Below are 112,520 nucleotides of genomic sequence, written 5' to 3'. Positions count from 1 at the left end.
AGGCGATATCGGGCGGGATTTCCTTTTCGAGTTGCTTCAGCGCATCGGCGAGCTTCAGCATCTCCGCCTGGCCTTCGGGGTTGAGCGCCGCCTGGCCCTTGGGGAACAGCACCTCGGCCTGGAACACGAAGCGGTCGCCCACCACAAGGATGTCGGAGCGCTGGGAGAGAATCTGCCGCAAGCGCCCGAAGAATTCCGAGCGGTAGCGCGTTAGCTCCTGCACGCGCTGGGCCAGCGCGGAATTGAGCCTCTTTCCGAGGTCCGCAATCTGCGCTTCCGAGGCCTTGTTCTTGCTTTCGGCATCCGAGAGGAGCGCATTCAGCGACTGCAATTGCCGGCGCATGGCGGCGATCTGCTGGTTCAGCAGCTCCACCTGGGCCAGCGCCTGCGAGGAAATGGTCTTCTCCTTGTCGAGCGAGGTCTGGAGGCCGGTGATCGTCTGGCTCGCGGCATCGCCCTTCGCGCCCTCGCCTTCAAGCATGGCGGAGAGCGAGGCAGTCTTGCTCTTCTCGGCCGCGAAATCGTCCTGCAGCGCGGCGAGCGCTGCATTGGCGTCGGCCTTAGCGGCCTTTTCGAGGGCCAGCAATTGCGTCAGCTCCGCGATCTGCGCGCGGAGTTGCCCGAGGGCCGAGTCCTGACCGGTGATCTGCCGGGCCAGCAGGAACTGCGACACGATGAAGACCGAGAGCAGAAAGATGATGACCAGCAAGAGCTGCGCCATGGCGTCGACGAAGCCCGGCCAATAGGCCTCCTCCGTGCCGCGCCCGCGCCTGCGGTAGAGCCCGGCCATCTACGGACGCTCATCCTCGCGCGCCCGGCCGCTCATGCCGCGGGCGAGCGGGCCCGTGGCGCGGATCAGCAGGCGCTGGATTTCGTTCTGCTGGGTCTGCTGGCCTTGTGCCCATTGCCGCACGATCTTCTGCTCCTCGCGCATCTGGCTGACAAGGCCGGCGACCGCATCCGCGAGCTGCTCGATCGAGTCGCCGTCGGGCCGCGGAGCCGTGGGCGGCGGCGCAGCGGACGGCGCTGCGCGCTGCGCCTCGATCACATAGGTCAGTTTCTCGACGGCGCGCTGCAGGGCGGCGACTTCCGCGCGCAGAAGCTGCGGCGTGATGCCCGGCGCCGCGGCCTGCGCCGCCAGGTCGCCGCCCGAGCCTGCGGCCACGTCGGTGATGGAGGACAGCCAGTCCTCAAGGTCGATGTAGAAGCGGTTCTGCGCCTGCGCCGCCTTGAGGTCGAGGAAGCCAAGGATCAGCGAACCGGAAAGGCCCAGAAGCGAAGACGAGAAGGACAGGCCCATGCCCTGCAACGGCGCCTGCAGCCCGCGCTTCAGCTGGTCGAACAGTGTGGCCGATTGCGTGGACGAGACATCAAGTCCCTCGATCGCCCCGCCGATCGACTGCACGGTTTCAAGCAAGCCCCAAAAGGTGCCAAGCAGGCCGAGGAAGATCAGGAGACCGACCAGATAGCGCGACAGGTCACGCGATTCATCGAGCCGCGAGGCGAGCGAGTCGAGCACCGAGCGCATGGTGACGGGCGACAGCGTGGTGTGCTGCCGGTTCTTCAGCAGGATTGCCATGGGGGCGAGCAGACTGGGCGGGCGGCCGTTCTCGCCTCGGCCCTCACGGAAGCGGTTGACCCAGCTCACCTCGCGGAACAGCCGCACCACCATGCGGTAGGAATGGATGATGCCGAACAACAGCGTGGCCACGATCACCCCGTTGAGCATGGGGTTGGCCATGAAGGCGCTCATCAACGGCTGCCAGATAATGGCGACGAGGATCGCCACCAGCAGCACGAAGACGGTCATATGCACGAGATAAACCCGTGGCAGATCAAGAGGTTGCGTTGAAGCTGGCTCGGCCATTCCGGATCCCGTCGTTCTGGCGGTTGCGTGTGCCGGAGAATCTAGACCATTGCGGGGCGTTGCGGGAGAGATTTTCAGGCTTGGGGTGCGGGCCGCCGCGCCGCCGCCAGCGCCAGGATCGCCACCAGCGTGATCGCCGCCAGCATCAGCCAGGCCTCGTTCGCCGCCATGGCAAGCGCCGCCTTCTCCATCTTGTCCTGCAGGTCCCCCAGCGCGTCGATGTCCATGGACCCCTGCGAGAGCGCCGCGAAATCGTCGAGCGCTATACCCACGAAGCCCGCGGCATCGGCACTCCCTGCCTTCATCTGCTCCACCAGCCTGTCCCCCAGCACGGGCGCGCGGCCATAGAGCACCGTGTCGATCAGCGCGATGCCGATGGCGCCGCCGAGGTTCCGCATCAGGTTGAACAAGCCGCTGGCATCCGGCACGCGCGCGCCGTCCAGCAGGCCCAGCGCCAGCCGGGTGGGCGGCAGCAGGCAGAACATGATCGCAGCACCCCTCACCACCTGCGGCCAGAACATCTCATCGTAATCCGTCGCCGGCGTCTGGAAGGCGCTCATCCCCAGCCCGATGCCGAAGGTGAGAAAACCGAGCCCCGAGAGCAGCCGCGACTCCATCCGTTTGTCGAGCGCAACGGCGATGGGCGCCATGATGAGCTGTGCCGCCCCCGTCACCAGCATGATGCGCCCGATCTCGAGCGCCCCATGGCCGCGCACGAAAGCGAGGAACACCGGCATCAGATAAACCGAGCCGAACAGCCCCACGCCAAGCGCAAAGCTCATGATGCAGCCGACAAGGAAATTCCGTTCACGGAACAGCCGCAGATCGGCGATGGGATGCGCGCCCTTGAGCGAGCGCGCCAGAAAGCCCGCCGTCGAGGCCGCGCTCAAGGCCAGAAGCGCCACCACCACGCCCGACAGCCATCCCCGGTCCGGCGCCTCCTTCAGCCCGGTCTCCAGCGATGCCAGCGCCAGCGCCAGCATGAGGAGCCCCGCAAGATCGAGCTTGCGCAGCTCGCTCGCATCGATGTCGCGGCGCGGCAGGAACAGCGCCGCCACCGCGGCAGCCAGAATGCCGGGCGCGATGTTGATGAGGAACAGCATGTGCCATGACCAGGTCTCGGTCACCCAGCCGCCCACCACCGGGCCAATGGTGGGCGCCAGCACCGCCAGCACGCCGGCAATGGTGGTGGCGAGCCCCTGCTGCTTCAGCGGGAACAGCAGGAACACGGCGGAGAACACCGCGGGGATCAGCGAGCCGCCGGAGAAGCCCTGCACCACGCGCCAGAAAATCAGGCTCCCGAAACCGGTGCTCGCCGCGCAGCCGGCGGACGCGATGGTGAACACCGTGATCGACACGATGAACAGCCAGCGCATGCCGAACAGCCGGGTGAGGAAGCCGGTGAGCGGAATGGCGATGATTTCGGCGATGAGATAGGCCGTCTGGATCCAGCTCATCAGCTCCTTGTCGATGCCGAGCGCGGACTGGATCGCGGGCAGCGAAGTCGCCACCACCTGGATGTCGAGGATCGCCATGAACATGCCAAGCGCCATCATGGCGAAGCCCGCCCATGTCGCGAGCGAGGCGCGCTCGGCCGTCTGGCTCACGACGGCGCTTGCGAGAGCGCCGCGCTCTCGGCGCGGATGCGGATCGTCAGCACCGCCGCATTGGCGAGCGAAAAGAGGATGGCGAACCACCAGAGCCCGAGGCACAGCGGCAGCACCGCAATCTCGCCGATCACCACCAGATAGTTGGGATGCGACACGAAGCGGTAAGGGCCCTTCGCCACCAGGGGCGCTCCGGGCAGCACGATGATGCGCGTCGTCCAGCGCGGCCCCAGCGTCATCAGCACCCAGACGCGCGCTGCCTGCAGAATCATGAACAGCGCAAACCAGAAGGCCGAGACCGGCTGGTCCCAGCCGAAGACCCAGAGGCCCGCCAGCCACAGCGCATGCAGAGCGACGATCAGCGGATAATGCCCCGGCGCATGCTCAAAGGCCCCCTGCGCCAGCAGCGCGCGCGTGTTGCGCCGCGCCAGCACGAGTTCCGCCAGCCGTTCCAGCGTGACGAAGGCAAGCAGGATGGCGGCGGCGCTCATGCGGCACGCAGCGTGGCTACGGCCGCACTGAAGCCCGGCCCCATCGCCGTCATCAGCGTGCGCTTCGGCAGGCCGGTGGCGAGTGCCTTCTCCAGCACGAAGAACACGGTGGGGGCGGACATGTTGCCATATTCCTCCAGCACCGCGCGCTCATCCGCCAGCAGCCCTTGCGGCAATTGCAGCGCGCGCTCCAGCGCCGTCACCACCTTGGCGCCGCCGGGATGGCACACGAAGCGGTCGATGCCGGAAAGGTTCAAGCCCGCGCGCGCCAGCATCTCGCGCGCCGCCGGGCCGAAATGCTCCTCCGCGAAAATCGGAATGGAGCGGTCGAAGATCACGCCCAGGCCTTCGGCGTCGACCGACCAGCCCATGATGTCCAGCGTATCGGGCCAGGTGTATTGCCCGGTCGACTCGATTTCAGCGCCCGCGCCCTCCTCCGCCCGCAGCACGAGGGCTGCCGCGCCGTCGCCGAAAAGTGCTGTCGCCACCACATTGGCCTTGGTCAGCTGGTCGGCGCGGAATGACAGTGTGCAGGTCTCGACCGCCACCAGCAGCACGTTGGAGCCGGGCCGCGACTGCGCCAGGCGCGCCGCGATGGAAAGGCCGGAGACGCCCCCGGCACAGCCAAGCCCGAACACCGGCACGCGCTCCACCTGAGGCCGGAAGCCCATCTCGCCTGCCACCCGCGCCTCGAGGCTGGGCGTGGCGATGCCGGTCGACGACACGGTCACGATGGTGTCGATCTCGGAAGCCCGGAGCGCCGCCCGGTCAAGGGCCCGCCGCGCCGCGTCCACGAACAACCTGCAGGCGCCATCGACATAGGCCGCGCTGCGTTCCGGCCAGCCCAGCGGCTGCATGTACCATTCGATGGGCCGCACCGCGCGCCTCCGGCGGATGCCGGAGGTCATGAACACGCCCGCCACCTGCTCGAAACCCTCGAAACGCCCGCCGAAGGCCGAGGTGGCGAAGGATGCCGCGTCCGGCTGGCTGATCACATGCGGCGGCACGGCCGTCGCCAGCGAGACTATCCGGGCCTTCAGCATGGCGCACCTCATTCCACAAGCTGACAACGAAGTGCTACGCCCGACGGATCACAGCTATTCCCTCAGCGTCTTCTCCCGCTCCTTTTGCGGGAGAAGAAGGGGCCCGTTGCGCCAGCAACGGGGAGATGAGGGGAACCATGCTCCGCACTGTTCAGATGAGCAAGCGTCCCCTCACCTACCCCAGCTTTGCTGGGGTCCCCTCCTCTCCCGCCTTGGCGGGAGAGGACGCGAAGCGGACTCACCCCATCGACTTGTTGATCTCTTCCGTCATCTTCTTGGCGTCGCCGAACAGCATCATGGTGTTGTCGCGCCAGAACAGCGGGTTGTCGACGCCGGCATAGCCCGACGACATGCCGCGCTTGATGAACATCACGGTCTTCGCCTTCCACACTTCCAGCACCGGCATGCCGAAGATCGGCGACTGCGGGTCGTCCTTGGCGGACGGGTTGGTCACGTCATTGGCGCCGATGACGAAGGCCACATCCGCCTGGCCGAAGTCGGAGTTGATGTCCTCGAGTTCGAACACCTCGTCGTAAGGCACGTTGGCTTCCGCCAGCAGCACGTTCATGTGGCCGGGCATGCGGCCCGCCACCGGGTGGATGGCGTATTTCACCGTAACGCCCTGCTCCTTGAGGTGATCGCCCATCTCGCGCAGGGCGTGCTGGGCTTGGGCCACCGCCATGCCATAGCCCGGCACGATGATGACGGAGCCCGCGTTCTTCATGATGAAGGCCGCGTCCTCCGCCGAGCCCTGCTTTACCGGCTTGGCCTCGCCCTTGGCGGCGGGGCCGGCACTCTCGCCGCCGAAGCCGCCGAGGATGACCGAGATGAAGGAGCGGTTCATGCCCTTGCACATGATGTAGGACAGGATCGCGCCCGAGGAGCCGACCAGCGCGCCGGTGATGATGAGGGCCGTGTTGTGCAAAGTGAAGCCGATGCCCGCCGCCGCCCAGCCGGAGTAGGAGTTGAGCATGGAGACGACGACCGGCATGTCCGCGCCGCCGATCGGGATGATCAGCAGGAAGCCCAGCGCCAGCGAGATCGCGATGATTGCCCAGAACCACAACCACACCGGGTTCATGAAGAACAGCACGATGCAGGCCACGAGCGCCAATCCCAGCGCAATGTTGATGACGTGGCGCGCCGGCAGCATGATGGGGGCGCCCGACATGCGGCCATCGAGCTTCAGGAAAGCGATGATCGAGCCAGTGAAGGTGATGGCGCCGATGGCAGCACCCAAGGACATCTCGATGCGCGAGACTGGCTGGATCAGCCCGCCGGCCACGATGTGGAAGGCTTCCGGCGCATAGAAGGCCGCGAGCGCCACGAACACCGCGGCGAGGCCCACAAGCGAGTGGAAGGCCGCGACCAGCTGCGGCATGGCCGTCATGGCGATCTTCTTGGCCGCCGTGCCGCCGATGACGGCACCGATGCCGAGGCCCAGCACGACGAGGCCGATCACCAGCGGCGAAAGCTGCATGGTGGCAAGCGTGGTGGCAATCGCAATCGCCATGCCCACCATGCCGTACATGTTGCCCTGCCGCGACGTGGCAGGCGATGAGAGCCCGCGCAGCGCCATGATGAACAGCGCGCCGGAGACCAGATAGAGGATGGCTGCGAAATTGGCCGACATGCGCCTACTTGTCCTTCTTCTTGTACATGGCGAGCATGCGGCTGGTGACCATGAAGCCACCGAAGATGTTGATCGAGGCGAGGATCAGCGCCAGGAAGCCGAAGATCATGGCGACCACCGAGCCGGAGGTCAGCGCGCCCACGCCCACCGCCAGGATGGCGCCGACCACGATCACCGACGAGATGGCGTTGGTGACGCTCATCAGCGGCGTGTGCAGCGCGGGCGTCACGTTCCACACCACGTAATAGCCCACGAACACCGCCAGCACGAAGATGCCGAACAGCGAGACAAACGGATCGATCGCTTCCATCACTTGGCTCCGAACTTCACTTGGAAGTAAACATGGGGTGCACCAGCGCGCCGTCCCTGGCGATCATGGTTCCCTTGATGCATTCATCGGCTTCGTCGATCTTGAGAGTCCCATCCTTCTGGATCATCAGGTCGAGGAAGTTAGCGAGGTTCTTGGCGAAGAGCGGCGAGGCATTGCCCGCAAGCTTGCCCGCAAGGTTCACCGTGCCGACGATCTTCACACCCTTGTGCTCGACGATCTGGTCGGGCTTCGACAGCGGGCAGTTGCCGCCGCGCTCCACCGCCAGGTCGACGATGATCGAGCCCGGCTTCATGCTGTCGACCATCTCCTCGGTGATAAGCACGGGCGCGGGGCGGCCCGGAATCAGCGCGGTGGTGATGATCACGTCCTGCGTCTTCACGTGGTTGGCGACAAGCGCCGCCTGCCTGGCCTTGTCCTCCGCCGAGAGTTCCTTGGCATAACCGCCGCTCGTTGCCGCATCGGCGATGTCGGCATAAACGAACTTGGCGCCTAAGCTCTTCACCTGCTCTTCCGTCGCCTTGCGCACGTCGGTGGCGGAGACGATAGCGCCAAGGCGGCGGGCGGTTGCAATGGCCTGCAGGCCCGCGACGCCGACGCCCATGATAAACACTTTGGCGGCGGGCACGGTGCCGGCGGCTGTCATCATCATCGGGAAGGCGCGGGTGAAATGGAAGGCGGCGTCGATCACCGCCTTGTAGCCGGCGAGATTGGCCTGGGAAGACAGGATGTCCATCGACTGCGCGCGCGTGATGCGCGGCATCAGCTCCATGGCAAAGGCGGTGACGCCGGAGGCGGCGATGGAGTCGAGGCCCGCCTTGTCGCCATAAGGTTCGAGGCCCCCGATGAGGAGGGCCCCGCGCTTCAAGGAGGACAGGAGTTCGCCCGAGGGGCGGCGCACCGTCAGCACCACGTCTGCATCGCGCCCGACTGCCTGTTCGACCTTGGCGCCGGCAGCCGCGAAGGCGTCATCGGGGATCGACGCGCCCTTGCCGGCGCCGGCCTGAACGGCAACGTCCGCACCCTTCTTGATAAAGGCCTTCACCGTATCGGGGCTGGCCGCAACGCGGCTCTCCCCAGCTTGCGTTTCCGTGGGGATGGCGATTTTCATGAAACTGTCCTGCCGATCAGCCGATCATGACGGCTGTGATCAGCCCGAAGAGAACGAGCCAGCCCACCGCGAGATACCAGTTATTGCCAACGCGGAGGTCGACGATCAGCGCGATCGTGCCGATGATGAGACCCGCAAAGCCGGTCAGCACATTGCCCTTGTCGATGAAGGCGAAAGCGCAGAGCGCCACCAGCACGTAGCAGCTCATGATGGTCAGCACCACCGCGCCCTTCACGAAGCCGGCATAGGTGCGGTGCGCCTCGTCATAATCCATCGCGCTGGACGTCTGCGTGCCGTGTTCGGCCATTGATTCCCCCAAGAGCTTGAAATCCGTTCGCTGGCGTTTCTAGCCACTCCGGCCCGCACCTGCAAGCGGCGCGGGATTTGCCGTGGCGATCCGTCACGCAAACCGGGAAAGTTCTGCCAAGTCCTCGAAAACATAGATGGATTCGGGCAGGGAATGATCGTGCCAAAGATACGTGTCCGGCCGCAAGAAGCGCGCCCCCAGTGCCTCGTAAAAGGCAACGGCCGGCCGGTTGGCGGTGAGGACGCCCACCGACAGCGCCTTGCCACCCCTGGCTTGCCAGTCCGCCGCGGCAAGCCCCACGAGCCGCCGTCCGATGCCGCGCCGGTGAAACCGCTGCAGCAGATAGAGGGCGTTGAGGTGGCCATCGGCCCCCTCGGCGAGGGGCGGCTACAGCAAACCACGATGAATGAAACCCGCCGCCTCACCCGGAACCTCGGCCAGATAGGCTTGTGCCGTGGCGTCTTGCAGATGCGCCGCCCAGCGCGCGATCCGGCCAGCCATGTCCACCTGTTCGAGGATCGCGATGGGCACGATCCCGGCATAGGCCTCCCGCCAGCAGGCAACATGCAGCCGCGCGATGGACTCAGCGTCGGCCAGTGTGGGGATGCGGTACGTAACGCTCACATCTTCTCCAGCTCGTCGATCATGCCGGAGATCACCGAGAGGCCCTTGTCCCAGAACTTGGGGTCCGCCGCGTCGAGGCCGAAGGGGCGGAGCAGGTCGGAGTGGTGTTTGGTGCCGCCGGCTTTGAGCATCTCGAAATACTTGTCCTGGAAGCCCTGCTCGCTTTCGCGGTAGCGCGCATAGAGCGAATTCACCAGGCAATCGCCGAAGGCATAGGCATAGACATAGAAGGGCGAGTGGATGAAGTGCGGGATATAGGTCCAGAACGTCTCGTAGCCTGGCCCGAACGCGATGGCGTCACCCAGGCTCTCATGCTGCACCTCCATCCAGATGGCGTTGATCTGGCCGGGCGTCAGCTCGCCCTCCTTGCGCGCCTCGTGCACCTTGCGCTCGAAGGTGTAGAAGGCGATCTGGCGGACCACCGTGTTGATCATGTCCTCCACCTTGGAGGCCAGCAGCGCCTTGCGCTTCTTGGGGTCCGCAGTCCTGGCCAGCATGGCCTGGAAGGTCAGCATCTCGCCGAACACGCTCGCGGTCTCGGCGAGGGTGAGCGGTGTGGAGGCCATCAGCGCACCCTGTTGCGCCGCCAGCACCTGGTGCACGCCATGGCCCAGCTCATGCGCCAGCGTCATCACGTCCCGCGTCTTGCCGAGATAGTTCAAGAGCACGTAAGGATGCGCTGACGGAACCGTCGGGTGGGCGAAGGCGCCCGGCGCCTTGCCGGGGCGCGACGGCGCGTCGATCCAGCGCTTGTCGAAGAAGGATTTCGCGATTGCGGCCATCTCGGGCGCGAATTGTCCGTAGGCGGACAGAACCATCTCCTGCGCCTCGACCCAAAGCACCTCGCGGGTGTCCTCCGCCGGCAGAGGCGCGTTGCGGTCCCAGTGCATGAGCTTGTCCTTGCCCAGCCACTTCGCCTTCATGCGATAGTAGCGGTGCGAGATCTTCTCGTAATTGCGCCTGACGGATTCAACCAGCGCCGCCACGACTTCCGGCTCCACACGGTTCGAGAGATGCCGTGCGTCGGAAATATCCTTGAAGCCCCGCCAGCGGTCGGAGATGTCCTTGTCCTTGGCCAGCGTGTTGGTGATCAGCGTGAACAGCTTCACGTTTTCGCCGAAGGTCTTCGCCAGCGCCTCCGCACCTTTGCGTCGCACCGCCTCGTCCGGGCTCTGCATCATGTTGAGGGTGGGCTCGAGGGTCAGCTTTTCGCCATCGACCTCGAAGCGCAAGCCCGCCATGGTTTCGTCGAACAGCCTGTTGAATGCGGCGGACGAGGTCTGCGACTTCTCGAGGAACAGCTCCTCCAGCTTGTCGTCGAGCTGGTAGGGCTTCTCCATGCGCAGGTTCTCGATCCAGGGCTTGTAATGCGCCAGGGCCGGAACTTTCATCGCCTCGGCCAGCGCCTGATCGTCGATGCGGTTCAGCTCGAGCTCGAAGAACAGTAACAATGTCGAAATTTCGGTGAGCTTCGCCGAAACGTCGCCATAGAACTTGCCGCGTTGCGAGTCGGTGGTGTTGCCCACATAGTAAAGCTGCGCATAGGAACCGGTGCGGCCGAGAAGATCGGACAAAGCCTCATAATCCTTCAGCGCCGCCGCCAGGCCTTCACCTCCGAGCGAGGCCAGCCTGCCGCGATACGTCTCCGCGAAGGCCTTTGCCAGCTCCTCGCCTTTCTTCATGTCCGCCGCAAATTTCGGATCCTCCGGCGAGGCATAGAGATCGGCGAGGTTCCATTCGGGCAGCGGTCCAAGAGCGGCGGTGGCGGTCATGTCGGATCCTTCGCATAGCGTGAGCGGCTGATATGGCGCAGCCCGCGGGCTTCGGCAACCCGCAGAGGATGAAATTGACGTCATGTGCCTTGGTCCTCTCCCGCCGCGCGGGAGAGGAAGGGACCCCAACGCAGTTGGGGGAGGTGAGGGACAGCGGGCTCGGCACTGAGGCGCCCTGCACATGTCCCTCATCTCCCCGTTGCCTCGCAACGGGTCCCTTCTTCTCCCGCTGAAGGAGCGGGAGAAGACGATCAGGGCGAAATCTACCGCAGCGCCCTGAGCGCGTTGAGGATCACCGCCACGTCAATGGCCTCCTGCAGCAGCGCGCCCTCGACCACGGTGATGTAGCCGAAGGCCGCCGCCAGCATGGCCGCGAAGGACATGCCCAACCCCGCAAGCACGCTCTGCACCGCGATAGCGCGCGCCCGCCGCGCGGCGGACAGGCCCTCGGCGAGCCGCGTGAGGTCATCGACCAGCAGCACGACATCGGCGGATTCGGTTGCCGCCGCCGAGCCCGTGGCGCCCATCGAGATGCCGACATCGGCCACGGCAAGTGCCGGCGCATCGTTGACGCCGTCGCCCACCATCAGCGTGATGGCGGACTGATGCTCGGCCTTGACGATCGCAACCTTCTCCTCGGGCTTCAGCCCGCCGCGCAGCAGGTCGAGGCCCAGCCCATCACCCACCCGGTCGACCACGGCCTGTGAATCTCCGGAGGCGAGAACGATCCTGGTGATCCCCGCCTGCCGCAGCCGCTCCAGCGCAATCGGCGTTTCCGGGCGGATGCCGTCCGCCAGCAGGAAACAGCCGGCGAGCTGGCCATCGATGGCGAGCGCCGCCAGCGCGGTGCCGGGTTCATGTTCAGGACGCACGGCATCGAAGAGCTTCAGCTTGCCCGCCACGAAGTCATGCCCGCCGGCGATCACCCGGCGGCCGTCGACGATGCCTTCGAGCCCCTCGCCCGCCGTCTCGCGCACTTCGGTCGGATAGGAGAGCGTCATCCCGCGTCCCTGCGCGGCAGCGACGATCGAGGACGCCGTCACATGTGCCGAGGCCTGCTCCAGCGAAGCCGCGATGCGCAGCATCTCGTCGGGCTCCCACGGGCCTTCGGGAATGATCCCTGCAAGTTCAGCGCGGCCCTTGGTCAGCGTGCCGGTCTTGTCGATGACGAGGGTGGTGGCCCGCGCCATGGTCTCCAGCACCGGGCCGCCCTTCATCAGTACGCCGCGCCGCGCCGCCTTGCCCATGCCGGCGATGATGGCGACCGGCACCGCGAGAATGAGCGGACATGGCGTGGCCGACACCAGCACCGCCAGCATGCGGATGTGATCACCCGTCAAATACCAGGTGCCCCCCGCCAGCGCGACGGTAAAGAACAGGAACACCAGCGCATAGCGGTCGGCCAATCGAACCATTGGCGCTTTCGCCGCCTGTGCGGCCTGAACCAACCGCACGATGCCGGCATAGGTGCTCTCGGAGGCAGGCCTGGTGGCCACCATGTCGAAGGCTGTGTCGAGCGAGCGCGCGCCGGACTGCACGTCCTGTCCTTCAAGACACTTCACCGGAACCGACTCGCCCGTCAGCGCCGCCATGTCGAGCAGCGCGCGGCCATTGCTCACCCGCCCGTCCACCGGCACGATGTCGCCCTGCCGCAACAGCAGCCGGTCGCCCGGCCGGATGGCGTCGATGGCCACTTCCACGATGCGTCCGTCGCTGTAGCGCAGCGCGGTCTTTGGCGCCCGCGCCAGCAGCGCCTTCATGTCGGCGCGCGCCCGGTTGGCCGCATAATCCTCCAGCAGCTGGCCGCCAGCATACATCAGCGCCACGACGCCCGCCGCCAGCGTCTCGCCAAAGGCCAGCGCCGCCGAGATCGAAATGCCCGCCACGAGGTCGAGCCCCACCTCACCCTCGAGCAGCGAAGTGACGATCTCGTAGAGCAGCACCGCAAGCACAGCACCAGCGGGAACGCCCCAGATCCAGCTCTGGACAGCGCCAAGCCCCACCAAAGGCGCCAGCAGCCCGCCGGCGAGGCCGGCGGCCGCAACGACGAACAGGCCGACGCGGATCGGGTTCAAGATATCTCCTCCCGGTTGCGCATTCTGCTTATCCTATGCTGCCGCGCCATGACAGGACTCAAGAAAGGAACATTGTTTCAATCGATTGCACGTGTATCCAAATGCACCTCTCCATTAACGCCGCCTTTACCCTCGCCTGTCACCCTGGGGGCAAGGAAGAGGCGAGTCGCTCCCCCAGCCCGGACGCTGCATCCGGGCCGCCTGGTCCGCGGTAAGAAATATACAAAGAAGAAAACCACAGGCGCATGGCTGTCCGCGTTCTCATCGTCGAAGACGATCCGGCTCAACGCAGAATTCTTGAGGAAATGGTGCGCCGCTTCGGCTGCGACCCGATGCCGGTGGACGGAGGCCTGAAGGCGCTTGATGTGCTGAAGAGCCACTCCGGCGGAACGATCGAACTGATCATCCTCGATCTCAACATGCCGGAGATGACGGGGCTCGAATTCCTCGAGCGCCTGCAGGCGATCCGCGGCGACCTGCCCGTCATCGTGCAGACCGCGCAAGGCTCGATCGAAACCGTGATCAAGGCGATGCGCGCCGGTGCGGACGATTTCGTGGTGAAGCCGGTGAGCCCGGAGCGCCTCAGGGCATCGGTGCAGAATCTGCTCAAGGTCAACGCCCTCACCGAGGAAGTCAAGCGGCTGAACAAGAAGGTCGGCGGCGCGCTCAGCTTCTCGGACCTCATCGCCTCCGCTCCCGCCATGTCCAACGTACTGCGGCTGGGCCGCCGCGCCGCGCAATCCGCGATCCCTGTTCTTATTGAGGGAGAATCCGGTGTGGGCAAGGAGATGATCGCCCGCGCCATCCAGGGCGAGAGCGACCGGGCGGGCCGCCCCTTCGTCGCCGTCAATTGCGGCGCCATTCCTGAAAGCCTGGTGGAATCGATTCTCTTCGGTCACGAGAAGGGCGCCTTCAGCGGCGCCACGTCGAAGCACATGGGCAAGTTCCAGGAGGCCGACAGCGGCACGCTGTTCCTCGACGAGGTGGCGGAACTGCCGTTCGACATGCAGGTGAAGCTACTGCGCGCCATCCAGGAGGGCGAGGTCGACCCGGTCGGCGCGCGCCGCCCGGTGAAGGTCAACATCCGCCTCATCTCGGCCACCAACCGCAACATGATCGAGATGGTGAAGGCCGGGCAGTTCCGCGAGGATCTCTATTACCGGCTGAACGTTTTCCCCATCATGGTGCCGCCGCTGCGCGACCGTAAGGAAGACATTCCCGCCCTCGTCGACCATTTCGTGACGCGCTTCGCCGCCGAAGAGGGCCGCAAGGTGCGCGGCATCACGCCCGAGGCTCTCGGCCTGCTGCGCGCCTATAGCTGGCCCGGCAACGTCCGCCAACTCGAGAACACTGTGTTCCGCGCCATGGTGCTGTGCGAAGGCGGCCGCCTGGACGTCGAGGATTTCCCGCAGATCGCCTCCCTCGTCGAAGGCTATGAGATCAAGATCCCCCCTGCCCCGCAGCTGGCGCCGAAGCCGGAGCTGCCGCGGGGTGCGGCCGCCATCGCCGGCGGCTCCGGCCTGCCCAAGGGCTCCACCGCGGTGGCCGATGGCGTGGCCTTCGGCATTCCGGTGGTCACCGAGGGCGGTCACATCCGCAAGCTCGAGGAGGTTGAGGCCGACATGATCCGCCTGGCGCTCGCCCGCTACCAGGGCCAGATGTCGGAAGTGGCGCGCAAGCTGGGTATCGGCCGCTCCACCCTCTACAGGCGGATGAAGGACCTGGGGCTGGACGAGGCCTCCGGCGGTTAAAACCTATCCACAATTCCGGCAATTGGCTTGCAATTGAGTGTGATTTGACTTTCTGTCGCGCTGGCGCTGTGAACAGGGCCGGTGTGTGAGCCGTGCAGGTGAATTTCATGCAGATGTTTGTCAGGCCGGGTATCGTTGCCGCCGTGTCCGCGCTGTTGCTCGCCGCACCGGCCCAGGCCGACGCTGCAAACAGCGGCAGGAAGCCCAGGCCCGGCCTTATCGAGTCGCTGTTCGGCGGCTTCGGCAACCAGGATGCCGGCGGCCAGCCCGCGCGGCGGCGCAGTTCCGGGTTCGGCAGCTTCAAGGACGGCCTCTTCTCCGACGGGCGCAAGCCGCGGCAGGGCGCGCCCGGGCGGGCGGCGATCGCCGACACCGATCCGCAAGACGGCATCCCGGGCCTCGGCATGGGCAACCTCACCTATGTGCCGCCAAAGCTCGTTCCCCTCTCCGGCCTCGCCCCCGGCGGGGCGCGCCCCGCCGCGCCGGATGCCGCCGCGATCTATGACCAGCTCGTCTCCGGCAACCCGGCCGTCCGGGTTCTGCCGGCGGCGCGCGATGCGCTGGCCGCGCAATATGCCGCGCGTTCCTTTCGCCCCATCTGGCTCGAAGGCGGCAGGCTTTCGGAGCGCGGCAAGGACGTGCTGAAGCTTCTGGCGCGGGCCGGCGATGAGGGCCTCGAGCCGCAGAGCTACCTGCCCACCGGCCTTGCCGGCTTCGACGCGCCGCTCCCCGAGGCCGATCCCGCCGCCATGGCGCGGCTCGATATCGACTTGTCTGCGGCCGCACTGCGCTATGCGCATGATGCCTCGGGCGGCCAGTTCGATCCGGCCCGGCTGTCGCGCTACAACGATCTGCAGCCGCCATGGGTGGCGCCTGACAAGGCCATCAATGTCATCGCCAACACGCCCTTCCCCGTGCAGTATCTCCAGTCACTGCACCCCACCCATCCCGCCTATGCCGCGATGAAGAAGGCGCTGGCGGAATTTCGCGCCGGACAAGCGGCGCCGCCACAGGCCAAGATTGCGGATGGCGCCATCGTCAAGAAGGGCGAGGCTGACGAACGCATTCCCTCCGTCCGGGCGCGCTTGTCCGCGCTGGGCTTCACCGCCGAGGTTCCCGGGGGGGCGGACCCCGAGACGCTCGATGCCGGGACGTCGGCGCAGCTCCGCCTGTTCCAGCAGCAGGCCGGCATCAAGGTGACAGGCGCGCTTGGCCCGCAGACGGTCGCCGCCCTCAACGGGTCCGGCGGGGACGGCAGCATCGGCAAGCTGCTCGGCAACATGGAGCGCATCCGCTGGCTGCCGCGCGACCTTGGCCGCCGCTATGTTTTCGTCAACCAGGCGGCCTTTGAGGCAACCGTGATGAAGGATGGCCAGCCCGAGTGGCAGACCCGCGTCATCGTCGGCAAGCCCGACACCCAGACGGCGGTGTTCAACGACGAGATGGAGATGGTGGTGTTCAACCCCTCCTGGGGCGTTCCGCCGTCGATCATCGCGCATGAGTATCTGCCCAAGCTCCGGCGTGACCCGGCCTATCTCGACAAGCAGGGCTTCAAGGTGGTGAACCAGCAGGGCAAGGTGGTGCCCTCGCGCTCCGTGAGCTGGGGCAGTTACGGCTCCAAGGTGCCCTATGGCATCCAGCAGCCGCCGGGCGCCAAGAATGCTCTTGGCGAGATCAAGTTCCTGTTCCCCAATTCGCATGACATCTACATGCACGATACGCCCTCGCGCGATCTCTTCGAGAAGGACGTGCGCGCCTTCAGCCATGGTTGCGTGCGCGTCCAGAATCCGCGCGAGTTCGCAGCCGTGGTGCTCGGCTGGACGCCGGAGGAGGTCGCCGCCAAGGTCGAACGCAAGGCCAGCGAGACGGTGCGCCTGAAGCAGAAACTTCCCGTCCATATCGTCTATTTCACCGCCTGGCCGGACAAGCAGGGCAATATCGTCTACTTCAACGACATCTATGGCCGCGACAATCCGCTCGAAAACGCCCGCACGGCGAGGCTGCTGGCGCAGCGCTGAAAGCCGGCGGGGTCGCGCTACGGTAAAAAACGCTGGAAATTCTTCGGGCACCGCGAGCTTGATTTCAATCTCAAGTTGTAGGGACTGCACCTGTCCTTCGTTAAGTCCCTGTTAAACATACCCATTTACGATCGTCCGAATGCCGCCTCATGGTGGCCTCATTCTTGTTCGAAACGCGATTTCAGTGTAAGCCGACCCTTGCAGGGGATTGGCGGGCTGGACGAAGCACCAGAGGAACCGGAACACCGGTTGTAAGTGGGGTATGGGTTTGGATTGCAGGGAAGCCGGACTTCGCAATGCATTGAACCGCTGGAAGAAGCTCGCCGTCACCACCGCCGTTGCGATGGCGTTTGGCGCTGGCGTGTTCCTCAACATGAATGGCACGGCCCATTCCGGCGGCGAGACGCGCACCCTCTCGCTCTACCACGTCCACACCAAGGAAAGCCTCACCATCACCTATATGAAGGACGGCAGATACATCCCGTCCGCCATGAAGAAGATCAATTATTTGATGCGCGACTGGCGCCGTAACGAGGTGATCACCATCTCGCCGCGCACCATCGACCTGATGTGGGAACTCCACGCCGACTTGGGGAGCAAGGCGCCGATCCACATCGTCTGCGGCTACCGCAGCCCCAAGACCAACGCCTTCCTCAAGAAGGTCGGCCGCAACGTGGCGCGCAAGAGCCAGCATATGGTGGGCCAGGCCATCGACCTCTATTTCCCGGACGTTCCGACCGTCAAGATCCGCAATTCGGCGCTGGTGCGCCAGGTGGGCGGCGTCGGCTATTATTCTTCCGGCGCGGGCCCCACCGGCTTCCTCCACATCGACTCCGGCAATGTGCGGCACTGGGGTCCCGCCATCTCGAGCTACCAGATGGCCAAGATCATGCGCGACTACCGCAAGACGGTGGGCGCGCGTCTCAACAAGAACGGCACGAAGGCCGTGCCGGAGGTGATGGTCGCAGAGGCTGACCCGACCGCCGCCCGCCTCCCCTCCCAGATGGAGGGTGACGACGAGGGCGATGCCGAGAACGTGAAGCAGCTCTCCGCCAGGAAGAAGATCCCGCTCGAGACCGCCTATTCGAACGGCGACGACGAGGAACTGGCCGGCATGAGCGAGGACGCGGCGGCAGCCCCCGCCAAGCCCAAACTCAAGCCCGAGACCGCCGAGACCGCAGAGACGGCCGAGGACAACGGCGGCGCCTCCGAGGCCGTCATCGCCGATGCCGATGGCGTGAACCAAGGCTATCCCACGCCGAAGCCGCGCCCCAAGCCGATCGAGGTGCTGATGATGGCCGCGGTCAACATGAATATCGAGCCGGCCTCGGCGCCCCCTCCCGATCCCACCGAGCGCGCCTCGCCGGTGGCCGGCAACTCGCAGGGCGTGGTGATCGCACCCGAAAGCATGACGGACACCGCCTCGCTCGAAGCGAACGGCGCCGAAAAGACCAGCCTCACCGAGGACATCGAGAACGGCGACGCGCAGAACGTCCCCACCATCCGCACCATCACGGCCTCGGCTTCGGGCGACGACCTGTTCTGGTGGCCGGCACAGCTGGTGTTCGACACGAACAGGGCCGTGCGCCGTGACGGCGCGCCGCAGCAATTCTCCGCCGGTTCGGCCTCGGTTGCCGCCATTCTGCCCGGCGCCGCCGAGGCCGGGGCCCAGGAGCCGCAGCCCCAGCGCCTCGCCATCGCCCAGATGGCGCCCAGCCTTCAGGAATCAGCCCCCGGCAAGGGCGACATGCAGGTCGTCAACCGCGAAGGCAAGGGCAGCCTGCTCACCCCCTTGAAGCCTGCCGTCCAGCTCGGCCAGGCTGACCCTTCGCAATAAGCCGCATCCCATTCCATGCGAAAAGGGCCGCCCGCCGGGCGGCCCTTTTCGTGTTCGGGCGCACCCGATTTACGCCGCTTCCTCGCTTTCGCCGGGGATCATTCCCAGCGCGGCGAGATAGACGTCGAGCATCGACTCCTCCTCCTCGCGCTCGGCGGCGTCCTTCTTGCGCAGGCTGATGACCTTGCGCAGGATCTTGGTGTCGAAGCCATTGGCCTTGGCCTCGGCATAGACTTCCTTGATGTCGCCGGCGATGGTTTTCTTCTCCTCCTCCAGGCGCTCGATGCGCTCGACGATGGATTTGAGCTGGCCATGGGCGAATGTCGTTTTGTTCATGTCTGGTGCTCCCGGGTCAGTGCTTGTGGGGCTGGGCGAACGCCGCCTTTTGATCTTCGCTGGCGGCGGACTGGTGCTTCGCCTTCCACTCGTCATAGGGCATGCCATAGACCATGCTGCGCGCCTCCTCGCGCGTGACGGCAACGCCTTTTGCCTTCGCCGCGTCCTCGAACCAGTTGGACAGGCAGTTGCGGCAGAAGCCCGCCAGATTCATCAGGTCGATGTTCTGCACGTCGCTGCGGCTGCGCAGATGTTCGAGCAGCCGGCGGAAGGCGGCGGCCTCGAGTTCGGTCCTGGTCTTGTCGTCGATGGTCATGGTCTGAAAGCTTTCGTCAGTCCGGGTCTCGCCGGAGGTTATTCATAATCGGATCGATCACCCGGGCCAGCCGCTCCACCCACTCGTCCACACCTGTTTTGGCGGCGATCAGGTCCTGCCGGATCTCGATCAGGGCGTGCGGCAGGCCGGGAAGCGTGCCATGGGTGTTGAGCGTATCGCCTTCGAGCGCCCCGTGATAGGGCTCATTGTCGCCCACCACAAGATCGCGCTGGGCCGCAAAGCCAGCGATCATGGCGCGGGCGGTCGCCTCGTCCCGGTCCCACAATATGCTCACGTGCCAGGGCCTGGGCGAACCGCGCCACAGCGGCGTGAAGGAGTGGATCGACACGATCAGCGGCGTAAGCCCCCGAGCCTGCGCGGCCCGGATCGTCCCGGCAATGGCCCGGTGATAGGGAGTATGGAAACGCGCGATCCGTCTTTGCCGCTCGGCCTCGTCCACCTCGCGGTTCCCCGGCACCGCCGCCCCGTCGGAAATCCGCATGATCAGGGTGGGATCGTCCAATCCGCGGTTGGGGTCGATCAGCAGGCGCGAGAAGCGAGAGAGCACGGCCGGCGCCCCAAGCCTGGCGGCAAGCCCCAGCGTGACATCCCTGGCTCCGATGTCATAAGCGATGTGGCGCGCCAGCTGGGCGGCGGCCAGCCCCAAGCCGCAATACTCCGGCGGAACCGCACTCGAGGCGTGGTCGCACAGCAGAATCAGTCCCGTCCGGCCCTCGCCCGCCACAATTTCGTACGCTTCTCCGGGCGAAATCTTTGTCATGGACGGGGCATATAGTTGAGGTTAATCCCTCAGTCATCAGGTCGCGCCGCTGAAACCGGTGGGCATTTGCCTGCCCGGTTGACGCGGCCTAAGCGAGATTGGAAAGCTATGACAGATTCGCTGAACTTTTCCGGAGGCAGCAAGATGCTTCGCAACACGGCGCTGGCGGCAGGCGCATTTATGGTGGCAGGTTTGATGGCCGCCCCGGCGCGGGCCGATCTCAAGGTCTGCAACAACACCGAAAGCACCGTCAACGTCGCCATGGGCTACAAGGACAAGAATGGCTGGGCCACCGAGGGCTGGTGGACAATCGTGCCGAACAAATGCATGCCCCTGCTCAAGGGCGACCTCATCTCCCGCTATTACTATGTTTTCGCCATCGACCGTGACAAGGGCGGCTCGTGGGGCGGCAAGTCGGTGATGTGCACGAATACGAAGGTCTTCACCATCCGCGGCATCAAGGATTGCGAAAGCCAAGGTTACACCAAGACCGGCTTCTTCGAGGTCGACACGGGCGAGGAAAAGGACTGGACCGTCTCGCTCTCCGGCGAAAAGACCACGCAAGGGAAATAATGCGCCGCAACCGCAACGTGAAGATCGTGGCGACGCTGGGGCCCGCGTCGTCATCGCCCGAGATGCTGGAAAAGCTGTTCCGCGCCGGCGTGGACGTGTTCCGCATCAATATGAGCCACACCCAGCATGACCTGCTGCGCCAGCTCCACCGCGACATCCGCGCCGTCGAGGCGCGGCTGAAGCGGCCGATCGGCATCCTCGCCGACCTGCAGGGTCCCAAGATCCGCATTGGCGCCTTCGCCGCCAAGGAAGCCAGGATCAATCCGGACGACATCTTCGTCTTCGACACCGACAAGACGCCGGGCGACGCGACGCGCGTCCACCTGCCGCACCCGGAAATCTTCGCCTCCGCGCAGGTTGGCGACAATCTCCTCCTCAACGACGGCCGGCTCCGCGTCGAAATCGTCAAGGCGGAGTCCACAAAGCTGACGACGAAGGTGATTTTCGGCGGCGTCATCTCCGACCGCAAAGGCGTCAACCTGCCCGACACGGTGATCCCCATCCCTGCCTTGACCGAGAAGGACCGTGCCGACCTCGAAGCCGCGGCCAGCGCCGGCGTCGACTGGATCGCGCTGTCCTTCGTGCAGCGCGCCGATGACGTGGCCGAGGCGCGGAAGCTCATCGCCGGGCGCGCCGGCGTGATGGCCAAGATCGAGAAGCCCGCGGCCCTGACCGTGCTGGACGATATCCTCGAAATCGCCGACGGCCTGATGGTCGCCCGCGGCGACTTGGGCGTCGAACTGCCGCTCGAAACCGTGCCGGCCAAACAGAAGCAGATCACCCGTGCGGCGCGCCGCGTCGGCAAGCCCGTCATCGTCGCCACCCAGATGCTCGAATCGATGATCGTCGAACCGGTGCCGACCAGGGCCGAGGTCTCCGACGTCGCCACCGCCGTCTATGAAGGCGCTGACGCCATCATGCTGTCGGCCGAAAGCGCCACCGGCGCCTGGCCCGACAAAGCGGTCGCCACCATGGACCGCATCGCCCAATCCGTGGAGCGTGATTCGCTCTACCGCGGCATCATCACCGCCCAGCGCACCGATCCGCAGCCGACCAGCGCCGACGCCATTTCCAGCGCCGCGCGCTCGATCTCGGAAACGCTGAAGCTCTCCGCCATCGTCTGCTATACGGGCTCGGGCTCCACGGGTCTGCGCATGTCGCGCGAGCGGCCGGACACGCCGATCATCGCGCTCACCCCCATCGCCAGAACGGCGCGGCGCCTGGCGCTGGCCTGGGGCCTGCACTGCGTCTTGACCGAGGACGCGCATGACCTCGACGACATGGTGACAAGAGCCACCGGCATCGCGCAAGCCGAAGGCTTCGCCGACGCCGGCCAGCGCATCATCATCACCGCCGGCCTGCCGCTCGGCACCCCCGGCGCCACCAACATGCTGCGGATTGCGTACGTTTCGTAAAGGCGTCATCATTCCATTTGACGGCGTCACCCTAGCGAAAGCTGGCATGACGGAGTCTAGAAAAGGAGAAGCGGCCTAGATCCCCTGCTCCACCCGGTCCAGCTCTTTCAACGCGGCCTTCACGTTGTCCAGCGCCGGGTTCACCGCAAGCGCTTCCTCATAGGCCTCGCGGGCGGCGGCGTATTTCTTCTGGCGTTCGAGGATCATGCCCTTGCCCGCCAGCGCCCCGAAGTGGCGGGGTTCGAGGTCCAGCACGTGGGCGATGTCGGCCAGCGCCAGGTCGTCCTTCTTCATCATGAAATAGAGGGTGGCGCGCTTGTTCCAGGCCTCGGCGAAATCCGGGTTGGCGCCGATCAGCCGGTTGAGGATCGACAGGGCCTCGGCCGGTGCCCCATCGGCGATGGCGATCTTTGCCTGGTTCAGCAGCACCTCGGCGGTGGGCGAATCGGATGCGCCCCACAGGGCCCAGATTTTCTCCTCCACCGCATCGGTCTGGATGCCAGGCTTGCGCAGCTCCGCGAACAGCAGGTCGAGCTGGTCGGCCCGCTGCACGGCGGGCTTGAGCGTTTTGGCCGCAGCAGGCGGCAGGGCCTCCGCCGGGGCTGGGGCATCCTCCGCCAGAGCGCCGGAGGTCAGGGCAAAAAGAGCAAGGACGGCAAGTGAACCACGCATGAGCCCCACTCTACACCGCACTTCATGGCGACAAAAAGAGCGCCGTGGGCGGCATTCCGTCCACGGCGTTCACAAAACCGGCAACGAGGCTGCTTAGCCTTGGCGCGCCTTGAAGCGCGGGTTGGTCTTGTTGATGATATAGACGCGGCCCTTGCGGCGCACCATGCGGTTGTCGCGGTGGCGCTTCAGCAGGGACTTGAGGGAATTGCGGACTTTCATGGACTTCACCTGATAAATCAGGCAGAAGGAGCCCGGCTCCGGCCCGCCTGTTGAACACTGGCGGGGTCTTTAGCGGGGTCACCCAGACCTGTCAACCAATCCGCCCCTGCCTGCTCACCCTTCCATGATCGATCTCGCCGCCAATTCCGAATTCGCCATCACGCTTGCCATCTTCCTCGTCTGCGCCGCCATCGTCGGCGTCCTGGCCTGGCTGGAGCGGCGCCCGCGGAAAAGCCTCACCCCGCGCCTGATCCCCACCACCCCCGTCCTTCTTATTTTTGGATTCATTGGACTTTTGGCTCTGGTGCATTTGGCCAACCTGTATGGCATCCACACCGGACGCGCGCCCAGATACTGAGGCCCCGATGCTGCCCCCCAGCCAGACCCTTTATTTCGAAGACCTGGCCCTCGGCATGACCGAGACCTATGTCAAGGAGGTGAAATCCTCCGACGTCGTCGGCTTCGCCGAGATTTCGGGCGACCGCAACCCCATTCACCTGTCCGAGCATTTCGCTGCCCGCACCCCCTTTGGCGGCCGGATCGCGCATGGCCTTTATACGGCGAGCCTCATTTCGGCGGTGATCGGAACAAGGCTCCCGGGCCCCGGCGCGGTCTATCTGTCCCAGACGCTGAACTTCAAGGCGCCGGTGAGGATCGGCGACATGGTGGAGGCCTCGGTCGAGGTGGTCGAGCTCGTCGGGAAGGGCCGGCGCGTCAAGCTCGCCTGCCGCTGCAAGGTGGGCGGCACGCTGGTGCTCGAGGGCGAGGCCCTGGTCAAGGTGCCCGGCAAGCCCGCGGGCTACTGAGCCTGCTTGACTCCTAAGACGGCCCCTCTAGCCTCGCCGTAATAATCCGGGAGGACTCCAATGCTGCGCAACTTCGACAACCGCCTCAACGCGGATGTGATCCGCTGTCTCCGCGCCATGGGCCATGGCGACGACCTGATCGTGTCCGACACCAACTTCCCCGCCGACTCGGTGGCGCGCCACACGGTGACGGGCGAGCTCCTGCGCATGGACAATCTCACGGCAGCGGAAGCGATCGACGCCATCCTCTCGGTCATGCCGCTCGACAGCTTCGTCGACACCCCCGCCGAGCGCATGGAGATTGTGGGCAAACCCAACGAGATCCCGCCCGTCCAGCAGGAGGTGCAGAAGGTCATCGACAAATGGGAAGGCAAGTCCTGGCCCATGGGCTCGGTAGAGCGCTTCGCCTTCTACGAAAGGGCCCGCAACGCCTATGCCGTCATCGTCACCGGCGAAACGCGCTTCTACGGCTGTTTCATCCTCAAGAAGGGCGTGATCCCGCCGAAGGCCTGATCGGGATGAAGCAAGGGGTCGCCATCCTCGGCATCTTCGTCGCCGATCTCGCCTTCCGCGCCTCCCGTCAGCCTGTCATGGGAGAAACGCTCATGGGCTCCGGCTTCAAGATGGGCCCGGGCGGCAAGGGCTCGAACCAGGCCGTGGCCGCGGCACGGGCCGGTGGCAAGGTCAGTTTCATCTCGCGCTTGGGCAAGGACGCCTTCGGCGACATCGCCGTTGCCACCTGGAAGGCAGAAGGCATCGCACCGCATGTCGCCATCGCCCCCGATGAGCCGACGGGCGCCGCCTATATCTTCGTCAGCGACGAGACGGGCGAGAACGCCATCATCGTGGTGCCGGGTGCTGCAGGCGGGTTGTCGCCGAGGGACGTCGAGGCAGCGCGCGGTGCCATCGAAGGCGCACGAGTCTTCGTCACCCAGCTCGAACAGCCCATCGATGCCGCGCGAACGGGTCTTGAGATCGCGCGCGCCGCGGGCGTCATCACGGTTTTCAACCCCGCCCCCGCCGCACCGGTGCCCGCCGGCATCTATGCCCTCTGCGACTGGGTCATCCCCAACGAAACGGAGGCCGCGGCCTTGACGGGCATCCCCGTCGACACCGAGGAGCAGGCCCGCAAGGCGGGTGATGCATTGCTGGCCAAGGGTGCGCGGAACGCCCTGATTACCCTCGGCGCCCGCGGCGCGCTCCTCCACACCGCAACGCGTTCGATGCTCGTCCCGTCTTTCAATGCCGGCAAGGTGGTCGAAACGGCGGGGGCGGGCGATGCCTTCGTCGGCGCCTTTGCCACGGCACTGGCCGAAGGCATGGAGCCCGCGGCCGCCGCCCGCTTTGGCTGTGCCGCTGCGGGCATCTCCGTTACAAGGCCCGGCACCGCACCGGCAATGCCGGCGCGGCCTGAGATCGAGGCGCTGCTCAGAGCCTGACGAGCGCGGCGCGCACCACCGCGCGTTCCGCCGGGTCGAGGCGCAGAACGTGGGTTGGCTGGTGGGTCTGCAAGCGGTCTGCCGCATGGTCGCAGAGGGTGAGATAGGCCTCGGCGCCGCCGCCCGCCGCCAGCAGCCTCTTCGTGCCGCACAGCGACTCGAGGTGGCCCACCAGATAGCCCGCGTCGGCCAGCGCATCGGCAGCCGCCAGCGCCGCGCGCGATGACGGAACCGTGCGCGGCGCCAGTTGCAGCGCCTGCACAGCGTGTTTGAGACCGTCCGGCGCCTGCGCGCCAAGTTCGGCGAGAAGCGCCGCCCCACCGTCGGCTTCCGCATCGAGCCCGTGCTTCTGCGCCTCGCGCCGCGCAAAACCCGCAAGGTAGCCCGCAGCGAAGGCTGCATCGGCGGCGCCCTGCTCCGCCACCGCCGCCAGCGCCGCCGCCACGGCCTTGCGCAGCACCGCCGCTCCGCGGTCCTCGCCTGCCGCCATGGGCACCACCGCCACGTCGCGGCGCGGCTTGCTGCGGTTCATATTGATCTCTCTCCAGCCCATGCACCTCTTCTCGCAAATGAAAGGGGCCATGGCAATGCCTGGGACCCCGTCATGCTGCAGAAGCGGTCACTCGCCGGAGGGCAACGTTATCTTGCCCACGAGATGCGGATAGTTCTTGGTGATCTCCTCGAATTCGCCGGCCTTGGCCATGGCGGCGATGGCGGCGTTGAGCTTGTCCTTCAGCGCGGTGTCTTCCTTGCGCACGCCGGCGCCAACGCCCTCGCCATAGATTCCGGTATCGTCCGCCGGCTTCTCGACGATCGACTTCAGCTCGCAGCATTGCTTGCCCTGGTCGGTGCCGAGGAAGTCATAAAGCGCCGGGCTGCTGGCCAGCACATAGTCGAGGCGGGCGGCGGCAAGGTCGGTGTTGGCCTCGTCCAGGGTCAAATAGGTCTTGAGCCCGACACCCGGCGGCACGAGATACCTGGTGGCGTAGAGCTCATGCCCAGTCGCTGCCTGCACGCCCAGCATCTTGCCTTTCATGTGCGCGGGGCTGATGTCCTTGTCGCCATTCTTCGCCCCGATGATGGCTGGCGGCGTGTCATAATAGAACCGGGTGAAGTCGATCGCCTCCTTGCGCTCCTGGGTGATCAGCATGGAGGCGACGATGACGTCGATCTGCTTCGAGGTCAGCGCCGGGATGATGCTGTCCCACGCGGTGGCCACGATCTCGCACTTCTCCTTCACCTCGGCACAGAGCGCTTCGGCGAAGTCGATTTCCCAGCCCACCCACGTGCCGGCCGCATCCTGCGAGGCGAAGGGCGGATAGGGCTCGGCGGAGATGCCGATCTTAAGGTCGGCCATGGCCGGCAAGGCGCTGGCGAGAAGCGCCGCGAAGGCGGCTCCGAGGGCAATGCAGCTGGTCCACTTCATGGTCACTCTCCCGGTTCGCCGCGGTTAAGGTTTCGGTGCGTCAGAAAGGAGCCCCGGAGAACACTTCCTCTTTCATTCGCAAGCCTGCATGAAACAAAGCGTCACGGCAAGACGGTTGGTCCTCACGGCGGGCTTCTTTTCCTTTGGCCTCGATTTGCGCCAATCGGGGCGGGCATGCGCCAGATCGGAAGCTTGAGCATGATCTTATCCCAACAGCGGTTCCACTTTTGCGGATCATGCCCGACCCCGGCGGCCGGAATTTCTCCTCACCCGATGGTCATCAGGCTCGCATTGCCGCCCGCCGCGGCGGTGTTGATCGAGGTGCTCACCTCCTCGACGAGCCAGTTCAGGCAATAGGCTTGCGGGTCCGCCGCGAGCGCTTCGGCGCTCGCCGCCTGCACCAGCACAAGCGGCCCGGCAAGCGCCGCAACTTTCACGCTCACCGCGCGTATTTGCGCCGCGTCGCCCTCGGCTAGCGCGCCGGAAAACGGCCCGTCGAGGTCCCAGTCGAAAGTCTCGAAGACCCGGGACCTGACGCTGGGCGGCAGCAACTTCAGCGTTTCGGCAAGCCCGCTCGAATGGTCCACCACCGCCTCGTTTCCTGTCGCCAGTGCCGCCGCCAGCTGGCGGTGCAGCCCCTTCAGCGTCTGGGGCACGAGCAAGATCCGGCCGCGCGGGTGCAGCGAATAAACGTTGCGCTCGCCCACAGGGCCGGGCAGTTCCCTCACCAGCCCCAGCGCCGAGAGAGCGCCCATCTCGCGCGCCGCGTCCGCATCATCATTGTGTCCGCGCTGGCCCAGCCATGTCGCGAAGTCGCGCAGTGCCGCGTCGGTCGTCACGGAACTCACTTGCGGCGGCACCGGCGCCTTCTGCACCAGACGCCCGATGTAGAAGGGCCCGCCCGCCTTGGGGCCTGTGCCGGAAAGCCCGCGGCCGCCGAAGGGCTGCACGCCCACCACGGCGCCGATGATGTTGCGGTTCACATAAAGGTTCCCGGCTTTCACCCGCTCGGTGACGCTGAGGATTGTCTCATCGAGCCGCGTATGGAGCCCGAAGGTCAGGCCATAGCCCGTCGCATTGATCTGGTCGATCAGCACATCCATGTTCTCGCGCTTCCAGCGCAGCACATGCAGCACCGGCCCGAAGACCTCGTGCTGCAACTGCCCGATGTCGTCGATCTCGATGATGGTGGGCGGCACGAAAGTGCCCTGTTCCGCCTCCGCCGGGAGCGCGAGTTGCTCCACCCTGTGCCCGGCGCCGCGCATCTTCGCGATGTGGCGCTCGATGGCGGCCTTGGCCTCCGCCGTGATGACGGGGCCGATATCCACCGGCAGCCTGTCGGTGCGCCCGAGCGAGAGTTCGGCCAGCGCCCCCTTCAGCATGGCGAGCGTGCGCTCGGCGATATCTTCCTGCAGGCACAGCACCCGCAGCGCCGAGCAGCGCTGGCCCGCACTGTCGAAGGCAGACGCGATCACATCCGCCACCACCTGCTCGGCCAGCGCCGAGGAATCGACGATCATCGCATTCTGCCCGCCCGTCTCGGCGATCAGCGGAATGGGCCGTCCGTGTACGGAGAGACGTTCGGCCAGCTGCGCCTGGATGAGCCGCGCCACCTCGGTCGAGCCGGTGAACATCACGCCCGCCGTATGCGGCGCCGCAACGAGGGCAGCGCCGAGCTTCCCGCCGCCCGGCGTGAACTGCAGTGCGGCCCGCGGCACGCCCGCCTCGTGGAGAATGCGTACGCTCTCATGCGCAATCAGCGGCGTCTCTTCGGCGGGCTTCGCAATCACTGCATTGCCCGCGACCAGAGCCGCCGCCACCTGGCCCGTGAAGATTGCCAGCGGAAAATTCCACGGGCTGATGCACACGACCGCGCCGAGCGGCTTGTGCGGCGGCCCCAGCGACTTCTTCGCCTGCTCGGCATAGTAGCGCAGGAAGTCCACCGCCTCGCGCACCTCGCCCACCGCATTGGCCGCCGTCTTGCCCGCCTCGCGAATGGCAATGCCCATCAGCACCTCCATGCGGGCTTCCATCGCATCCGCCGCGCGTTCGAGGCAGGCCGCGCGCTCCACAGCGGGCGCCGCGGCCCACTGCATGCAAGCCTCATGCGCCACCTGCACCACGCGCGCCGCATCGCGCGCCGCGAGTTCCGTCACGCGGCCCACGCGGTCGGCATGGTCCGCCGGGTTTAGAACGTCGCGCGTTTCACCCTGTTCCACACCATCCGGCAGCAGCGGCTTGGCGTGCCACTGCGTTGCAGCCGTCTCCTTCAGCACCGCGCTCAAATTGGCCAGCACCGCCTCGCTCGCCAGGTCCAGCCCGCGCGAATTCACGCGGTCCCGCCCGAACAGGTCGCGCGGCAGATCGATCTGGTCATGCGGTGTTCCCACCACCGGCATGGCGCTCACCACGTCTATGGGATCGGCGATCAGGTCATCGACCGAAACGGCAGGATCCGAGATGCGGTTGACGAAGGACGAATTCGCGCCGTTCTCCAAGAGCCGCCGCACCAGATAGGCCAGCAGCGTCTCATGCGTACCCACCGGCGCATAGATGCGGCACGGGCGGTCCAGTTTTCCGGCCCCCACCACCTCGTCATAGAGCGGCTCGCCCATGCCGTGGAGGCACTGGAACTCATAATCGCCCACGCTGAATTGCGGCCCTGCGAGCGTGAAGATCGCAGCCAGCGTCTGCGCATTGTGCGTGGCGAATTGCGCGAACACGTGTTGGCGTGCGTCGAGCAGCTTGCGCGCGCAGGCGAGGTAGCTCACATCCGTGTGCACCTTGCGGGTGAACACCGGAAAGCCGTCGAGCCCGTCCACCTGCGCCCGCTTGATTTCGGCATCCCAATAGGCCCCCTTGACGAGCCGCGCCATGATGCGCCGCTGCGAGCGCCGGGCGAGGTCCACCACGAAGTCGATCACATAGGGGCAGCGCTTGCCATAGGCCTGGATCACGAAGCCGAGGCCATTCCATCCGGAAAGCTCCGGATCGAGGCTCAGCGACTCCAGCAGGTCGAGCGACAGTTCCAGCCGGTCCGCCTCCTCGGCATCGATATTGAGGCCGATGTCATAATGCTTGGCGAGCTCGGCCAGCGCCTTCACCTTCGGCAGCAGCTCCTGCATCACCCGTTCCGCCTTCTGCCGCGAATAGCGCGGATGAAGGGCCGAAAGCTTGATCGAGATGCCGGGCCCTTCATAAACGCCGCGCCCCGCCGCCGCCTCGCCGATCGCGTGGATCGCATTCTCGTAATCGCGATAGTAGCGCGCCGCATCGGCAGACGCCGCCGCCGCCTCGCCCAGCATGTCGTAGGAGTAGCGGAAGCCGCGCGCTTCCAGCGGCTTCGCGCGCTTCAGCGCCTCGGCGATGGTCTCGCCCGTCACGAACTGCTCGCCCATCATGCGCATCGCCATGTCGACGCCGCGACGGATCACCGGCTCGCCGGCGCGCGCGATGAGCCGCGAGAGGGCAGCGCCAAGGCTGCCGTCGCTCACCGTCGAGGTCAGTTTGCCGGTGACGGCGAGGCCCCAGGTCGCGGCATTGACGAACAGCGATTTCGTGCCGCCCAAATGGCTCTTCCAGTCGCCCTCCGCGATCTTGTCCCTGATCAGCGCATCGCGAGTCCCTGCGTCGGGAATGCGCAGCAGCGCCTCGGCCAGGCACATCAGCGCAATACCCTCCTGGCTCGACAGCGAATATTCATGCACCAGCCCCTGCACGCCCGTGCCCTTGTGCTTGGCCCGCAGCGCCTCGATCAGCTTGCGCGCGGTGGCCGCTGTCTCGCGCTTCTGCTCCGGCTCCATCCGCGCCATCGCCACCAGGGGCGGCAGGCACCGGGTCTCGGGCGTGCGGCAATGTTCTGTGATGGCTGTGCGGAGGGAGGTCTGCGGGCGGATCGGCGGGGCAAATTCTTCGAACAGCGGGTGCCGGTGGCTCATCGGTCAGTCTTTCAGTGAGGCGGCGCCGACCATAGCACCGGCTTGCAAACTGGACTCGCTCGTTTCAGAATTGCCGTAAGGGAAATTTTGAAGTGCTCCGCTGCTCGGGAGGCATGATTGTGCCCGTCAAGGACAACGGGAGAGCGTGGTCGCGCAACACGAGTCGGTAGCATCCCCTCATGCATCCGCTATGCAACGGCGGCAACGCAAGAAGCATCCGCATCAACGCCAAAAACAACAATTCAGGCGTGTTCGCTGCTTGGCGCCGCAACAGGTTCGATCACGTCCGCATCGTCACGCTTGTCGTCGAGACCCATGTTGCGGCGGTAGGCGGCATAGCGCTCCGCCAGCACCTTGCAATCGACTCCGCGGAAACTCGCCGGTTCGATCCTGGTCAATCCGGCGGGCCGCGCCGCCGCCCTGTCCAAAGCCTCGTCCAGACTCATGCGCATCACCTCCTGTCAGAGACTGGACGCTGCGCCACTGACGGTTAAGAAATTGTTGAAGCAGCTGATGCGAAAGGCTTTTCGGAAAGGCCAGGGGTCTTGGTTGAAGCCCCGGGGGCGATTGGCTAAGGTCCTGTCCGCAAAACAGGATCATCCGCCATGAACACCGCACAAGCGCAGAAAATTTCCACCGGCAAGGGCTTCATCGCCGCACTCGATCAGTCGGGCGGTTCCACCCCCAAGGCGCTCGAAGGCTATGGCATCGGCAAGGACGCCTGGAAGACCGACGAGGAAATGTTCGCGCTGATGCACGCCATGCGCGCCCGCATCATCAAGTCGCCCGCCTTCAACGGCGACCGCATCATCGGGGCCATCCTTTTCGAGCGCACCATGGACGGCGAAATCGACGGCCAGCCGGTGCCGGATTTCCTATGGCAAAACAAGGGGGTGGTGCCCTTCTTGAAGATCGACAACGGCCTTGCTGACAAGGCGGATGGCGTGCGCCTGATGAAGCCCATGCCCGACCTCGACAAGCTCCTGGACCGCGCCCTCGCCAAGGGCATCTTCGGCACCAAGATGCGCTCCGTCATCGACGCCGCCTCGCCCACCGGCATCGCCACCATCGTCGCCCAGCAGTTCGACTACGGCCGCCAGATCCTCGCCAGGGGCCTGATGCCCATCATCGAGCCGGAGGTGACCATCTCGATCCCCGGCAAGAAGGAAGCGGAAAACATTCTCCGTGACGAAATCCTCAAGCATCTTGAGGGGTTACCCGCCGGCCAGCAGATCATGCTCAAGCTTACGATCCCCAGCGAGGCCAACTTCTTCAAACCGCTGATCGGCCATCCGAAGGTGATGCGCGTGGTGGCCCTCTCCGGGGGCTACAGCCGCGATGAGGCCAATGCCATGCTGGCCCAGAACACCGGACTCATCGCCAGCTTCTCGCGCGCGCTCAGCGAGGGCCTGTCGGCGCAGCAGACCGACGCCCAGTTTAACGCCGAACTGGAGAAGACAGTGAAGTCCATCTACGACGCGTCCGTCGCGGGCTGAACCCGCCTGCACCCGATCAGAAGGTGACCAGGCACTCGTCCGGCGCCCTTTCGCCTCGGGCATTGGCCAGCAGCGCCGCCTTCAGCGCGGCGCGGTCGCGCGAATAGTCGCGGCTGATCGCGGCGCCGCGTTGCCGGGTGGCCCAGTGCGGGTCGGCGAGAAGCGCAGCCCCTTCCGCATCCGGCAAGTGCCGCCCGCGGATCAGATCCGCCATGCGCTCCGCCAGCACCAGTGTGGGCGCGTTGAGATCGCCCGCCGTGGCTTGCGGCATCAGCGAGGAGTCCACCACGCGCAAGCCCTCGACCCCGCGCACCCGGCCATCGGGCGCCGTGACGGCCTGGCCGTCCGTGCCCATCCGGCAGGTGCCGCAAGGATGGTAAGCACTCTCGACCTTGCGTTTCAGAAAGGCATCGAGCGCCGCATCGTCCTTTGCCTCAGCCCCCGGCGCCAGTTCCTTGCCGCGATAGGGCGCGAAGGCGGGCTGGGAAAAGATTTCGCGCGTCAGGCGCATGCAGGCGCGGAACTCGAGCCAGTCGTCCGGATGGCTCATGTAATTGAAGCGCACCCGCGGCAGGCTCTCGGGCCTCGCGTCCCGCAACCTCACAAACCCGCGGCTCTTCGAACGCTTGGTGCCCACATGCACCTGAAAGCCGTGACCCGGCGCAAGGCTCAGGCCATCGTAAGAAATGGCCAGCGGCAGAAAATGAAATTGGATATCGGGATAGACGATCCCCGCCCGGCTGCGGATGTGTCCGCCGCTCTCGAAATGGTTGGTGGCGCCCAGGCCATTGCGGGTGGCGAGCCATTCCATGCCGATCTTCGCCTTGCCCCACAGGCTCTGCGCAGGGAACAGTGTCACCGGCTTGGTGCATTCCATCTGGATATAGAGTTCCAGATGATCCATCAGGTTCTCGCCCACGCCGGCCAAGTCATGCACCACGTCGATGCCGAGCGCTTTCAGCTCCGCTGCCGGTCCGATGCCGGAGCGCTTGAGGATGGCGGGCGACATGATCGAGCCCGCCGAGACGATCACCTCGCGGGTTGCCGCCGCCTGCCGCATCTGGCCATTGTCGAGATAGGCGACGCCAGCCGCGCGCCTGACGTCGAACAGCACACGGTCGACCGTTGCGCCAGTCACCACATGCACATTGCCGCGCGCCATGGCGGGGCGCAGATAGGCGCGCGCAGCACTCATACGCAGGCCGCCGCCGATGTTCATTTCCATCGGGCCGAAACCTTCATGCTGGCGCTCATTCATGTTGGCGCTGCGGGCATAGCCCGCCTGCACTCCGGCCTCGACGAAGACCTGGTAGAGCGGGTTCTTCTGCAGGCCGCGATTGACATGCACGGGGCCGGAGGTGCCCCGCAGCGGGCCGCCGCCCTCCACATTCTCCAGCCGCTGGAAATAGGGCAGCACGTTGGACCAGCGCCAACCATCCGCTCCCAGCGCCTCCCACAGCTCATAATCCATCGGGTTGCCGCGCACCCAGCACATGCCATTGATGGAGGACGATCCGCCCAGCCCTTTGCCGCGAGGCAGGTTCACCTCGCGCCCGTCGAGCCCCGGCTCAGGCTCTGTTCGCATGCCCCAGTTGAAGCGCCTGGTGTTCATCGGGATCGACAGCGCCGCCGGCATGTCGACGATCACTGCCCGATCGGAACCGCCCGCCTCCAATACCAGGATACGCAGCGACGGGTCCTCGCCCAGCCGGTTCGCCAGCACGCAACCGGCCGAGCCCGCGCCGGCGATGATGTAATCGTAGCGCTCCGCCATCATCCAACGATCACGTAGTATTTCAGCATGGAACCAGGTTGATGCCAGGTTCCCTTGAACCCCTTGGGCAGCAGGAAGGCATCGCCCTTGCGAAAGGTGTGGCCCGCGCCATCATCGCTCGTCAATGTCACTTCGCCGTCGAGCACCACCATGAATTCATCGACGGGATAATCCTCGTAACGCTCGGTATAGGCGCCGCAGCGCCAGATGCCGGCGCGCAGGCCGGCCTTGCTGAAATAGGCATGGTCAAGGCCGACAGGCGCGCCCTTGAGAAGTTCGGCATGTTCGAGCGGCTGATCGGGCAAGCCGCTCCAGCCATCGGGGCCGGAGGGCGAAAATCGGATCGGGTCAGGCACGGGAAACTCCTTTGGGGGGATGGCCTGAATCTGCGCCAGCTGGCACGCCACGGCAACGTCCAAATCATCGGGCATGACATGGCCCCGTCTCGCCAGTGACAATTCTACTGAGGGCGCCTGGACTTGCTCTTGAACTTGGCTGTGCCCTTTGCAGAAAAAGATATTTTGCCCTTGAACCCAGGCTTCCCCGGCTTTGCGCCGAATGCCTTCTTCTTCGCGAGATCGCCCTTGGCCCATGCTTTCTTGCGTGGCTTCGGGGCCGTGGGCTCTGGCGCCGCTTCACCTGACGGTCCGACCTCCGGTGCGGGGCGCGGGGTCTGCCACGCCTTGCGCGGCGCCGGGTCATCGCGGTGCGCCGCGCGCGGCTTTCCTTCGGCAGGGGTGATGACGACGCCCTTCTCGCCGCTGCCGATGCGCGCCACGCGCTCGGCGAATTCCGCCGCCTTGCCGGCCACGATTTCGAAGCGCGTCTCCTCATCGAAAATCTTGATGGAGCCCACGTCATCGCGCGTGATGCCGCCGGCCTTGCAGATCAGCGGCAGGATCCAGCGCGGCTCGGCGCGCTTGTTGCGGCCCACCGAGGCGGAGAACCACTGGGCGCCGCTCATGTCGCGCCTCTCCGGCCGCGGGCGGAGGGAGCCCTCCTCGCCATTGTGCACGGCCTTCTCCCCTGGCAGCGGGGCGGGCGAAATGTCTTCCGGCGCTGGGCGCGTGGCAAGCTGCTGGCGGAGATAGGCGGCAGCCAGCTGCTCGGGCGTCAGCCGCTCAAGCAATTCGGCCACGAAGGCAGCCTCGCTCTCATCCGGTTGCGTGGCCGAAGCCGCGGCGGCGAGAATCTGCTCGCGGTAGCGCTGCTCGATCTCGCCGGCGGTTGGCGCGTTGCGCACCGTTCCCTGCGCATTGGCGAAGCCCAGCACGCGCTTGGCCGCAGGAAAGCGCCGCGTCGGAACGATCAGCACGCACACACCCTTGCGGCCGGCGCGGCCCGTCCGCCCGGAGCGATGCAGCAGCGTGTCAGGGTTCGACGGCAGATCGGCATGGATGACAAGGTCGAGATTCGGCAGGTCGATGCCACGCGCCGCCACGTCTGTCGCCACGCAGACGCGCGACCGCCCGTCGCGCATCGACTGCAGCGCATTGGTGCGCTCGGACTGCGACAGTTCGCCCGAGAGCGACACGACGTGGAAGCCGCGGTCGCCCAGCTGTGCCGCAAGGTGCTTCACCGCCTCGCGCGTGTGGCAGAACACGATGGCGCTGCCGCTGTCATAGAAGAGCAGCGTGTTGATGATGGCGTTCTCACGCTCATGCGGCCGCACCAGCACAAGCTGGTAGTCGATGTCGGCATGGCGCTCGCGCGCGCCCGTGGCCACAATGCGCAGCGCATCGCGCTGATAGGTCTGGGCGAGCTGTGCGATCTGCTTCGGCACGGTGGCGGAGAACATCAGCGTGCGGCGGCTCTCCGGCGCCGCGGCAAGGATGAACTCAAGGTCCTCGCGGAAGCCCATGTCGAGCATCTCGTCGGCCTCGTCCAGCACCACGGCGCGCAGCTGGGAGAGATCGAGCGCGCCCCGGGTGATGTGATCGCGCAGCCGCCCCGGCGTTCCCACCACGATGTGGGCGCCGCGGCCGAGCTGGCGCGCTTCCTTGCGCATGTCCATGCCGCCCACGCAACTCGCCGTCACCGCGCCGGCATCGGCATAGAGCCAGCGCAGCTCGCGCTCCACCTGCAGCGCCAATTCGCGCGTCGGCGCAATGACGAGGCCGAGCGGCTGCTCCGCCGGCCCGGCGATGCCGGTCTCGCCCAGCAGCGTGGGCGCAATCGCAAGGCCGAAGGCCACCGTCTTGCCGGACCCCGTCTGGGCTGAAACCAGCAGGTCATTGCCCCCGGCCTTTTCCTCCAGCACGGCCACTTGCACCGGCGTAAGCGTGGCATAGCCCTGCCGCGCCAGAGCCGGCATGAGCGCGGCGTGCACATTCGCCTGGAGGGGCGTGGCCAGCGGTTCTTCGGAGGACGTCATAGGGCTGGAACTTTCAGGGTCGCGGGATTGGCAGCGGTCTTTCCCACAAATGCCGGCGGCGGGATACCCTCAACTCTTGACGGTGCAGAACTCATGCGCGCTCTGGCGGTGTCTCCTTGAGCCTGTCAACGTCCCCACACTGCCGTGCTCACCCGGCGAACTTCAGCAACTTGTCCGAAAAATGGTGGGTGGTACAGGGATCGAACCTGTGACCCCTACCATGTCAAGGTAGTGCTCTACCGCTGAGCTAACCACCCACGTCTGACGCTGAACCGACCCTTTAGCCGGGGCCGCGGGGCCGCGCAACCCAAAAAACTCAGGCCGCCATCAGGCGCTCGACCTCGTTGACGAGGTCACGCAGGTGGAAGGGCTTGGACAGCACCTTGGCATCCTTGGGAGCCCTGGAATCCGGGTGCAACGCCACGGCGGCAAAGCCTGTGATAAACATGATCTTCATCGTCGGGTCGAGCTCGGATGCCCGGCGCGCCAGCTCGATTCCGTCCATTTCCGGCATCACGATATCGGTGAGCAGCAGGTCGAAGCTCGTGTGCTTGACTTCCTCGAAAGCGCTCAGGCCTTCGCCGAAGCTCGTCACATCATGGCCGGCTTTCTCGAGCGCCTTCACCAGGAAGTTGCGCATATCGTCATCGTCTTCGGCAAGGAGAATCTTGGCCATGGTCTTCATCGTCACAATATTGTCCCTGAAGGCAGGTCTTACCATCGCAGGGGCTTCCTGGTCATCCTCACTTGTGCCAGTAAACCGTGAATGAAGCCTTGCCGCACCCCGCCCGCTGGGCGAATATCGACCGCCAACCGCCACGGAAGACGAAACGGCATGCCGGAGCCCCACCCGCCCTTCGAGATCCTGTCGCCCACGGAATGGACGGCGCCCGCCGTCTTCAACTCTCCCCACAGCGGGCGCGAGTTTCCGCAGGACTTCCTGAGCCAGTCCCGGCTGACGCGGCACACGCTGCGGAAGTCCGAGGATTGTTACGTCGACGAGCTTTTTCTCTCCTGCATCGCCCACGGGGCTCCCATGCTCAGGGCCCGGCTGCCGCGCAGCTACATCGACCTGAACCGCGAACCCTATGAGCTGGACCCGCGCATGTTCGTGGGGGAATTGCCGGGCTACGCCAACACCGGCTCGCCGCGCGTCGCCGGGGGGCTTGGCACCATTCCCCGCATCGTTTCCGAGGGCGAGGAAATCTATCATTGCCGCATCGATTTCGCCGAGGCGCGGCGCAGGATCGAGCAGGTTTACCTGCCCTATCACCGCACGCTGTCGGCCCTCACCAATGCCGTGGTGGCGAAGGCGGGCGAAGTGCTGCTGGTCGACTGCCATTCCATGCCCGCAAGCGCCAGCGCCCACCTGGCCCCCCAGCCGTCAGGCGGGATCGATGTCGTCCTGGGCGACAGGTTCGGCGCGTCCTGCGCCGAGGACATTTCAGCATTGGTCGAGGACGGGTTGCGGGAGCAGGGCCTGCGGGTGCTGCGCAACAAGCCCTATGCGGGCGGCTTCATCACACAGAACCACGGCGCGCCGCACCGTGGCCGGCATGCCCTGCAGATCGAGATCAACCGCAACCTTTATGTGAACGAGGCAACACTCGAGAAGACTGCCGGCTTCGGCGAAATGTCCGCCCTCCTCGACAAGCTGTGGGGGTCCCTTCTGCCCTACCTGGAACAGCGCTTCGCGCCGCGCCAGCTCGCCGCCGAATAGAGAATGCCGGAACGACGGCGGCTTGCCCGCCGCCGTCAAGGGTCAGCCTGCGGCGATGGTGAATGAAAAAAAGGGCCAGTGCACAAAGGTGACTGGCCCAAGTCTAGGGAGGAAACGCCCAGGAAGGGCAGCAAGACAACTCTGTCTTGCGCTTTCGGATATGGCAGTGCGGCATGACATTATCAAGAGGTGGTGGCGCAGATTTTTGCATGGTTGGTCAAAATTTGCAAAACACCCACCAACTATGTCTGCGTAAGTTTCTGACTTCATTTGTGCTTCTACCGGGACTCTCAGAGCCATGCAGAAACAGCATGAGCTTGAGATTCTGTTGCAACGCAACATGAAACCACGGCTTGAGGGGAGTCCGTTCGTCTTCTACGAAGAAGGGAACTGAGGGACAGATGATGACCACGCCGGACTGGGCCGAACTCACCCGCTTTGCCATCACTCTTGCGGAGGCTGCGGCGGAGGCCATTCTCCCCTTCTTCCGGCAGAACACGGCGGTCGATGTCAAGGACGGGCCGGTGTGGGACCCCGTGACGGAGGGAGACCGCGCCGGCGAGCGCGCCATCCGCCGGCTGATCGAGACGCGCTACCCCGATCATTCGGTTCATGGCGAGGAATATGGCATCACGGAAGGGCGCTCTCCATTCACCTGGGTGCTGGATCCGGTCGACGGCACGCGGGCCTTCGTCAGCGGCCTGCCGACCTGGGCAACGCTGATCGGCCTGAGCTATGAGGGCCGCCCCATGGTGGGGCTCATGAACCAGCCGGTGGTGGGCGACATGTTCTATGGCAATCCGGAGGGCGCCTGGCACAACTATCGCGGCAGCCGCTCTGCCATCCGCACGCGCCGGGGCGTTCCTCTGTCACGCGCCACACTCGGCACCACGGCGCCCGAGCTCTACCGCGGCGACGAGGACCAGCGCCGCTTCCAGGCCCTGCGGGCGAGGGCGCAGCTCACCCGCTATGGCGGGGACGCTTATTTCTATTGCCTCGTGGCGGCGGGCCACATGGACATCGCCATGGATTGCGGGCTGCAGCCCTATGACATCGCGCCGCTTCTTCCCATCGTCTCAGGCGCAGGCGGCGTCGCAGCGGAATGGACGGGTGGCGACGTCGCGCGCGGTGGCAATGCCGTCACCGCAGGCTCGCAAGCGCTGCTCGACGAGGCGCTTGCCATCATGGCGGGCTGAGTGCGCAAAGGCGCCATGCAGCTCTGATTGCCCACGGAAGAATGCGGTGAGCGCAGGGCGATCCTTACGTGCAGACGAAGGAAACTTTAATTCCCCAGGCCTCGTAAGATCAATCGTCGCGGTAGACGCGCTCGCGGCGCTCGTGGCGTTCCTGCGCCTCGATCGACAGCGTGGCGATCGGGCGGGCATCTAGCCGCTTGAGGCTGATCGGTTCGCCCGTCTCCTCGCAATAGCCGTAGGATCCGTCATCGATGCGCTTCAGCGCGGCATCGATCTTGGAGATCAGCTTGCGCTGCCTGTCACGGGTGCGCAGTTCCAGCGAACGGTCTGTCTCGGAGGAGGCTCGGTCGGCCAGGTCCGGCAGGACGTGATTCTCATCCTGCAGATGGGCGATGGTTTCCTTGCTTTCCCTTAGGATATCGTCCTTCCAGGCGAGCAGCTTTACCCGGAAATAGTCGCGCTGCCGTTCGTTCATAAACGGCTCGTCGTCACTGGGTTTGTAAGCTTCGTCGACTTCTGCAGCCATTTCGAACTCTCTGTGAACCCCTGCTTGGGCGCGGCTTATAGCGGCAGGCCGGACACTCCACAATAGCCGGGTTGCGCCAGCCGCAGGCCTTCCGTAAACCGCCTATCCCCATGATTTCACAACGCTTTTATGACATTTGCCAGATGCGGCAGGGAATGCAACAAAGGCCCCGGCGGGAAGGTGGAGGATTTTGACCCATGCGCTTTGAAGGAACCGCGGACTATGTTGCAACCGACGACCTAAAGACGGCGGTCAACGCAGCCATCGTGCTCGAGCGCCCGCTCCTGGTGAAGGGCGAGCCCGGCACCGGCAAGACGGTGCTGGCGCGCGAGATCGCCTTGAGCCTCGGCGCCCCCATCATCGAGTGGCATATCAAGTCCACCACCAAGGCGCAGCAGGGCCTTTACGAATACGACGCCGTGGCGCGCCTGCGCGACTCGCAGTTGGGCGACAAGCGCGTGCATGACATCGCCAACTACATCCGCCGCGGCAAGCTGTGGGAGGCCTTCACTGCGCCTCAGCGCCCGGTGCTGCTCATCGACGAGATCGACAAGGCCGACATCGAATTCCCCAACGACCTGCTGCAGGAGTTGGACCGCATGGAATTCTTCGTCTACGAGACGGGAGAGACGGTGAAGGCCCACCGCCGCCCCATCGTCATCATAACCTCGAACAACGAGAAGGAATTGCCGGACGCCTTCCTGCGCCGCTGCTTCTTTCACTATATCAAGTTCCCCGATGCCGGGACGATGCAGGCCATTGTCGACGTGCATTTCCCCGGCATCAAGAAGCGCCTCGTTTCGGAAGCGCTCGCCGTCTTCTTCGAACTGCGCGACGTGCCGGGCCTCAAGAAGAAACCCTCGACGTCGGAACTGCTCGACTGGCTGAAACTGCTGCTGAATGAAGACATCGACGAGACGGCGCTGCGCGAACGCGACCCGCGGAAAGTCATCCCGCCGCTGCACGGCGCGCTGCTCAAGAACGAGCAGGACGTGATGCTGTTCGAGCGGCTGGCCTTCATGGCCAGGCGTGAGGGGCGGTGAGGCAGGGTCCACGCTGCTCCGTCCGGCTCACCGTCTGGAACGGCTCGCCCAGGTGCTGTTCGCGAAATGCGAATTCTCTCGCCATGTCGTCATAGATCTTCGATGCGCGGCGCTGCCGAAGGCCATGTCAGGCCGCCTTTCCGTACCGCCGCTCGTCGATCTTGTCCTTCAGCTGCATGTACCAATAGCCCGCCTGCACGCCCACCCGGCCGAAGTGCCCGCCCGCCCAGTCCGGCGCATAGGGTGCGAAGCGGCGGTATTCGTCATCTTTGGCGGCGATTGCGCGGGCCATCAGAATGCCGCCCATGGCGGTGGTGTTCATGCCATGCCCGCCGAAGGCCGTGGCCCACCACTGTCCCTGCCCGTCGGACCCGATCAGCGGCATGAAGTGCCGCGCATAGCCCATCAGCCCCGCCCAGGCATATTCGATCCGCGGATTGCCGAGCTCCGGGAACACTGACACCATGTCGCCCTTCATCCGCTCCGCCAGACGCGCCGGCTCCGAGACGCGCGTGGTGATGGCCCCGCCCCAAAGCAACCGCCCCTCGTCGACCAGCCGGTAGTAATTCCCCGCCCGCCGCGTATCCGAAATGGCGCTCCGTGTACGGATCACATCTTGGCCGAGCGGCTCCGTCACCGCAACATAGGTCGCCACGGGCAGCACCGCCCGCCCCGTCGGCCGGTGCAGGGTCCGGTCGAGGGAGGAGACGCAATAGACGACATTCGGCGTGCGCGCCTCGCCCGCAGCGGTCCTCACCGACCACGCTGCCCCTTGCTTCTCCACCGAAACCGCCGGCGACATCTCGCAAATGCGCGCCCCCGCAGCCTCCGCCTTCTTCGCGATCATCAGCGCATAGCGCAGCGGGTGCATGTGGAAGGCGGTGGGGTCATAGGAGGACTGGAAATAGCGCTTCGTGTTCACCCGCGCCCGGGTTTCGGCCACGTCGAAGAATTCCATCGGCTGGCCATAGTCCCTAGTCATCTCCGCCACCGCCGCCTGCTTTTCGGCGGCGTTCGAATAGCGGATGCAGCCCTGCCAGCCCTCCCCCATCTTGATCGAGGGGTCCGTCCCGGCGATCTCGCACCGCACGAATTCCGTGCCGTGGCGGGAGAGCTGATAAAGCGCCTGCGCGGCCGGCAGGCCCACGCGCTTGGCCACATTCCCCATGCCCTCCGCAAAGCCGTTGGACACGAAGCCGCCATTGCGCCCCGAAGCGCCCCAGGCGATGCGCTTGGCCTCCAGCAGCACCACGGACGTGCCCCGCCTCGCCAGCTCCAGCGCTGTGGTCAGGCCTGCGAGCCCGCCGCCGATCACGCAGGCCTCTGCCTCGACCCGGTCGTTCAGGGCGGGCCGCGGCGCCCCCCGGTCCACGGTGGCCTCATACCAAGTGTTGCCGGAAAGCTTCGCGTCGATCATTCTTCCAGCCTCACGCGCCGGTTGCCCCCGCCCCACGCCTTCCGCTATGGAACCCCATGCGCTTCACGTCAGGCAAAGACTTCGCAAACCAGCCGCACAAGTCCGTCACCATATTCGGCATGTCCGGCGTGGGCAAGACGACGCTCTCGAACCTCCTGCAGGACTCGGGCTGGTACCACTATTCGGTCGATTACCGCATCGGCACCCGCTACATGGGCGAGCACATCGTCGACAACTTCAAGCGCGAGGCGATGCGCGTGCCCTTCCTGCGCGATCTCTTGCTGTCGGACTCGATCCACATCCAGTCCAACATCACCTTCGATCACCTGAAGCCGCTCTCGACCTATCTCGGCAAGCCGGGCAACCCCGACAAGGGCGGCATCTCATTCGCCGAATACAAGACGCGCCAGGCCCAGCACCGCGCAGCCGAGATCGCCTCACTCCTCGATGTCCCCACCTTCATCGGCAAGGCGCGCGACATCTACCGCTACAATAACTTCGTCTGCGATTCCGGCGGCTCGCTTTGCGAAGTGGTGGACCCCACGAACCCGCTCGACCCCGTGCTCTCCTGCCTCGCCGGCAACGCCCTGCTCCTCTACATCGAGGGCACACCCGAACACACCCGCATGCTGGTGGAGCGTTTCCGCAAGCACCCAAAGCCCATGTACTACCAGCCGCAGTTCCTCGAGACGAAATGGGCCGAGTACAAAGCCCTCAACGGCATCGCCAAGGATGATGATGTCGACCCCGATGGTTTCGCCGTCTGGGGCTTCGAGCAGCTGCTCCATCACCGCATCCCGCTTTACAAGGCGATTGCCGGCAAGTTCGGCTACACGGTCCGAATGCGTGACGTTCCATCCGTCCAGTCCGAGGAGGACTTCATCGCACTCGTCGCCAACGCCATCGAAAAGTAACCGCCATGCCCATCCGCATCCCGAACGATCTTCCCGCCCGCCGCACGCTCGAATCCGAGGGCGTGATGGTGATGACGGAAGCGACCGCCGCCCGCCAGGACATCCGTGCGCTGAGGATCGGCCTCCTCAACCTCATGCCCAACAAGATCAAGACCGAGACGCAGTTCGCGCGTCTCATCGGCGCAACGCCGCTGCAAGTGGAGCTGAGCCTCGTCAAGATCACGTCCCACACGCCAAAGAACACCGACCCCGAACACATGCTCGCCTTCTACGAGGACTGGGAGGATGTGAAGGACCAGAAATTCGACGGCTTCATCGTCACCGGTGCGCCCGTCGAGCTTCTCGAGTTCAGCGACGTCAATTACTGGGACGAGCTGTCGCGCATCTATGACTGGACGCAGGCGCATGTGCATTCCACCTTCAACATCTGCTGGGGCGCGCAGGCCGCACTCTGGCACTTCCACAAGGTGCCGAAGCACGCGCTGCCGAAAAAGCGCTTCGGCGTCTACACCCACCGCAACCTCAAGCCCAATTCGCCCTATCTGCGCGGCTTTTCGGATGACTTCTCGGTGCCCGTCTCGCGCTGGACCGAGAACCACAAGGCGGATATTCCCTCGGGCAGAGGCCTCGAACTGCTGATGGAGTCGGACGAGGCGGGCCTCTGCCTCATCAACGATCCAGCCAAGCGCGCGCTCTATATGTTCAACCACATCGAATACGACACCACCTCGCTGTCGGACGAATACTGGCGCGACCGCAATGCCGGAAAGCCCATCGATCTGCCGGTCAACTATTTCCCCAAGAACGATCCGGAACAGCCGCCGGAGAACCGCTGGCGCAGTCACGCGCATCTTCTCTTTGGCAACTGGATCAACGAAGTCTACCAGACAACCCCCTTCGATCTCGCGAAGATCGGCAGATAAGCACGTCCTCTCCCGCGCCGGCGGGAGAAGACGTTCAAGTTGTGAACGGTGTCCTTCCCCACTAAACTCCCGTCGTCCCGCGGAGACGCCCATGCCCAACCGCCAGCTTCTCCTCCTCCGCCACGCGAAGGCCGTCATCGGCGACGGCATGCAGGATATTGACCGCCCGCTCGCGCCGCGCGGCGAAGAGGCTGCGCAGACCATGGGCCGCTATATGGCGGAGCACGGCCTCGCCCCCGATCTTGTGCTGTGCTCGATGGCCCGCCGCACCAGCCAGACCTGGGAGATCGCCTCCCATGAGTTGCCGCCCGCGCAAGTGCGCCACATCGAGGCTCTCTATGATTTCGGCGATGGCGGGGCCCTGCTCGACGTCATCCGCCAGCAGGGCGGCCAGGCGCAGCGCCTGCTGCTGGTCACCCACAACCCGGCCACCCAGCACCTGGCACTTTCGCTCGCCGGCGCCGGCAACCCGCTGCAGCGCCGCCAGCTGCTGGAGAAATATCCCACCGCCGGCCTCGCGGTGCTCTCGGCCCCGGGCCGCTGGCAGGACCTGGCCGAGGGCCAGTGCCGGCTCGAGGCCTTCATCCGCCCGCGGGACCTCGCCTGACGTTTCCCTTGCCTTGCGCCCGGAACCGCACCACTTATTGGCCCGGAAAGGGGTTTCAGAGATCGTCACCTTCACGGATATCGTCGATGGCGCCCGCGTCGCCGCGGGCGGCCTGTCGGATTTCGCAACCGGGCTGGTCAGCCCCTCGCTGCGTTTGGGCGTCACCGGCCTGTCGCGCGCCGGCAAGACCGTGTTCATCACGGCGCTGGTCAACGCGCTGCTGAAGGGCGGCCGCTTCCCCGCCTTCGAGGCGCTGAGCGGCGGCCGCATCACGCGCTGCTATCTCGAGCCCCAGCCCGACGACACGCTGCCGCGCTTTGCTTTCGAGTCACATACCAAGGCCTTGAGCGGCGAGCACCGCCACTGGCCGGAGAGTACCAGCCGCATCAGCCAGCTCCGCATCACCGCGGAATACGAGCCGCGCGGCCTGATCGCCCGCAACCTCGGCGCTGGCCGCCTGCACATCGACATCGTGGACTATCCCGGCGAGTGGCTGCTGGACCTGCCGCTGATGCGCATGAGCTATGCCCAGTGGTCCGCCGCCACCGTGGCCGCAAGCCGCATGGCGCCGCGTGCGGATCATGCCGGGGAGTGGCATGCCCTTCTCTCAACACTCGATGCAACAAAGCCCACCGGCGAGCAGGATGCGATCACCGCAGCGGAGGTCTTCACCGCCTACCTCGCGCGCTGCCGCAAGGATGACGTCTCGCTCTCCACCCTGCCGCCCGGCCGCTTCCTCATGCCGGGCGACTACAAGGGTTCGCCGCTGCTTGCCTTCGCGCCGCTCGACATTGCTCCGGACACGGAGCTTGCCCGAGGTTCGCTCGGCGCGCTGATGGAGCGGCGCTACCAGGCTTATGTCTCTACCATCGTGAAGCCCTTCTTCTATGGCCATTTCGCCAGGCTCGACCGGCAGATCGTGCTGGTCGATGCGCTGACCGCGCTCAATGCCGGCGCTTCCGCCGTGAAGGACCTGCAGCACGCGCTGGCGGACATCCTTGCCTGTTTCCGGCAGGGCCAGAACTCGATCCTGTCGAACCTCTTCGGCCGCCGGATCGACCGCGTGCTCTTCGCCGCCACCAAGGCAGACCTGCTGCACCACGCCAGCCATGACCGGCTGGAAAATATCCTCAGGCTCATTGTCGAACAGGCGATGGCGCGCGCCGAATATTCCGGCGCCAAGATTGAGGTGGCCGCTCTGGCCGCCATCCGCGCCACGCGCGAGGCCAGCGTGCGCCAGAAGGGCGAGACGCTGGAATGCATCGTCGGCACGCCGCTCGCCGGCGAGACGGTGGGCGACACCACCTTCGACGGCGCCACCGAGGCCGCCGTCTTCCCCGGCGATCTTCCGAAGGATGCGCAGAAGGCCCTCGACGGCTCTCTGGAGGGCAGCCTCAAATTCGTGCGCTTCCGCCCGCCGCTGCCGAAGGACGGCGCGTGGCCGGCCATCCGGCTGGACCGCGCCATGGAATTCCTGCTGGGAGACCGCTTCCAATGAGCGAACGCCGGAACCCGCAGGCCTTCGTCTTCGACAAGCCGGAACCGGAGGAGGAGCCGCAGCGCAAGCCGCGCGCCATCACCGGCATCACCTTCGAGCCGGAGCTGGACGAGGGCGCGCTCATCGTCATGCCACCCGCCGTGTCGCGGCCTCGGCACTTCCGCTGGGGCGCGCTGCTGGCCTCGGCACTCTTCACCCTCGTCACCATGTGGGCCGGCCTCTCCATTTCCAATCTGGTGGAGGACTTTTTCGCGCGCTCCCCACTCCTCGGCTGGACGGCGCTGGGCGTGGCCGCCATTGCCGCCTTCGCCGCGCTCGTCATCATCCTGCGCGAGATCCGGGCGCTGGCCCGGCTGCGCCGCATCGAGCACATCCAGGCCGACGCCGCGCACGCGATCAACACCGATGATTCCGCCGCAGCGAAGCGCGCCGTGGACAATCTCAAGTCCCTCTATGCGAGCCGCCCCGATGCGCAGCTGGGCCTGCGCGAGATGAAACGCTACGAGGGCGATATCCTCGACGGGCGCGCCCGCATCCGTTTGGCCGAGCGCCACCTCGTCGGCTGGCGCGATGCCGAGGCGCATCGCATCATCGCCCATGCCGCCCGCCGCATCACGCTGCTGACGACGGTAGCCCCCACTGCGGCGCTCGACATCCTGCTCGTCGCCGCGCAGAATCTGCGCATGATGCGCGAACTGGCCACGCTCTATGGCGGCCGCCCCTCGACGCTTTCGACGCTGCGGCTGGCGCGCATGGTCGTCAGCCACCTCGCCGTCACCGGCGGCATCGCGCTCTCCGACAATCTGATCCAGCATGTCGTGGGCCGCGGCCTGCTCGGCAAGCTCTCCGCCCGCTTCGGCGAGGGCACGGTGAACGGAATCCTCACCGCCCGCGTCGGGCTCGCCGCGCGCGACGTTTGCCGCCCCATCCCGCAGGAGACTTCGGCGAAGGACACGCTCGGCAGCCTGATGAAGGAGCTCGTCTCCTCCGCCCCGCAGGAGAAGGACGAATGAGGCCGCTCGCCGCCCTCCTCGTCCTCGCGGCGCTGGCCACACCCGCCGCAGCGGAGAGCCGCGGCACCCGCATCGCCATGGCCGTGGCCCTGCTCGACGTCACCGGGTTTTATTGTGCCGGCAAGCTCAAGGTCGACGAGCAGGTGAAGGCCACGCTGATGAAGCACTTCCACGAATATGACATCGCCGGCCTCGCCTCGCTGCTCTCGAAACCGTTGAACAGCTTCTACGAGGACTTCACCTACCAGGCGAAGCAGGACCGCAACGCCTTCTGCCGCGGCGCTCCGGAACAGGCCGCCCGCACCGGCTATCCCGTGCTGCGCGCAGGGAGCGGCTGATGTTCCTCACCTTCTTCACCGAGCTCAAGGCCTCTGGCGTGCCCGTCTCGCTCAAGGAATACCTGACCCTTATCGAGGCGCTGGACAAGAACCTCGCCAACAATTCGACCGGGGAGTTCTACTATCTCTCGCGCGCGGCGCTGGTGAAGGACGAGCGCAACCTCGACCGTTTCGACCGCGTCTTCGGACATGTCTTCAAGGGCCTCGCCAACCCCGGTGACGCACTGCTGGCAGAGATCCCCGAGGAGTGGCTCAGGAAGCTCGCCGAGAAGCACCTCACCGAGGACGAGAAGAAACTCGTGAAGGCGCTCGGCGGGCTCGACAAGATTCTCGAGGAGCTGAAAAAACGTCTCGAAGAACAGAAGGGCCGCCACCAGGGCGGATCGAAATGGGCCGGCACCGCCGGCACCTCGCCCTTCGGCGCCTATGGCTACAATCCCGCGGGTGTCCGGATCGGGCAGGACAAGAACCGCAACAACACCGCCGTGAAGGTGTGGGACAAGCGCGCGTTCAAGGACCTCGACGGCACGGTGGAACTGGGCACGCGCAACATCAAGGTGGCGCTCAGGCGCCTGCGCAAGTTCGCGCGCGAGGGGGCGGCGGAGGAATTGGACCTCCCCGGCACCATCCGCGCCACCGCCCGCCAGGGCTGGCTTGACGTGAAGCTGGCGCCGGAGCGGCGCAATACGGTGAAGGTTTTGATCTTCTTCGACGTCGGCGGCTCGATGGACCCGCACATCCGCGTCTGCGAGGAGCTGTTCTCGGCCGCGCGCGCCGAGTTCAAGCATCTCGAATATTTCTATTTCCACAATTGCGTCTATGAGGGCGTGTGGAAGAACAACCGCCGCCGCGCTGCCGGGCGCATCGACACCTGGAAGCTGCTCCACACCTATCCGCACGACTACAAGGTGATCTTCGTGGGCGATGCCGCGATGAGCCCCTTCGAGCTCACCCATGAAGGCGGCTCCGTCGAGCACTGGAACGAGGAGCCCGGCCTCACCTGGCTCGCGCGCATAGCCGCAACTTACCCGAATTCAGTCTGGCTCAATCCTTCGAGCGAAAAACACTGGGGTTACTCACCATCCATTAACCTCGTCTCCCGCGCCTTCGGGGGCCGCATGTTTCCGCTGACCCTCGACGGCATCGGCCGCGCCACGCGCGAACTGGCGCGCTGAAACGCTTTTCGTCGCATTCACGCCATCAGCGACGGAAACGCCGCGCCGGTGCGTCTTCTCCTCATCGAAGACCAATGGAGTATCGACGATGCGGAAAAAGATACTGTTCCTGCTGGGCGCCGGCGCTGCGGGCATGCTCACCCTGGGAGGCCTCGCGGGGCTCGCCCAGGCGGATATGGAAGGCGGCTTCATGGGCGGCGGCCGCTGCGCCATGCTGCGCCACGGCCCCGGCATGATGGGCCGCCCGCTCATGGAGCGCTACGACGTCAATAAGGATGGCAAGGTCACGCAGCAAGAGATCGACCAGAATCGCCAGCAGTGGCTTGCGGAGTTCGATGCCAACAAGGATGGCACGCTGTCGCTCGAGGAATTTAGGCAGCTCTGGCTGAAAAGCCGCAACGAGATGATGGTGCGCGACTTCCAGTTCCTCGACCGGGACGGCAACGGCCAGGTGACGATCGCCGAATACAAGGGCCCGATGGCGGATCTCGTCGCCACCCGCGACCGCAACGATGACGGCTCGCTGGGCGCTGACGACCGGCCCGGCCCCGGCGAGGGCCGCGGGCAGCGGCTTGGCCAGATGATGGGCAAGGGCGAGGGCATGGGCCAGGGCAAGGGCTGGCGCAACGGCATGCCCGGCGAAGGCCGGGGGCCCTGCATGGGCGGCGGCGGCCCGGGCCAGTCCGGCGATCCGCCGGACGAGGCGCCCGGCGGCGATCCCGCCAGTCCCTGATGACCGAAGTCCCGGCATGCAAATGCCGGGGCTTTTCTTTTCCCGTCTTTGCCGTCATCAAGGAGGCATGAACCAGATCGACACACCCCTGATAGTGACAGCCTTCACGCCGCTGGCCGGCCTCTGCGGCGGCATCCTCATCGGGCTTTCAGCCGTGCTGCTGATGGGCGGGCTCGGCCGCGTAGCCGGTATTTCAGGCATTTTCGGCTCGCTTCTCGGCCGGTGGCAGCCGGACAGCGCATGGCGGCTCGTGTTCATCGTGGGCCTCCTGGCCGGCGCCATCCTGACATCCCTGCTCGGCGGCTTCGATTCGGACAGCATGGCCTTCCCCGGCAACCCGCTCTCCACCGTGCTGGGCGGCCTGCTCGTCGGCCTCGGCACGGCCATCGGCAACGGCTGCACATCGGGGCATGGCATCTGCGGCCTTGCCCGGCTCTCGGTGCGCAGCATGGTGTCGACCGCGGTGTTCATGTTCTTCGCGGTGGCCACCGTCTACATGATGCGCCACGTGATCGGAGCGTAATCATGGACAAGCTCACAGCCCTTCTCGCAGGCCTGCTCTTCGGCGCCGGCGTCACCCTCTCCGGCATGGTGAACCCGATGAAGGTGCAGAATTTCATGGACATCTCCGGCAAGTGGGACCCCACGCTGATCTTCGTCATGGCAGCCGCATTGGCCGTCACCTTTGCGGGCTACCGGCTGGTGCTGAGGGCGCCACGGCCCCGCTTTGCCCCCGCCTTCGTCATTCCGTCGCTTCAGGGCATCGACGAGCGGCTGATCGGCGGGGCGGTGGTGTTCGGGCTGGGCTGGGGCCTCACCGGCTTCTGCCCCGGCCCGGCGCTTGCCTCGCTGGTCTTCGGCTATTGGCCTTCGGTGCTGTTCGTCGTGGCCATGGCAGTGGGCATGCTGCTCGCGCGCTATGCCTTCCTCGGCAAGAACGAGAATATCTCTTCCGGCGTCTAGCTGTTATCTTTCAATAGTTTGTCCATCCGCCCATACTGTTTCATCAGCGTCAGCAATTCGCCGGCCGGCAAGGCCACCGCGGTGTTGCCATCGCGGCCAACCATCGTCCCGGCCATCAGCATGGCATCGATCACCGCTTCCTCGGTCGCCTCCACCGTCGCCATGAACAGCTTGTCGATGTCGCCGTTGCCCAGAGTTTCCATGTGGATGATGCCGCCGCGCGGGCTGAACGCCTCTTCATTGGCTGTCGAGAAGGCGAGGAAAATGTCGCCGGAGGAATTATTGCCCACCGCTCCGGTGCGCGCGAGGCCCAGCGGCACGCGCCGGGCGAGGCGCTTGAGCTGATGCGCCATCAGCGGCGCGTCAGTCGCCACAATGGCGATCACCGAGCCCTGCTCCTTGCCGCGCAGCTTGCCCTCGTTGAGGTGGCGGCCGACGGGCACGCCCAGCACGGTGAAATCCTCGCGCCGCCCGAAATTCGACTGCACGAAGACGCCGAGCGCATAGCGCTGCCCGGCGATCTCGACCATGCGCGAGGCGGAACCATTGCCGGCCTTGAAGTCGTAAGTCAGCATGCCGGTGCCGCCGCCCACGCTGCCCATCGCCACGGCGCCGGAGCGTGCGCCATCCAGCGCCTCCAGCGTATGCTCCGCCGTGACGTGGAAGCCGTTGATGTCGTTCAAGTCGCCGTCATAGGTCTCGGCCGCCACCGGAAGGCCCCAGTCCTGGCCCGTGCCCACACCACGTCCGACGAGCCAGCGGATCGTCGCATCCCGCGTCACCCCGCAGGAATGGGTGTTGGTGATGGTGATCGGCGTCTGCAGCTCGCCGCACTCCTCGATCCACACCACGCCCGTCATCTCGCCATTGCCGTTGAGCGAATGGTATCCGGCAGCACAGGGCACCTGCGCTTTTGCCCGCCCCCGCGGCAGGATGGCGGTGACGCCGGTTCGCACCGGGCCGTGTCCCACCTTCAGCGGACCCTCGCCGGAAATAAGCGTCACCTGCCCCACCTCCACGCCGGGCACGTCGGTGATGGCGTTCCACTGTCCGGGCGTTCCCGGAAACGGCAGGCCCAGCTCACGTGCGCGTTTGCGGTCCGTCAACGGCTCTCTCCCTGCCATTTGTCAAATTTCGGTCAAACCTAGCAAATGTGCTTGCCGCGTCGAGCCCCAGCCTCTTTAAATCGTCGCCTAGAACAGGAGAGCCCGCTTGGCCGGACGGAAGCATGCGCATAACCCGTGGTGGACGATAGCCTTTCCGCTGCTCGCCGCGGCGCTCGTCATCGCCTATTTCGCCGGGCTGGTGCCGAAGGACCAGCCGCTGTTCTTCGCGCTCGAGGCATTCATCTTGCTGGGCGCCGTGTTCGCCGCCGTGCACCATGCCGAGGTGGTGGGCAACCGCGTGGGCGAGCCTTTCGGGTCGATCATCCTCGCCGTCTCCGTCACCATCATCGAAGTCGGCCTCATCGTGGCGCTGATGCTGGCGGCGGACGACGGCGGACCCACCATCGCGCGCGACACGGTCTATTCCGCCGTCATGCTGGTGCTCACGGGGCTGATCGGCCTCTGCCTCGTCGCCGGCGGCCACAAGCATTATGAGCAGACCATCAAGGTTACCGGAACATCCTCCTATCTCGCGGTACTGGGCACGCTCGCCGTCTCGGCGCTGATCCTGCCGAATTTCACCACCTCGACCGCTGGTCCCACCTATTCGGCGGCGCAGCTCACCGCCGTGGCGCTGGTTTCCGTCATGCTCTATGCCGCTTTCATGTTCGTGCAGACGGTGCGCCACCGCGACTATTTCCTCGCCGCCGCCGATGATGTCCATGCCGGGAACTATGAAGCGCCCACCAACCGCGCCGCGGGCGTCAGCCTCGCCTTCCTGCTCGTCTCGCTGTCGGGCGTCGTGCTGCTGGCCAAGATGCTGGCCCCGGCGCTGGATGACCTGATCGGCATGGCGGGCCTGCCGCCGGAATTCACCGGCGTGGTCATCGCCGCCCTCGTGCTGGCGCCGGAAAGCATCGCCGCGGTGCGCGCCTCGCTCGCCAACCGGCCGCAGACCGCCATCAACCTGGCGCTAGGTTCGGCGCTCGCTTCCATCGCGCTGACGATTCCGGTCATCACCATTCTGGGCGCCTTCGCCAATGTGCAGCTGGCGCTTGGCGTGCCGCCAGCCAAGATCGTGCTCCTGTCGCTCGCCCTCTTCGTCAGCGCCATCACGCTGCTGCCCGGCCGCACCACCGTGCTGCAGGGCTTCGTGCATCTCGGTCTGTTTATCATGTTCATCGTGGTGGCCGCGGTGCCGTGAGGCAATTTCCGCTTCCCATCGTGCCGCCCCTGCCCCAAACTGCGGGCCGGGGGTGAGGCCCGATGCCGTCTGAAACCGCATTCTACTACAAGGAATTCCTGATCGTCCTTGGCGTGGCGGGCCTCGCCGTGCCGCTGTTCCTGCGCATCGGCGTCAACGCCGTGCTGGCCTTCCTCGTCATGGGCGTGCTGCTGAGCCCGGATATTCTCGGCCGTCTCGCGCACTATGCGCCTGCCCTGTCGGCGCTCAGCATTGCGGAACCCAGAAGCCTCGGCCACATTGCCGAGCTGGGCGTGGTCTTTCTTCTTTTCCTTATCGGCATCGAGCTGTCCTTCGAGCGCCTCAACACCATGCGCCGGCTGGTCTTCGGGCTGGGCGGGCTGCAGGTGGCGCTGAGCCTCGCGGCGGTGGCGGCGGCCGCCCTGCTCATGGGTTTCGACATCAAGGCAGCGCTGGTTGCCGGCGCCGCATTGTCGCTCTCCTCCACGGCAATCGTGGTGCAGCTCCTGTCCGATGCGAAGCGGCTCGGCTCGCAGACGGGGCGCACCAGCTTCGCCATCCTGCTGATGCAGGATCTGGCCGTCATACCCTTCCTGCTGCTGCTCCCCATCCTCGGCCAGCGCAGCGAAGGCAGCGTGGCGGTGAGTGTGCTGCTGGCGCTTCTCCAGGCGGCGGCCGCCATCGCCGTCATCATTATCGTGGGCCGCTTCCTGCTGCGCCCGCTGCTGCGGCTGGTGGCGCGCACCGGCAGCCCGGACCTGTTCATGGCCGCGACGCTGCTCATCGCCGTGGGGGCGGCGGCGGCCGCCAGCCTCGCCGGCATTTCGATGACGCTCGGCGCCTTCATCGCCGGGCTGATGCTGGCCGAAACCGAATACCGCCGCGCCATCGAAGCGGTGATCGAACCCTTCAAGGGTCTGCTGCTCGGGACTTTCTTCCTCGTCGTCGGCCTCAAGCTCGATCTCGACGCGCTGTTCGCCAACCCGCTTTACACGCTTGGGCTGGCGGCGGGGCTCATCCTCATCAAGGGCCTCATCGTCTATGGCCTGGCCCGCCTGTTCCGCGTCAACCGCGGCGCGTCGCTCGAATCCGCGCTTCTGCTCGGACCCTGCGGCGAGTTCGGCTTCGTCATCGCCGGCACGGCGCTGGCCTATGGCCTGATTGACGATCCCACCAGCCGCAACATCATGCTGCTGGTGACCATCACCATGATCGCCATTCCCGCCCTCGCCAAGTTCGGCCAATGGTTCACCCGCTCGCTGCGCCAGCGCGCCGCCGCCGCGGCATTGCAAACAGCGCTGCCGGAGGCGAACGAGCCGCGTGTCATCATCGCGGGCTTCGGCCGCGTCGGCCGTCTTGTCGCCTCCATGCTGGAGGAGCACAAGATTCCCTATCTCGCGGTCGACGCCGATGCCGATCTGGTGACGCGGGAGAACAAGGCGGGCAGCAAGGTCTATTACGGCGACGCCGCCAATCCGGAGTTCCTCAAGCGCTGCGGCCTGGCCGAGGCGCGCGCCCTGGCCATCACCATGGACAACCAAATGCGCGTCGACGAGGTCGCCCGCGTCGCCCGCACGCTGCGGGGCGGCCTCAAGATCATCGCCCGCGCCCGCGACGAACGCCACGCGCAGCGCCTCTATGCGGCGGGCGTCACCGAAGCGGTGCCGGAGACGATCGAGTCGAGCCTGCAGCTGGGCGAAGCCTTGCTGGTGGAAACCGGCGTGCCCATGGGGCTTGCCATCGCTTCGGTGCATGAACGCCGCGACGGCTTCCGCAAGCTTCTGGGCCGGCCGAACCGCAAGGAGGAGCTGGAGCTGGCAAAGAAACGCCTGAGACGGGAAAAATCGGCAGGATAGCATTCCGCCGAGGACAACAGCCAAATTGTGCAGCATGCCCTTTCATAGCACATCGAGCGCGCGCTGTCAAGGACTAAATTCTGATGAATATTCTTGTCCGATTATATAAGGATATAATCATACGCGGGCAGGTCCCGCGCATCCTTTTCGCGGCCGGAAAAAAGATGGCCAGGACGGGCCCGGCCAGGATGACGTTTCAAAAAAGCCGCGAGCTCCCTACGAAACTCCCAGCTTCTTCTGCAGGCTGGAGCTCGACGTCGTATACTGGAACATCAGCCGCTCGCCCGGGTTCTTCAATCTGAACGCTTTCTGCGCCATCAGCGCGGCCTCGTGGAAGCCGGACAGGATCAGCTTCAGCTTGCCGGGATAGGTGTTGATGTCGCCGATGGCGAAAATGCCCTCGACCGAGGTTTCGAACTTCTCGGTGTCGACGGGGATCAGGTTCTCATGCAAGTTGAGCCCCCATTCGGCCACCGGGCCGAGCTTCATGGTGAGGCCGAAGAAGGGCAGCATGGCGTTGCAGGCAATGTCGAAGCTCTGGCCGTCATTGCCCTTCACCGTGGCGGCGGAGAGCACCCCATGCTCGCCCTTCAGGCCCGTCACCTGGCCAAGCTTGAAGGACATCTTTCCTGCCGCGACGAGCTCGCGCATCTTCTTCACCGAGTCGGGTGCGGCGCGGAAGTCGTCGCGGCGGTGCAGCAGGGTGAGGCTCTTCGCGATGGGCTGGAGATTGATCGTCCAGTCGAGTGCGGAATCGCCGCCACCCACGATCAGCACGTCCTTGCCGCGCAAGGCCTCCATCTTCTTCACCGAATAGAAGACGGAAGAATTCTCATACGCCTCGATCCCGGGGATCGGCGGCTTCTTGGGCTGGAACGAGCCGCCGCCCGCCGCGATCACCACCACCTTGGAGCGGAAGACGAGCCCGCCATCGGTCTCGACCTCGAAGCCGGCGTCGCCCAGCTTCTTCACGCCCGTGACCATGTGGTTGTAGTGAAACTCTGGGTGGAAGGGCTTGATCTGCTCAAGCAGGCGCTGGGTGAGATCGGCCCCTGTCACCACCGGAAGCGCTGGAATGTCGTAGATCGGCTTTTCGGGATAAAGCTCGGCGCACTGGCCACCGGGCCGGTCGAGGATGTCGATCACATGGCAGCGGATATCGAGCAAGCCCAATTCGAACACGGCGAAGAGACCGCAGGGGCCGGCGCCGATGATGACGGCATCGGTGGTGATCACGTCCGTCATGGACCAAGCCTCCTCAGAACTGCTTCTCGGGAACTTTCACGCGCAGGCCATCCAGCGCGTCGGAAATCTTGATCTGGCAGGACAGGCGGGAATTGTCGCGGACATCGAAAGCGAAATCCAGCATGTCCTCTTCCATCGGGTTGCGGGCACCCACCTTCTCCCCCCAGCCCGGCTCGATATAAACATGGCAGGTGGCGCAGGCGCAGGCGCCGCCGCAGTCGGCGTCGATGCCGGGCACCTGGTTCTTGACGGCGGTTTCCATGACCGACATGCCGGGAAGCCCGTCCACAGTCTGCTCGTTGCCGTTGTGCTGGATGAAGGTGATCTTGGCCATGATGTATCCGCGGGAAAGGCGTTCGTTTTTTCGAACGGGGTTCTAGGGGATCGTCTGGCGAAACACAACTGCGGGCGCGTCAGGTCACGGCAACGGGTAGGCCGATCCCGCCGCCTGCGCGAATTCCGCCGCCGCCACCCTCAGCCCCTGGAGGCGAAGCAGCCGCACGCCGGGCTCGCCCGGAAAGGCGAGGGTTTCCAGGCAGGCCGCGAGGTTTTGCAGCTTCTGTGCCCCCACGGCGCCGCTGGCTCCCTTCAGCGCATGGGCAGCAAATTTCCACTCGGCCGCGGTTGCCGCATCGTCAAGACGCTGCAGCGTGACCGGCAGCTGGGCCAGGAACAGCCCCAGCACCTCCACTGCAAGCTGTTGATCATGCATGGTATTGTGCTCAAGATCGAGGCGGTCGAACACCGCGCTGCCGGCGCCGGGCTTGAGCTTTGCATTGGCCATGACGGAGACTCCCACACACCCAGCCGCAGCCTACGCGCCGAGCCTGAGCAGATGGTAAAGGAAGCCCGTCCTGTCCGCATTTTCCGCAAATTTTTCAATGTGCCCATGGCCTTTAACCAAATTTTAAATATTCATGTCCGGCAGGCCGATGGCGGGTTCAACCGGCCCTCCCGATGGGCTATGGTAAAGTTTGGGAAACCGCGTACCGATTCCGCCCGGACAGAAAAACCCCGGTTCGGACAATATCGGACGCGGCTGGGGCAGCGCGGCCTCCCAAAGGCGGCCGCTGGTTCGTATTTGTGCGGGAATTGACACATGGCCAACACCACCGACACGCGCCGTTCTGACCGTCGCCAGGCCGACGCCGACGCCATAAGGCGCGAGGCGCCGAGGCTGCCGGGTGAGCCGGTCAAGGGCCGCCCCGCCAACGAGAACGATCCCGGCACCGCCATGCTGCTGGCCAAGATGCGCCGGCGGCCGTCCTTCTCGCCTTATGCGCTGGTGGCGGTGATCCTCACCGCGCTGTGGGCCGGCGGCTGGTTCTTCGCCAATTCCGGCGCATTCGGCGGCGGCGCCAATGCCGCAGCGGCGCTGCAGGCGCTGGCCCTCCTCCTCGTGCCCGCGGCCGTGATCTGGATCGGCGCCTTCACCCTGTGGCGCGCGGCTGACATGCGCCAGGTGTCGGAAGCCCTGTTCCAGTCCGCCATGCGCCTCGTCCGCCCGCAGGACATCGCCACCGAGGGCCTTACCACCATTGCCCAGGCGGTGCGTTCCGAGGTCGATCTCCTGGTCGGCGGCGTCGAGCATGCCGTGCAGCGCGCGGCGGTGCTGGAGGAGATCGTGCACAAGGAAATCGCCGCCATCGAGCGCGCCTTCGGCGGCAACGAGGAGCGGATCCGCAATCTTGTGGCTGGCATCGAAAACCAGCGCTCGGCGCTGCACCAGGCCGCACTGCTCATCTCGAACGACACCAACCCGCTGATCACCAGGCTCGAGAACAACACCAAGAACCTCGACGGCATCATGATGGCCGCGCAGGACACGCTGGGCCGGCTCGAGGGCGGCCTGCGCGAGATCTCGGGCTCGATCGTCAACGCCATGGAGGACATGGCCGGCCGCGCCAGCGCCGCGGGCTCCGAAGTCTCGCTGCAGACGGCCCACATGGAGGATGTCTCGACCCTGATGCTGGGCCAGCTGCGCGACTTTTCGCGGCAGGTGGGCGGCCACATCGAGCAGATGAGAATAGCCTATACGGCGCTGAACACCGAGACGGTGGATTTCAGCCGCAACGTGCAGGACATGGAATCGAATGTGACGGGCCTCGTGCGCAACGCAGTCGATTCGCTCGCCGCCGTTCACGAGGACATTTCGCGCGTCATCGAGCGCTCGAGCGTCGCCTCGGCCGACCAGATCCGCCAGCAGGTGGCGGAACTCGCCGAGGTCGTGCAGACCACCGGCAGCAATCTCGGCTTCCACCTCAAGTCCGTCGCCGAGGACGTCACCGGCAATGTCGAGCGCGTCAGCTTCGAAACCTCGCGGCTCCTGGAACAGAGCCGCGCCATGGTCACCCAGGGCATGCAGACGGTCGCCACCGACTATATCGAGCGCGTCGCGCAGTCGCGCGCCGAGCTCATCACCTATCTCGACCAGTCGGCGTCGGGCGTTGCCGCCGCGGTCGGCGAGGCGACCGAATCGGCCGCCAGCCGCCTCGACGCGGCGGGCACGCAGTTCCTCACCGGCCTCGACCAGACCTCGGCGGCGCTCCTCGAGGAGCTGGGCTCGATGAGCACCGGCGTCTCCGGCCGCATCGAGCAGACCACCGGCCGCCTGATCGGCGAGATCGGCAACCGCGCCGAAACCATTATCGCCAGGCTCGACGATTCGGCGGGCGGCGTGTTCTCCCGCCTCGACGAGCAGGCCGGCCTCATCTCGACCCGCGTGGAGGAAACCGCCACCCGCCTTCTCTACGCCATCGAGGACCGCACCGCGGCGGCCGCCGCGCGCGTCGGCGAGGCCTCGGGCCAGGTTCTGGCGGCGCTGGACCAGCAGAACCTCGACTCGGCCGGTCGCGTCACCGAATCCGCCGCCCGCGTCGAAATGGCCATCGCCCGCGCCACCGATGAGTTCACCGCCCGCATCGCCGCCTCGCAGGACGGCATCGTGTCGCGCGTCGACGACGCCGTCTCGGCGGCGCTCGCCCGCCTGGAGGACACTTCGGCGGAACTCCGTGCACTGATAAACCAGTCGAGCGGCGATGTGCTGAACCAGCTCGGCGGCCGCACCCGCGACATGCTGGACCAGCTCGACAACGTGCTCGGCGCCGCCAACACGAGGCTCACCGAGGCCGCCACCGCCTTCCACACCGTCATCGGCCAGACCAGTGACAAGCTGGAGGACCGCATCGGCGTTTCGGGCGAGGCGCTCAGCGCCCTCATGACCACCGCCGTCGAGACCGCCCGCTCGCGCATCGACGAGGCCTCGGGCCTGTTCCACTCGATCGTCGAGCAGGCGACCGGCAACATGGAATCCCGCCTCGGCACCTCGACCACGCTGATCGAGGACCAGGTGTCGCGCGCCATCGCCGCCGCCACGGGCCGCCTCGACGACACCACCCGCATGTTCCAGGAGCTGATCGGCGCCGCCTCGGAGCAAATCGAGCGCCGGGTGGACGGCGCGGCCGAGCGCTACTACGGCCAGATCGAAACCTCGGTCAGCGCCGCCACGGGCTCGCTCGACCAAGCCAACAAGACCTTCCAGGACGTCATCACCGGCACCGCCGGCGCCGTGGTCGCGCAGATCGGCATCGCAACGCGCGAAATCGTCGGATCGGTCGAGACCACCGTGACCGAGGCCTTCGGCCGCTTCGAGACGTCCGCCACCTCCTTCCAGGCGCTCGTAGCAGGCTCGGCGGACGATCTCGAGCAGAAGGTCGATGGCGCGGCGGAACGCCTCTTCGTGCGGATCGCGGAGACCGCAGCGCAGGTCACGAACCAGATCGACGACGTCAACGAGCGCGTCTCCAGCCGCCTCGGCGAAACGGCGGGCAGCGCCACGGCGCGCATCGAGACCGCGGCGCGCGGCATCAACGAGCTGATGACGCAGACCAGCGCCACTGTCGCCGCCCACCTCAAGGACACCGCCGGGATCGTCAACCGCGAAATGGCCGAATCGGGCGTGGCGCTGGCCGAGCGCATCGAGAATTCGGGCGGCCAGGTCACCGACAAACTGATCACCGTGTCCGACAGCTTCACCCACAATCTGGCCCGCGCCCGCGAGGACCTGCTGACTATGATCACCACCTCGTCCGAGGACGTGACCAAGCGCCTCGCCGACACGACGATGCAGCTCTATGCGAAGCTCGACGGCACCACGAGTTCGATGACGGGCCAGCTGGAGCAGACGGCCACCAAGCTCTACACTAGGCTCGACCAGGTATCGGCCCACATGTCGGGGGAGCTGGAGAACACCGCCCAGCGCATCACCGACTATATCTCGACGTCCGCCGGCGATGCGGTGACCAAGGTCGCCTCGGTCACCGACCGGCTCACCACGCAGATAGACAATTCCTCCCAGCAGCTGGGCCAGCTCATCGACCACACCTCGGAGCGCCTGGGCAGCCAGCTCGACCAGGCGGCAACCGATCTCTCGGCGCTGTTCGGCAACTCGACCGAGACGCTCACCCGCCGCCTTGACGAGACCTCCTCGCATCTCTCGGAGATCTTCACCACCAATACCGGTATGATCAACAGCCAGCTCGAGGAGACCTCGGCAAAGCTGCAGGACCTGTTCGCCAGCAACACCGGCAAGATTTCGGAGGAGCTGGGCGAAACCTCGGAGCGGCTGTCGAACCTGTTCTCGGCCAATGCCGAGCGCCTCAGCGAGACGCTGGACACGACATGGAACAGCTTCTCGGGCCTGTTCAACGACAAGACGGAGGCCCTGACCGAGCAGCTCGACCGCACCTCGGCGGACCTGAACGAGCTGTTCATCGCGAACACCCGCATGATGGCGCAGCAAATTGACCAGACGGCGACCGAGATGACCGGCAGCTTCTCGGAGACCGCGATGCGCGTCACCCAGCAAGTGAGCGACGTCAACCGCGTCATGGCGCAGCGCCTCAGCGATGCCTCTGCCGAGGTCACCTCGCAGCTCGACAGCGCCGGCACATCCATGCTGGCCCGCATCGAAAAGACCGCGGAGGTCCTCCGCCAGCGCTTCGACAATTCGACCGGCATGCTGGAGCGCGTCACCGGCGAGCTCAACGACAAGCTGGACGGCACGGGCCTGCGCTTCGCAGACATTCTCGACCAGGCGTCGAGCGCCATCCTCGCCGATCTCGGCAAGGCCAGCCAGTCGCTCAGCCAGGAACTGGGCTCCACCACGGCGGAGATCACCAGCCGCATCGCGCGGGATTCGAGCGAGCTCTCGTCCCGCGTCGAGCAGGCGGCGCGCGATCTCGAGCAGGTTTCGGCCACCACCGCGGCCAAGCTCGAGGACGCCAACCGCAAATTCGCCAAGCACGTGGAAACCGCCACGAGCTTCCTGGCCGAACAGCTGGCAAGCGCTGCGAGCGCCATGGACGAGCGGCTGGAGACCGTGGCGGACGGCCTCACAGGCCGCCTCGAGGGCACCTCCACCCGGGTCTCCGAGCGCCTCGACGACGCCGCCACCTTGGTGCAGCGCTCGATCGAACGTTTCAATGGCGAAATCGAACGCGTGCTCGCCGACAGGAAGCAGGCGCTCGAAATCCTGGTGGCGAATGCCGCCACCCAGACCCGCGACATCGACAAGGTCATGGGCAGCTACATGACCCTCATCGAGGAATCGCTCACCGCCTCCGAGGCCAAGGCGCGCGACATCGGCCGCATCGTCGCCGAGCAGTCGGCGCTCGCCACCCGCAACCTCGAGGAGGAGATCGAGCGGCTGGCGGAAACCTCCGGCGGCCAGATCGCCCAGGCTGTGCGCGTGCTGCGCGACCAGCACGAGCGCGCCATGGCGGCGATGAACGAGATGCTCTCCTCCACCGCCACCGACTTCCAGCAGACCGCGCAGGACATGCGCCTCACCGCCCAGCAGGTGGTGAAGGACATCGACACGGCTCGGAACGATCTGCTCCGTGCACTGACGGACCTGCCCGAGGAGACACGCTCCAACGCCGACGCGATGCGCCGCGTGGTGGCCGACCAGATCGGCGCCCTGGCGGCCCTCGCCGACGTGGTGAAGCGCCAGGCCGGCGCGCTGGACGTCTCGGGCCCGGGCGCCGCCGCGATCGGCCGCGGCAAGCCGCTCACGAAGAACTGACGCGCCGGCGGAAACTCCGGTGCGCCTGACGATCGCCGAGGAGCGCTGGCCCATCGCCGGCAGCTTCACCATCTCGCGCGGCAGCAAGACCGAGGCCCATGTGGTGACGGTGACGCTCGAAGACGGCGGCGTCGCCGGCCGCGGCGAATGCGTGCCCTATCCGCGCTACGCGGAAACCGTGCCGCAGACGATGGCCGCGCTCGACGCCGCACGCGGCCGCATCGAGGCCGGCATGGCGCGGGGCGACATCGCTTCGATCGTCGCGCCCCGCGCCGCCCGCAACGCTCTCGACTGCGCGCTGTGGGACTTGCAAGCCCGGAAGGCGGGACAGCCAGTCTGGCGGCTCGCGGGCCTTCCCGAACCAAAGCCCGCCGTCACCGCCTATACGCTGAGCCTCGACACGCCCGAAGCCATGGGCGAAGCAGCGGCAAAGGCGGCGGAGCGCCCCCTCCTCAAGCTCAAACTGGGCCGCGAGGGCGATGCCGAACGGCTGAAACTGATCCGCCGGAACGCGCCGTCGAGCCGCCTCATCGTCGATGCCAATGAAGGCTGGAGCCCCGGCAATCTGGGCGCGATGCTCGCCGCCTGCGCCGATGCGGGTGTCGAACTCGTCGAACAGCCGCTGCCCGCGGACAATGACGATGCGCTGCTTGGCCTCCCCCGCGCCGTCACCGTTTGCGCCGATGAATCGGCGCATGGTCTTGACACGCTCGACCGGCTCATCGGCAAATACGATGCGATCAACATCAAGCTTGACAAGACCGGCGGCCTGACGCCCGCCATCGCGCTGGCGCGTGCCGCGCGTGAGCGCGGCCTTGGCATCATGGTGGGCTGCATGCTGGCCACCTCGCTCGCCATGGCCCCGGCCTTCCTGCTCGCGCCCCTCGCCGAGGTCATCGACCTCGACGGACCCCTGCTGCTGAAGCAGGACCGCTCGCCCGGGATCCGCTTCGACGGCAGCCTCATGCAGCCGCCGCCGCCGGCCCTCTGGGGCTGATCGCCTTCAGCACCAAGGCCAGAGCGAAGGCCACGCCCGAGATCGCCGCCATGACGAGGAAGGCGCCGCCGCCCAGCCCGGCATAGAGCGCGCCCGAGGCCCACATGGCGCCCGACAGCAGCACACCGCTGGAGAGCACCGCGAACATGCCCTGGGCCGTGTTGCGCATATTGGCCGGCACGCGCTCCCGGATATAATGCATGGTGCCGAGATGCGTGAGCCCGAAGGATCCCGCGTGCAGCGTCTGGACGAGAAACAGAATGCCAAGCGGCGGCGCCAGCGCCGTGACCATCCAGCGCAGCGTGGCGATGCCCGTGCCCAGCATGATGAGCCGCACCGCGCCGAAAGCTTTATAAAAGCGGTTGGAGAAGGCGAACATCACGACCTCCGCCATCACGCTCGCCGCCCACAACATGCCGATCACCGGCTTCGAAAGCCCAAGCGATTCGAAATAGACCGAGCCGAAGGCATAGAGAAAGCCGTGGCTTGCCTGCCCCAGCCCCGCCGCCAGCATGAACATGAGGAAGCTCGCGGCACTCACCACAGCGAGGAAAGCCGGCAGACCGATTGGCTCCGCCCTGGCCGCCGCGCGCACCGCCTTGTCGGCGGGCAGCAGCAGGCTCGCCAGCGCGCCCAGCGCCTGGGCGCAGGCGATAAGCAGGATCACCGACCCAATGGGAATCGCCTCCAGCAGCATGCCCGCGCCGAGGCTCCCCGTCAGGAAGCTGAGCGAGGCCCAGAGCCGGATACGGCCATAGTCGATACCGAAATGGGCGCTGCCCTCCACCGCCAGCGTCTCGGTCAGCGGCACGATGGGGGCGAGCAGCGCCGCCGCCAGCATGCCGGTGACCAGGATCGGCCAGAAGCCGGTCATGGCGGAGAGCAGGAAATAGGCCGCGGTGGAGCCGAAGGCGCAGGCGACGATCACCGCCCGGCGGCGCTGGGTGAGGTCGGCGATGAAGGTGCCGAGCGGGATCCCCAGGATGCGCACCCCCATCATCAGCGCCACCACCAGCGCAACCTGCTGGTCAGGCAACCCCCGGTCCTTCAGCCAGAGCGGCAGGAAGGGCAGCTGAATGCCGCTGCCGAGGAACAGCACGGCATTGAACAGCGAAAGCCTGAGGCTGAAGTTGCGGGAGGGCATGGTTTGCTGCGGTTTCGGTTGAACCCGCGTCTAAACGAAAGATTCACCACTCGCCACGATTATGAAGGACAGTGTTGCCCTGTGGCTGGCGCAGGGGATGGGGCATGTCCGCCCCGGACAGTTTGTGTGAGTGGAGTTGCGTATGCCGCCCAGAGAAGTGCCGCCGCGCGTCCGGCCGGCCCGGCTTGAACCCGGGGACTTCGACGATATCCGCGAGGCGGTGATGGAAACCCCGCGCGGCCGCTGGTTCCTCGACGAATTCTCGGCCAGGCTGCGCCGGGCGGAAGCATCCGGCCTTCAGGAAAGCATACGGCGGCTCGAAACCGCCATCGCGTCGAACCATGACGAGGTCATGGCGCGCCTCGCCAGCGTGCTGAACGAAGAGCCGGAAGACAGGCGCGCCGCCGTCCCCATCGAGGCCGAACCGGCCCTCGCCCCCCGCCACATGAAATATTTCCGCGCCGACGAAGATGTTTTCGAGCCGGCGCCGGAGGCCGCCATCGCCCAGGCGCCGCGCCTCGTCGATATTCTGCCGCCGGAGCCCGCCGCTCAGGCGATGCGCCGCCGCATCATTATCACCCGGCGCAAGCCCGGCGAAGCCTTCGACGTGCCGCTGGCGGATGAGTTGCCGAAAGCCTCCTGATCCTCAGATCTCGCGATTCAAGATCCGCGCATAAAGGCCGGGGTCGCAATTGCCGCCCGAGGCGATGACGCCGATCGCCTTGCCCCTGGCCGCGATCTTGCCCGACAGCACCGCGGCGAGCGCCACCGCACCTCCCGGCTCCAGCACGATCTTCAGCACCCCGAAGGCGAAGCGCACGGCCTCCGCCGCTTCGGCGTCCGTCACGGCGAGGCCCTCGCCCAGCAAGCGCCTGTTGATGGCGAAGGTCATCTCACCCGGCGCGGGCGACAGCAGCGCATCGCAGATCGAGCCCGAGGGTTTCGGGTTCGTCTCGATCCTGCCGCTCGCCAGCGAACGCGCATAATCGTCGAAGCCCGCGGGCTCCACCGAATGCACCCTGGCGCCGGGCTGGAGTTGTTCCATGGCCAGCGCCACGCCCGCGGTGAGGCCGCCGCCCGAGCAGCACACCAGAACGCCGTCAAGCCGGATGCCGCGGTCATTCGCCTCTCTGGCGAGTTCGAGGCCGGCCGTGCCCTGCCCCGCAATAATGTCGGCATGCTCGAAGGGCGGCACCATGACCGCGTGGCGCTCCGTCCTGTAGCGCTCGGCGATCGCCTCGCGCGATTGCGTCGCGCGGTCATAGGTCACCACCTCGGCGCCATAGGAGCGGGTGTTTTCCTGCTTGATCGCCGGCGTGTCCGCCGGCATCACGATGAGTGCCGGCAGACCCTTGATCTTGGCGGCGGCAGCCACGCCCTGCGCATGGTTGCCGGAGGAATAGGCGACGACGCCGCCCTTCGCCTTACTGGCGTCGAGCCTCGAGATCATGTTCCACGCGCCGCGGAACTTGAAGGAGCCCGTGCGCTGCAGGCATTCGGCCTTGATCAGGATCCGCCCGCCGGTCAGCGCATTGAGCTTCGGGCTCTCGAGCACGGGTGTCCTTACGGCAAATCCCTCGATGCGCCGCGCCGCCTTCTCGATGTCCCTGAACTCCGGCAGCATGTGACCCCACGTATGTCTCTCCCGTTCCGAGCATAGCCGAGGCCGGGGCGGATTTGCTAGAAGCGGAAAGCAAACCTGGGAAATGAAATGACCCGCGATCCCCGCTACGATATTCTCTTTGAGTCCGTCCGCATCGGCCCCGTCACGGCGCGGAACCGCTTCTACCAGGTGCCGCACTGCAACGGCATGGGCTATCGCGATGCCTCGGCGCTGGCCGCCATGCGCCGCATGAAGGCGGAAGGCGGCTGCCCCATTCCTGCCGAACAAGACCTTTATAAGATTCCCAGACGGGACTGGACTTTGCAGGTTTAAGCCGCCATTTACCCAATTCGCCGAGTGTAAAAGCACCTATTTCAAGGGGATTTCACGAGTGTTGTCGCGTCGCGCCCTCAGCCGCAGCCTTCTCGCCATGGGCAGTCTCCTCGCCCTGGGCACGGTGGCGCTTGCCCAGCAACAGGTGCAGACGGGCTCGCTCGCAACGCCCGCCCCCGCCAAGGCGAAGCCCGACAAGTCACCCAAGGCCGGCAGCCTTGCCACCCAGACGGAGATCGTCGCGGGCCAGGACCAGCAGCCAATGCTGGGCGCCAACTCCGTCTCCGCCATGCAAGGCGCGATTTCGATATACGAGGAGATCGTGGCGGGCGGCGGCTGGGAAGAGCTTGAAACCCGCACCCTCAAGAAGGGAGCCAAGGGCCAGGCCGTGATCGCGCTGCGCCAGCGCCTGATCCGCGAGAATTATCTCCCCTTCGACTCGCTATCCTCCGAGACGGCCGCCGTCTTCGATGACGAGATGGTGGATGCGGTGAAGGCCTTCCAGACCAACCATGGCATCCTGCCCTCGGGCATCGCGGCCGAAAAGACGCTCGCCGAACTGAACGTGCCCGCCGAGACCCGCCTTGGCATGCTGCGCGAGAACCTCACCCGCGTCGAGGCCTATGCCCAGGACCTGACCGGCGACTTCGCCATCCTCGTCAACATTCCGGCAGCCCAGCTCGAGACGGTCGAATACGGCCATGTCTATTCGCGCCACAACATCGTGGTGGGCAAACTCGACCGGCCCTCGCCCACGCTCGTCTCCAAGGTGAGCGACATCAACTTCAATCCCTACTGGAAGATCCCGGCCTCCATCGTCGAGAAGGACATCGTCCCCAAGTACATGGCGGACCCAAGCTATCTCCAGCAGATGAATATCCGCATCTTCGACGGCGTCGAAGGCCCCGAGGTCGATCCCGCGATCATCGACTGGACCACCACGCCGCCGGAACGTTATTTCTTCCGCCAGGAGCCGGGGCCGCACAACTCGCTGGGGTCGGTGAAAATCAACTTCCCCAACAAGTTCATGGTCTACATGCACGACACGCCGCACCGCGAGCTGTTCGGCCGCAACGTGCGCTTCGAAAGCTCGGGCTGCGTGCGCATCGACCAGGTGCAGACGGTGGTGACGTGGATCCTCGACCGCACCCAGGCGCCGCTGGACGGGCCCACCTACGAGGCCCTCATCAACTCCACCGAACAATACGAGCAGCCGGTCGACAACGGCCCCGACGTGCGCTGGATGTATCTCACCGCCTGGGCCACCGACGACGGCCGCGTGAACTTCCGTCCCGACGTCTACGGCCTCGAGGGCACGGATTTCATCTTTGGCCAGCCGCAGCCCAGGACGTATTGAGGTCACGCCAGACCGGCGCGCAGCAGGGCGAAGGCGATCGCCCACATCACCAATCCGATCAGCACTTCGAGCGCCACCCAGGCGCGCGGGCTGGTGAACACCGGGGCCAGCAGCCGTGCGCCAAAGCCGAGCGCCGTGAAAAAGACCAGCGAGGCAATTGCAGCCCCCGCGCCGAACAGCACGTCAAACGGCGCATACTGCGCGGCAATCGAGCCAAGCAGCACCACCGTATCGATATAGACATGCGGGTTGGCCCAGGTGAGCAGCAGGCAGGTCATGGCCACGCGATAGGCAGAACTTGCCTCCACGGCGGACGGCTGCAAGCTTTCGCCACCTCTCAACGCAGCCCGAAAACGCAACGCGCCGTAGCAGATCAGGAACGCCGCACCCACCCAGCGCATGACTTCGCTCAATCCCGGGATCGAGGGCAGCAAGGCTCCGAGAAAGGTGACCCCGGCCATGATGAGCAAGCCATCCGACACCACGCAGATCGCCACGACGAGCCCCACATGCTCGCGCCGCAACCCCTGCCGCAGCACGAAGGCATTCTGAGCGCCGATCGCCAGGATGAGACTGAACCCCGTGAGAAAGCCGGCAATGAGGGCGGTGAGGATGGCTCCACATACGGTGAGACTCTGCAGCAAGAAAGCCCAAACCGCACGAAACGGCGCTAAGGACTTCCGATAATGCGCTGTGAGTTTTCCAAGCCTTGCGGTGCAAACAGCACCGCTCTACCCTCAATGCAAAACAACACGGGACCCTCCGATGACCCGCAGCTACTACGCCCCGCATGGCGGCCTGCCGCCGCAGACCGAGCTCTTGACCGGACGCGCCGTATTCACCGAGGCCTATGCGGTGATCCCCAGGGGCGTGATGCGCGATATCGTGACCAGCGTGCTGCCCTTCTGGGACAACACGCGCGCCTGGGTGATTGCCCGGCCGCTGTCGGGCTTTGCCGAGACCTTTTCGCAATACATTATGGAAGTCGCCCCCGGCGGCGGCAGCGACAAGCCGGAACTGGCGCCGGAGGCCGAGGGCGTGCTCTTCGTGGTCGAGGGTGAGATGACGCTTACGCTGGAGGGCGCGGCGCATCGGCTCACGGCCGGCGGCTATGCCTATCTCCCACCGGGCGCAAACTGGACGCTGAAGAACCGCAGCGCCGCGCCGCTGCGCTTCCACTGGGTGCGCAAGGCCTATGAGGCGGTGGACGGCATCCCGCGCCCGGAGGCCTTCGTCACGTCGGACGAGGAGGTGAAGCCCATTGCCATGCCCGGCACCGAGGGCAAGTGGGCGACCACGCGCTTCGTCGACCCCAGCGACGTGCGCCATGACATGCATGTCAACATCGTCACCTTCGAGCCGGGTGCGGTCATCCCCTTCGCCGAGACGCATGTGATGGAGCACGGCCTCTATGTGCTCGAGGGCAAGGCCGTCTACCGCCTGAACCGTGACTGGGTGGAGGTGGAGGCGGGCGACTTCATGTGGCTCAGGGCCTTTTGCCCGCAGGCCTGTTACGCCGGCGGACCGGGGCGCTTCCGCTACCTGCTCTACAAGGACGTGAACCGCCACATGAAGCTGAAGAGCCCGTTTGCACCCTGAGCATGGGTAACGGCGGTGAAGTCTTGGCGCTGACGTGGCATAAGGGGCGCTGTCGAACGAGGCTCCACCGGCATGTCCATCCAGAGTGTATCGCCCGCTTCCCAGCCCAAGCCGCGGGGCGCGAGCTTCGCCGAACTCTTCACGCCGAAACTGGTGACGGTGCTGCGCGAAGGCTACACGCTAAAGAACTTGCGCAGCGACGCGGTCTCGGGCCTCACGGTCGCCATCGTGGCGCTGCCGCTCTCCATGGCGATCGCCATCGCGTCGGGCGCCACACCGGCGCAGGGGCTCTACACGGCGGCGGTGGGCGGCTTTCTGGTCTCGCTGCTCGGCGGCTCGCGTTTCCAGATCGGCGGGCCCGCGGGCGCCTTCATCGTGCTGGTCTCCGCCACCGTGGCGCAGCACGGCATGGACGGGCTGATCCTCGCCACTTTCCTCTCAGGTCTTCTCCTTGCCGCGGTGGGCTTCCTGCGGCTCGGCACCTTCATCAAGTTTATTCCCTTTCCGGTCACCGTGGGCTTCACCGCCGGCATTGCCGTCATCATCTTCTCCAGCCAGGTGAAGGACCTCCTGGGCCTCACCCTCTCCGTGCCGGAACCGGGGCCGCTGCTGCAGAAACTTCCGGTGCTGTGGACCGCGCTGCCCACCATATCGCCCTGGGCTATGGCCCTGTCCTTCGGCGCCGCGGCGATCATCATCGGCCTCAAGAAGGTCAGGCCGCACTGGCCGGGCATGCTGATCGCGGTGGCCATCGCCGCCTTCGTCACCTGGAAGTTCCAACTTAACGTCACCACCATCGGCTCGAAGTTCGGCGGCATACCCTCAACACTGCCGGCGCCGGCCCTGCCCGCGCTCTCGCTGGCGAAGGTCATCGAGGTGCTGCCCGCAGCCCTGTCCTTCACGCTGCTGGGCGCCATCGAGTCGCTGCTCTCGGCGGTCGTGGCCGATGGCATGACGGGCCGCCGCCACCGCTCCAACTGCGAACTGGTGGCGCAGGGCGCGGCCAACATCGGCTCCGCCCTGTTCGGCGGCTTCTGCGTCACCGGCACCATCGCCCGCACGGCAACCAACGTGCGCTCCGGCGCGCATGGCCCCGTCTCCGGCATGCTGCATGCGGCGTTCATCCTGATCTTCATGGCGGTGGCCGCGCCGCTGGCGGCCTTTATCCCGCTTGCCTCGCTCGCCGGCGTGCTGGCCGTCGTGTCATGGAACATGATCGAGAAGCCGGCGATCGCGGTGCTCGTCCGCTCCGGCTGGGGCGATGTGGCGGTGCTGGCCGCCACCTTCTTCCTCACCATCTTCCGCGACCTCACCGAGGCAATTGTGGTGGGCTTCGCGCTCGGCTCTGTTCTCTTCATCCACCGCATGTCCAAGGCCACCGCGGTCGAAACCCGGACGCCCTTCGTCGGCGAGGACGTGGCGGATTCGAGCCTGCCGCGCGGCGGCTATGACGAGGCGCTGGAGGCCAATCCCGAACTCGTGGTCTATCGCATCACCGGCGCCTTCTTCTTCGGCGCCGCGGCCTCCATCGCCGCGGTGCTGGACCGCATCCAGGACACGCACAAGGCGCTGATCGTCGATTTCGCCGCCGTGCCCTTCCTCGATTCGACCGGCGCCAATGTCATGGAAGGCCTGGCCCACAAGGCGGGGAAGCGCGGCGTGAAACTCTTCGTGAGCGCGGCCAACGCCGATGTGCGGCGCAGCCTGCTTACCCATGGCGTGCGCCCGCCCGCGGTGAATTTCGCTGCCACGATCGAGGACGCGCTTGCGCAATACGGCGAGCTTGCCCCGGCGTGACGGCGGAAAGCCCGTGCTCCGTCTTGTTCCAGTGGAAGGGCCTGGTGAAGAACTGCCACAGCGCCAGCCATGCGGCCGCCGACATCAGCATCCAGTAAAGCGGCATGCTGGCCAGCGTACCGCGCCAGCCGTTCAGGCCGCGCCGCATCAGCGCGCGCCGCGTCAGCAGGATCGAGACGCCATAGCCGGCGAGCAGCACCAGCATGTTCAGCCCCGCGAGCAGCATGAACACCACGCCCGCGCCACCGGTCGGCGCCGGATAGAGCACGCAGAGCGCCACCATGGCCAGCATGCACAACGGGTGCAGCAGCACGGAGGCGAAGACGCCCAGTGTCAGCACCTGGGCCGCCCAGAAACCGGAGGGGCCCACCTCGCGCATGAACAGCGCGGGCTCGCGCATGTGGACAAGCCATGTGATCAGGAAGCCTTTGAGCCAGCGGGCGCGCTGCCGCATCCAGTTTCCCAGCCGCGTGTTGGCTTCCTCCTGGGTGACGCTGTCGAGCACTTGCGTGTCATAGCCGAGCCGCGCCAGCCTGAGCCCCAGATCCGCATCCTCGGTGACGTTGTGGGGGTCCCAGGCGCCCACGCTGCGCAGCACATCGACGCGGAAGTGGTTCGAGGTTCCCCCGAGCGGCAGCGGCAGATTGTGGTTGGCCAGCACCGGCAACAGCGCGCCGAACAGCGTTGCATATTCCGCCGTGAACTGCCGCGTCAGCCAGTTCTCCCGCGGATTGTAGAAGGTGAGCTGTGCCTGCAGGCAGGCAAGCCCGCGCGGCGAGGCCGCGAAGCGCTGTGCCGCCTTGAGCAGCTGGCCGGGGTCGGGAATGTCCTCCGCGTCATAGATGGTGAGCAGTTCGCCGCGGCAAAACTGCAGCGCATAGTTCAGCGCGCGCGGCTTGGTTTGCGGCAGGCCGCAGGGCACCACGATCACCTCGATGTGCGGCGCCAGCGTCAGCGCCGCCACGGCGCGCTGCATCGGGATGTCCTCCTCCTCGAGGATCAGCTTGATGTCGAGCAGCTCCGCCGGGTAGCGCAGATCGCCCAGCGCTCCCACCAGCTGCGGCAGAACCGAAATCTCGCGGAACAGCGGCACCAGCACGGAATAGACGGGGAGGTCATCCTCGGCGATGTCACGCAGCGGCGGCTCGGGCTGTTTCACCGGCGGCAACAGGCACAGGATGCGCAGCAAGACGACGCTCAGGAAGAACAGCCCGCTGACGGCGGAGAGCGCGGCGATGGACAGCACGCCGGGCAGCAGCAGAAACGCCAGAACGCACAGCGCCGCCAGCACGGCGAAAACCAGCACCTGCACGCTTCTCACCCCGCCGCGGGCGGAGAACATGGGCCAGCGGCGGGCCAGCCCGGCGGTTGCCTCGTGCAGCAGCAGCCTCCGGTGCACGGCGCGCGCCGCGGCCAGGAAATCTGCCGGCTCGCCATAGCCGATGATGCCGAGGCCGCGGGCCCGCGCCTCGCGCAGCGCCTGCCTGCCGCAGGCGGCATGGAGCACAACGCCCGGCAGGCTCACTGCGCGTATGATGCGGGTGCGCAGCGCCTCCTCAAGGTCCTCCTTCGGCAGGCGGCGGATCAGGTCGCAAAGGGCGGGGATGCTCAGACGGGGCAAGACTTCGCCCGCGCCCCCGGTTATGGTGAGGGGTGCTGCGGGAGACTCGCCAAAACCTTGGGGATCGTGTTCCGACAGCACCGCCTGCACCTGCCAATAGCTGAGTAATGCGACATAGCGTCAAGTTTTCTACCACCTGCCGGATGTTTTTCGGGCTTCTTTTGCTATCTTCGATTGCAGAAGCGCGAGACAAGGTGCCTGCCGCCCTCCAGGCGCCGCTTTTCCGCAACCCTGAGGAACAGGTCCGGCCAAGGCTGCCGGATAAACTCTCCGTCAGGCTCGTCGCCGACGAGGATTTCGCACCCTTCAGCTTCCGCTCCCGCACTGGCTCGCCCGCCGGCATCTCGGTCGAGATTGCCATTGCCGCCTGCGAGGAGGCGCGGCTGGCTTGCACCGTTGAGGTGCGGCCCTTTGCCGAAATCCTGCCCGCCCTGCAGCGCGGCGAGGCGGATGTGGCGGTGACCGGACCGCGGCTGGACGCCAAGACGCTCGCCGCCGCCCGCATGACCAGGCCCTATTTCCGCCTCATGGGGCGCTTTGCCGTGAACGCTGCCAGCACGCTGGATGTGGCCTCCGCCGCCAGCCTCGCCGGACGCCGTGTCGGCGTCGTCAAGGACACGGTGCATGCCCGCTGGCTTGCCGCTTATTATGCCTCGTCCCGCATCGCAACCTTTGACGACCTCGCCAAGGCTGGCGCAGCACTCAAGGCGAGTGAGGTCGATGCGATTTTCGGAGACAATCTGCAGGTCATCTACTGGGTGGCAGGCGAGGCCGCGGCCGATTGCTGCCGGCTGCTGGGCGGGGCCTATTCCGACTTCGACTATTTCAGCCGCAACCTCGCCTTCCTGGTGCGGAGCGACAGGCCGGAACTGGCGCAGGCCCTCGACTACGGCCTCGACAAGGCGCAGTCGGCCGGCGCCACCGCCAAGATCCTCCGCACTTACGTTCCGCTCGACCCCTGGTGAGCCAGCGCCTCCGCGTCGCGGCCCCTCTGGCTCGCAAGCGGGCCGCCACGCGCCGCCTCCGCCGAGAGATAAGCGAGAATCGACGTCACCAACCCCGGCCCCTGATAGACCAGCGCGGAATAAAGCTGCACCAGACTCGCGCCGGCGCGGATTTTCAGCAGCGCCGAGGCCCCGTCATGCACGCCACCCACGCCGATGAGCGGCACCTCGCCCCGGGTGAGCACAAACATGCGCGCCAGCTGGCGCGTGGACAGCGGCAGCAGCGGCCGGCCGGACAGCCCGCCCTGCTCCTGCGCATGGGGCGAGCACAGGCCTTCGCGCGACAGCGTGGTGTTGGACACGATGATGCCATCGACCGCCCCGCCGGCGCAGGCCGACGCGATGTCCTGCAATTCGTCCTCGCGCAGGTCGGGCGCGATCTTCAGCAGCATGGGGGGCTTTCGCGCCTGCCTGGCGCGCTCGGCGTTGAGCCGCGCCAGCAGCTGCTCCAGCTCTGCCCGCGATTGCAGCCCGCGCAGGCCCGGCGTGTTGGGAGACGAGATGTTGACGGTGAAATAGGAGGCGAGATGCGCAAAGGCCGCGATGCCCTGCACATAGTCGCCGATCCGGTCACTTGAGTCCCTGTTGGCCCCGATATTGACTCCAACGATGCCGCCGCGCGCCTGCCGCGCCGCAAGCCGCCTGAGCGCAGCTGAATGGCCCTCGTTGTTGAAACCCATGCGATTGATCACCGCGCCGTCCTCCGGCAGCCGGAACAGCCGCGGCCGCGGGTTGCCCGGCTGCGGCTTCGGCGTCACCGTGCCGATTTCGGTGAAGCCGAAGCCCAGCGCCAGCACGGCGTCCGGCGCCTCGGCATTCTTGTCGAAACCCGCCGCCAGCCCCAGCGGATTGGGAAAACCGAGCCCGAAGGCCTCGACCGCCAGGGCGGGGTTGGCCAGGGGGGCGTGTCCCATCGGCAGGCGCGAGAGGGCGCGAATCGTCAGCCCATGCGCCGTCTCCGCATCAAGCGCATGAAGCAAAGGGCGGGCCAGGGAAAAGCCCAGCGCCGCAAGCTTCATGCCGCACCTGCAGGAAAGCGGTGAAGGCCATTCTCCAGCAGCAGCGCGTCTTCGGACACCGCCAGCGCCGGATCGATCGTGCCATAGACATGGGGGAACAGGTCCCCCCCGCGGGAGGGCTCCCATGTCAGCCCGGCCAAGTCCTCCTCGCGGAAGCCCACCAGCACCAGGTCCTCCTGCCCGGGGAAATGCCGGGCCGCCGTCTCGCGCATCTGGGCCGCGGTCGAGAGGTGAATGAAACCGTCCCTGTGGTCGGCGGCGGAACCTTCGAACCGGCCGCGGGTCCGCGCCTCCCGCCACAGAGGCGCGGGAAGGATTTTATACAGGATTCGCATGGCCGGGAACCTTAAGCCCGCGAATGCATCTGGACAATCGGCGCAACACAAGGTATAGCTTCCTACAATTATGAAGTTTACTCCCAACCGGAGGGCAATATGCTCACACATAAGCAGGTCTGGAACGCCATTGACACGATTGCCGAGCGCTATGGCTTCTCGGCCTCGGGTCTCGCCAAGAAGTCGGGCCTCGATCCGACCTCGTTCAACCCCTCGAAGCGCAACGGCCCGGATGGCCGGCCGCGCTGGCCCACCATGGAGTCGATTTCGCGGCTCTTGCAGGCCTCCGGCGCCTCGATGGAGGAATTCTCCGAACTGCTGATTGGCCGCCGCGGCCAGCCGCCGAAGCTGCGCCAGATCCCGCTTTTGGGTCTCGCCAAGGCCGGCAAGGGGGGCTTCTTCGATGATTCGGGCTTCCCGTCGGGCTCGGGCTGGGACGAGATCGAGGTGCCGGGCGTCACCGACCCCAATTCCTACGCGCTGGAAATCACGGGTGATTCGATGCTGCCCGTCTACCGCGAGGGCGACATCATCATCCTCTCCCCCTCAGCCGCGGTGCGCAAGGGCGACCGCGTGGTGGTCCGCCTCAATGACGGCCAGGTGATGGCCAAGGTCATGCAGCGCCAGACGTCGAAGACGCTCGAACTCGCATCCTTCAATCCGAATCACGCCACCAAGAACTTCGACATGAAGGACGTGGATTGGATCGCCCGCATCATGTGGGCGAGCCAGTAAAGGGTTTGCCACCCCCTGCACGGTCTGTGCAGGAAATTGGCAAGAAGCGGCAAGGACCGGTGATGGAAGGGGTGCCCTGATCTCCTCCACATTGTGATCTCCGATGCAAATCGAGGATCACCATGACTGATGTTCCAGCAGCCGGCACCCCGCCCCTTCCACGGTCTTTTTCGATTCGCCCCCTGGTGCTGCCGGCGCTGGCGCTGCTGACGGGCATTGCAGCTCAGGCCGGTCTCCCCGGCAGCATCCTTGCTCTGCTTCCGCTGGCGCTGCTGGTGTTGCTGTGCACACCGTTGCGCTGGGCGGAGCGGAATCCTGCCTTCAAGCTGCTGCTGGTGCTGGCGGCAGGCGTGACGATTGCCATCGCCATCGAGCCAGGCCCGCTGAACCTCGCCATGGCCTGGCTCACGCTGGCCATGCTGGCGCTCATGGCGCGGGGCGGCTCCCTGCACAACATGCTGGCAAGCTTTCTGTCGCTGCTTGGACAACTGATCGTCTCACCGGCGGAAAGCGCCAGGGCCGTGGAACGCGGCCGTGCCGCTGCGCGAGCGGCACTGCCCGCCCGGTTCGACCTGCGTATGGCGGTGCTGCCTGCCCTTTCGGTGCTGGTGTTCACCCTGCTCTTCATGACGTCGAACACCGCCTTCGCCGAGGTCATTGCCGCGCTGTTCGATATCAAGATCGACTGGCTGTGGGTCTACTCCGGCATCGTGGCGCTGCTGGTGCTGCAATGCCTCTTCGCCATCACGGTGATCAAAACGTCAACCATCTCATCGGCGGGAGTCCTGGAGGCAGAGGCGCCGTCATGGCATGAAACCCTGTTTTCGCCCGGCACGGTGATCGTCACCCTTGCAGCGCTCAACGGCCTGTTCCTCATCCAGAATCTGCTCGATGCTCAGTACCTTTGGTCCGGCGTGCTGGGCACGCCCGGTAACGGCTACGCCCAATATGCCCAGAAGGGCGCCTTCACGCTGATCATCACCGTGCTGCTCGCCGCAGGCCTGATCATCATCTCGCTATGGCCCGGCTCGCGCACCAATGCCTCACCCGCCGTGCGCCTGCTTGTCTATCTATGGATTTTGCAGAACGGCTTCCTGCTTGCTTCCTGCACGGCGCGGCTGTGGTTCTACGTCGAGGCCTATGGGCTGACGCTGTGGCGGCTCTCGAGCCTGATCTGGATGGGCCTCATCGCCTGCGGCCTCGTTCTGGTGGCGCTGCGCATCGTCCTGAGCCGCAGCAATCTCTGGCTGGTGAATGCCAATCTGACAGCGGGCTTCCTTGTGCTCTGGGCCTCGGGCTTCGCCGACTTCGCGGCGGTGGTTGCAAACCACAATGCAGCCTGGGGCCTGAGAACGGGCCATTATGACACGGCATACATGGCATCGCTGGGACCAAGCGCGCTGCCGGCGCTTCACCGCCTTGCGGACGCATACGCCTCCGGGACGCCCCCGCGGCTCTGGATCGCCGGCGACCACATCGCTCAGCTCACTGAACAGCTGCGGGGACACCAATCGCACTGGCAAACCTGGACCTTGCGCGGCGCGCTCATCGCGTACCGCCTTCCCGACCGCCCGAACGGAGGTATCACGCCTGCCTACTGACTGCCTGCCCGCGCCGAGATCAGCTTCACGGATTGCCCATGAAAAAACAATTCCAGCCAGGAGCCGCAGCATGAAGATCGCACTGTTCACGCCGCAGCTTGCGCCCGAGTTGACCCACCACCTGTTGCGCGATGCCGGCCATGACGTGCGCTTCATCAACGCTGTGACCACGGCGGACATCACGACGGAACTCGGCCGCGATGTTCCCGGCGCGCTGCTCATCGGCCACTCGGGCTCGACTTCGGCTCACCCCGTCGTGCTGGAGGTCTGCGCCGCAGTCCGTGCCCAGTGGCCCAACATCACGATCGTCCATGGCGGCGACTATCCACGCCTTCACTGGGAGAAAATCCTGCGCGAAGCGCCGCAGATCGACATCGCCCTACGATGCCAGTGCAACACGGCGATTTTGACTCTCATGGCCGCACTCGCCGCGCGCCGCCCGCTGGCGAGGGTGCCGGGAATTGCGTTCCGCTGGGCCGCGGAGCCTTTCGCAACCGCGCCTTGCCCCGGCGAGCGGAATCGGGAATGGTTTCGCCATGTCAGAACCAGGCCCCTCACCGGATGGCCAGCGGCCGGCCGCACAGCTCATCCGTGACGAGCTTGCCCGCCGCCGTCTGTCGCGCGCCCAGCTTGCGGCCATGGCGAAGGTCAGCCTGTCGTCGCTGGAAAAACTCCTCTCCGGGCAGAGGACGCCAACGGAACAGACCTTGATCCGCCTGGAGCAGGCGCTGGACATCAAGCTCCGCCATGAGTCAGCAACGCCGGGGCAGGTTGCCCCCGCCTGGCTCGGTTCCTACAGCCGGGCCGCGGTGCAGTGGATGGAGGGCGCCTATCTCACACTCCGCCCCTCATCCTCGGGCAGCGGCAGCATCTATGCCTATGTCACCGAGGTGCAGTGGGACGCGGCGCAAGGCTGCCTCGCCTTCCGCGAGCGGGAGCGGCTGGATGGCGACTATGCCCAGGCGGGCACAGTGTCGGTGCCGCATCAGACGGGCCATGTCTATCTGGTGACGAACCGCCACGGCCAATATCGCATGGCGATCCTGTCACGCCCACTCATCCGGGGCGAAATGTTCGGCATTCTGGCGACGCTGCAAACCGGCCGCGGCTCCCAGCTGCTTCCCGTGGCAGCACCTCTGGCGCTCTTGCCGCTGCAGGGCGGGGAAACGCTGGGCCGCATCGCCGCCGGCATGCCGGACCATGCGGCCTATGCCGCGGTTCTCAGGCGCGCCGTCGATGAGGACTTCGCGCGCCTGCTCACGCCGCCGCCAGTTCCCCCCTGACGGCGCGGGCGATGAGGGCGCGTGTGTTGCCGATGCCGTAAAGCGCCACGAAGGAGCCGAAGCGCGGGCCCTTCTCCTCGCCCAGCAGCACCTGGTAGAGCATGTTGAACCAGCCCTGCCCCACACCCACGGAGCCGTCCTTCTGCGTAGTCTTGTAGGGATCGCGCCGTCCGATGTCGTAGACCTTCTGCTGGATCTCCTCAGGCGCCGCATGTTCCGGCAGAGTGCCCAGCGCGGCCTCGAGGTCGCACAGGGCCGCGGCTTCTTCCTCCGTGGGCGGACGGTATTGCTTCTTGGGCTTCACGAAATCGTCGAAGTATTTTAGCGCATGCTTCGCCAGTAGGTCGAGGCGCGGGTGCGTCTCGGGGCTTAAGTTCGGCTGATAGCGGCGGATGAAACCCCACAGCGCCGACTTGTCGTGCGCATTGGCCACCGCGGCGAGATTGAGCAGCAGCGCGAAGGAAATGCCGCCCTCCTCAGGCGCCGGCGGGTTGCCGCCATGGATGTGCCAGACCGGGTTCATCAGCCGGTCATCAGGCTTGTTCGACTGGCGCTGATAGGCCGAGAGGAAGGCGCCGTAATCGTCCACCGCGCGCGGGATCACGTCGAAATAGAGCCGCTTCGCCTCGCGCGGCTTGTTGTACATGAAGAGCGCGAGCGACTCCGGGTCCGCATAGGTCAGCCATTCGTCGATGGTCAGGCCGTTGCCCTTGGATTTCGAAATCTTCTGTCCTCGCTCGTCGAGGAACAGCTCATAGACGTAATGCTCGGGTGCTTCCGCCCCGAGGATCTCGCAGATCCGGTCATAGACCGGGGCGTTGGTCTGGTGGTCCTTGCCGAACATCTCGAAGTCAACACCAAGGGCCGCCCAGCGCATGCCGAAGTCCGGCTTCCACTGCAGCTTGGTGCGCCCGCCGGTGACTTCCATCGTCACGTCGGTTCCATCCTCGTCGGTGAAGGTGATGGTGCCGGCCTTCGCGTCCACCTTCTTCATCGGTACGTAGAGCACGCGGCCCGAAGAGGGCGAGACCGGCAGGAAGGGCGAATAGGTCGCCTGCCGCTCCTCGCCGAGCGTGGGCAGCATCACGCCCATGATGTCGCCGAACTTCTCCAGCGCGCGGAGCAGCATCGCATCGAACTTGCCGGACTTGTAGTATTCGGTCGCCGAGGCAAACTCATATTGAAAACCGAATGTATCGAGAAAACGGCGCAGCATGGCGTTGTTGTGGTCGCCGAAGCTCTTGTAGCCGCCGCCGAAGGGGTTCGGCACGGCGGTCAAGGGCATGTGCAGATAGGGCTTCAGCGCCGCGGGGTCCGGCACGGTATCCGGAATCTTGCGCATGCCGTCCATGTCGTCCGAAAAGCACAGCAGGCGCGTTGGGATGTCCGACAGCAGCTCGAAGGCGCGCCGCACCATGGTGGTGCGCGCCACCTCGCCGAAGGTGCCGATGTGAGGGAGACCCGAGGGGCCATAGCCCGTCTCGAACAGCACTTCCTGCTTGCCGGTGCGTTTGACGCGATCCACCAGTTTGCGGGCTTCCTCGAAAGGCCAAGCCTTGCTGCTCTCTGCGGCGGCGCGAAGGGCGGGATCGGCGGTCATCTGGCGGCTGTTCCGGATTGGAGGGAGACCGCTGTTTAGGGACGCCGGGGTCCGGGGTCAATCATGCCTCATGCCCCTTAACTCCGTCATCCCAGCGAAAGCCGGGACCCAGCTCTCTGTCCGCGTGGTGACCGCCCAAAGCTGGGACCCCGGTTTTCGCCGGGTGACGGTCAATGGGTGGGGATTGACGACACGGGATAATGCGTCACACCAGATACTTCCTGAAGAACCCCACTGTCCTTCCCCACGCCAAATCCGCCGCTAGCTTGTTGTACCTTGCCGCATTGGTGTCGTTGTTGAAAGCGTGGTTCACGCCGTCATACACAAACGCCTCGAACACCTTGCCATCGGCCTTCAGTGCCGCCTCGTAGTCCTTGATGCCGGCATTGATGCGGTCATCGAGCCCGGCATAGTGCAGCATCAAGGGGGCCGTGATCTTCGGCACGTCCGCAGCCTTGGGCTGCATGCCGTAATAGGCGACCCCGGCCTTGAGGTTGGGGTCCCCCGTGACCGCGAGCGCATTGACCGCTCCGCCGCCCCAGCAGAAGCCGACCGCCCCCACCTTGCCGTTGCCGCCCTCGATCTTCGCCAGCGCGGCGACGGCAGCCGCGCTGAAGGCCACCACCTCCTCCGGCTTCAGGTTCTTGAACATCTCGCGCGCGTTGTCCTCATCCGTGGGCGTGCCGCCCAGCGGCGTGAGGTAATCCGCGCCAAAGGCGATGAAGCCCTCCTTGGCCATGCGCCGCGTCACGTCCTTGATATGGGGGTTGAGGCCGCGGTTCTCGTGGATAACCAGCACCGCTGGATAGGTGCCCGCCGCCCTGGGGCGCACGAGATAGCCCTTGATCCCCGGCGCGATCCCGGCGGCCTCGGCGATGATGGTCGGGTCGTCCTCGGGCACCATCTCCGCCTGGGCATAGTTGTTCTCGAGCACCGGCAGCAACGCGGTTGCCGCGGCGGAGGAGCCCGCGAGCGCGGTCAACCGCTCCAGGAAGTCCCTCCGGTTCATGCCGCCATGGGTGTAGCGGTCGAAGAGATCGATGAATTTCTGCTCCATAGGCTCCGTTCCTCTTCCGTTCAGCTGTTTCAGTCTCTAAACGTGGACCCTCAAGCTCAGGATGACAATGGATTCGCATCTTCGCACCGCCGTGGCGTCCGGCATGGGCGCCGTGATCGGGGGCGAGCCCATGGAGCCCGCGCTTGCGCTGGCGGAACTGGCGGCGAGGCCGCATCTGATCTGCCACTCCGCCTTCTTCATCGAGCGCCTTGGCATTGCCGCACAGGCGCAGCGTGCGGCCGTGCGGGCGGCGCGCGAGCAGCGCCACTTCGACGTGGCAGAGCTCTTCGCCTTCGTCTGCCCTGCCCGCTTCGCCACGCCAACACCGGTGGGCTTCGCCCGCTCGCTGGCGCTTGATCCCGGCGAGGACGACGAGGAGACCGTGCGGCTCATCGCCGAAGACCTGCTCAATCGCCTGTCCAACAAGCATTACCCGCTGCTGCGCGAGACGGCCGAGAACGCCAGTTTCCTCGCCCGCGCCAAGTGGCCCTGGGCGGAACCCGCGATGCGCGCGCTGCTGACGGCGAACCCGAAGATGGACGCCGGCAGCTTCGCCACCGGCCTCAATGCCTGGGACCGCATCGAGGAATGGGAGGAAGACGGCGGCCGCGCACCCGGGCGGCAGGACCCCATCGCGCCGGAAGAGGCACAGCGCTTCCTGCGCGACATGCTGGGCTCCGAGTCAGAGCAACGCGGCTCTCAGGCGGCCTATGCGGGTGCGGCGACCTTCGCCTTCCAGCCGCGCCAGTCAAAAGAGATCAACAACATCTTGCTCGCCGAAGCGGGCACCGGGCTCGGCAAGACGCTGGGCTATCTCTCGCCGGCGTTTCTCTGGGCGAAGAAAAACAACGCCCCCGTGTGGGTCTCGACCTACACCAAGAACCTGCAGCGCCAGCTCGGCCAGGAGACCTCCCGCCTCATCGGGAACCCGGAGGAACGGCAGGATCAGATCGTCATCCGCAAGGGGCGGGAGAATTACGTCTGCCTTCTCAACATGCAGGAAGTCTTCGGGCGCCTCACCTCCGCCAACCCGCGCACCGCGCTGCTCGCCGCGCTCATCTCGCGCTGGGCGCGCTTCACGCGCGATGGCGACATGGTGGGCGGCGATTTCCCCTCGTGGATACTATCGCTGTTCGACGATCTCTCGCTCGATGGCGAGCAGCGCGGCGTCACCGCGCAGTCGCTGGGCCTCACCGACCGGCGCGGCGAATGCATTTATTCCGCCTGCCCGCATTACCGCCGCTGCTTCATCGAACGTTCGGTGCGCGCCGGCCGCAATGCGTCCATCGTCATCGCCAACCACGCGCTCGTCCTGCACCAGGCCGCCGTCGACCACGCGCTCGGCATCGCGATTACCGAGGAAGAGGAAGCAGCCCCCGGCGGCATCCGCCGCATCGTCTTCGACGAGGGGCACCATTTGTTCGATGCCGCGGACTCGGCCTTCTCCGGCCACTTGACCGCGCTCGAATCCGCCGAGCTGCGCCGCTGGATCAGAGGGCCCGAAGCCGAGCGCCGCCGCGGCCGGGGCTTGGCAGACCGCATCGGCGATCTTCTCGGCGAGGACGAGACAGGCCAGAGGCTCCTGCAGCAGGTGCTGCGCGCGGCGCTCGCAATGCCCGGCCCTGGCTGGATCAGGCGCGTGCAGGCGGGCCAGCCTGACGGTCTGGCGGAGAACTTTCTCTCCCTCGTCCGCCAGCAGGTCTTGGCGCGCGCCGAACAAAACGCGGGCTCCGGCCACACCATCGAGACGGACTGCCTGCCGCTGGTCGATGGCCTCGCCGAAGCGGCGGAGGAATTGATGGGCGCGCTGCTGGACCTGAAGAAACCCATGTCCAGCCTTGCCAATGCTCTGGCGAAGAAACTCGACGACGAGGCCGAGAACCTCTCCACCTATGACCGCGGCCGCATCGAAGCCGTGTCGCGCTCGCTCAAAAGGCGCGGCGAACTCATGGTTGGATCGTGGGCAGACATGCTGAAGCGGCTGCTGGAAGGGAATAACCCGCTGTTCGTCGAATGGTTTGACATCGCGCAGACCTTCGGCCGCGAGCATGACGTGGGGCTGCACTCGCACTGGCTGGACCCAACGGAGCCGATGGCGCTCGCCGTGTTGCGCCAGGCCGACGGCATCGTGATCACTTCCGCGACGCTGAAAGACCGCCCGCCCGACGTGCCGGACGATTGGGCCAATGCCGAGATGCGCACCGGAGCCATTCACCTGCCCTACCCCGTGAGACGCGAGAGCTGGGAGTCACCTTTCGACTATCCAGGTGTGAGCCGCGTCATCGTAGTCACAGACGTGAACCGGGAGGATATGGACCAGGTGGCCGCCGCCTATCGCGAGCTTTTCCTCGCCGCGGGCGGCGGGGGCCTCGGCCTCTTCACCGCCATCTCGCGGCTGCGCGCGGTGCACAAGCGGCTGGTGAAGCCGCTGGCCGATGCGGGGCTTCCGCTCTATGCGCAGCACGTGGACCTGATGGACACGGGAACGCTCGTCGACATGTTCCGCGCCGAGCGCGATGCCTGCCTCCTCGGCACGGATGCGGTGCGCGACGGGGTGGACGTGCCGGGAGATTCGCTGCGCCTCATCGTGCTCGACCGCGTGCCGTGGGGAACGCCCACCATTCTGGAGCGCGCCCGCAAGGAGGCCTTTGGCGGCAATGCCTATACCGACATGGTGGTGCGGCTGCGATTGCGCCAGGCCTTCGGGCGCTTGATCCGCCGCGCCGGCGATAGCGGCCATTTCGTGGTGCTCGACCCGCGGCTGGCCTCGCGCTTCCTCACGGCCTTTCCGCCGGGTGTCGCGGTGTCACGGCTGGGTCTGGCCGATACGATTGGCGCTGTGCGTGGGCAACTGGACAATTCGCGCTCCAGCACATAACTGTCAGGGCTTCAGGAGGTCAGAATGCCCGGCACCATCTCGCTTGAACAGGCGCTCATCTACACCATGGTCACCATGTCCGGCGTGGAGGGCAAGATCAACGCCATCGAACTGGCCGAGATCCGCCAGCTGGTGCAGACCCTGCCGATCTTCCGGAACTTCGACGAGCACCGGCTGGTGACAGTGGCGCAGGAGGCGGGTGAAATTCTGCAGGACAGCGAGGGGCTGAAGGCCATCCTCGGCCTGATCAAGGGGGCGCTCAGCCCCAAGCTGCGCGAGACGGCCTATGCGCTGGCGGTGGAGGTTGCCGCCTCCGACCTCGCGGTGGGCAAGGAGGAGCTCCGCTTCCTCGCCATGCTGCGCGATGCGCTGGGGCTGGACAAGCTGGTGACCGCGGCGCTGGAGCGCTCGGCGATTGCGCGCTACCAGCGGGGGTAGAGCATGATCCGCAAAAGTGGAACAACTTTTGCGAAAAGATCATGCTCAAGCTTTTGATCTGGCGCATGTTCTTATCGATTAGATGGTTCCATCTCATCGGAATATGCGCTAGCCGCAAGGGCCGGCGCCAAGCCTTTGGCCGGATAGAGGAATAAAATAATACTATGAACTTTATTGGTGATTATACCTTTGACAAACCCAAACTTATAGCGGTTTTAAACACACCTTGAAGCCCGGAAGAACGTAGCGAGAACCTGTATTTGAATGCAGTTGGGGAATCTGCCACTATTTATGATGGGTCAGGACGATTCGCACTCGTCCTGACCCATTAAGCCAGCCAGACGACGGCTGAGCTCGCAGTGGTTCTATTTAGACTCCAAGGACCGAGTCTCGTCAAGTCGTCTGGCCCAACATGAAAGGGCCTTTAATGACTGAACCTACGAGCAAAGTCCTCTGCGGTAGCTGTAAGGTGCCGGTGGAACTCGTTGCTGATGCCGATCCCGAGATGGTTCGCTGTCCCATCTGTGGAGCAAGCGACACAGCTGAGAACGCGTTCCGGGAAGCTGGCCAACATGCCGCAGAAGTAATGCAGCGCCGCTTCAACGAAACGCTCGCCGACTCCACTCGGGGAAGCAAGTTCGTGAAGTTCATGAGCAAGCCCATCCCACATCGAAGTTACAAATTCGTCGCTGACCTCAGACTTTGACGCAGTGAGGGAAGGGCTAATCTTCACTGTGGCCCTTCCCTTTTTTTGCAGTCGAAAGCTTCGCTGCTCGCTGTAAAACATCATCTAAAGGGACAGCAGAGTCTTCGCACCCAAGTCCCCTGGCTATGGCCTTGAACTTGTCGGACTGACTTTCAGGCAGAGGCTTTTTTGGTAAAGAGAGGCCCATGAGCCTGCCGCCACGCTTCACCCAATGGTTCGCCTCCCGCGGCTGGGCGCCCCGCGCGCACCAGCTGGGCGTTCTGGCGCATGCCGAGGCACGCGAGAGCGTGCTGCTGATCTCGCCCACCGGCGGCGGCAAGACGCTGGCCGGCTTCCTGCCGAGCCTCGCCGAGATCACGGAGCGCGGACCGGGCGCAGGCATCCACACCCTCTACATCTCGCCGCTCAAGGCGCTGGCGGTGGACATCGCCCGCAACCTCGAGGCGCCGATTGCGGAAATGGGGCTGCCGGTGACGGTTGAAACGCGGACAGGCGACACGCCGCATTCCAGGCGCCAGCGGCAGCGGCAGCAGCCGCCGGACATCCTGATCACCACGCCGGAACAGGTGTCGCTGCTGGTGGCGGACCCGCATGCGGCGCATCTGCTGAGGGGACTGCGGACCGTCATCCTCGACGAGCTGCATTCGATGGTGACGTCGAAGCGCGGCGTGCTGCTGTCACTCGCCCTCACCCGCGCGCAGGCCCATGCGCCCGGCGCGATCCGCATCGGGCTTTCGGCGACGGTGGCGGACCCCGATGCACTTCGGGCCTGGCTGATGCCTTCGGGGGCGGAGCCCGCGCCCCTGGTGCTGGGAAAGCCGGGGGCGAAACCGCAGATCCGCATTCTCTCCTCGGTCGAGCGCGTGCCATGGTCCGGGCATTCCTCGCTCTATGCGATCCCGGAGGTCTATGAGGCGATTGGCCAAGCGAAGATGACTCTGATCTTCGTCAATACGCGCAGCCAAGCCGAGATGGTGTTCCAGGCACTGTGGGAGGCGAATGACGGCAATCTGCCGATCGCGCTCCATCACGGCTCGCTGGATGTGGCGCAGCGGCGCAAGGTGGAGGCCGCCATGGGCGAGGGCAAGCTGCGCGCCGTCGTTTGCACCTCCACGCTCGAACTTGGCATCGACTGGGGGGATGTCGACCTCGTGGTGCATGTCGGGGCGCCGAAGGGATCGAGCCGGCTGCTGCAGCGGATCGGGCGGTCGAACCACAAGCTGGACCTGCCCTCGCAGGCGCTGCTGGTGCCTTCGAACCGCTTCGAGGTGCTGGAATGCACAGCGGCGCTGCAGGCGGCGGAGGTGAACGCGCAGGACACCGAACACCCGATGGCGATGAAACTCGACGTGCTAGCGCAGCACATCCTGGGCCGCGCCTGCGCCGGGCCCTTTCACCCGGATGAACTCTTCGCGGAAGTGGCGAGCGCCTGGACCTATCGCAAGCTGACGCGCGCGGAGTTTGACAGGGCCATCGATTACGTGGCGACCGGCGGTTATGCACTCAGGGCCTATGAGCGCTACGCGAAACTCAAGCCGCAGGCCGACGGCACGTTGCGGCTGGCGCATCCGCGGCTTGCCAAGGCCTATCGGCTCAACATGGGCACCATCGTCGAGGATGAGATGCTGAAGGTGCGGCTCGCCCATGTGAAGCGCAGGCTGGGCAAGCGCGTGGTGGTGGGTGGCCGCGTGCTGGGCGAGGTGGAGGAATGGTTCGTCAGCCAGCTGACGGCCGGGCAGACCTTCGTGTTTGCAGGCGAGGTGTTGCGCTTCGAGGGGCTGGACGAGTTTGGAGCGCTGGCCACGCGCTCCAATGACAAGGAGCCGATGGTGCCATCCTACCAAGGCGGCAAGTTTCCATTGTCGACCTATCTGGCCGAGCGCGTGCGGCAGATGCTGGCGGACCCGAAATCCTGGAGGGACCTGCCGCCGCAGGTGCGCGGGTGGCTGTCGCTGCAGCGCTTCCGCTCGGTGGTGCCGAAGGCCGGGCAGATGCTGGTCGAGACCTTCCCGCGCGCCGGCAAGCACTACATGGTGTGCTACCCCTTCGAGGGCCGCCTCGCGCACCAGACGCTGGGCATGCTGCTGACTAGGCGGCTGGAGCGGGCGGGGCTGCAGCCCTTGGGCTTTGTCGCCTCCGAATATGCGCTGGTGATCTGGATGGTGCGCGACCTCTCGCTGGCGGTGTCTTCAGGGCGCGTCGCGCTGGGGCGGTTGTTCGACGAGGACATGATGGGCGATGACCTCGAGGCATGGATGGCGGAGTCCGCACTGATGAAGCGCACCTTCCGCAATGCGGCCATTATTGCTGGTCTCATCGAAAGACGCCAGCCGGGGAAGGAGAAGACGGCGCGGCAGATGACCGTGAACACCGACCTGATCTATGACGTGCTGCGGACGCATGAGCCTGACCACCTGCTGCTGCGCGCGGCCTGGGACGATGCTGCGGAAGGGCTGATCGACGCCCACCGGCTGGGCGCCATGCTGAGGCGCGTCAAGGGGCAGATCCTGCACAAGGCGCTCGACACGGTGTCGCCGCTCTCCGTGCCCATCCTTATGGAGATCGGCCGCGAATCGCTTTACGGCGAGGGCCATGATGCCCTTCTCGCCGAAGCCGCGAACGCCCTCGCCGACGAGGCTATGCGGCTTGTCTAGGTCCCACCGCATCACGCTCTCCGGAATTGATTTCATTCCTGACCTGTCGGGGGCTATCTTCGCGCCGGAGTTCAGCGCACTGCTGGTGGCGGACCTGCATCTCGAAAAGGGCACGAGCCTTGCCAGGCGCGGCGTGCACCTGCCGCCCTATGACACACGCGAGTCATTGCTGCAGTTGGAGGCCGCGCTGGAGGCGACGCGGCCGCGGCGGCTGATCTTCCTCGGTGACAGTTTCCATGACCAGGGCGCGCGCGAGCGCATCGACGCAGCCGATCTCACGCTGCTGCGGTCGATCACCGCGAGGGTGGAGACGGTGTGGATCACCGGCAACCACGATCCGGCCCCACCTGAGGACGTGGGCGGCATCATCATCGAAGAGATGGAGCTGGGGCCGGTGAGCCTGCGCCACCAGCCGAAAATGCTGCGCGCGGACGAGGCGGAGATTTCCGGCCACCTGCACCCGGCCGCGGCGATCCATGCGCGCGGCCACCGCATCCGCTGCCGCTGCTTCATTGCCGATCACCGGCGGCTGATCATGCCGGCCTTCGGCAGCTATACGGGAGCTCTGAGCGTGCGGTCAGAGGCCTTCAAGGGGCTGTTCGGCGACTTCCATGTGTGGATGATCGGCGACCAGGCCGTGCACTGCTTTCCCGCCGCCCGGGTCAGGTAACGATTACCGCCAGAAGCGCTGCGATCAGCGAGACCACCGCACCCGCGGTGAGCATCATGCGCAGGCGGCCGAACCAAGAAGGCAAGCGGCCGGCGTCCACGCTCATCACGTCCCACAACGCCTGCATCAGGAAGCCGGCGATCAGCAGCGCCAGCGCCGGAATGGGCGGGAGAAAGGCGGCGGCGAGACCGGCGAGCGAGCCCAGCACGCTGGCCGGGAATTCCAGCGTCTGGCGGCCCTGATCATAAGGCCGGATGGCCGTGCCCCAGCGGATGCCGCCCAGGAAGGACAGAATGATCGCGCCATAGAGGATGGCGAGCTTGAGCCCCGTCTCCGCCGTGAGCAGCGGCAGGCTGACCCATTGCGCGGCGGCGCCGCACACGAAAGGGATGAGGCCGGCAATACCGGGAACGAGGGCGGCGCCGGGGATATTCCCGGAAATGGTGCGATTGCTCATGCAGGCCTTTTGGCCCGGGGAAGAACCCGAGGCAAGGCTTACGACGACGACTTCACCACGCTGGCCGGCTTTGCATCATTCCAGCTCGGATCGACCACGGTGACCACATTGGCACCGTCATCCGACGGCGTGGGCGTCCAGGCCGCAACGCGCGCTGCGGCGGAGATGCGCCCAGTCTCGGACAGTTTCTTCGCCAGGGCGGCGGCGCGCTGGGCCGAGCCCGGATCGCCCTGCTTGGCGGAGAGCGTGTACCAGACGTAGGCATCTTCCAGGCTGGGCGGCGTGCCGAGGCCGCGCTCATAAAGGATGGCGAGATTATACTGACTGTCGGCGAAACCGCGCTCTGCGGCGGCCTTGAACCAGCGGAAGGCGCGGTCATAATCAGGTGGGCCGGCCTTGTCGCCCGCCAGAAGCACCGCGGCGTTGTGCATGGCCTTAACGTTGCCGCCCAGCGCGGCGCGCTGATACCAGGCCAGCGCCTGCGCGGCATTGGCCTCGGCGCCCTTGCCGAGTTCATAGAGCGTCGCCAGCCTGTATTGCGCCGGGGCGAGGCCACGGCCCGCCGCCTGCTGGTACCAGAAGAGCGCCTTGGCGAAATCCCGCGGCACGCCCTGGCCGTCGAGGTAGCGGCCGGCGACAATGAACTGGGCGCGGGCATCGCCGTTGGCGGCGGCCGCGCGCAAGGCCTCTGTTCCGGCTGCCGGCGGAGGAAGCTCGAGGACGGTGGCGAGGGGCTGTGCTGCCCTGGAAGACAGCGAGCCCGTGACGATCGGGTCCGACGGGGCGATCTGGAGTTCAACCTTGGCGGCGGCGACGGCAGGCGCCAGAGCGGCGGAAACCTTGGGGCTGGCGGCCGCCAAAGCCACCGCAGCCGGGCGCGACGGCATTTCGATCGCACCCGATTGCTTCGTGGCGGGCGGCGGAGCCGAGCTGAAGGAACTGATGGCGAACCAGGCGGTGATGGCCAGCACCAGAGCGCCCGCCAGAATCAGCGTGCGACGGACATTCTTGGGCTGGGCCGCCGGCTCGCCGCCGGCGACTGCCGCCGGCTTGGGCTTGGGCCGCGCCGCGGCCAGGCGGCCGCGCAGGCGCTGAAGAAGGGACGGCTTCGCGGGTTTCTGCTCCGCCATGGGCTGGGTGAGAACCGCATATTCGGCGCGCAGTGCCGAGGGCCTGGTGGCGGCGGCCTGTGCCGCGCGCCGGGCGGCGGCGATGAAATCGTCAGCGCCGGAGAGCGCCCCCGGCATGCTGGCGTCTTCGGCCTGAGCCGGCAGGTCCGGCGCGTCATGCCGGGCGGCAGCCTCGGGCTCCGGCGGTTCGGCGGCCGCCGCCGGGGGAGCTTCCGCAACCGGCGCAGACGCGGCGCGGGGAGCTGCCTCAATCTCGGCGATCTTCTCCACGATCTCGGCCAGCGTCTCATGAACGGCTTCGAATGTGTCTTGATGGCGGCGTTCGGCAGCGGCCGAACTTTCGCGGATGGCGCGCAAGCCATCCTCCAGCGCCAGCAGCTCCGGCGAGGGACCGGAGAACACGGGCTGCGGCGGCTGGTAGCGCTCCAGCGCGCGGCTGGCCGCGGCTTCCGCCGCCTCGCCGACAGAGCCGCGCGTTTGCTCGAGCGAATCGTAAAGCTGGCGGATCGCCTGCTCCATGCTTTCGAGATGGCCAAGCTGCTGTTCCGTCTGGACCACCCGGTCATTGACGGCGGCAATCGAATCCTCGAGGCGGTGCAGCGCCTGCTGGTCGCCCTGCAGGCGAATGGCTTCGGCCAGGCGGTGATCAAGCTCGGCGATGCGCCGTTCGAGGGCGCTCACCTGCGGCTCGTCGCGGCTGGCCGCGGCGGCCTGCTCAAGGCGGCGGTTGATGTCGCCCAGGCGTTTATCCATGTCGGCGAGCGGGCGCAGATCCGGCTCCTGCGCGACGCGCGCCGAGACCTGCTCCAGCGCCTGGCGCAGCGCCTGCATGTCACGATCGCTGGCGGACGCCGCCTTCACATCTTCGAGCCGCCGGGAGAGGCCCGCGATGTCGCCGTGGACCTTGGCGATCTCGGTCGCCACCACGGCCGGCGTATTGGCGGCGGCGGCCTGGGCTTCCTTAAGGGAGGCCAGCACGCGCGTTTCGACCTCGCGCAGCTCGCCGCGGAGCGCCGTGACGGCCGAGGCCTGCGCCTGATTCGCCATCTGCTGGGCAGTGGATCGCATGCTCTCGATGCGCTCCGTCATCAGCCCTTCGGCGCGCTGTATGCGGTTGACCATGTCGGCGAGGCGGCTGTCGAGGCCGGAGAGCACGGGGGCGGCGCGCAGCACGTCCTCTCCGCTCGGCGCGCCGCGCTGTTCGGCAACAGCTGCGAGCCGGTCCTGCATCGAGCGCAGCGAATCGCGCGTGCGCTTCTCGCTGACCTCAATGTGCTCGACCACCGAGCGGATGGCGCTTTCGAGGGCGGGATAGCCCGGCACGTCCTCCGGACGTTCGAGACCGGCGGGGCGGCCGATCTGGGTGATCTGCCGGGAAAGCAGCGTCAGACGCTCGTTGACGGCGGTGAGCGCCTCGACGGTCTGCCGCTCGTTCTCGTCAACGCGTTCGACGATGCGTTCGAACTCCTCACGCTCGGCAGAACGGTTGCGCTCCGGCGCCGGCGCGGGCGCCGTCTGACGCTCGCGGTGAGCAAGATCGGCGAGTTGCTGGGCGATGTCCTGCAGGCGGACAGCACTGTCGTCCCGGCGGTCGACCCGTGGGGCAGGCTGGCGCGGGCTGAAATCGGGACGGGGAGGTTCAGGAGGCGGCGGAGAGGACACGAAGTTTTCCCATGGGTGAGAATCAGCCTGTTTGCCTACAATATGAGCGCTCTGGTCGAAAATCACACTATTTAACCATTCCCCAAGGCTTAATCCAGCCTTACGGGCAGCGATTTTCGCTGCCTCCCGGGCCTCGGGTTCGATGCCCTTTACACTCCAGGGGATGCCTGGTTTCATTCGGTATCGTCTTTCAGTTGTCCGCGCTAGAAAGAGGTGACCACGAAATGACCACGAAAACGGCGCGGGATTTCCCCTGCCGAAGCTTAACGAGTTCGGTAAATATTCGGTTAAGCAGTTGTTCTTTTTTACGATTCTTCATGGGGGGCAGAGCACCGGAGAGGCAGGTTTAACCCAATCGACAGCTTCGCCGCTAAAATTGACGCCGGGGGATACACATTCCACCCGTCAATGTTTATATGAAGATCAACGGCCCCCCCGCGCGACTCGACACACCGGAGTGAGACAAATCATGAGCGTAACTGAAACCACCGAGCGGTCAAAACGCGACCGCACCTATTCGATTACTGAGCTGTGCCGTGAATTCGACGTGACGCCCCGCACCCTGCGCTTCTACGAACAGAAGGGCCTGCTGCATCCCGCCCGCCGCGGCTGGACGCGCCTCTTCAGCTATCGCGACCGCGCCCGCCTGCAGCTCATCCTGCGCGGCAAGAAGGTCGGCTTCGCGCTGGAAGAGATCAAGGAGATGCTCGATCTTTACAACTTGCGTGACGGTCAGCTGACGCAGCTGCGCATCGCGTCTACAAAGATGCGCGAGCGCCTTGAGGCGCTGCGCAATCAGCGCGTGGAACTGGAAGATGCGATCAGCGATCTTGAGCGTACCGTCGTCGTGGTCGATGGCATGCTGAAGGAGCGCGAGGCCGCGCAGCCCAAGGCCGCGAACAGCTAAGCCCCGCCCCAAGCGCTTGCAGAGTTCGGGCATCCGGGTGAAAACCGGGTGCCTTTTTCGTTGGACCTCACCCATGCCGCTTGCCTACGTGCTGAATCCGCTCGACCGCCGCGCCAATGACCGGCCAAATGCCGCGTGGGTGGCGGCGCAGCGCAAGCGCGCCGATGCAAAGCTGATCCGCATTGCCGGCGATGGCGCACTGCTGAGCGGCGGACGGCTGGTGACGGACAATGACGCGGGCGTCGAAGCGGCGGTTTTTCTCGGGCTCGATGCGGTGGGCGCGCCGTGGTTCGCCGCTGATGTGGCGGGCTCCGAGGGTATGCGCGGCCTCAGAAGCCTTGCCATGGAGGAGACGCTGCCGCCGGAGCAGCTCGGCATGCTTGCTCAGGCGCGCTCGCTGCTGCAGTGGCACGCGCGGCGGACCTACTGCTCCAACTGCGCGGCGAAACTCGAAATGGCGGATGCCGGCTACCGCCGCCACTGCCCGGGATGCGGGATGGATCATTTTCCGCGCACCGACCCCGTCGCAATCATGGTGGTGCGGCACGAGGGCAATATTCTGCTCGGACGGCAGTCCTCGTGGAAGCCGGGTATGTATTCCGCGCTCGCCGGCTTCGTGGAGCCGGGCGAGACCATCGAGGATGCGGCGCGGCGCGAGGTGTTCGAGGAGTCCGGCGTGCGCGTGGGCGCGGTGCGATATGTGACGAGCCAGCCCTGGCCCTTCCTGTCCAACCTAATGATCGGGCTGATCGGCGAGGCGCTGTCGGCGGAAATCACTATCGACACGAACGAGCTTGAGGACGCACGCTGGTTCTCCGCCGGCGAGGCGCGCATGATGATGGAGCGCCGGCACCCCGGCGGGCTCTATGCGGCAAACCCCATGGCCATCGCGCATGAGCTGGTGAGGGTGGCGCTGGAGGAGTGAGTCCTTCGACCACCGTCCGCGCCGGCGCGAGAAGGACCTGGCGTTACACTCCCCCGAAAAGCCTGGCGATTTCGGCGCGGTGCGGGTGGGCTTTGTAGATGCCCAGCACGCGGAGATAGCTGGTGAAGAACTCGAGCTCTTCCATGGCGAGGCGCACGTTGCGCTCCGACGGGTGGCCCTCGATGTCGGCATAGAACTGGGTGGCCGAGAACTGGCCCTCGATCTGGTAGGATTCGAGCTTGGTCATGTTGACGCCGTTCGTCGCGAAGCCGCCCATGGCCTTGTAGAGCGCGGCCGGAACGTTCCGTACGCGGAAGACGAAGGTGGTGATCACCGGCAGGTCCTCGGGCTCCGCATCCTGCGGCGTCGCCGAAAGCACGACGAAGCGCGTGGTGTTGTGGCTCTCGTCCTCGATGTTTCCGCGGATCACTTCGAGGCCGTAGATCTCGGCGGCAAGCTTCGAGGCGATGGCCGCCTGGGCGGGCTCGCGCGATTCCGAAAGCTCGCGCGCGGCGCCCGCCGTATCGGCGGCGACGACCGGTTTCAGGCCCAGCTCGCGGATCACCTTGCGGCACTGGCCCAGCGCATGCACGTGACTGCGCACGACCTTGATCCCGGCGCGGTCGGCGCCCGGCACCATCATCAGCTGGTGATGCACGGGGAGGAAGTGTTCGCCGATGATATAGAGGTTGGAGCGCGGCAGCAGGTGGTGGATATCGGCCACCCGGCCCGCCACCGAATTGTCGATGGGGATCATCGCAAGGGCCGCCTCGCCATCGGCCACGGCCTGAAACGCGTCCTCAAAGGTGCCGCAGGGCATGGGCTCGTAGGTCGGATAGGCTTCGATGCAGGCAATGTGCGAATTGGCGCCGGCTTCGCCCTGGTAGGCGATCTTCAAGGGCATCAGGCTTTCCTCAGCATGCGGCGGGCGGTTTCGAGTTCGGCAGGCGTATCCACACCGAGCGGCACCGTGTCAACCCGCACAACGACGATGCGCATGCCGTTGTCCATGGCGCGCATCTGTTCGAGCTTGCGCTCGGCCTCGCGCGCGCTGACGGGCAGCGACACGAAACGCTCCAGCACGGCGCGCTTATAGGCATAGACGCCGATGTGGTGCCAGAAGGGCGCCTTGTGCTCTGGCCCCACCTTGCGCAGGAAGTCCCGCGCGAAGGCCACCTCGCGCCCATCGCCTAAAGGAGCGATGGCCTTGACGATGTTGGGGTTAGCCACATCCTCGTCACGCTCGATCCTGGCGGCGATGGTGGAGATGTCGGCGGGCTCGTTGGTGAGGCCGGCAAGGCAGCGCTGGATCGACAGGGAATCGATCGTCGGCAAATCGCCCTGCAAGTTTACCACATATTCGAAGCGGCGCCGCGGGTCGCGCAGCGCCAGAGCCTGGGCGATGCGGTCGGACCCCGACGGCAGCGCCGGGTCGGTGACGATGGCGTCGCCACCCTGGGCGCGCACGGCGTCGGCGATCTCCACCTCGGCGGCGGCGACCAACACCTGACCGATGTTTGCCTCCACCGCGCGCTTCCAGCACTGGACGATCATGGGAAGCCCGTTGATGTCGGCGAGCGGCTTTCCGGGGAGCCTTGTGGAGGCCATCCGGGCGGGGATCAGGACGATGGTATTTCGATTGTCTATCATGAACTTAGAGGAAGGCGCGGCAAATTGGTGCAAACCTCCCTTACACTATTGCGGCGGGGCGGAGAAAGCACTAGTTTCCGCGCGCGAAGACGGCTCAAGGGATTTCCACCTTCATGGACAGCTTTGAATTCAACAAGATCGCAGGCGCGGTGCTGGGCACGGCCCTGCTGGTGTTCGGCCTGAGCGAGTTGAGCAAGATCATCTATCACGCGCCCAAGCCGGAGAAGCAGGGCTTCGCGGTGGAAGTCGCGGAGGCGGCACCAGCCGGCGAGGCCGCAGCCGACACTGCCGCCGCGGCCCCCGCCGAATCGCTGGGCAAGATGCTGGCCTCGGCCGACGCCACCAAGGGTCAGGCCGTGTTCAAGACCTGCGCGGCCTGCCATGACGCCTCCAAGGGCGGCCCCAACAAGGTAGGCCCCAATCTGTGGGGCATCGTCGGCCGCAACCACGGCATTCACGAGGGCTTCGCCTATTCGGACGCCATGGCGGCGCTGAAGGACAAGCCCTGGGACTATGAGGCGCTGAACGCCTTCATCGCCAATCCGAAGGGCGCCATTCAAGGCACGAAGATGGCCTACGGCGGCCTCAAGAAGGACGCCGACCGCGCCAATCTGCTGGCCTATCTGCAGACGCTGTCAGACAGCGCGGTGCCCTTCCCCGCCCCGTAAAGGCCGCAAATCTCACTGAAATTTAACACCGGCAAGGCGCTTGCCGGTGTTTTCTTTTGAGGGCGGGCGCGCCTATCTTGATGCCCGCCTACCGACCGGAGTTTCCGCCTCATGACGATCAACCGCCGCACCCTGATGAAGCTCGCCGCACTGGCGCCCGCCGCCAAACTGGTGGGCATTCAGATGGCCCATGCGGAGGACCGCGACTTCCGCCATGCGCTGACGCTGTTCAGCGACATCAAGTATCCGCCGGACTTCAAGCATTTCGGCTATGTGAACCCGCAGGCGCCAAAGGGCGGACGGGTGCGTTTTGGCGTCGTCGGCTCCTTCGACAACCTCAACCCCTATACCTTCAAGGGCGAGGCTGGCCCCGCCGTCCAGAACGACGCGCTTCTCATGTCTTCCCTTGACGAGCCGTCGACCGAGTATGGCCTGGTCGCCAGCGGCGTGTGGCACCCGGCAGACCGCTCGATGGTGGTCTACCGGCTGCGCCCCGAAGCGCGCTTCAACGACGGCACGCCGATAACGCCCGACGACGTCATCTGGTCGATGCAGGCGCTGCGCGATGCCCATCCGCAATACAATTCCTACTACAAGAACGTCGCCAGGGCCGAGCAGACGGGCGAGCATGAGGTGACCTTCACCTTCACCGAAAAGGGCAACCGCGAGCTGCCGCTGATCACCGGGCAGCTGCCCGTGCTGTCAAAGGCATGGTGGACGGCCAAGGACGCACAAGGCAAGCAACGCAACATTCAGGAAACGAGCTTCGAGGCGCCGCTGGGCTCCGGGCCCTATGTGGCGGATGATGTGAAGCTCGGCACATCGATCCGGCTGAAGCGCGTGCCGGATTACTGGGGCAAGGACCTGCCCGTGAATGCCGGCCAGAACAATTTCGACACCATCGAATACATCTACTTCCGCGACGCCAACGTGGCCTTCGAAGCCTTCAAGGGCGACCAGTATGATTGGCGCACCGAAAGCTCATCCAAAATGTGGGCGACAGGCTATGACTTCCCCGCCGTAAAATCCGGCCGGGTGGTGAAGGAGGAGATCACTCTCAAGCAGGTTAATGGCATGCAGAGCTGGGCAATGAATATTCGCCTCCCGAAGTTCCAGGATGTGCGCGTGCGCCAGGCGCTGAATTTTGCCTTCGACTTCGAATGGGCGAACCAGAACCTGTTCTATGGCCAGTACACGCGCTCGCGCAGCTACTTCAACAATTCCGAGATGGAGGCCAAGGGCCTTCCCTCCGAGGCGGAACTCGCCCTGCTCAACCCGCTGAAAGACCGGGTGCCGGCGGAGGTCTTCACCACGGAATACATGAACCCGGTCAATGACACGCCGCAGAACAGGCGCAAGAACCTGCGCCAGGCCGCGAAGCTGCTTTCCGATGCCGGCTGGCAGATCGCCCAGGATGGCGGCAAAAACGTACTGAAGAATAACAAGGGCGAGCAACTGACCATCGAGTTTCTGCTCGACTCGCCGCTGTTCGAGCGCATCGCACTGCCTTATCAGCAGCAGCTCGAACTGCTCGGCATCGGCGTCACCATCAAGACCGTCGACAGTGCGCAGCATGAGCGGCGCACCCAAACCTTCGACTTCGACATCATGGTCGGCAGTTGGCCGCAATCGCTCTCGCCCGGCAATGAGCAGCGTGATTTCTGGGGCAGCCAATCCGCCAAGCGCAACGGCAGCCGCAACTATGTTGGCATCGCCAATCCGGCAATTGATGCGATCGTCGAGCAACTGGTGCAGGCGCCGGACCGTGACAGCCTGGTCGCCGCCTGCCGGGCGCTCGACCGGGTGCTGATCTGGAACCACTATGTGGTGCCCATGTGGTACAGTCCCGTTACGCGCACCGCGCGCTGGGACCGCTTCAGCCGGCCAGACCAGTTGCCTCTGCTCTCGACCGGCTTTCCGACCACCTGGTGGTGGGACGAGGAGAAGGCCAAGAAGGTGGCCGCCACGTGAAGCTCTTCACTGCGGCGGCCATCGCGCTGTGCCTCGGCGCTGCTTCGGCTGCGGCTGAGCCGCGCCACGGCCTGTCCACTTTCGGCAACCTGAAGTATCCGGAAGGCTTCACGCACTTCGATTACGTGAACCCGGACGCGCCGAAGGGCGGCAGGATCGCTACCATCGGCACCGCGGCCATGGACACATTCGACAGCTTCAACGGCTATATCCTGAAGGGTGATGTGGCGCAGGGGTTCGAATTGCTGACCGACACGCTCATGGCGCGCGCCATGGACGAGCCTGATGCGATGTATGGCCTGGTCGCCAAGGACGCCGACATTGCGGCTGACCGTAAGAGCGTCACCTTCACCTTGCGGCCGGAAGCGAAATTCTCCGATGGCACGGCGCTGACGGCGGAAGATGTGTGCGATACGTTCCGGCTGCTCTCGACCGAAGGACACGAGCGCATCCGCATCACCATCCGCGATGTCGAAGCCTGCGACGTGATCGACCCGCGCACTGTGCGCTACCGCTTCAAGGGCGAGCGCACGCGCGACCTGCCGCTGACCGTCGCCGGGCTGCCGATCCTGTCGAAAGCCTATTACGGCAAGGTGGATTTCGCGAAGTCGACACTCGAACCGCCGCTCGGCTCCGGCCCCTATGTAATCAAGTCCTTCAAGCCCGGCGAATACGTGACCTATGGCCGGCGCGACAATTACTGGGCCAAGGACTTGGCCGTGAACAAAGGCCGCTATAATTTCGACGAGGTCCGCTACGACTATTTCCGTGAGCGCATTGCGGGCTTCGAGGCGCTGAAGGCCGGCGCCATCGACCTGCGCGAGGAGTTCACCTCCAAGGACTGGGCGACGGGTTATGACTTCGCGGCGGTGAAGGACGGGCGCGTTCTCAAGATGGAAATGCCCGACGAGACGCCATCGGGCGCTCAAGGCTGGTTCTTCAACCTGCGCCGGCCGCAGTTCCAGGACATCCGCGTGCGCGAGGCGATCAACCTCGCCTTCGATTTCGAGTGGACCAACAAGAACCTGTTCTTCGGCCTCTATGACCGGACGCAGAGCTTCTTCCAGCGCTCGCCGCTGCAAGCGGATGGCACGCCGAAGCCCGGCGAACTGGCGCTTCTCGACCCGTTGAAGGCTTCGCTGCGGCCTGAGGTGTTCGGCCCCGCTGTGCTGGCCCCTGTCTCCAACGGATCGGGCCAGGACCGGACCCTGCTGCGCAAGGCCTCGGCACTGCTCGACGAGGCCGGCTGGAAGACCGACGGCACGCTGCGGCGCAATGCGGCCGGGCAGACGCTCGACGTCGAGTTCCTGATCGAGAGCCCGGTGTTCGAGCGGGTGCTCGGGCCCTTTGTGAAGAACCTGAGACTCATCGGCGTCAACGCCACGATCCGCACGGTGGATGACGCGCAATACCAGAAGCGCCTGAAGGACTTCGATTATGACGTGGTGGGCAGCCGCTTCGCGATGAACCAGACGCCGGGCGACGAACTGCGCGTGTTCTTCGGTTCGGACTCGGCCAAAGCGCCCGGCTCCTACAATCTGCCGGGCGTCACCTCGCCGGCGATCGACGCGCTGCTCGACAAGGTGGTGGAGGCCCCGTCCCGGGAGCAGCTCAACACCGCCGGCCAGGCGCTGGACCGGGTGCTGCGGGCGGAGCAGTTCTGGGTGCCCAACTGGTACAAGGGCACCTATTGGGTGGCCTTCTGGGACAGGTTCGGCAGGCCTGAAACCAAGCCCAAATACGACCGTGGAATCCTCGATACCTGGTGGTATGACGAGGCCAAGGCCAAGCGAATCGTCAACGGAAACTGATCCCGCTCCATGGGCGCCTACATCCTGAAACGCATTCTGCTGATGATCCCGACTCTGATCGGCATCATGCTGCTGACCTTCGCGATCATCCAGTTCGTGCCCGGCGGCCCTGTGGAGCAGGTGATCGCCAAGATGCAGGGCACCGACACGGACGCGACCGGCCGCATCAGCGGAAATACGGGAAACGAGGCAGGCGGCAACCAGCAGCAGATGACGCCGGGCGCCGACGCGGTGAGCATCAAATACCGCGGCGCGCAAGGGCTCGACCCCGAGTTCATCAAGAGCCTCGAGAAGCAGTTCGGCTTCGATAAACCGGCGCCCGAGCGTTTCCTCTTGATGATGAAGGACTATCTCACCTTCAATTTCGGCCAGAGCTATTTCCGCGACCGTTCGGTTATCGGCCTGATTGTCGAGAAGATGCCGGTGTCGATCTCGCTGGGCCTTTGGCTGACGCTGATCCAGTATCTCGTGTCGATTCCGCTTGGCATCCGCAAGGCGGTAAAGGACGGCTCCACCTTCGACGTGTGGACGTCCGGCGTCATCATCATCGGTTATGCCATCCCCAGCTTCATCTTCGCCATCATGCTGATCGTGGTCTTCGCGGGCGGCAGCTATTTCAGCTGGTTTCCCTTGCGTGGGCTGACGTCGGACAATTTCGAGCAGCTGAGCTTTCTTGGCAAGATGGCGGACTATGCGTGGCACCTGGCGCTGCCGCTCTTCGCCATGGCCATAGGCAGCTTCGCCACCATGACGATGCTGACCAAGAATTCCTTCCTCGACGAGATCAGGAAGCAATATGTGACGACGGCGCGCGCCAAGGGGCTGACCGAGAACCAGATTCTCTATGGCCACGTGTTCCGCAACGCCATGCTGCTGGTGATCGCGGGCTTCCCCGGCGCCTTCATCGGCGCGTTCTTCGCAAGTTCGCTGCTGATCGAGACGATCTTCTCGCTGGACGGGCTGGGCTATCTGTTCTTCACCGCGACCGTGAACCGCGACTATCCGATCGTCTTCGCCAGCCTCTATATCTTCACGCTGTCCGGCCTTCTGGTGCAGCTGATCTCGGACCTGACCTACACCTGGATCGATCCGCGCATCGACTTCGAGAAGCGGGACGTCTGAGCCATGGCGATCCGCATCAGCCCCCTCAACAAGCGCCGCTGGCAGCTGTTCCAGCAGAGCCGCCGCGGCTACTGGTCGTTCTGGCTGTTCCTTGTCCTGTTCCTGATCTCGGTCTTCGCGCCCTTCATCGCCAATGACCGGCCGTTCCTCGTCTCCTACAAGGGAGAGCTGCTCTTCCCCACCTTCGTGGATTATCCCGAGACGAAATTCGGCGGCTTCCTCGCCCGCACCGATTTCCGCGACCCGGTGAACCAGGATGAAATTCAGGCCAATGGCTGGATGATCTGGCCGCCGATCCGCTATTCCTTCAACACAGTCAACAACGAACTCCCCATGCCGGCGCCCTCGCCGCCGGCCTTCCAGCTGACGCGCGAGCAGGCCTGCGCCAAGTATCCACAAGGCGTGAACGATCCCAACTGCGTGTTCGGCAACCTCAACTGGCTCGGCACCGACGACCAGGGCCGCGACGTGACGGCGCGGCTGATCTATGGCTTTCGCATCTCGGTGGCCTTCGGCCTGATCCTCACCGCGATCTCGTCCATCATCGGCATGGCGGCCGGTTCGGTGCAGGGCTATTTCGGCGGATGGACGGACTTGCTGTTCCAGCGCTTCATCGAGATCTGGACCGCGATGCCCGCGCTCTATCTACTCATCATTCTCGCGGCCTTCATCGCGCCAACCTTCTGGATCCTGCTGTTCATCCAGGTTCTGTTCTCCTGGACGGCGATCGTCGGCCTCGTCCGCGCGGAGTTCCTGCGCGCGCGCAATTTCGAATATGTGCGCGCCGCCCGCGCCCTTGGGCTTTCGGATGCGACGATCATGTTCAAACACCTGCTGCCCAATGCGGTGGTGTCCACCATTACCTTCATGCCTTTCATCATGGCGGGTTCGGTGACGGTCTTGTCGTCGCTCGACTTTCTCGGCTTCGGCCTGCCGCCCGGCTCGCCGTCGCTGGGTGAACTGATCGCCCAGGGCAAGAACAACCTGCAAGCGCCGTGGCTGGGCCTGACCGGCTTCTTCGTCGTCTCCATCATGCTGTCGCTCCTCGTCTTCATCGGCGAAGGAGTGCGTGACGCGCTGGACCCGCGGAAGACCTTCGCATGAGCGACAAGCTGCTCGAGGTGAAGGATCTCTCGGCCGCCTTTTCGCAAGGCGGCCGCGCCACGCTGGCCGTCGACAAGGTGTCCTTCGACATCGCCAAGGGCGAGACGCTGGCGCTGGTGGGCGAGTCGGGGTCAGGCAAGTCCGTCACGGCCCTGTCGATTCTCAAGCTGCTTCCCTACCCCTCCGCTTCGCACCCATCGGGCTCCGTGCGCTTCAAGGGCGAGGAGTTGCTGGACGCCGATGACCGCGATCTCCGGCGGGTGCGCGGCAACGGCATCACCATGGTGTTCCAGGAGCCGATGACTTCGCTCAACCCCCTTCATACGGTGGAGCGGCAGATCGGCGAGATCCTCGAGGTGCACCGGAACATCAAAGGCGAAGCGGCACGCGCCCGCATCGTGGACCTGTTGGGCAAGGTGGGAATCCGCGATCCGGAGACGCGGCTTCTCGACTATCCGCACCAGCTCTCGGGCGGCCAGCGCCAGCGCGTGATGATCGCCATGGCGCTCGCCAACAACCCGGACCTGCTGATCGCCGACGAGCCGACGACGGCGCTGGACGTCACCGTGCAGGCACAGATCCTGAAGCTGTTGAAGGAGCTGCAGACCGAGCTCGGCATGGCGCTTCTGCTCATAACCCATGACCTCGGCATCGTGCGCAAGATGGCCGACAAGGTCGTGGTCATGCAGCACGGCAAGGCGGTGGAGAGCGGGAATGCGAAGGACGTCTTCGCCAATCCGCAGCACGCCTACACCAGGATGCTGCTCACCGCCGAGCCCAAGGGCGCGGCGCCGCCGAGCAACCCTTCGGCGCCGGCGGTGCTGGAGACCAAGGGCCTGAAGGTGTGGTTCCCCATCAAGCGCGGTTTTTTCCGCAGGACGGTGGGTTACATCAAGGCCGTCGATGGCGTCGATGCCATCGTGCGCAGCGGTCAGACGCTGGGCGTCGTCGGCGAGTCCGGCTCCGGCAAGACCACGCTGGGCCTGGCGCTGCTGCGCCTGATCCGCTCCGAAGGGCCCATCGTCTACATGGGCCGCAATATCGACCGCTATAACACGGCGGCGATGCGTCCGCTCCGCAAGGACATGCAAATCGTCTTCCAGGACCCCTTCGGTTCGCTGTCGCCGCGCCTGTCGATCCAGCAGATCGTGGAGGAGGGCCTCACGGCGCAGGGGCGCAACCTCGGGTATGATGCACGCCGCGAGATCGTGTCACGCGCCTTGCGCGAGGTGGGCCTCGACCCAGCGACCATGGACCGCTACCCGCATGAATTCTCCGGCGGACAGCGCCAGCGCATCGCCATCGCGCGCGCGCTCGCACTGGAGCCGAAGTTCATCATGCTCGACGAGCCGACCTCGGCGCTCGACATGTCGGTGCAGGCGCAGATCGTGGACCTGCTGCGCGCACTGCAGCAGAAGCACAACCTCGCCTATCTTTTCATCAGCCACGACCTGAAGGTGGTGCGCGCACTGGCCAACGAGGTGATCGTGATGCGCAACGGCGTCACCGTCGAAAGCGGCCCCACGGCGGACGTCTTCTCGAACCCGAAGACCGATTATACAAAGGCGCTGATCGCCGCCGCCCTCAACCTCAAGGCCGCGCCGGAAGGTGTGGTGAACCAATAATGGCGTTCCTGTTCATTCTGCCGACTTGGCCCGTGGACGTGTGGACCGCCGCCATGAGGAAGGTGGCCCCCGATCTCGATGTGCGCGTCTGGCCTGATCAGATCGGACGTGTTGAGGATATCGAGTATTGCGCCGCCTGGCTGCCGCCGCCCGGCGTGGTGAAAAGCCTGCCGAACCTCAAGGTCATCATGTCGCTCGGCGCCGGTGTCGATGCGATCCTCAAAGACCCGACGCTTCCCGGCAATACCCCGATCATCCGCGTCAACGATCCAGACCTGACGGGGCGCATGACGGAATACGTCGTGCTGCATGTGCTGATGCACCACCGCCAGCAACGCCGCATCGACGAGAACCAACGCAGGAAGGTCTGGGACTCCTTCCCCACCCATGCCGCGAAGGACCTGAGCGTCGGTATCATGGGGCTCGGCGTGATGGGCTCCGATTCCGCCCTCAGGCTGCGCGACCTGGGCTTCCGCGTGGCGGGCTGGAGCCGCAGCCGAAAAGACATTCCCGGGGTGGAAAGCTTCGCTGGAAATGCCGAGTTCGACGCCTTCCTATCGCGCACCGACGTGCTCGTCTCGCTGCTGCCGGCAACGCCGGAGACTGACGGCATCATCAACCGTGCAACCATCCGCAAACTGTCGCGCAAGGGGCCCTTCGGTGCGCCGATCGTCATCAACGCCGGCCGCGGCCGCCAGCAGGTGGCGGACGATATTCTGGCCGCACTCGATGCCGGCGAACTTCACGCCGCGACGCTTGACGTCTTCGTGTCCGAACCGCTGCCGCCGGAGAGCCCCTTGTGGACCCATACGAAGGTGACGGTGACGCCGCACTGCGCGGCCGACAGCGACCCGGAGACGATCTGCGCCTATGTGGCGGCCAATATCCGCAGGCACCAGCGTGGCGAGAAGCTGGCAAACCTCGTGGATCGGACACGAGGCTACTGAAACTCTCAGCGCGCCAGGCGCTTGACGCTTGTCACCTGCCCATACTTCGCCGCGATCCTCTCCACGGCGTCCTTCAGCCGCTCGGCCACCACCATCATATGATGGCCATTGGCGTGCAGCAGCGTTTTTCCGTCCGTCATGATGCCGACATGGCCGTTCCAGAACACCAGGTCGCCGCGCTTCAGGCTGTCGAGGCCGTTGGCGGGAAGATTCCCGCCCAGCGTCTGTTCCTGCATGTCGCTGTCGCGGAGTGCCGGCCTGCCGCACGCCTCCAGCGACAATTGCACGAGGCCCGAGCAATCGAGGCCATGGACGGACTTGCCACCCCAGTAATAGGGCACGTGCCGGAACATCTCCGCCACGGCCACGAAATCGGCCTCGAAATCATCGGCGCGCCTCAGATGCGCGGTGAATACGAAGCGGCCGTTGGAGAGCTGAGAGAATGCGCCGGTCCCGGATGTTACGGTCACTCTTGCGTTGAGCGTCAGAAGCGTGGCGGGGAGCGACTTGAGATTGGCCTCCGGATACATGAAGGTCGACGGCACGGCGACGCGGTGGGTGGATGGCGTGACATGCGGCGACAGGGCGTTGCCGTTCACGTAGCCGACATAGCCATCCGCTGAGAGCTGCACCCAGGCCCAGCCTTCCTTCTCGTTGAACAGATTCACCTGCTCGCCGAAGAGTGCTTGTGTGAGCTGCATGGCATCGAAGCGGGGGGCCCGGTGGACGGTGACGACAGGCTCGATCACCTGCATGAGGCGCGGCTCCACGAAGCGCCCGGCCTCCACTTGCCCAGCAAGTGCGGCATCGGCAAGATCGGGACGATAAGCATGGAGACGCTGGTCGAGCTGGGCCATGCGCGTTCCCTAAAGGCTTTTGGCGTGATTGCCAATCGTGTCCGCCAGCCGCTCGAGGTAGAGAGCGCCCTTCACGGTGCGCTGGATCAGCACGTTGCGGCGATCCTTCTCGTCGCGCCTTCGGCTCACCAGTTCGAGCTTGCCCATGGTATCGAGCGCGCGGGTAACGACCGGCTTGGTGACGCCCAGCTTCTTCGCAAGGTCGCGCACTGTGTGCGGCGGGGCTTCAAGATAGATTGTGAGCAGGATGCAGACCTGGCGAATGGAGAGATCCGGCTCGTCGTCCCGCACCATGGCAAGGGCGACATCGTGCCAGAGGGTCAGGGCGTGGGCGGTGGACAACGCAACAGACATCGACAGCCTTCTCGCAACCGCTGAGGTTGTTTCGAGTCCGTTACAGTCTGGCGGGAAATGCCCGGTGCTGCAAGCGGTTATGCATAGCGTTGGCGGATAACCTCGAACAGCGCCCGCATCGCCTGGGCCTCGCCACCCTTGGGCCGCCCGGGCCGCGGCGCCGGTGTCCAGGCAAAGATGTCAAAATGCACGTAAGCCTTGGCTTTTTCCACGAAGCGCTTGAGGAACAGGGCGGCGGTGATCGAACCGGCGAAGCCTGAATCGCCGGAATTACTCATATCGGCGACGGAGGATTCGAACAGCCGCGTGTAGGGCTGCCAGTATGGCAGGCGCCAGACAGGGTCATTCACCTCCTGGCCCGCACGGGCTATGGCTGCGGCAAGAACATCGTCATCCGTGTAGAAGGGGGGCAGGTCCGGCCCCAGCGCCACGCGGGCCGCACCCGTCAGCGTCGCCATGTCGATGAGCAGATCCGGCTTCTCCTCGTCCGCCAGCGCCAACGCATCTCCCAGCACCATGCGGCCTTCGGCATCGGTGTTGCCGATCTCGACCGTGATGCCCCTGCGGCTCTTCAGCACGTCGCCCGGGCGGAAGGCATTGCCGGCGATCGCATTCTCGACGGCCGGGATAAGCACCCGCAGCCGCACATTGAGCTTCGCAGCCATGATCATCTGGGCAAGGCCGAGCACATTGGCGGCGCCGCCCATGTCCTTCTTCATCAGCGCCATGCCGGAGGCCGGCTTGATGTCGAGGCCGCCCGTGTCGAAGCAAACGCCTTTGCCGACGAGCGTCACCTTTGGCGCCCGCGCCGGCCCCCAGGCGAAGTCGATGAGGCGTGGCGCACGGGGGCTGGCCTTGCCCACGGCATGGATCATCGGAAAATTCCTCTCAAGCGTCTTGCCCGCCGTGACGGTGAGCTTGGCCCTGTGGACCCGCGCCACGCCACGGGCCGCTAGCTCCAACTCATCCGGCCCCATGTCGGAGGCCGGTGTGTTGACGAGGTCGCGCACCATGAAGCTGGCGCGCGCGGCCCGCAGCACCGCCTCGCGGTCCACCCCCTTCGGGCAGACGAGCTGCGCCACGGGTGGAAAGGTCTTGCCATAGCGGCCGAAGCCATATGATTCGAGGCACCAACCCAGCGCCATCAGCTCCAGATTGGTAACGGCGCCTCTGATCGCGTAGGCCCCAGGCGGAAGGCCGCGGCAGAGCTTGCCAAGCGCGAAGGCGTCGCTTGCATCGGCTCCCACGAGAACCTGTTTCACCTGCCCCTTGGGGCCCGGCATGACAAGAAAACGCCCCGCCTGGGCTTTGAAATCGTTCGCATCCGCCCAATCCCGGAATTCTGCCCGAAGATCCCGGCGTTTAGTTGCCCAGTCGACGGCAGCAATAACGTCAACAGGAATGCCGCGTAGCGTTGAGGCAAGGAGGATTTCGGCAGGCTCAGTCATGGCGAACTCCCGGTCTGACTTCCCATATCGCGAAACAGGCTTATGGTTAATCAATTATTGACCGTTGCGCGCCATGGTAGGCGAACAAACCGGACTGGAGTTTCGTGATGCCGAGGGCCAGGCCCCGCGCCGCCATTCTTATCCTGCTGGCTTCCACCGTGATGCTCACGGGCTGCAGCAAGTTCACGGGGCAACTGACCCCGGCCAGCGACATCAACACAGCGTCAACCACGCCGGTTTCGCTCAGCGCACTCGCGGAGCTTGCCGAAAAGTGGCAGGCCAATCCTTCGGACGTGAACAAGGGCCTTGCCTACGCCAACGGCCTCGAAAAGCTGGGTCAGAAAGACGAGGCGCTGAACGTTTATCGCAAGCTGACGGAGGCTAATCCGTCCAACGCCAAGCTCGCCGGGATCTATGGGCGGAAGCTCGCCGCGGCGGGCAACACCGACCAGGCCGTTCCCATTCTCGAGAACGCCGGGCAGCGGGGCGACAAGGACTGGCGCGTGATGTCCGCTCTTGGTTCGGCTTACGACCAGCAGGGCCTCTATCAGAAGGCGCGCGAACAATACGCAATGGCTTTGAAGGCTGATCCTCAAAACCTGGCGGTGATGAACAACCTCGCCATGTCTTACGCGCTCGAAGGCAACCTGAAGCAAGCCGAGCAGGAGCTGCGCGCCGCCGACGCGCTGCCGCGCTCCAAGAGCGAACCCCGCATCCGTCAGAACCTGGCGCTTGTCGTGGGGCTGCAGGGACACTTCGACGAGGCGACAAAGCTCGCTCAGGAAGACCTGCCGCCCGAGCAGGTGCAGGAGAACATGGCGTATCTGAAGAAGATGCTGTCGCAGCCAAACACATGGCAACAGATCAGCGACGGCGCTCCGAAAGGCTGATCTGCGGCAATCGCGCGAAAATGCAGAGCCGCTTGGAAAACAGACTCGTTATTCAAACACTTCCGCAGCTTTTCGACCGCATGTGCGAGTATTCTCGAGCTCGCGCGTCATCAGAAGAATTCCATGACCTTCATGACCGTGGGCGTCATGATCACCACGAATATGACCGGCATGAAGAACAGCATCATCGGTACGGTGAGTTTGGGGGGGAGAGCGGCCGCCTTGCGCTCAGCTTCGGCCATGCGCATATCGCGGTTTTCCTGAGCGAGAACGCGCAGCGCGGTGCCCACCGGCGTGCCGTAACGCTCCGACTGGATAAGACTTGTCACCACTGACCTGACCTGCGGCATGCCCGTTCGCTTGCTCAGATTCTCCAGGGCCTTGCGGCGGTCTCCCAAATAGGAGAGTTCTGCCACTGTTAGGGAAATTTCTTCCGCAAGCGGCACCGATACGGCGCCAATTTCCCGTGCCACGCGCTGCATTGCAGGCTCAATGGCCATGCCGGACTCGACGCAGATGAGCAGCAGATCGAGCGCATCGGACCATGCGCTGCGTATCGACGCCTGACGTCGCGTCACCTTATTGCGCAGCAGGAGGTACGGCAGGTAGTTGCCGGCAATAACGCCGAGTGCCGCAACTGCGATGCGCATCTGCGGCGGGACGCTGTCCGCAAGGATCGTGGACGTATAGATAAAAGCGAAGAGACCGACAGCAATCGGCGAGACGACCCGGGCCATCAGATAGAGGATCAGGTGACGTTCCGACCGCAGCCCCGCCTGGCGCAACAGGTTGCGCGATGCCTCGGCCTCGAACAGCTTGCGCAGATACAAGGTGTCCACGATCTGGCGGGCAAAGCCAGTGTCCTTCCGATCGCGCAGGCGCGATTCGCCCAAAGCCGCCCCGGAGCGTTGCTGGCGTCTTAGTCTCTCGAGCTCCAGGCTCACGGATTTCATCCGCGTCCTCAGCGGATCGTTCTGCAACATCGGAGCGGCAACGCTCAGCACGGCCGCAAATGCCGCAAGTGCGACCAGCAAAGTCACCAAAAGTTCCGGCTTCAGCAGGGCTGATAATGCATCAAGCATGGTGCGAAGAGCTCATCAGATATCGAAGTTGATCATCGAGCGCATGATAAGGACACCGATAAGCATCCACACGCCCGCGCCGGCGAGGATGAGGTGCCCGTTGGTGGTTGACAAGAGCGGGTCAAGGTAGCCCGGACTGATCAACAACAGCGCCCCTATAATCAAGAAGGGGATTGCCCCGATGATTGCAGCGGACGATTTGGCCTCTTGTGACATTGACCGAACCTTAGCCTTCAATTTCTTGCGGTCACGCAGAACGCGGGACAGGTTGCCGAGAGTTTCCGAGAGATTACCGCCTGTTTTGGACTGGATGCCAATCACGATACCTAGAAAACTCACCTCAGGAATGGGCATTCTGTCGAACATGCGCTCCAGACCCTGGTCGATCGTGATACCCAGACGCTGGCCGTCCACCACCTCCATGAACTCGGGGCCGATCGGCGGTCCGGACTCGGTTGCAATGATCTTCATTGCGTCCGAAAGGGGAAGTCCAGCCTTTAGGCCTCGGACCATCACATCCACGGCATCGGCGAGCTCTTCGCGAAATATCTTCTGACGGCGATTGGCGAGAGTCGACAAGAACCACCGGGGCAAACCAAAGGTAGCGGCGATTGCGCTAAGAGCGCCAACATAGGTCGGAAATCCGATCAGCAACGGGATGAGAAAGAAAAGAACACCGCAGCCAACCGAAATGAGCCAGAACTTCAAAACAGAAATCGAAAGGCCGGCCCGGCTTATTTGCAGCCGGAGAGGCAGGCCTTTGCGTTTGTTCGCGCGTGCATCGGCTTGCTTGAGCGTTTCCTTAATCTGCTTTCGCCGGTTGTCATTCTTTCCCTCGATCACGCGTCCGGAACGCGGCTGGCTGCTTGCGTTTACCCGCCTCGGTTCCGAAACCACGCTCTTGATGCGCGCCACCGCACCATTCGAGTCTAGGAAAGGCAGAAGCAACGCCAACAATCCGGAGCCGACCGCCAGCGCCACCATCACCATGAGGACGATCTCGGTACTGCCAAGCCCGAACAGCATGCCCCACTATTCTCCGCCGCCTTGAACATCAGCCAGTTCCAGGGTCTCGGCTAACCGCTTGTCTTCATTGAAATAGCGGGCGCGTTCCCAGAAGTGAGGCCTTGCGATGCCGGTGCCACGATGCTTGCCGATGATCTTGCCGTTGGCGTCTTCCCCGGCAATTTCGTAGACCATCAAATCCTGGGTGATGATCACGTCCCCTTCCATTCCGACAACCTCCGTTACGTGGGTGATGCGGCGTGAGCCGTCACGCAACCGGGCCGCCTGAACGATCACGTCGATCGAGCCGCAGATCATTTCCTTGATGGTCTTGGACGGAAGCGAAAATCCGCCCATTGTGATCATTGACTCGAGCCGCGACAAGGCTTCGCGCGGCGAGTTGGAGTGGAGGGTTCCCATCGACCCGTCATGGCCTGTGTTCATCGCCTGCAGGAGGTCAAAAGCCTCCGGTCCGCGCACTTCACCGACGATAATCCGTTCCGGCCTCATGCGCAGGCAGTTCTTGACGAGATCACGCATGGTGATTTCGCCCTCTCCTTCCAGATTGGGGGGGCGCGTCTCGAGGCGAACCACATGCGGCTGCTGGAGCTGCAGTTCGGCGGCATCCTCACAGGTGATGATGCGCTCGTCATTCTCGATGTAGGCTGTCAGACAGTTGAGCAACGTCGTCTTTCCGGATCCCGTTCCCCCCGAGATCAGGACATTGCACCTCACCCTGCCGATGATCTCGAGCAAGACTGCTCCCTCCCGCGTGATAGAGCTGAAGCGTACGAGATCCGTCAGCTTGAGGCGGTCTTTCTTGAATTTACGGATGGTGAGCGCCGGACCATCGATGGCCAGCGGCGGCACGATCACGTTGACGCGGGACCCGTCAAGCAGTCGCGCGTCGCAGATCGGGCTCGCCTCGTCCACCCGGCGCCCAATCTGGCTCACGATACGCTGGCAGATGTTGAGGAGCTGCGTGTTGTCCCGGAACCGGACGCCGGTTTTCTGAACCTTACCGGCCACTTCGATAAAAGTGGCGCCAGACCCATTGACCATGATGTCCGAGATGTCGTCGCGCGCAAGCAGCGGTTCCAGCGGACCGAAACCGAGAACGTCATTGCAGATGTCCTCAAGCAGCTCTTCCTGCTCCGGCACAGAAATCACCACGTCCTTCAGCGTGATGATCTCGCTTACGATGTCCCGGATTTCCTCGCGTGCGGCCTCCCGGTCGATCTGCGACAACTGGGTGAGGTCGATGGCATCGATCAAGGCATTGAAGATCGTGCTCTTGATATCGTAATAGTTGGTGGAACGGCGCGCGCCCTGCCCCATATTCGGGGCCGCCGTGCCGGATCCGGGCAATGCACCCGCGCCGCTTCCGCCCGGCGGCAGCAGCGGACTGCGCTGCCCTTGACCTCCTGCGAACACCTGACTCCCCGACGGAGCGGCCGGGTCAAGCGGCCCCGGCTGCACCACCGGTGCGAGAAGATCTTTCGAAGGGCTTTCGCCCGAACGCTTTCCAAACATCACTTTTTGCCCAGCACCATGAATTTCTTAAGAAGGGACTTACTGGCCGGCGGGGGCTTGACGGTCCGTTCGCCGGCAAATCCGGCTGCCAGTTTGCGAAGCACATCCGCCGCCTTCGTCCGGGGGGCAACTTCAAGGAGCATCTTGCCGTTGTTCAGAGCCGTACCGAAGCTCTGCGGATCGAATGGAACGACGTCGGTCAAGTCTGAGCCGATTGCCTTGCGGAACTCAGGCGCGGGGATTTCTGGGCGCTTTGGCACACCGATCTTGTTGAGAACGACCATTGGGGGAGGATCGTTCGGGCGCGCCGTCCTCAGCAAGTCGACCAGGGCGCGCGCATTCCGGAGGCTGGCCAGTTCCGGTTCCGCCGTCAAAACAACCTGATCCGCATGAAGCAGCGTAAACCTTACCCAGGGAGCCCAGATATTGGGCACGTCGATGATGGTCGCAGGAATGCTCATGCGCATTGCCGTCAGGATGGCTTCCACGGCATGAGGCTCGATGGTGAAATCCCGGTCGACCCCACCCGGCCCGGCCAAGAGACTGAGCTTGCCCCCAAGGCGCACCAGCAAACGGTCCAGCAGCAGGCTGTCGACACGCTCTGGCTGCGTAATGGCTTCCAGTATGCCGCCCGAAGAATCCAGGTTGAAATCGAGGGCGGCGGTACCATAGGCAATGTCGAGATCGAGGATCGTCGTTTCCAAATCGGTGACGCGCGCAAGCTCCCACGCGCAGTTGTGGGCGATCGTGCTCGAGCCTGCGCCACCCTTGGCGCCCAAGAAGGCGATAACTTTCCCGATTGATGCTGCCTTTTCCTGGCGATAGAGCGAGGCAACGGTTTCGATAATCTGCAGCGGGGAGACGGGCGCGACCACGTATTCGCTGATGCCCTGCTGGATCAGTTCGCGATAGAGAATGACATCGTTGAGGTGGCCGATCACCACCACCTTGGTGTCTGGCTGGCACACTTCGGCGAGCGCAGCCAACTGCGCAAGCAGCTTATCGCGAGTGGTATCCGCCTCGATCAGCAGAAGGTTGGGCGAGGACTGGGTGTGATAAAGCCTGATCGCGGCCGGAATTCCGCCCGTTACGACGGAACCGTGAGCCCGCGCCATGCGCCGATCGGCGAAGGCGCTCTGAATAGCTTCCATCGTCTGCTGCCGTTCGCAGAAAGCCTGCATGTTGATACGCGGAATGAGGGCCACAGGACCCAGATCGCTTGCCCGCGCCTCAATTTCCGGAGCGCTTCGCATCGTCATATGGCCTCACTCAATTCAGCCGGCTTCTGGCAAAAGGCAATTGACATCAGTTGCCCGAGCCCGAGTTCGAACTGTCTTCGATGGGTTCCAA

At 65.3% G+C, this 112,520-nt stretch carries 102 protein-coding genes, 1 tRNA gene and 1 pseudogene (2 of these 104 running past the window's edge); 51 read left to right on the top strand and 53 right to left on the bottom strand.

Translation table 11 applies throughout. From position 1 onward, the window contains the following. The 13 genes and pseudogenes from IOC82_RS13590 to IOC82_RS13530 form a co-directional block, all read right to left on the bottom strand. Positions 1-790 carry the 5' portion of a peptidoglycan -binding protein gene (locus IOC82_RS13590; RefSeq protein WP_290546734.1) on the bottom strand. The gene continues 242 nt to the left of window position 1, outside the view, so the window shows 790 of its 1,032 coding nt (coding positions 1-790); it begins with the start codon at positions 788-790; its stop codon lies beyond the left edge, outside the window. Continuing rightward, on the bottom strand, positions 791-1,810 hold the full coding sequence (locus IOC82_RS13585) for a flagellar motor protein MotA (protein ID WP_290546742.1): 1,020 nt from the start codon (positions 1,808-1,810) through the stop codon (positions 791-793). Between the two features lie 131 nt (positions 1,811-1,941). Then, positions 1,942-3,423, bottom strand: a complete 1,482-nt coding sequence (locus IOC82_RS13580) for an MDR family MFS transporter (RefSeq protein WP_290546741.1) — start codon at positions 3,421-3,423, stop codon at positions 1,942-1,944. Positions 3,424-3,470: 47 nt separating this feature from the next. Then, positions 3,471-3,965, bottom strand: coding sequence for an isoprenylcysteine carboxylmethyltransferase family protein (locus tag IOC82_RS13575; protein ID WP_290546733.1), 495 nt, complete (start codon positions 3,963-3,965; stop codon positions 3,471-3,473). Continuing rightward, a complete protein-coding gene (locus tag IOC82_RS13570) occupies positions 3,962-5,008 on the bottom strand; it encodes a type III polyketide synthase (RefSeq protein WP_290546732.1) in 1,047 nt (348 codons plus the stop codon). The genes IOC82_RS13575 and IOC82_RS13570 overlap by 4 nt, the downstream gene beginning before the upstream one ends. Before the next feature lie 238 nt (positions 5,009-5,246). Then, positions 5,247-6,641 (bottom strand): NAD(P)(+) transhydrogenase (Re/Si-specific) subunit beta, encoded by a 1,395-nt coding sequence (locus IOC82_RS13565; protein ID WP_290546731.1) that lies wholly within the window; start codon positions 6,639-6,641, stop codon positions 5,247-5,249. A gap of 4 nt (positions 6,642-6,645) precedes the next feature. Beyond that, positions 6,646-6,951: a proton-translocating transhydrogenase family protein gene (locus IOC82_RS13560; RefSeq protein ID WP_290546730.1), complete on the bottom strand. Its 306-nt coding sequence runs from the start codon at positions 6,949-6,951 to the stop codon at positions 6,646-6,648. 16 nt (positions 6,952-6,967) lie between these two features. Then, positions 6,968-8,080 (bottom strand): Re/Si-specific NAD(P)(+) transhydrogenase subunit alpha, encoded by a 1,113-nt coding sequence (locus tag IOC82_RS13555; RefSeq protein ID WP_290546729.1) that lies wholly within the window; start codon positions 8,078-8,080, stop codon positions 6,968-6,970. Between the two features lie 16 nt (positions 8,081-8,096). Continuing rightward, complete coding sequence (locus IOC82_RS13550) at positions 8,097-8,387, bottom strand: aa3-type cytochrome c oxidase subunit IV (RefSeq protein ID WP_290546728.1); 291 nt, start codon at positions 8,385-8,387, stop codon at positions 8,097-8,099. 93 nt (positions 8,388-8,480) lie between these two features. Beyond that, a pseudogene (locus IOC82_RS13545) lies at positions 8,481-8,744 on the bottom strand (GNAT family N-acetyltransferase); the annotation flags it as partial. A 30-nt stretch (positions 8,745-8,774) separates the two neighbouring features. Continuing rightward, on the bottom strand, positions 8,775-9,011 hold the full coding sequence (locus IOC82_RS13540) for a hypothetical protein (protein ID WP_290546727.1): 237 nt from the start codon (positions 9,009-9,011) through the stop codon (positions 8,775-8,777). Next, on the bottom strand, positions 9,008-10,783 hold the full coding sequence (locus IOC82_RS13535; protein ID WP_290546726.1) for a M3 family oligoendopeptidase: 1,776 nt from the start codon (positions 10,781-10,783) through the stop codon (positions 9,008-9,010). The genes IOC82_RS13540 and IOC82_RS13535 overlap by 4 nt, the downstream gene beginning before the upstream one ends. Positions 10,784-11,046: 263 nt before the next feature. Continuing rightward, entirely contained in the window at positions 11,047-12,858 is a 1,812-nt protein-coding gene (locus tag IOC82_RS13530; protein WP_290546725.1) for a heavy metal translocating P-type ATPase, read from the bottom strand. A 245-nt stretch (positions 12,859-13,103) separates the two neighbouring features. Here IOC82_RS13530 and IOC82_RS13525 point away from each other — a divergent pair, with 245 nt between their 5' ends. The 3 genes from IOC82_RS13525 (at position 13,104) to IOC82_RS13515 (ending at position 18,464) form a co-directional block, all read left to right on the top strand. Continuing rightward, entirely contained in the window at positions 13,104-14,609 is a 1,506-nt protein-coding gene (locus IOC82_RS13525; protein ID WP_290546724.1) for a sigma-54 dependent transcriptional regulator, read from the top strand. A gap of 107 nt (positions 14,610-14,716) precedes the next feature. After that, entirely contained in the window at positions 14,717-16,627 is a 1,911-nt protein-coding gene (locus IOC82_RS13520; RefSeq protein WP_290546723.1) for a L,D-transpeptidase family protein, read from the top strand. A gap of 301 nt (positions 16,628-16,928) precedes the next feature. Next, positions 16,929-18,464: a DUF882 domain-containing protein gene (locus tag IOC82_RS13515; RefSeq protein WP_290546722.1), complete on the top strand. Its 1,536-nt coding sequence runs from the start codon at positions 16,929-16,931 to the stop codon at positions 18,462-18,464. Positions 18,465-18,533: 69 nt separating this feature from the next. On the opposite strand, the gene IOC82_RS13510 is transcribed toward IOC82_RS13515, so the two are convergent. Genes IOC82_RS13510 through IOC82_RS13500 form a run of 3 tightly spaced genes read right to left on the bottom strand, consistent with a single transcriptional unit; the run spans position 18,534 to position 19,897 of the window. Then, positions 18,534-18,800, bottom strand: a complete 267-nt coding sequence (locus IOC82_RS13510) for a DUF2312 domain-containing protein (protein ID WP_290546721.1) — start codon at positions 18,798-18,800, stop codon at positions 18,534-18,536. Positions 18,801-18,816: 16 nt separating this feature from the next. Continuing rightward, positions 18,817-19,116, bottom strand: a complete 300-nt coding sequence (locus tag IOC82_RS13505) for a DUF1244 domain-containing protein (protein ID WP_290546720.1) — start codon at positions 19,114-19,116, stop codon at positions 18,817-18,819. Positions 19,117-19,132: 16 nt separating this feature from the next. Then, positions 19,133-19,897: an N-formylglutamate amidohydrolase gene (locus tag IOC82_RS13500; protein ID WP_290546719.1), complete on the bottom strand. Its 765-nt coding sequence runs from the start codon at positions 19,895-19,897 to the stop codon at positions 19,133-19,135. A gap of 144 nt (positions 19,898-20,041) precedes the next feature. Here IOC82_RS13500 and IOC82_RS13495 point away from each other — a divergent pair, with 144 nt between their 5' ends. Continuing rightward, positions 20,042-20,470, top strand: coding sequence for a DUF1036 domain-containing protein (locus IOC82_RS13495; protein ID WP_290546718.1), 429 nt, complete (start codon positions 20,042-20,044; stop codon positions 20,468-20,470). Next, entirely contained in the window at positions 20,470-21,885 is a 1,416-nt protein-coding gene (pyk, locus tag IOC82_RS13490) for a pyruvate kinase (protein WP_290546717.1), read from the top strand. Before IOC82_RS13495 ends, pyk begins: the two co-directional genes overlap by 1 nt. Positions 21,886-21,960: 75 nt before the next feature. Here pyk and IOC82_RS13485 read toward each other — a convergent pair whose 3' ends face one another. Together IOC82_RS13485 and ykgO are read right to left on the bottom strand one after the other, a co-directional pair. After that, a complete protein-coding gene (locus tag IOC82_RS13485; protein WP_290546716.1) occupies positions 21,961-22,557 on the bottom strand; it encodes a tetratricopeptide repeat protein in 597 nt (198 codons plus the stop codon). 93 nt (positions 22,558-22,650) lie between these two features. Beyond that, on the bottom strand, positions 22,651-22,776 hold the full coding sequence (gene ykgO, locus IOC82_RS13480; protein WP_290542514.1) for a type B 50S ribosomal protein L36: 126 nt from the start codon (positions 22,774-22,776) through the stop codon (positions 22,651-22,653). Between the two features lie 124 nt (positions 22,777-22,900). On the opposite strand from ykgO, the gene IOC82_RS13475 reads away from it, so the two are divergent. From IOC82_RS13475 to IOC82_RS13460, 4 genes are read left to right on the top strand one after another with little or no spacing between them, the layout of a single operon-like run. Next, positions 22,901-23,134, top strand: coding sequence for a hypothetical protein (locus IOC82_RS13475; protein ID WP_290546715.1), 234 nt, complete (start codon positions 22,901-22,903; stop codon positions 23,132-23,134). Positions 23,135-23,141: 7 nt separating this feature from the next. Further along, complete coding sequence (locus tag IOC82_RS13470) at positions 23,142-23,582, top strand: MaoC family dehydratase (RefSeq protein ID WP_290546714.1); 441 nt, start codon at positions 23,142-23,144, stop codon at positions 23,580-23,582. Positions 23,583-23,642: 60 nt separating this feature from the next. Further along, on the top strand, positions 23,643-24,095 hold the full coding sequence (locus tag IOC82_RS13465; protein WP_290546713.1) for an RbsD/FucU family protein: 453 nt from the start codon (positions 23,643-23,645) through the stop codon (positions 24,093-24,095). A gap of 5 nt (positions 24,096-24,100) precedes the next feature. Then, entirely contained in the window at positions 24,101-25,021 is a 921-nt protein-coding gene (locus IOC82_RS13460) for a ribokinase (protein ID WP_290546712.1), read from the top strand. Here IOC82_RS13460 and IOC82_RS13455 read toward each other — a convergent pair. The 4 genes from IOC82_RS13455 to IOC82_RS13440 all read right to left on the bottom strand — a co-directional run bounded on the left by IOC82_RS13455 (position 25,011) and on the right by IOC82_RS13440 (position 30,831). Next, positions 25,011-25,553, bottom strand: a complete 543-nt coding sequence (locus IOC82_RS13455; protein ID WP_290546711.1) for a hypothetical protein — start codon at positions 25,551-25,553, stop codon at positions 25,011-25,013. The two genes, IOC82_RS13460 and IOC82_RS13455, sit on opposite strands and share 11 nt — an antisense overlap. 87 nt (positions 25,554-25,640) lie before the next feature. Further along, on the bottom strand, positions 25,641-26,447 hold the full coding sequence (locus IOC82_RS13450) for a transporter substrate-binding domain-containing protein (protein ID WP_290546710.1): 807 nt from the start codon (positions 26,445-26,447) through the stop codon (positions 25,641-25,643). A gap of 266 nt (positions 26,448-26,713) precedes the next feature. Further along, entirely contained in the window at positions 26,714-30,385 is a 3,672-nt protein-coding gene (gene putA / locus IOC82_RS13445; protein WP_290546709.1) for a trifunctional transcriptional regulator/proline dehydrogenase/L-glutamate gamma-semialdehyde dehydrogenase, read from the bottom strand. 242 nt (positions 30,386-30,627) lie between these two features. Further along, positions 30,628-30,831, bottom strand: a complete 204-nt coding sequence (locus IOC82_RS13440) for a hypothetical protein (protein WP_290546708.1) — start codon at positions 30,829-30,831, stop codon at positions 30,628-30,630. Between the two features lie 159 nt (positions 30,832-30,990). Between IOC82_RS13440 and IOC82_RS13435 the strand changes: the two genes are divergently transcribed. Further along, on the top strand, positions 30,991-31,881 hold the full coding sequence (locus IOC82_RS13435) for a fructose bisphosphate aldolase (RefSeq protein ID WP_290546707.1): 891 nt from the start codon (positions 30,991-30,993) through the stop codon (positions 31,879-31,881). A gap of 16 nt (positions 31,882-31,897) precedes the next feature. Here the strand turns inward: IOC82_RS13435 and IOC82_RS13430 are convergent, their stop codons facing one another. The 5 genes from IOC82_RS13430 to cpdR form a co-directional block, all read right to left on the bottom strand. Beyond that, complete coding sequence (locus IOC82_RS13430) at positions 31,898-33,658, bottom strand: choline dehydrogenase (protein ID WP_290546706.1); 1,761 nt, start codon at positions 33,656-33,658, stop codon at positions 31,898-31,900. After that, positions 33,655-34,011 (bottom strand): cupin domain-containing protein, encoded by a 357-nt coding sequence (locus IOC82_RS13425; RefSeq protein WP_290546705.1) that lies wholly within the window; start codon positions 34,009-34,011, stop codon positions 33,655-33,657. Before IOC82_RS13425 ends, IOC82_RS13430 begins: the two co-directional genes overlap by 4 nt. A 104-nt stretch (positions 34,012-34,115) precedes the next feature. Continuing rightward, positions 34,116-36,029 carry a DEAD/DEAH box helicase gene (locus IOC82_RS13420; protein ID WP_290546704.1) on the bottom strand — a complete coding sequence of 638 codons (1,914 nt, stop codon included), beginning with the start codon at positions 36,027-36,029 and terminating at the stop codon, positions 34,116-34,118. A gap of 182 nt (positions 36,030-36,211) precedes the next feature. Further along, positions 36,212-36,286, bottom strand: a tRNA-Val gene (locus IOC82_RS13415). A 59-nt stretch (positions 36,287-36,345) separates the two neighbouring features. Further along, positions 36,346-36,705 carry a cell cycle two-component system response regulator CpdR gene (cpdR, locus tag IOC82_RS13410; protein ID WP_290546703.1) on the bottom strand — a complete coding sequence of 120 codons (360 nt, stop codon included), beginning with the start codon at positions 36,703-36,705 and terminating at the stop codon, positions 36,346-36,348. A gap of 159 nt (positions 36,706-36,864) precedes the next feature. On the opposite strand from cpdR, the gene IOC82_RS13405 reads away from it, so the two are divergent. After that, positions 36,865-37,749: an N-formylglutamate amidohydrolase gene (locus tag IOC82_RS13405; RefSeq protein ID WP_290546702.1), complete on the top strand. Its 885-nt coding sequence runs from the start codon at positions 36,865-36,867 to the stop codon at positions 37,747-37,749. 401 nt (positions 37,750-38,150) lie between these two features. After that, positions 38,151-38,945 (top strand): histidinol-phosphatase, encoded by a 795-nt coding sequence (gene hisN / locus IOC82_RS13400; RefSeq protein ID WP_290546701.1) that lies wholly within the window; start codon positions 38,151-38,153, stop codon positions 38,943-38,945. Positions 38,946-39,054: 109 nt separating this feature from the next. Here hisN and dksA read toward each other — a convergent pair whose 3' ends face one another. Beyond that, positions 39,055-39,471 (bottom strand): RNA polymerase-binding protein DksA, encoded by a 417-nt coding sequence (gene dksA / locus IOC82_RS13395; RefSeq protein WP_290546700.1) that lies wholly within the window; start codon positions 39,469-39,471, stop codon positions 39,055-39,057. A 197-nt stretch (positions 39,472-39,668) separates the two neighbouring features. Here dksA and IOC82_RS13390 point away from each other — a divergent pair, with 197 nt between their 5' ends. Continuing rightward, complete coding sequence (locus IOC82_RS13390) at positions 39,669-40,514, top strand: MoxR family ATPase (protein ID WP_290546699.1); 846 nt, start codon at positions 39,669-39,671, stop codon at positions 40,512-40,514. Between the two features lie 127 nt (positions 40,515-40,641). Here the strand turns inward: IOC82_RS13390 and IOC82_RS13385 are convergent, their stop codons facing one another. Further along, entirely contained in the window at positions 40,642-41,931 is a 1,290-nt protein-coding gene (locus tag IOC82_RS13385) for an FAD-binding oxidoreductase (RefSeq protein ID WP_290546698.1), read from the bottom strand. A 56-nt stretch (positions 41,932-41,987) separates the two neighbouring features. Between IOC82_RS13385 and IOC82_RS13380 the strand changes: the two genes are divergently transcribed. The 10 genes from IOC82_RS13380 (at position 41,988) to IOC82_RS13335 (ending at position 50,095) form a co-directional block, all read left to right on the top strand. After that, positions 41,988-42,845 carry an ATPase gene (locus IOC82_RS13380; RefSeq protein ID WP_290546697.1) on the top strand — a complete coding sequence of 286 codons (858 nt, stop codon included), beginning with the start codon at positions 41,988-41,990 and terminating at the stop codon, positions 42,843-42,845. Between the two features lie 5 nt (positions 42,846-42,850). Further along, positions 42,851-43,768, top strand: a complete 918-nt coding sequence (gene metA / locus IOC82_RS13375; RefSeq protein WP_290546696.1) for a homoserine O-succinyltransferase — start codon at positions 42,851-42,853, stop codon at positions 43,766-43,768. 91 nt (positions 43,769-43,859) lie between these two features. Then, entirely contained in the window at positions 43,860-44,375 is a 516-nt protein-coding gene (locus IOC82_RS13370; protein WP_290546695.1) for a histidine phosphatase family protein, read from the top strand. A gap of 61 nt (positions 44,376-44,436) precedes the next feature. Next, the gene (locus IOC82_RS13365; protein ID WP_290546740.1) at positions 44,437-45,873 is read left to right on the top strand and encodes a YcjX family protein; all 1,437 of its coding nucleotides are present in this window, start codon (positions 44,437-44,439) and stop codon (positions 45,871-45,873) included. Further along, positions 45,870-46,886 carry a YcjF family protein gene (locus IOC82_RS13360; protein ID WP_290546694.1) on the top strand — a complete coding sequence of 339 codons (1,017 nt, stop codon included), beginning with the start codon at positions 45,870-45,872 and terminating at the stop codon, positions 46,884-46,886. The genes IOC82_RS13365 and IOC82_RS13360 overlap by 4 nt, the downstream gene beginning before the upstream one ends. After that, on the top strand, positions 46,883-47,224 hold the full coding sequence (locus tag IOC82_RS13355) for a hypothetical protein (protein ID WP_290546693.1): 342 nt from the start codon (positions 46,883-46,885) through the stop codon (positions 47,222-47,224). Before IOC82_RS13360 ends, IOC82_RS13355 begins: the two co-directional genes overlap by 4 nt. Continuing rightward, on the top strand, positions 47,224-48,399 hold the full coding sequence (locus IOC82_RS13350) for a VWA domain-containing protein (RefSeq protein WP_290546692.1): 1,176 nt from the start codon (positions 47,224-47,226) through the stop codon (positions 48,397-48,399). The genes IOC82_RS13355 and IOC82_RS13350 overlap by 1 nt, the downstream gene beginning before the upstream one ends. A gap of 88 nt (positions 48,400-48,487) precedes the next feature. After that, positions 48,488-49,132, top strand: a complete 645-nt coding sequence (locus IOC82_RS13345) for an EF-hand domain-containing protein (protein ID WP_290546691.1) — start codon at positions 48,488-48,490, stop codon at positions 49,130-49,132. Positions 49,133-49,199: 67 nt separating this feature from the next. Beyond that, the gene (locus IOC82_RS13340; protein WP_290546690.1) at positions 49,200-49,655 is read left to right on the top strand and encodes a YeeE/YedE thiosulfate transporter family protein; all 456 of its coding nucleotides are present in this window, start codon (positions 49,200-49,202) and stop codon (positions 49,653-49,655) included. Positions 49,656-49,657: 2 nt separating this feature from the next. Beyond that, a complete protein-coding gene (locus tag IOC82_RS13335; protein WP_290546689.1) occupies positions 49,658-50,095 on the top strand; it encodes a DUF6691 family protein in 438 nt (145 codons plus the stop codon). Here the strand turns inward: IOC82_RS13335 and IOC82_RS13330 are convergent. Continuing rightward, complete coding sequence (locus IOC82_RS13330) at positions 50,092-51,201, bottom strand: P1 family peptidase (protein ID WP_366935683.1); 1,110 nt, start codon at positions 51,199-51,201, stop codon at positions 50,092-50,094. The two genes, IOC82_RS13335 and IOC82_RS13330, sit on opposite strands and share 4 nt — an antisense overlap. A 106-nt stretch (positions 51,202-51,307) precedes the next feature. Here IOC82_RS13330 and IOC82_RS13325 point away from each other — a divergent pair, with 106 nt between their 5' ends. Further along, entirely contained in the window at positions 51,308-52,405 is a 1,098-nt protein-coding gene (locus IOC82_RS13325; RefSeq protein WP_290546687.1) for an ionic transporter y4hA, read from the top strand. A gap of 62 nt (positions 52,406-52,467) precedes the next feature. Then, positions 52,468-54,261, top strand: a complete 1,794-nt coding sequence (locus tag IOC82_RS13320; RefSeq protein WP_290546686.1) for a cation:proton antiporter — start codon at positions 52,468-52,470, stop codon at positions 54,259-54,261. 216 nt (positions 54,262-54,477) lie between these two features. Here the strand turns inward: IOC82_RS13320 and IOC82_RS13315 are convergent, their stop codons facing one another. The 3 genes from IOC82_RS13315 to IOC82_RS13305 form a co-directional block, all read right to left on the bottom strand. After that, positions 54,478-55,506 carry an NAD(P)/FAD-dependent oxidoreductase gene (locus IOC82_RS13315; protein WP_290546685.1) on the bottom strand — a complete coding sequence of 343 codons (1,029 nt, stop codon included), beginning with the start codon at positions 55,504-55,506 and terminating at the stop codon, positions 54,478-54,480. A 13-nt stretch (positions 55,507-55,519) separates the two neighbouring features. Beyond that, on the bottom strand, positions 55,520-55,840 hold the full coding sequence (locus tag IOC82_RS13310; protein WP_290546684.1) for a 2Fe-2S iron-sulfur cluster-binding protein: 321 nt from the start codon (positions 55,838-55,840) through the stop codon (positions 55,520-55,522). An 84-nt stretch (positions 55,841-55,924) separates the two neighbouring features. Beyond that, complete coding sequence (locus IOC82_RS13305; RefSeq protein ID WP_290546683.1) at positions 55,925-56,290, bottom strand: Hpt domain-containing protein; 366 nt, start codon at positions 56,288-56,290, stop codon at positions 55,925-55,927. Positions 56,291-56,605: 315 nt separating this feature from the next. Here IOC82_RS13305 and IOC82_RS13300 point away from each other — a divergent pair, with 315 nt between their 5' ends. Then, on the top strand, positions 56,606-61,591 hold the full coding sequence (locus IOC82_RS13300; RefSeq protein ID WP_290546682.1) for a hypothetical protein: 4,986 nt from the start codon (positions 56,606-56,608) through the stop codon (positions 61,589-61,591). Positions 61,592-61,610: 19 nt separating this feature from the next. Next, positions 61,611-62,588, top strand: a complete 978-nt coding sequence (gene dgcA / locus IOC82_RS13295; RefSeq protein ID WP_290546681.1) for an N-acetyl-D-Glu racemase DgcA — start codon at positions 61,611-61,613, stop codon at positions 62,586-62,588. Here dgcA and IOC82_RS13290 read toward each other — a convergent pair. Further along, positions 62,554-63,732, bottom strand: coding sequence for an MFS transporter (locus IOC82_RS13290; protein WP_290546680.1), 1,179 nt, complete (start codon positions 63,730-63,732; stop codon positions 62,554-62,556). The genes dgcA and IOC82_RS13290 overlap by 35 nt on opposite strands. Before the next feature lie 142 nt (positions 63,733-63,874). Between IOC82_RS13290 and IOC82_RS13285 the strand changes: the two genes are divergently transcribed. After that, positions 63,875-64,375 (top strand): hypothetical protein, encoded by a 501-nt coding sequence (locus tag IOC82_RS13285; RefSeq protein ID WP_290546679.1) that lies wholly within the window; start codon positions 63,875-63,877, stop codon positions 64,373-64,375. Positions 64,376-64,378: 3 nt separating this feature from the next. On the opposite strand, the gene IOC82_RS13280 is transcribed toward IOC82_RS13285, so the two are convergent. Then, complete coding sequence (locus IOC82_RS13280) at positions 64,379-65,356, bottom strand: threonine/serine dehydratase (RefSeq protein WP_290546678.1); 978 nt, start codon at positions 65,354-65,356, stop codon at positions 64,379-64,381. Positions 65,357-65,443: 87 nt separating this feature from the next. On the opposite strand from IOC82_RS13280, the gene IOC82_RS13275 reads away from it, so the two are divergent. Together IOC82_RS13275 and IOC82_RS13270 are read left to right on the top strand one after the other, a co-directional pair. After that, positions 65,444-65,668, top strand: a complete 225-nt coding sequence (locus IOC82_RS13275; RefSeq protein ID WP_290546743.1) for a hypothetical protein — start codon at positions 65,444-65,446, stop codon at positions 65,666-65,668. A gap of 58 nt (positions 65,669-65,726) precedes the next feature. Then, positions 65,727-67,025 carry a L,D-transpeptidase family protein gene (locus tag IOC82_RS13270; protein WP_290546677.1) on the top strand — a complete coding sequence of 433 codons (1,299 nt, stop codon included), beginning with the start codon at positions 65,727-65,729 and terminating at the stop codon, positions 67,023-67,025. 2 nt (positions 67,026-67,027) lie between these two features. Here IOC82_RS13270 and IOC82_RS13265 read toward each other — a convergent pair whose 3' ends face one another. Continuing rightward, positions 67,028-67,666 carry a LysE/ArgO family amino acid transporter gene (locus tag IOC82_RS13265; protein WP_290546739.1) on the bottom strand — a complete coding sequence of 213 codons (639 nt, stop codon included), beginning with the start codon at positions 67,664-67,666 and terminating at the stop codon, positions 67,028-67,030. Positions 67,667-67,790: 124 nt separating this feature from the next. On the opposite strand from IOC82_RS13265, the gene IOC82_RS13260 reads away from it, so the two are divergent. Both IOC82_RS13260 and IOC82_RS13255 read left to right on the top strand, forming a co-directional pair. Further along, a complete protein-coding gene (locus IOC82_RS13260) occupies positions 67,791-68,624 on the top strand; it encodes a bifunctional allantoicase/(S)-ureidoglycine aminohydrolase (RefSeq protein WP_290546676.1) in 834 nt (277 codons plus the stop codon). A 72-nt stretch (positions 68,625-68,696) separates the two neighbouring features. Next, positions 68,697-70,421, top strand: a complete 1,725-nt coding sequence (locus IOC82_RS13255; protein ID WP_290546675.1) for a SulP family inorganic anion transporter — start codon at positions 68,697-68,699, stop codon at positions 70,419-70,421. Here the strand turns inward: IOC82_RS13255 and IOC82_RS13250 are convergent. Beyond that, positions 70,333-72,042, bottom strand: a complete 1,710-nt coding sequence (locus IOC82_RS13250) for a glycosyltransferase family 2 protein (protein WP_290546674.1) — start codon at positions 72,040-72,042, stop codon at positions 70,333-70,335. The genes IOC82_RS13255 and IOC82_RS13250 overlap by 89 nt on opposite strands. A 194-nt stretch (positions 72,043-72,236) precedes the next feature. Here IOC82_RS13250 and IOC82_RS13245 point away from each other — a divergent pair, with 194 nt between their 5' ends. Next, the gene (locus IOC82_RS13245; RefSeq protein ID WP_290546673.1) at positions 72,237-73,007 is read left to right on the top strand and encodes a transporter substrate-binding domain-containing protein; all 771 of its coding nucleotides are present in this window, start codon (positions 72,237-72,239) and stop codon (positions 73,005-73,007) included. Here IOC82_RS13245 and IOC82_RS13240 read toward each other — a convergent pair. Continuing rightward, on the bottom strand, positions 72,983-74,065 hold the full coding sequence (locus IOC82_RS13240) for a quinone-dependent dihydroorotate dehydrogenase (RefSeq protein WP_290546672.1): 1,083 nt from the start codon (positions 74,063-74,065) through the stop codon (positions 72,983-72,985). The genes IOC82_RS13245 and IOC82_RS13240 overlap by 25 nt on opposite strands. Further along, on the bottom strand, positions 74,062-74,400 hold the full coding sequence (locus tag IOC82_RS13235) for a DUF952 domain-containing protein (RefSeq protein WP_290546671.1): 339 nt from the start codon (positions 74,398-74,400) through the stop codon (positions 74,062-74,064). The genes IOC82_RS13240 and IOC82_RS13235 overlap by 4 nt, the downstream gene beginning before the upstream one ends. 99 nt (positions 74,401-74,499) lie before the next feature. On the opposite strand from IOC82_RS13235, the gene IOC82_RS13230 reads away from it, so the two are divergent. The 4 genes from IOC82_RS13230 to IOC82_RS13215 all read left to right on the top strand — a co-directional run bounded on the left by IOC82_RS13230 (position 74,500) and on the right by IOC82_RS13215 (position 78,019). Next, entirely contained in the window at positions 74,500-75,135 is a 636-nt protein-coding gene (locus tag IOC82_RS13230; protein WP_290546670.1) for a helix-turn-helix transcriptional regulator, read from the top strand. 122 nt (positions 75,136-75,257) lie between these two features. Further along, on the top strand, positions 75,258-76,736 hold the full coding sequence (locus IOC82_RS13225) for a DUF4173 domain-containing protein (protein ID WP_290546669.1): 1,479 nt from the start codon (positions 75,258-75,260) through the stop codon (positions 76,734-76,736). Positions 76,737-76,806: 70 nt separating this feature from the next. Beyond that, complete coding sequence (locus IOC82_RS13220; protein ID WP_290546668.1) at positions 76,807-77,331, top strand: cobalamin-dependent protein; 525 nt, start codon at positions 76,807-76,809, stop codon at positions 77,329-77,331. Next, positions 77,273-78,019: a helix-turn-helix domain-containing protein gene (locus tag IOC82_RS13215; protein ID WP_290546667.1), complete on the top strand. Its 747-nt coding sequence runs from the start codon at positions 77,273-77,275 to the stop codon at positions 78,017-78,019. Before IOC82_RS13220 ends, IOC82_RS13215 begins: the two co-directional genes overlap by 59 nt. Here IOC82_RS13215 and IOC82_RS13210 read toward each other — a convergent pair. Together IOC82_RS13210 and IOC82_RS13205 are read right to left on the bottom strand one after the other, a co-directional pair. Then, entirely contained in the window at positions 77,994-79,619 is a 1,626-nt protein-coding gene (locus IOC82_RS13210; RefSeq protein WP_290546666.1) for a lysine--tRNA ligase, read from the bottom strand. The genes IOC82_RS13215 and IOC82_RS13210 overlap by 26 nt on opposite strands. 205 nt (positions 79,620-79,824) lie before the next feature. Next, complete coding sequence (locus IOC82_RS13205) at positions 79,825-80,676, bottom strand: dienelactone hydrolase family protein (RefSeq protein ID WP_290546665.1); 852 nt, start codon at positions 80,674-80,676, stop codon at positions 79,825-79,827. Positions 80,677-80,743: 67 nt separating this feature from the next. Between IOC82_RS13205 and IOC82_RS13200 the strand changes: the two genes are divergently transcribed. From IOC82_RS13200 to pdeM, 4 genes are all read left to right on the top strand, one after another. Continuing rightward, positions 80,744-83,554, top strand: a complete 2,811-nt coding sequence (locus IOC82_RS13200) for an ATP-dependent DNA helicase (RefSeq protein ID WP_290546664.1) — start codon at positions 80,744-80,746, stop codon at positions 83,552-83,554. 24 nt (positions 83,555-83,578) lie between these two features. After that, positions 83,579-83,992, top strand: a complete 414-nt coding sequence (locus IOC82_RS13195) for a tellurite resistance TerB family protein (RefSeq protein WP_290546663.1) — start codon at positions 83,579-83,581, stop codon at positions 83,990-83,992. Between the two features lie 891 nt (positions 83,993-84,883). Further along, positions 84,884-87,352: a ligase-associated DNA damage response DEXH box helicase gene (locus IOC82_RS13190; protein ID WP_290546662.1), complete on the top strand. Its 2,469-nt coding sequence runs from the start codon at positions 84,884-84,886 to the stop codon at positions 87,350-87,352. Then, positions 87,345-88,022 (top strand): ligase-associated DNA damage response endonuclease PdeM, encoded by a 678-nt coding sequence (pdeM, locus tag IOC82_RS13185; protein WP_290546661.1) that lies wholly within the window; start codon positions 87,345-87,347, stop codon positions 88,020-88,022. The genes IOC82_RS13190 and pdeM overlap by 8 nt, the downstream gene beginning before the upstream one ends. Here pdeM and IOC82_RS13180 read toward each other — a convergent pair. Then, the gene (locus tag IOC82_RS13180; RefSeq protein ID WP_290546660.1) at positions 88,015-88,479 is read right to left on the bottom strand and encodes a DUF3429 domain-containing protein; all 465 of its coding nucleotides are present in this window, start codon (positions 88,477-88,479) and stop codon (positions 88,015-88,017) included. The two genes, pdeM and IOC82_RS13180, sit on opposite strands and share 8 nt — an antisense overlap. A 38-nt stretch (positions 88,480-88,517) precedes the next feature. Further along, positions 88,518-91,271 (bottom strand): hypothetical protein, encoded by a 2,754-nt coding sequence (locus IOC82_RS13175; protein ID WP_290546659.1) that lies wholly within the window; start codon positions 91,269-91,271, stop codon positions 88,518-88,520. Positions 91,272-91,740: 469 nt separating this feature from the next. Between IOC82_RS13175 and IOC82_RS13170 the strand changes: the two genes are divergently transcribed. Together IOC82_RS13170 and nudC are read left to right on the top strand one after the other, a co-directional pair. Continuing rightward, complete coding sequence (locus IOC82_RS13170; protein ID WP_290546658.1) at positions 91,741-92,178, top strand: MerR family DNA-binding transcriptional regulator; 438 nt, start codon at positions 91,741-91,743, stop codon at positions 92,176-92,178. 73 nt (positions 92,179-92,251) lie between these two features. Beyond that, the gene (gene nudC / locus IOC82_RS13165; protein WP_290546657.1) at positions 92,252-93,103 is read left to right on the top strand and encodes an NAD(+) diphosphatase; all 852 of its coding nucleotides are present in this window, start codon (positions 92,252-92,254) and stop codon (positions 93,101-93,103) included. Between the two features lie 43 nt (positions 93,104-93,146). Here nudC and IOC82_RS13160 read toward each other — a convergent pair whose 3' ends face one another. Together IOC82_RS13160 and IOC82_RS13155 are read right to left on the bottom strand one after the other, a co-directional pair. Next, the gene (locus tag IOC82_RS13160) at positions 93,147-94,007 is read right to left on the bottom strand and encodes a prephenate dehydratase (protein ID WP_290546656.1); all 861 of its coding nucleotides are present in this window, start codon (positions 94,005-94,007) and stop codon (positions 93,147-93,149) included. After that, the gene (locus tag IOC82_RS13155; RefSeq protein ID WP_290546655.1) at positions 94,007-94,753 is read right to left on the bottom strand and encodes a 3-deoxy-manno-octulosonate cytidylyltransferase; all 747 of its coding nucleotides are present in this window, start codon (positions 94,751-94,753) and stop codon (positions 94,007-94,009) included. The genes IOC82_RS13160 and IOC82_RS13155 overlap by 1 nt, the downstream gene beginning before the upstream one ends. Positions 94,754-94,866: 113 nt before the next feature. On the opposite strand from IOC82_RS13155, the gene IOC82_RS13150 reads away from it, so the two are divergent. The 7 genes from IOC82_RS13150 (at position 94,867) to IOC82_RS13120 (ending at position 104,001) form a co-directional block, all read left to right on the top strand. After that, on the top strand, positions 94,867-95,421 hold the full coding sequence (locus IOC82_RS13150) for a cytochrome c family protein (RefSeq protein ID WP_290546654.1): 555 nt from the start codon (positions 94,867-94,869) through the stop codon (positions 95,419-95,421). A gap of 111 nt (positions 95,422-95,532) precedes the next feature. Then, a complete protein-coding gene (locus IOC82_RS13145) occupies positions 95,533-97,392 on the top strand; it encodes an extracellular solute-binding protein (RefSeq protein WP_290546653.1) in 1,860 nt (619 codons plus the stop codon). Beyond that, positions 97,389-99,203, top strand: coding sequence for an extracellular solute-binding protein (locus IOC82_RS13140; protein ID WP_290546652.1), 1,815 nt, complete (start codon positions 97,389-97,391; stop codon positions 99,201-99,203). Before IOC82_RS13145 ends, IOC82_RS13140 begins: the two co-directional genes overlap by 4 nt. A gap of 9 nt (positions 99,204-99,212) precedes the next feature. Next, positions 99,213-100,325, top strand: coding sequence for a microcin C ABC transporter permease YejB (locus tag IOC82_RS13135; RefSeq protein WP_290546651.1), 1,113 nt, complete (start codon positions 99,213-99,215; stop codon positions 100,323-100,325). Between the two features lie 3 nt (positions 100,326-100,328). Beyond that, a complete protein-coding gene (locus IOC82_RS13130) occupies positions 100,329-101,429 on the top strand; it encodes an ABC transporter permease (protein WP_290546650.1) in 1,101 nt (366 codons plus the stop codon). Then, positions 101,426-103,054: an ABC transporter ATP-binding protein gene (locus IOC82_RS13125; RefSeq protein ID WP_290546649.1), complete on the top strand. Its 1,629-nt coding sequence runs from the start codon at positions 101,426-101,428 to the stop codon at positions 103,052-103,054. Before IOC82_RS13130 ends, IOC82_RS13125 begins: the two co-directional genes overlap by 4 nt. After that, a complete protein-coding gene (locus IOC82_RS13120; RefSeq protein ID WP_290546648.1) occupies positions 103,054-104,001 on the top strand; it encodes a glyoxylate/hydroxypyruvate reductase A in 948 nt (315 codons plus the stop codon). The genes IOC82_RS13125 and IOC82_RS13120 overlap by 1 nt, the downstream gene beginning before the upstream one ends. A 5-nt stretch (positions 104,002-104,006) precedes the next feature. Here IOC82_RS13120 and IOC82_RS13115 read toward each other — a convergent pair whose 3' ends face one another. The 3 genes from IOC82_RS13115 to IOC82_RS13105 all read right to left on the bottom strand — a co-directional run bounded on the left by IOC82_RS13115 (position 104,007) and on the right by IOC82_RS13105 (position 106,660). Then, complete coding sequence (locus tag IOC82_RS13115; RefSeq protein WP_290546647.1) at positions 104,007-104,858, bottom strand: NlpC/P60 family protein; 852 nt, start codon at positions 104,856-104,858, stop codon at positions 104,007-104,009. Positions 104,859-104,867: 9 nt separating this feature from the next. Further along, the gene (locus IOC82_RS13110; protein ID WP_290546646.1) at positions 104,868-105,212 is read right to left on the bottom strand and encodes a MarR family transcriptional regulator; all 345 of its coding nucleotides are present in this window, start codon (positions 105,210-105,212) and stop codon (positions 104,868-104,870) included. 77 nt (positions 105,213-105,289) lie between these two features. Continuing rightward, the gene (locus IOC82_RS13105) at positions 105,290-106,660 is read right to left on the bottom strand and encodes a M17 family metallopeptidase (RefSeq protein ID WP_290546645.1); all 1,371 of its coding nucleotides are present in this window, start codon (positions 106,658-106,660) and stop codon (positions 105,290-105,292) included. Between the two features lie 107 nt (positions 106,661-106,767). On the opposite strand from IOC82_RS13105, the gene IOC82_RS13100 reads away from it, so the two are divergent. Next, complete coding sequence (locus tag IOC82_RS13100) at positions 106,768-107,550, top strand: tetratricopeptide repeat protein (protein WP_290546644.1); 783 nt, start codon at positions 106,768-106,770, stop codon at positions 107,548-107,550. A 110-nt stretch (positions 107,551-107,660) separates the two neighbouring features. Here the strand turns inward: IOC82_RS13100 and IOC82_RS13095 are convergent, their stop codons facing one another. The 5 genes in view from IOC82_RS13095 to IOC82_RS13075 are tightly spaced (at most 46 nt apart) and all read right to left on the bottom strand, a layout consistent with a single transcriptional unit that may run on beyond the window. Beyond that, entirely contained in the window at positions 107,661-108,632 is a 972-nt protein-coding gene (locus IOC82_RS13095; protein WP_290546643.1) for a type II secretion system F family protein, read from the bottom strand. Between the two features lie 15 nt (positions 108,633-108,647). Beyond that, positions 108,648-109,658, bottom strand: coding sequence for a type II secretion system F family protein (locus IOC82_RS13090; protein ID WP_290546642.1), 1,011 nt, complete (start codon positions 109,656-109,658; stop codon positions 108,648-108,650). A 6-nt stretch (positions 109,659-109,664) separates the two neighbouring features. After that, a complete protein-coding gene (locus IOC82_RS13085; RefSeq protein ID WP_290546641.1) occupies positions 109,665-111,170 on the bottom strand; it encodes a CpaF family protein in 1,506 nt (501 codons plus the stop codon). Next, complete coding sequence (locus tag IOC82_RS13080) at positions 111,170-112,429, bottom strand: CtpF protein (RefSeq protein ID WP_290546640.1); 1,260 nt, start codon at positions 112,427-112,429, stop codon at positions 111,170-111,172. The genes IOC82_RS13085 and IOC82_RS13080 overlap by 1 nt, the downstream gene beginning before the upstream one ends. Before the next feature lie 46 nt (positions 112,430-112,475). After that, positions 112,476-112,520, bottom strand: partial view of a CpaD family pilus assembly lipoprotein gene (locus IOC82_RS13075; RefSeq protein ID WP_290546639.1) — the 3' portion only. 642 nt of this gene lie beyond the right edge of the window; only the last 45 of its 687 coding nucleotides appear in the window; its start codon lies off the right edge, out of view; it ends in the stop codon at positions 112,476-112,478.

The organism is Aestuariivirga sp. (genome assembly GCF_020252395.1).
Taxonomy (GTDB): domain Bacteria; phylum Pseudomonadota; class Alphaproteobacteria; order Rhizobiales; family Aestuariivirgaceae; genus Aestuariivirga.
The sequence above is the reverse complement of the archived record's forward strand: the minus strand, read 5'-3'. Positions and strand labels throughout refer to the sequence as shown.

What these genes read in the sequence shown, in the direction of transcription:
- IOC82_RS13405 (WP_290546702.1), top strand. Translation starts at nt 36,865, where the DNA reads ATGCCGGAGCCCCACCCGCCCTTCGAGATCCTGTCGCCCACGGAATGG.
- IOC82_RS13085 (WP_290546641.1), bottom strand. Translation starts at nt 111,170, where the DNA reads ATGTTTGGAAAGCGTTCGGGCGAAAGCCCTTCGAAAGATCTTCTCGCA.
- IOC82_RS13090 (WP_290546642.1), bottom strand. Translation starts at nt 109,658, where the DNA reads ATGCTGTTCGGGCTTGGCAGTACCGAGATCGTCCTCATGGTGATGGTG.
- ykgO (WP_290542514.1), bottom strand. Translation starts at nt 22,776, where the DNA reads ATGAAAGTCCGCAATTCCCTCAAGTCCCTGCTGAAGCGCCACCGCGAC.
- IOC82_RS13195 (WP_290546663.1), top strand. Translation starts at nt 83,579, where the DNA reads ATGCCCGGCACCATCTCGCTTGAACAGGCGCTCATCTACACCATGGTC.
- IOC82_RS13145 (WP_290546653.1), top strand. Translation starts at nt 95,533, where the DNA reads ATGACGATCAACCGCCGCACCCTGATGAAGCTCGCCGCACTGGCGCCC.
- IOC82_RS13310 (WP_290546684.1), bottom strand. Translation starts at nt 55,840, where the DNA reads ATGGCCAAGATCACCTTCATCCAGCACAACGGCAACGAGCAGACTGTG.
- IOC82_RS13100 (WP_290546644.1), top strand. Translation starts at nt 106,768, where the DNA reads ATGCCGAGGGCCAGGCCCCGCGCCGCCATTCTTATCCTGCTGGCTTCC.
- IOC82_RS13560 (WP_290546730.1), bottom strand. Translation starts at nt 6,951, where the DNA reads ATGGAAGCGATCGATCCGTTTGTCTCGCTGTTCGGCATCTTCGTGCTG.
- IOC82_RS13470 (WP_290546714.1), top strand. Translation starts at nt 23,142, where the DNA reads ATGCTGCCCCCCAGCCAGACCCTTTATTTCGAAGACCTGGCCCTCGGC.
- IOC82_RS13130 (WP_290546650.1), top strand. Translation starts at nt 100,329, where the DNA reads ATGGCGATCCGCATCAGCCCCCTCAACAAGCGCCGCTGGCAGCTGTTC.
- IOC82_RS13220 (WP_290546668.1), top strand. Translation starts at nt 76,807, where the DNA reads ATGAAGATCGCACTGTTCACGCCGCAGCTTGCGCCCGAGTTGACCCAC.
- IOC82_RS13420 (WP_290546704.1), bottom strand. Translation starts at nt 36,029, where the DNA reads ATGACGTCCTCCGAAGAACCGCTGGCCACGCCCCTCCAGGCGAATGTG.
- IOC82_RS13430 (WP_290546706.1), bottom strand. Translation starts at nt 33,658, where the DNA reads ATGATGGCGGAGCGCTACGATTACATCATCGCCGGCGCGGGCTCGGCC.
- IOC82_RS13135 (WP_290546651.1), top strand. Translation starts at nt 99,213, where the DNA reads ATGGGCGCCTACATCCTGAAACGCATTCTGCTGATGATCCCGACTCTG.
- IOC82_RS13155 (WP_290546655.1), bottom strand. Translation starts at nt 94,753, where the DNA reads ATGATAGACAATCGAAATACCATCGTCCTGATCCCCGCCCGGATGGCC.
- IOC82_RS13320 (WP_290546686.1), top strand. Translation starts at nt 52,468, where the DNA reads ATGCCGTCTGAAACCGCATTCTACTACAAGGAATTCCTGATCGTCCTT.
- IOC82_RS13215 (WP_290546667.1), top strand. Translation starts at nt 77,273, where the DNA reads ATGTCAGAACCAGGCCCCTCACCGGATGGCCAGCGGCCGGCCGCACAG.
- IOC82_RS13500 (WP_290546719.1), bottom strand. Translation starts at nt 19,897, where the DNA reads ATGACAAAGATTTCGCCCGGAGAAGCGTACGAAATTGTGGCGGGCGAG.
- IOC82_RS13160 (WP_290546656.1), bottom strand. Translation starts at nt 94,007, where the DNA reads ATGCCCTTGAAGATCGCCTACCAGGGCGAAGCCGGCGCCAATTCGCAC.
- hisN (WP_290546701.1), top strand. Translation starts at nt 38,151, where the DNA reads ATGATGACCACGCCGGACTGGGCCGAACTCACCCGCTTTGCCATCACT.
- IOC82_RS13115 (WP_290546647.1), bottom strand. Translation starts at nt 104,858, where the DNA reads ATGGCCCAGCTCGACCAGCGTCTCCATGCTTATCGTCCCGATCTTGCC.
- IOC82_RS13465 (WP_290546713.1), top strand. Translation starts at nt 23,643, where the DNA reads ATGCTGCGCAACTTCGACAACCGCCTCAACGCGGATGTGATCCGCTGT.
- IOC82_RS13180 (WP_290546660.1), bottom strand. Translation starts at nt 88,479, where the DNA reads ATGAGCAATCGCACCATTTCCGGGAATATCCCCGGCGCCGCCCTCGTT.
- IOC82_RS13280 (WP_290546678.1), bottom strand. Translation starts at nt 65,356, where the DNA reads ATGCTGCCGGAGTTCAGGGACATCGAGAAGGCGGCGCGGCGCATCGAG.
- IOC82_RS13300 (WP_290546682.1), top strand. Translation starts at nt 56,606, where the DNA reads ATGGCCAACACCACCGACACGCGCCGTTCTGACCGTCGCCAGGCCGAC.
- IOC82_RS13345 (WP_290546691.1), top strand. Translation starts at nt 48,488, where the DNA reads ATGCGGAAAAAGATACTGTTCCTGCTGGGCGCCGGCGCTGCGGGCATG.
- IOC82_RS13475 (WP_290546715.1), top strand. Translation starts at nt 22,901, where the DNA reads ATGATCGATCTCGCCGCCAATTCCGAATTCGCCATCACGCTTGCCATC.
- IOC82_RS13110 (WP_290546646.1), bottom strand. Translation starts at nt 105,212, where the DNA reads ATGTCTGTTGCGTTGTCCACCGCCCACGCCCTGACCCTCTGGCACGAT.
- IOC82_RS13460 (WP_290546712.1), top strand. Translation starts at nt 24,101, where the DNA reads ATGAAGCAAGGGGTCGCCATCCTCGGCATCTTCGTCGCCGATCTCGCC.
- IOC82_RS13510 (WP_290546721.1), bottom strand. Translation starts at nt 18,800, where the DNA reads ATGAACAAAACGACATTCGCCCATGGCCAGCTCAAATCCATCGTCGAG.
- IOC82_RS13235 (WP_290546671.1), bottom strand. Translation starts at nt 74,400, where the DNA reads ATGCGAATCCTGTATAAAATCCTTCCCGCGCCTCTGTGGCGGGAGGCG.
- IOC82_RS13440 (WP_290546708.1), bottom strand. Translation starts at nt 30,831, where the DNA reads ATGAGTCTGGACGAGGCTTTGGACAGGGCGGCGGCGCGGCCCGCCGGA.
- IOC82_RS13340 (WP_290546690.1), top strand. Translation starts at nt 49,200, where the DNA reads ATGAACCAGATCGACACACCCCTGATAGTGACAGCCTTCACGCCGCTG.
- putA (WP_290546709.1), bottom strand. Translation starts at nt 30,385, where the DNA reads ATGAGCCACCGGCACCCGCTGTTCGAAGAATTTGCCCCGCCGATCCGC.
- IOC82_RS13390 (WP_290546699.1), top strand. Translation starts at nt 39,669, where the DNA reads ATGCGCTTTGAAGGAACCGCGGACTATGTTGCAACCGACGACCTAAAG.
- IOC82_RS13205 (WP_290546665.1), bottom strand. Translation starts at nt 80,676, where the DNA reads ATGGAGCAGAAATTCATCGATCTCTTCGACCGCTACACCCATGGCGGC.
- IOC82_RS13080 (WP_290546640.1), bottom strand. Translation starts at nt 112,429, where the DNA reads ATGACGATGCGAAGCGCTCCGGAAATTGAGGCGCGGGCAAGCGATCTG.
- IOC82_RS13555 (WP_290546729.1), bottom strand. Translation starts at nt 8,080, where the DNA reads ATGAAAATCGCCATCCCCACGGAAACGCAAGCTGGGGAGAGCCGCGTT.
- IOC82_RS13120 (WP_290546648.1), top strand. Translation starts at nt 103,054, where the DNA reads ATGGCGTTCCTGTTCATTCTGCCGACTTGGCCCGTGGACGTGTGGACC.
- IOC82_RS13525 (WP_290546724.1), top strand. Translation starts at nt 13,104, where the DNA reads ATGGCTGTCCGCGTTCTCATCGTCGAAGACGATCCGGCTCAACGCAGA.
- IOC82_RS13355 (WP_290546693.1), top strand. Translation starts at nt 46,883, where the DNA reads ATGAGGCCGCTCGCCGCCCTCCTCGTCCTCGCGGCGCTGGCCACACCC.
- IOC82_RS13200 (WP_290546664.1), top strand. Translation starts at nt 80,744, where the DNA reads ATGGATTCGCATCTTCGCACCGCCGTGGCGTCCGGCATGGGCGCCGTG.
- IOC82_RS13095 (WP_290546643.1), bottom strand. Translation starts at nt 108,632, where the DNA reads ATGCTTGATGCATTATCAGCCCTGCTGAAGCCGGAACTTTTGGTGACT.
- IOC82_RS13255 (WP_290546675.1), top strand. Translation starts at nt 68,697, where the DNA reads ATGTCCATCCAGAGTGTATCGCCCGCTTCCCAGCCCAAGCCGCGGGGC.
- IOC82_RS13550 (WP_290546728.1), bottom strand. Translation starts at nt 8,387, where the DNA reads ATGGCCGAACACGGCACGCAGACGTCCAGCGCGATGGATTATGACGAG.
- IOC82_RS13190 (WP_290546662.1), top strand. Translation starts at nt 84,884, where the DNA reads ATGAGCCTGCCGCCACGCTTCACCCAATGGTTCGCCTCCCGCGGCTGG.
- IOC82_RS13335 (WP_290546689.1), top strand. Translation starts at nt 49,658, where the DNA reads ATGGACAAGCTCACAGCCCTTCTCGCAGGCCTGCTCTTCGGCGCCGGC.
- IOC82_RS13575 (WP_290546733.1), bottom strand. Translation starts at nt 3,965, where the DNA reads ATGAGCGCCGCCGCCATCCTGCTTGCCTTCGTCACGCTGGAACGGCTG.
- IOC82_RS13565 (WP_290546731.1), bottom strand. Translation starts at nt 6,641, where the DNA reads ATGTCGGCCAATTTCGCAGCCATCCTCTATCTGGTCTCCGGCGCGCTG.
- IOC82_RS13290 (WP_290546680.1), bottom strand. Translation starts at nt 63,732, where the DNA reads ATGCCCTCCCGCAACTTCAGCCTCAGGCTTTCGCTGTTCAATGCCGTG.
- IOC82_RS13230 (WP_290546670.1), top strand. Translation starts at nt 74,500, where the DNA reads ATGCTCACACATAAGCAGGTCTGGAACGCCATTGACACGATTGCCGAG.
- IOC82_RS13305 (WP_290546683.1), bottom strand. Translation starts at nt 56,290, where the DNA reads ATGGCCAATGCAAAGCTCAAGCCCGGCGCCGGCAGCGCGGTGTTCGAC.
- IOC82_RS13495 (WP_290546718.1), top strand. Translation starts at nt 20,042, where the DNA reads ATGCTTCGCAACACGGCGCTGGCGGCAGGCGCATTTATGGTGGCAGGT.
- IOC82_RS13360 (WP_290546694.1), top strand. Translation starts at nt 45,870, where the DNA reads ATGAGCGAACGCCGGAACCCGCAGGCCTTCGTCTTCGACAAGCCGGAA.
- IOC82_RS13350 (WP_290546692.1), top strand. Translation starts at nt 47,224, where the DNA reads ATGTTCCTCACCTTCTTCACCGAGCTCAAGGCCTCTGGCGTGCCCGTC.
- IOC82_RS13170 (WP_290546658.1), top strand. Translation starts at nt 91,741, where the DNA reads ATGAGCGTAACTGAAACCACCGAGCGGTCAAAACGCGACCGCACCTAT.
- IOC82_RS13125 (WP_290546649.1), top strand. Translation starts at nt 101,426, where the DNA reads ATGAGCGACAAGCTGCTCGAGGTGAAGGATCTCTCGGCCGCCTTTTCG.
- IOC82_RS13485 (WP_290546716.1), bottom strand. Translation starts at nt 22,557, where the DNA reads ATGCGTGGTTCACTTGCCGTCCTTGCTCTTTTTGCCCTGACCTCCGGC.
- IOC82_RS13285 (WP_290546679.1), top strand. Translation starts at nt 63,875, where the DNA reads ATGCCGCCCAGAGAAGTGCCGCCGCGCGTCCGGCCGGCCCGGCTTGAA.
- nudC (WP_290546657.1), top strand. Translation starts at nt 92,252, where the DNA reads ATGCCGCTTGCCTACGTGCTGAATCCGCTCGACCGCCGCGCCAATGAC.
- IOC82_RS13315 (WP_290546685.1), bottom strand. Translation starts at nt 55,506, where the DNA reads ATGACGGACGTGATCACCACCGATGCCGTCATCATCGGCGCCGGCCCC.
- pyk (WP_290546717.1), top strand. Translation starts at nt 20,470, where the DNA reads ATGCGCCGCAACCGCAACGTGAAGATCGTGGCGACGCTGGGGCCCGCG.
- IOC82_RS13275 (WP_290546743.1), top strand. Translation starts at nt 65,444, where the DNA reads ATGACCCGCGATCCCCGCTACGATATTCTCTTTGAGTCCGTCCGCATC.
- IOC82_RS13520 (WP_290546723.1), top strand. Translation starts at nt 14,717, where the DNA reads ATGCAGATGTTTGTCAGGCCGGGTATCGTTGCCGCCGTGTCCGCGCTG.
- IOC82_RS13240 (WP_290546672.1), bottom strand. Translation starts at nt 74,065, where the DNA reads ATGAAGCTTGCGGCGCTGGGCTTTTCCCTGGCCCGCCCTTTGCTTCAT.
- IOC82_RS13580 (WP_290546741.1), bottom strand. Translation starts at nt 3,423, where the DNA reads ATGATGGCGCTTGGCATGTTCATGGCGATCCTCGACATCCAGGTGGTG.
- IOC82_RS13380 (WP_290546697.1), top strand. Translation starts at nt 41,988, where the DNA reads ATGCGCTTCACGTCAGGCAAAGACTTCGCAAACCAGCCGCACAAGTCC.
- metA (WP_290546696.1), top strand. Translation starts at nt 42,851, where the DNA reads ATGCCCATCCGCATCCCGAACGATCTTCCCGCCCGCCGCACGCTCGAA.
- IOC82_RS13535 (WP_290546726.1), bottom strand. Translation starts at nt 10,783, where the DNA reads ATGACCGCCACCGCCGCTCTTGGACCGCTGCCCGAATGGAACCTCGCC.
- IOC82_RS13585 (WP_290546742.1), bottom strand. Translation starts at nt 1,810, where the DNA reads ATGACCGTCTTCGTGCTGCTGGTGGCGATCCTCGTCGCCATTATCTGG.
- IOC82_RS13210 (WP_290546666.1), bottom strand. Translation starts at nt 79,619, where the DNA reads ATGACCGCCGATCCCGCCCTTCGCGCCGCCGCAGAGAGCAGCAAGGCT.
- IOC82_RS13505 (WP_290546720.1), bottom strand. Translation starts at nt 19,116, where the DNA reads ATGACCATCGACGACAAGACCAGGACCGAACTCGAGGCCGCCGCCTTC.
- cpdR (WP_290546703.1), bottom strand. Translation starts at nt 36,705, where the DNA reads ATGGCCAAGATTCTCCTTGCCGAAGACGATGACGATATGCGCAACTTC.
- IOC82_RS13435 (WP_290546707.1), top strand. Translation starts at nt 30,991, where the DNA reads ATGAACACCGCACAAGCGCAGAAAATTTCCACCGGCAAGGGCTTCATC.
- IOC82_RS13225 (WP_290546669.1), top strand. Translation starts at nt 75,258, where the DNA reads ATGACTGATGTTCCAGCAGCCGGCACCCCGCCCCTTCCACGGTCTTTT.
- IOC82_RS13260 (WP_290546676.1), top strand. Translation starts at nt 67,791, where the DNA reads ATGACCCGCAGCTACTACGCCCCGCATGGCGGCCTGCCGCCGCAGACC.
- IOC82_RS13150 (WP_290546654.1), top strand. Translation starts at nt 94,867, where the DNA reads ATGGACAGCTTTGAATTCAACAAGATCGCAGGCGCGGTGCTGGGCACG.
- IOC82_RS13570 (WP_290546732.1), bottom strand. Translation starts at nt 5,008, where the DNA reads ATGCTGAAGGCCCGGATAGTCTCGCTGGCGACGGCCGTGCCGCCGCAT.
- IOC82_RS13385 (WP_290546698.1), bottom strand. Translation starts at nt 41,931, where the DNA reads ATGATCGACGCGAAGCTTTCCGGCAACACTTGGTATGAGGCCACCGTG.
- IOC82_RS13370 (WP_290546695.1), top strand. Translation starts at nt 43,860, where the DNA reads ATGCCCAACCGCCAGCTTCTCCTCCTCCGCCACGCGAAGGCCGTCATC.
- dksA (WP_290546700.1), bottom strand. Translation starts at nt 39,471, where the DNA reads ATGGCTGCAGAAGTCGACGAAGCTTACAAACCCAGTGACGACGAGCCG.
- IOC82_RS13455 (WP_290546711.1), bottom strand. Translation starts at nt 25,553, where the DNA reads ATGAACCGCAGCAAGCCGCGCCGCGACGTGGCGGTGGTGCCCATGGCG.
- IOC82_RS13105 (WP_290546645.1), bottom strand. Translation starts at nt 106,660, where the DNA reads ATGACTGAGCCTGCCGAAATCCTCCTTGCCTCAACGCTACGCGGCATT.
- IOC82_RS13450 (WP_290546710.1), bottom strand. Translation starts at nt 26,447, where the DNA reads ATGAAGTGGACCAGCTGCATTGCCCTCGGAGCCGCCTTCGCGGCGCTT.